Origin of the sequence: Moheibacter lacus (assembly GCF_014042165.1) — a bacterium.
Taxonomy (GTDB): domain Bacteria; phylum Bacteroidota; class Bacteroidia; order Flavobacteriales; family Weeksellaceae; genus Moheibacter; species Moheibacter lacus.
In genome coordinates, this window is sequence record NZ_JACDZE010000002.1 from 1 (window position 1) to 115,343 (window position 115,343).

The 115,343-nt window shown below is 35.8% G+C and carries 104 protein-coding genes, 3 tRNA genes and 2 pseudogenes; 40 read left to right on the forward strand and 69 right to left on the reverse strand.

What is annotated here, in order from left to right:
* Nucleotides 1-144: 144 nt before the first annotated feature.
* The 4 genes from HU137_RS08115 to lnu(I) form a co-directional block, all read right to left on the reverse strand.
* A complete protein-coding gene (locus HU137_RS08115) occupies nt 145-693 on the reverse strand; it encodes a hypothetical protein (protein WP_182043346.1) in 549 nt (182 codons plus the stop codon).
* Nucleotides 694-853: 160 nt separating this feature from the next.
* Nucleotides 854-1,279 carry a hypothetical protein gene (locus tag HU137_RS08120; protein WP_182043347.1) on the reverse strand — a complete coding sequence of 142 codons (426 nt, stop codon included), beginning with the start codon at nt 1,277-1,279 and terminating at the stop codon, nt 854-856.
* A 166-nt stretch (nt 1,280-1,445) separates the two neighbouring features.
* Nucleotides 1,446-1,919 carry a hypothetical protein gene (locus tag HU137_RS08125; protein ID WP_182043348.1) on the reverse strand — a complete coding sequence of 158 codons (474 nt, stop codon included), beginning with the start codon at nt 1,917-1,919 and terminating at the stop codon, nt 1,446-1,448.
* A gap of 173 nt (nt 1,920-2,092) precedes the next feature.
* Entirely contained in the window at nt 2,093-2,863 is a 771-nt protein-coding gene (gene lnu(I) / locus HU137_RS08130; protein WP_008992950.1) for a lincosamide nucleotidyltransferase Lnu(I), read from the reverse strand.
* A 484-nt stretch (nt 2,864-3,347) separates the two neighbouring features.
* Here lnu(I) and ere(D) point away from each other — a divergent pair, with 484 nt between their 5' ends.
* Nucleotides 3,348-4,574 (forward strand): EreD family erythromycin esterase, encoded by a 1,227-nt coding sequence (gene ere(D) / locus HU137_RS08135; protein WP_095073170.1) that lies wholly within the window; start codon nt 3,348-3,350, stop codon nt 4,572-4,574.
* Nucleotides 4,575-4,843: 269 nt separating this feature from the next.
* Here the strand turns inward: ere(D) and HU137_RS08140 are convergent, their stop codons facing one another.
* From HU137_RS08140 to HU137_RS08150, 3 genes are all read right to left on the reverse strand, one after another.
* Nucleotides 4,844-6,835 carry a T9SS type B sorting domain-containing protein gene (locus HU137_RS08140; protein ID WP_182043349.1) on the reverse strand — a complete coding sequence of 664 codons (1,992 nt, stop codon included), beginning with the start codon at nt 6,833-6,835 and terminating at the stop codon, nt 4,844-4,846.
* A 115-nt stretch (nt 6,836-6,950) separates the two neighbouring features.
* Nucleotides 6,951-8,231: a methionine adenosyltransferase gene (gene metK / locus HU137_RS08145; RefSeq protein WP_182043350.1), complete on the reverse strand. Its 1,281-nt coding sequence runs from the start codon at nt 8,229-8,231 to the stop codon at nt 6,951-6,953.
* Between the two features lie 147 nt (nt 8,232-8,378).
* The gene (locus tag HU137_RS08150) at nt 8,379-9,581 is read right to left on the reverse strand and encodes an aminotransferase class I/II-fold pyridoxal phosphate-dependent enzyme (RefSeq protein ID WP_182043351.1); all 1,203 of its coding nucleotides are present in this window, start codon (nt 9,579-9,581) and stop codon (nt 8,379-8,381) included.
* A gap of 152 nt (nt 9,582-9,733) precedes the next feature.
* Between HU137_RS08150 and HU137_RS08155 the strand changes: the two genes are divergently transcribed.
* A complete protein-coding gene (locus tag HU137_RS08155; RefSeq protein WP_182043352.1) occupies nt 9,734-10,192 on the forward strand; it encodes an Lrp/AsnC family transcriptional regulator in 459 nt (152 codons plus the stop codon).
* A gap of 54 nt (nt 10,193-10,246) precedes the next feature.
* Here the strand turns inward: HU137_RS08155 and HU137_RS08160 are convergent, their stop codons facing one another.
* The 6 genes from HU137_RS08160 to HU137_RS08185 form a co-directional block, all read right to left on the reverse strand.
* Nucleotides 10,247-11,734 (reverse strand): carboxypeptidase regulatory-like domain-containing protein, encoded by a 1,488-nt coding sequence (locus HU137_RS08160; protein WP_182043353.1) that lies wholly within the window; start codon nt 11,732-11,734, stop codon nt 10,247-10,249.
* A 75-nt stretch (nt 11,735-11,809) separates the two neighbouring features.
* On the reverse strand, nt 11,810-13,186 hold the full coding sequence (locus tag HU137_RS08165) for a CsgG/HfaB family protein (protein WP_182043354.1): 1,377 nt from the start codon (nt 13,184-13,186) through the stop codon (nt 11,810-11,812).
* Between the two features lie 10 nt (nt 13,187-13,196).
* A complete protein-coding gene (locus HU137_RS08170) occupies nt 13,197-13,607 on the reverse strand; it encodes a curli assembly protein CsgF (protein ID WP_182043355.1) in 411 nt (136 codons plus the stop codon).
* Between the two features lie 11 nt (nt 13,608-13,618).
* The gene (locus HU137_RS08175; protein ID WP_182043356.1) at nt 13,619-14,335 is read right to left on the reverse strand and encodes a CsgE family curli-type amyloid fiber assembly protein; all 717 of its coding nucleotides are present in this window, start codon (nt 14,333-14,335) and stop codon (nt 13,619-13,621) included.
* Complete coding sequence (locus tag HU137_RS08180; RefSeq protein ID WP_182043357.1) at nt 14,332-14,697, reverse strand: hypothetical protein; 366 nt, start codon at nt 14,695-14,697, stop codon at nt 14,332-14,334. Before HU137_RS08180 ends, HU137_RS08175 begins: the two co-directional genes overlap by 4 nt.
* A gap of 114 nt (nt 14,698-14,811) precedes the next feature.
* A complete protein-coding gene (locus HU137_RS08185; RefSeq protein WP_182043358.1) occupies nt 14,812-15,561 on the reverse strand; it encodes a hypothetical protein in 750 nt (249 codons plus the stop codon).
* Between the two features lie 287 nt (nt 15,562-15,848).
* Here HU137_RS08185 and HU137_RS08190 point away from each other — a divergent pair, with 287 nt between their 5' ends.
* Nucleotides 15,849-16,550 (forward strand): response regulator transcription factor, encoded by a 702-nt coding sequence (locus tag HU137_RS08190; RefSeq protein WP_182043359.1) that lies wholly within the window; start codon nt 15,849-15,851, stop codon nt 16,548-16,550.
* A gap of 183 nt (nt 16,551-16,733) precedes the next feature.
* Here HU137_RS08190 and HU137_RS08195 read toward each other — a convergent pair whose 3' ends face one another.
* From HU137_RS08195 to HU137_RS08225, 7 genes are all read right to left on the reverse strand, one after another.
* Nucleotides 16,734-17,264 carry a DNA-3-methyladenine glycosylase gene (locus HU137_RS08195; RefSeq protein ID WP_182043360.1) on the reverse strand — a complete coding sequence of 177 codons (531 nt, stop codon included), beginning with the start codon at nt 17,262-17,264 and terminating at the stop codon, nt 16,734-16,736.
* A gap of 86 nt (nt 17,265-17,350) precedes the next feature.
* Nucleotides 17,351-17,905, reverse strand: a complete 555-nt coding sequence (frr, locus tag HU137_RS08200; protein ID WP_182043361.1) for a ribosome recycling factor — start codon at nt 17,903-17,905, stop codon at nt 17,351-17,353.
* A gap of 53 nt (nt 17,906-17,958) precedes the next feature.
* Nucleotides 17,959-18,663, reverse strand: coding sequence for a UMP kinase (gene pyrH, locus HU137_RS08205; RefSeq protein WP_182043362.1), 705 nt, complete (start codon nt 18,661-18,663; stop codon nt 17,959-17,961).
* Between the two features lie 127 nt (nt 18,664-18,790).
* Nucleotides 18,791-20,035: a hypothetical protein gene (locus HU137_RS08210; protein WP_182043363.1), complete on the reverse strand. Its 1,245-nt coding sequence runs from the start codon at nt 20,033-20,035 to the stop codon at nt 18,791-18,793.
* 23 nt (nt 20,036-20,058) lie between these two features.
* Nucleotides 20,059-20,601: a hypothetical protein gene (locus HU137_RS08215; RefSeq protein ID WP_182043364.1), complete on the reverse strand. Its 543-nt coding sequence runs from the start codon at nt 20,599-20,601 to the stop codon at nt 20,059-20,061.
* Nucleotides 20,602-20,726: 125 nt separating this feature from the next.
* Nucleotides 20,727-24,665: a hybrid sensor histidine kinase/response regulator transcription factor gene (locus HU137_RS08220; RefSeq protein WP_182043365.1), complete on the reverse strand. Its 3,939-nt coding sequence runs from the start codon at nt 24,663-24,665 to the stop codon at nt 20,727-20,729.
* 48 nt (nt 24,666-24,713) lie between these two features.
* Nucleotides 24,714-25,757 (reverse strand): acyl-CoA reductase, encoded by a 1,044-nt coding sequence (locus HU137_RS08225; RefSeq protein WP_182043366.1) that lies wholly within the window; start codon nt 25,755-25,757, stop codon nt 24,714-24,716.
* A gap of 112 nt (nt 25,758-25,869) precedes the next feature.
* Between HU137_RS08225 and HU137_RS08230 the strand changes: the two genes are divergently transcribed.
* The 6 genes from HU137_RS08230 to HU137_RS08255 all read left to right on the forward strand — a co-directional run bounded on the left by HU137_RS08230 (nt 25,870) and on the right by HU137_RS08255 (nt 31,407).
* Complete coding sequence (locus HU137_RS08230) at nt 25,870-26,220, forward strand: 4Fe-4S dicluster domain-containing protein (protein ID WP_182043367.1); 351 nt, start codon at nt 25,870-25,872, stop codon at nt 26,218-26,220.
* Between the two features lie 57 nt (nt 26,221-26,277).
* Nucleotides 26,278-27,351 (forward strand): 3-phosphoserine/phosphohydroxythreonine transaminase, encoded by a 1,074-nt coding sequence (serC, locus tag HU137_RS08235; RefSeq protein ID WP_182043368.1) that lies wholly within the window; start codon nt 26,278-26,280, stop codon nt 27,349-27,351.
* 141 nt (nt 27,352-27,492) lie between these two features.
* The gene (locus HU137_RS08240; RefSeq protein ID WP_182043369.1) at nt 27,493-28,455 is read left to right on the forward strand and encodes a D-2-hydroxyacid dehydrogenase; all 963 of its coding nucleotides are present in this window, start codon (nt 27,493-27,495) and stop codon (nt 28,453-28,455) included.
* 18 nt (nt 28,456-28,473) lie between these two features.
* Complete coding sequence (locus tag HU137_RS08245; protein ID WP_182043370.1) at nt 28,474-29,718, forward strand: DUF1015 domain-containing protein; 1,245 nt, start codon at nt 28,474-28,476, stop codon at nt 29,716-29,718.
* On the forward strand, nt 29,715-30,371 hold the full coding sequence (locus tag HU137_RS08250; protein WP_182043371.1) for a YggS family pyridoxal phosphate-dependent enzyme: 657 nt from the start codon (nt 29,715-29,717) through the stop codon (nt 30,369-30,371). Before HU137_RS08245 ends, HU137_RS08250 begins: the two co-directional genes overlap by 4 nt.
* A 1-nt stretch (nt 30,372) precedes the next feature.
* The gene (locus tag HU137_RS08255; protein WP_182043372.1) at nt 30,373-31,407 is read left to right on the forward strand and encodes a threonine aldolase family protein; all 1,035 of its coding nucleotides are present in this window, start codon (nt 30,373-30,375) and stop codon (nt 31,405-31,407) included.
* A gap of 117 nt (nt 31,408-31,524) precedes the next feature.
* On the opposite strand, the gene HU137_RS08260 is transcribed toward HU137_RS08255, so the two are convergent.
* The 3 genes from HU137_RS08260 to dnaN all read right to left on the reverse strand — a co-directional run bounded on the left by HU137_RS08260 (nt 31,525) and on the right by dnaN (nt 35,610).
* A complete protein-coding gene (locus tag HU137_RS08260; RefSeq protein ID WP_182043373.1) occupies nt 31,525-31,947 on the reverse strand; it encodes an META domain-containing protein in 423 nt (140 codons plus the stop codon).
* 11 nt (nt 31,948-31,958) lie between these two features.
* Nucleotides 31,959-34,397, reverse strand: a complete 2,439-nt coding sequence (gene pheT, locus HU137_RS08265) for a phenylalanine--tRNA ligase subunit beta (protein ID WP_182043374.1) — start codon at nt 34,395-34,397, stop codon at nt 31,959-31,961.
* 94 nt (nt 34,398-34,491) lie between these two features.
* A complete protein-coding gene (gene dnaN, locus HU137_RS08270; protein ID WP_182043375.1) occupies nt 34,492-35,610 on the reverse strand; it encodes a DNA polymerase III subunit beta in 1,119 nt (372 codons plus the stop codon).
* Nucleotides 35,611-35,834: 224 nt separating this feature from the next.
* Here dnaN and HU137_RS08275 point away from each other — a divergent pair, with 224 nt between their 5' ends.
* On the forward strand, nt 35,835-36,344 hold the full coding sequence (locus tag HU137_RS08275) for an META domain-containing protein (RefSeq protein WP_182043376.1): 510 nt from the start codon (nt 35,835-35,837) through the stop codon (nt 36,342-36,344).
* A gap of 33 nt (nt 36,345-36,377) precedes the next feature.
* Here the strand turns inward: HU137_RS08275 and HU137_RS08280 are convergent, their stop codons facing one another.
* Nucleotides 36,378-37,739, reverse strand: a complete 1,362-nt coding sequence (locus tag HU137_RS08280; RefSeq protein WP_182043377.1) for a pyridoxal-phosphate dependent enzyme — start codon at nt 37,737-37,739, stop codon at nt 36,378-36,380.
* Between the two features lie 163 nt (nt 37,740-37,902).
* On the opposite strand from HU137_RS08280, the pseudogene HU137_RS08285 reads away from it, so the two are divergent.
* From HU137_RS08285 to HU137_RS08305, 5 genes and pseudogenes are all read left to right on the forward strand, one after another.
* Nucleotides 37,903-38,783 (forward strand): annotated as a pseudogene (locus tag HU137_RS08285) (IS982 family transposase).
* Nucleotides 38,784-38,966: 183 nt separating this feature from the next.
* Nucleotides 38,967-39,524, forward strand: a complete 558-nt coding sequence (locus HU137_RS08290; protein WP_076549609.1) for a hypothetical protein — start codon at nt 38,967-38,969, stop codon at nt 39,522-39,524.
* 17 nt (nt 39,525-39,541) lie between these two features.
* Nucleotides 39,542-40,900, forward strand: a complete 1,359-nt coding sequence (locus tag HU137_RS08295) for a Dyp-type peroxidase (RefSeq protein ID WP_182043378.1) — start codon at nt 39,542-39,544, stop codon at nt 40,898-40,900.
* 60 nt (nt 40,901-40,960) lie between these two features.
* On the forward strand, nt 40,961-42,094 hold the full coding sequence (locus HU137_RS08300) for a catalase family protein (RefSeq protein WP_182043379.1): 1,134 nt from the start codon (nt 40,961-40,963) through the stop codon (nt 42,092-42,094).
* Between the two features lie 91 nt (nt 42,095-42,185).
* Nucleotides 42,186-42,927, forward strand: a pseudogene (locus tag HU137_RS08305) (IS982 family transposase).
* A 313-nt stretch (nt 42,928-43,240) separates the two neighbouring features.
* Here HU137_RS08305 and lpdA read toward each other — a convergent pair.
* Complete coding sequence (lpdA, locus tag HU137_RS08310; RefSeq protein WP_182043380.1) at nt 43,241-44,632, reverse strand: dihydrolipoyl dehydrogenase; 1,392 nt, start codon at nt 44,630-44,632, stop codon at nt 43,241-43,243.
* 195 nt (nt 44,633-44,827) lie between these two features.
* Between lpdA and HU137_RS08315 the strand changes: the two genes are divergently transcribed.
* Nucleotides 44,828-45,157: a hypothetical protein gene (locus tag HU137_RS08315; RefSeq protein ID WP_182043381.1), complete on the forward strand. Its 330-nt coding sequence runs from the start codon at nt 44,828-44,830 to the stop codon at nt 45,155-45,157.
* Nucleotides 45,158-45,221: 64 nt separating this feature from the next.
* Here the strand turns inward: HU137_RS08315 and HU137_RS08320 are convergent, their stop codons facing one another.
* From HU137_RS08320 to HU137_RS08350, 7 genes are all read right to left on the reverse strand, one after another.
* Nucleotides 45,222-45,569, reverse strand: a complete 348-nt coding sequence (locus HU137_RS08320; RefSeq protein ID WP_182043382.1) for a hypothetical protein — start codon at nt 45,567-45,569, stop codon at nt 45,222-45,224.
* 69 nt (nt 45,570-45,638) lie between these two features.
* Nucleotides 45,639-46,022 (reverse strand): DUF3037 domain-containing protein, encoded by a 384-nt coding sequence (locus HU137_RS08325; protein WP_182043383.1) that lies wholly within the window; start codon nt 46,020-46,022, stop codon nt 45,639-45,641.
* Entirely contained in the window at nt 46,000-46,779 is a 780-nt protein-coding gene (locus tag HU137_RS08330; protein ID WP_182043384.1) for a HipA family kinase, read from the reverse strand. The genes HU137_RS08325 and HU137_RS08330 overlap by 23 nt, the downstream gene beginning before the upstream one ends.
* 37 nt (nt 46,780-46,816) lie before the next feature.
* A complete protein-coding gene (locus HU137_RS08335; protein ID WP_182043385.1) occupies nt 46,817-47,608 on the reverse strand; it encodes a hypothetical protein in 792 nt (263 codons plus the stop codon).
* Nucleotides 47,605-48,387 (reverse strand): hypothetical protein, encoded by a 783-nt coding sequence (locus HU137_RS08340; protein WP_182043386.1) that lies wholly within the window; start codon nt 48,385-48,387, stop codon nt 47,605-47,607. Before HU137_RS08340 ends, HU137_RS08335 begins: the two co-directional genes overlap by 4 nt.
* Before the next feature lie 52 nt (nt 48,388-48,439).
* On the reverse strand, nt 48,440-49,321 hold the full coding sequence (locus HU137_RS08345; RefSeq protein WP_182043387.1) for a glycosyltransferase family 2 protein: 882 nt from the start codon (nt 49,319-49,321) through the stop codon (nt 48,440-48,442).
* Nucleotides 49,305-49,823, reverse strand: coding sequence for a class I SAM-dependent methyltransferase (locus tag HU137_RS08350; protein WP_182043388.1), 519 nt, complete (start codon nt 49,821-49,823; stop codon nt 49,305-49,307). The genes HU137_RS08345 and HU137_RS08350 overlap by 17 nt, the downstream gene beginning before the upstream one ends.
* Before the next feature lie 50 nt (nt 49,824-49,873).
* On the opposite strand from HU137_RS08350, the gene HU137_RS08355 reads away from it, so the two are divergent.
* The 4 genes from HU137_RS08355 (at nt 49,874) to HU137_RS08370 (ending at nt 53,358) form a co-directional block, all read left to right on the forward strand.
* Nucleotides 49,874-50,533 carry a hypothetical protein gene (locus HU137_RS08355; RefSeq protein ID WP_182043389.1) on the forward strand — a complete coding sequence of 220 codons (660 nt, stop codon included), beginning with the start codon at nt 49,874-49,876 and terminating at the stop codon, nt 50,531-50,533.
* A complete protein-coding gene (locus HU137_RS08360; protein WP_182043390.1) occupies nt 50,530-50,937 on the forward strand; it encodes a hypothetical protein in 408 nt (135 codons plus the stop codon). Before HU137_RS08355 ends, HU137_RS08360 begins: the two co-directional genes overlap by 4 nt.
* Nucleotides 50,938-51,086: 149 nt before the next feature.
* Nucleotides 51,087-51,893, forward strand: coding sequence for an enoyl-ACP reductase FabI (locus HU137_RS08365; RefSeq protein WP_182043391.1), 807 nt, complete (start codon nt 51,087-51,089; stop codon nt 51,891-51,893).
* A 163-nt stretch (nt 51,894-52,056) separates the two neighbouring features.
* The gene (locus HU137_RS08370; RefSeq protein WP_394367605.1) at nt 52,057-53,358 is read left to right on the forward strand and encodes an acyl-CoA dehydrogenase family protein; all 1,302 of its coding nucleotides are present in this window, start codon (nt 52,057-52,059) and stop codon (nt 53,356-53,358) included.
* Between the two features lies 1 nt (nt 53,359).
* Here HU137_RS08370 and HU137_RS08375 read toward each other — a convergent pair whose 3' ends face one another.
* Nucleotides 53,360-53,698, reverse strand: coding sequence for a DUF6150 family protein (locus HU137_RS08375; RefSeq protein ID WP_182043393.1), 339 nt, complete (start codon nt 53,696-53,698; stop codon nt 53,360-53,362).
* A 96-nt stretch (nt 53,699-53,794) separates the two neighbouring features.
* On the opposite strand from HU137_RS08375, the gene HU137_RS08380 reads away from it, so the two are divergent.
* Nucleotides 53,795-54,121, forward strand: coding sequence for a YegP family protein (locus HU137_RS08380; protein WP_394367606.1), 327 nt, complete (start codon nt 53,795-53,797; stop codon nt 54,119-54,121).
* Nucleotides 54,122-54,170: 49 nt separating this feature from the next.
* Here HU137_RS08380 and HU137_RS08385 read toward each other — a convergent pair whose 3' ends face one another.
* Nucleotides 54,171-54,737, reverse strand: coding sequence for a DUF4256 domain-containing protein (locus tag HU137_RS08385; RefSeq protein ID WP_182043395.1), 567 nt, complete (start codon nt 54,735-54,737; stop codon nt 54,171-54,173).
* A gap of 227 nt (nt 54,738-54,964) precedes the next feature.
* On the opposite strand from HU137_RS08385, the gene HU137_RS08390 reads away from it, so the two are divergent.
* Nucleotides 54,965-55,222: a hypothetical protein gene (locus HU137_RS08390; RefSeq protein WP_182043396.1), complete on the forward strand. Its 258-nt coding sequence runs from the start codon at nt 54,965-54,967 to the stop codon at nt 55,220-55,222.
* A 101-nt stretch (nt 55,223-55,323) separates the two neighbouring features.
* On the opposite strand, the gene HU137_RS08395 is transcribed toward HU137_RS08390, so the two are convergent.
* A complete protein-coding gene (locus HU137_RS08395) occupies nt 55,324-61,452 on the reverse strand; it encodes an alpha-2-macroglobulin family protein (RefSeq protein ID WP_182043397.1) in 6,129 nt (2,042 codons plus the stop codon).
* A gap of 113 nt (nt 61,453-61,565) precedes the next feature.
* A complete protein-coding gene (hemW, locus tag HU137_RS08400; RefSeq protein WP_182043398.1) occupies nt 61,566-62,690 on the reverse strand; it encodes a radical SAM family heme chaperone HemW in 1,125 nt (374 codons plus the stop codon).
* Nucleotides 62,691-62,793: 103 nt separating this feature from the next.
* Here hemW and HU137_RS08405 point away from each other — a divergent pair, with 103 nt between their 5' ends.
* Nucleotides 62,794-64,953 (forward strand): S46 family peptidase, encoded by a 2,160-nt coding sequence (locus tag HU137_RS08405; protein WP_182043399.1) that lies wholly within the window; start codon nt 62,794-62,796, stop codon nt 64,951-64,953.
* A 48-nt stretch (nt 64,954-65,001) separates the two neighbouring features.
* Here the strand turns inward: HU137_RS08405 and HU137_RS08410 are convergent, their stop codons facing one another.
* The 7 genes from HU137_RS08410 to HU137_RS08440 form a co-directional block, all read right to left on the reverse strand.
* Nucleotides 65,002-65,667, reverse strand: coding sequence for a hypothetical protein (locus HU137_RS08410; RefSeq protein WP_182043400.1), 666 nt, complete (start codon nt 65,665-65,667; stop codon nt 65,002-65,004).
* A 58-nt stretch (nt 65,668-65,725) separates the two neighbouring features.
* Nucleotides 65,726-67,903 (reverse strand): M12 family metallo-peptidase, encoded by a 2,178-nt coding sequence (locus HU137_RS08415; RefSeq protein ID WP_182043401.1) that lies wholly within the window; start codon nt 67,901-67,903, stop codon nt 65,726-65,728.
* A gap of 89 nt (nt 67,904-67,992) precedes the next feature.
* Nucleotides 67,993-69,153 carry a 4-hydroxyphenylpyruvate dioxygenase gene (gene hppD / locus HU137_RS08420; protein ID WP_182043402.1) on the reverse strand — a complete coding sequence of 387 codons (1,161 nt, stop codon included), beginning with the start codon at nt 69,151-69,153 and terminating at the stop codon, nt 67,993-67,995.
* A 166-nt stretch (nt 69,154-69,319) separates the two neighbouring features.
* The gene (locus tag HU137_RS08425; protein WP_394367607.1) at nt 69,320-70,387 is read right to left on the reverse strand and encodes a glycosyltransferase; all 1,068 of its coding nucleotides are present in this window, start codon (nt 70,385-70,387) and stop codon (nt 69,320-69,322) included.
* Nucleotides 70,388-70,424: 37 nt separating this feature from the next.
* Nucleotides 70,425-71,384 (reverse strand): Fic family protein, encoded by a 960-nt coding sequence (locus tag HU137_RS08430; protein WP_182043403.1) that lies wholly within the window; start codon nt 71,382-71,384, stop codon nt 70,425-70,427.
* Between the two features lie 121 nt (nt 71,385-71,505).
* Nucleotides 71,506-73,254, reverse strand: a complete 1,749-nt coding sequence (gene aspS / locus HU137_RS08435; RefSeq protein WP_182043404.1) for an aspartate--tRNA ligase — start codon at nt 73,252-73,254, stop codon at nt 71,506-71,508.
* A gap of 55 nt (nt 73,255-73,309) precedes the next feature.
* Nucleotides 73,310-73,392, reverse strand: a tRNA-Leu gene (locus tag HU137_RS08440).
* A gap of 178 nt (nt 73,393-73,570) precedes the next feature.
* Here HU137_RS08440 and HU137_RS08445 point away from each other — a divergent pair.
* The 6 genes from HU137_RS08445 (at nt 73,571) to HU137_RS08470 (ending at nt 80,974) form a co-directional block, all read left to right on the forward strand.
* The gene (locus HU137_RS08445) at nt 73,571-75,409 is read left to right on the forward strand and encodes a sodium-dependent transporter (RefSeq protein WP_182043405.1); all 1,839 of its coding nucleotides are present in this window, start codon (nt 73,571-73,573) and stop codon (nt 75,407-75,409) included.
* A 5-nt stretch (nt 75,410-75,414) separates the two neighbouring features.
* Entirely contained in the window at nt 75,415-75,570 is a 156-nt protein-coding gene (locus HU137_RS08450) for a hypothetical protein (RefSeq protein WP_182043406.1), read from the forward strand.
* Between the two features lie 99 nt (nt 75,571-75,669).
* Complete coding sequence (locus HU137_RS08455) at nt 75,670-76,740, forward strand: DUF6263 family protein (RefSeq protein ID WP_182043407.1); 1,071 nt, start codon at nt 75,670-75,672, stop codon at nt 76,738-76,740.
* Nucleotides 76,741-76,742: 2 nt separating this feature from the next.
* Complete coding sequence (locus tag HU137_RS08460; RefSeq protein WP_182043408.1) at nt 76,743-76,973, forward strand: hypothetical protein; 231 nt, start codon at nt 76,743-76,745, stop codon at nt 76,971-76,973.
* The gene (locus tag HU137_RS08465) at nt 76,963-79,587 is read left to right on the forward strand and encodes a YfhO family protein (RefSeq protein ID WP_182043409.1); all 2,625 of its coding nucleotides are present in this window, start codon (nt 76,963-76,965) and stop codon (nt 79,585-79,587) included. Before HU137_RS08460 ends, HU137_RS08465 begins: the two co-directional genes overlap by 11 nt.
* Before the next feature lie 88 nt (nt 79,588-79,675).
* Complete coding sequence (locus HU137_RS08470) at nt 79,676-80,974, forward strand: glycosyltransferase family 4 protein (protein ID WP_182043410.1); 1,299 nt, start codon at nt 79,676-79,678, stop codon at nt 80,972-80,974.
* Between the two features lie 330 nt (nt 80,975-81,304).
* Here HU137_RS08470 and HU137_RS08475 read toward each other — a convergent pair whose 3' ends face one another.
* From HU137_RS08475 to HU137_RS08500, 6 genes are all read right to left on the reverse strand, one after another.
* Nucleotides 81,305-82,762, reverse strand: coding sequence for an aminoacyl-histidine dipeptidase (locus HU137_RS08475; RefSeq protein WP_182043411.1), 1,458 nt, complete (start codon nt 82,760-82,762; stop codon nt 81,305-81,307).
* Between the two features lie 460 nt (nt 82,763-83,222).
* Nucleotides 83,223-83,597: an RDD family protein gene (locus HU137_RS08480; protein WP_182043412.1), complete on the reverse strand. Its 375-nt coding sequence runs from the start codon at nt 83,595-83,597 to the stop codon at nt 83,223-83,225.
* Between the two features lie 50 nt (nt 83,598-83,647).
* Nucleotides 83,648-84,871 carry a 2-oxoglutarate dehydrogenase complex dihydrolipoyllysine-residue succinyltransferase gene (gene odhB / locus HU137_RS08485; protein WP_182043413.1) on the reverse strand — a complete coding sequence of 408 codons (1,224 nt, stop codon included), beginning with the start codon at nt 84,869-84,871 and terminating at the stop codon, nt 83,648-83,650.
* A 25-nt stretch (nt 84,872-84,896) separates the two neighbouring features.
* Complete coding sequence (locus tag HU137_RS08490; RefSeq protein ID WP_182043414.1) at nt 84,897-87,641, reverse strand: 2-oxoglutarate dehydrogenase E1 component; 2,745 nt, start codon at nt 87,639-87,641, stop codon at nt 84,897-84,899.
* Between the two features lie 588 nt (nt 87,642-88,229).
* Nucleotides 88,230-88,670, reverse strand: coding sequence for a universal stress protein (locus HU137_RS08495; RefSeq protein WP_182043415.1), 441 nt, complete (start codon nt 88,668-88,670; stop codon nt 88,230-88,232).
* A gap of 32 nt (nt 88,671-88,702) precedes the next feature.
* Nucleotides 88,703-89,311, reverse strand: a complete 609-nt coding sequence (locus HU137_RS08500; RefSeq protein ID WP_182043416.1) for a fumarylacetoacetate hydrolase family protein — start codon at nt 89,309-89,311, stop codon at nt 88,703-88,705.
* 206 nt (nt 89,312-89,517) lie between these two features.
* Between HU137_RS08500 and HU137_RS08505 the strand changes: the two genes are divergently transcribed.
* The 3 genes from HU137_RS08505 to HU137_RS08515 all read left to right on the forward strand — a co-directional run bounded on the left by HU137_RS08505 (nt 89,518) and on the right by HU137_RS08515 (nt 93,635).
* Nucleotides 89,518-91,002: an FMN-binding glutamate synthase family protein gene (locus HU137_RS08505; RefSeq protein ID WP_246361527.1), complete on the forward strand. Its 1,485-nt coding sequence runs from the start codon at nt 89,518-89,520 to the stop codon at nt 91,000-91,002.
* 5 nt (nt 91,003-91,007) lie between these two features.
* Nucleotides 91,008-92,327 (forward strand): NAD-dependent succinate-semialdehyde dehydrogenase, encoded by a 1,320-nt coding sequence (locus HU137_RS08510; RefSeq protein ID WP_182043418.1) that lies wholly within the window; start codon nt 91,008-91,010, stop codon nt 92,325-92,327.
* A 96-nt stretch (nt 92,328-92,423) separates the two neighbouring features.
* Entirely contained in the window at nt 92,424-93,635 is a 1,212-nt protein-coding gene (locus HU137_RS08515) for an NAD(P)/FAD-dependent oxidoreductase (protein ID WP_182043419.1), read from the forward strand.
* Here the strand turns inward: HU137_RS08515 and HU137_RS08520 are convergent.
* The 5 genes from HU137_RS08520 to HU137_RS08540 form a co-directional block, all read right to left on the reverse strand.
* On the reverse strand, nt 93,632-94,135 hold the full coding sequence (locus HU137_RS08520; protein ID WP_182043420.1) for a hypothetical protein: 504 nt from the start codon (nt 94,133-94,135) through the stop codon (nt 93,632-93,634). The genes HU137_RS08515 and HU137_RS08520 overlap by 4 nt on opposite strands.
* A 119-nt stretch (nt 94,136-94,254) precedes the next feature.
* Nucleotides 94,255-94,974, reverse strand: a complete 720-nt coding sequence (locus HU137_RS08525) for a head GIN domain-containing protein (protein WP_182043421.1) — start codon at nt 94,972-94,974, stop codon at nt 94,255-94,257.
* Nucleotides 94,975-94,993: 19 nt separating this feature from the next.
* Entirely contained in the window at nt 94,994-96,037 is a 1,044-nt protein-coding gene (locus HU137_RS08530) for a DUF4097 family beta strand repeat-containing protein (protein ID WP_182043422.1), read from the reverse strand.
* Entirely contained in the window at nt 96,021-96,578 is a 558-nt protein-coding gene (locus HU137_RS08535; protein ID WP_182043423.1) for a hypothetical protein, read from the reverse strand. The genes HU137_RS08530 and HU137_RS08535 overlap by 17 nt, the downstream gene beginning before the upstream one ends.
* Nucleotides 96,579-96,585: 7 nt before the next feature.
* Entirely contained in the window at nt 96,586-97,119 is a 534-nt protein-coding gene (locus HU137_RS08540; RefSeq protein ID WP_182043424.1) for an RNA polymerase sigma factor, read from the reverse strand.
* A gap of 113 nt (nt 97,120-97,232) precedes the next feature.
* On the opposite strand from HU137_RS08540, the gene HU137_RS08545 reads away from it, so the two are divergent.
* Entirely contained in the window at nt 97,233-97,592 is a 360-nt protein-coding gene (locus tag HU137_RS08545) for a hypothetical protein (protein ID WP_182043425.1), read from the forward strand.
* Between the two features lie 10 nt (nt 97,593-97,602).
* On the opposite strand, the gene HU137_RS08550 is transcribed toward HU137_RS08545, so the two are convergent.
* From HU137_RS08550 to HU137_RS08600, 11 genes are all read right to left on the reverse strand, one after another.
* Complete coding sequence (locus tag HU137_RS08550) at nt 97,603-98,082, reverse strand: hypothetical protein (protein ID WP_182043426.1); 480 nt, start codon at nt 98,080-98,082, stop codon at nt 97,603-97,605.
* A gap of 49 nt (nt 98,083-98,131) precedes the next feature.
* Complete coding sequence (locus HU137_RS08555) at nt 98,132-98,830, reverse strand: formyltransferase family protein (protein WP_182043427.1); 699 nt, start codon at nt 98,828-98,830, stop codon at nt 98,132-98,134.
* A complete protein-coding gene (locus HU137_RS08560) occupies nt 98,827-99,684 on the reverse strand; it encodes an ATPase (protein ID WP_182043428.1) in 858 nt (285 codons plus the stop codon). Before HU137_RS08560 ends, HU137_RS08555 begins: the two co-directional genes overlap by 4 nt.
* A 115-nt stretch (nt 99,685-99,799) precedes the next feature.
* On the reverse strand, nt 99,800-100,282 hold the full coding sequence (locus HU137_RS08565) for a DUF4625 domain-containing protein (RefSeq protein ID WP_182043429.1): 483 nt from the start codon (nt 100,280-100,282) through the stop codon (nt 99,800-99,802).
* Between the two features lie 69 nt (nt 100,283-100,351).
* Nucleotides 100,352-101,101, reverse strand: a complete 750-nt coding sequence (locus tag HU137_RS08570; protein ID WP_182043430.1) for a DUF4625 domain-containing protein — start codon at nt 101,099-101,101, stop codon at nt 100,352-100,354.
* Between the two features lie 38 nt (nt 101,102-101,139).
* On the reverse strand, nt 101,140-101,472 hold the full coding sequence (locus HU137_RS08575; RefSeq protein WP_182043431.1) for a hypothetical protein: 333 nt from the start codon (nt 101,470-101,472) through the stop codon (nt 101,140-101,142).
* Between the two features lie 3 nt (nt 101,473-101,475).
* Nucleotides 101,476-103,857 carry a TonB-dependent receptor gene (locus tag HU137_RS08580; protein ID WP_182043432.1) on the reverse strand — a complete coding sequence of 794 codons (2,382 nt, stop codon included), beginning with the start codon at nt 103,855-103,857 and terminating at the stop codon, nt 101,476-101,478.
* A 61-nt stretch (nt 103,858-103,918) separates the two neighbouring features.
* Nucleotides 103,919-104,263, reverse strand: a complete 345-nt coding sequence (locus tag HU137_RS08585) for a hypothetical protein (protein WP_182043433.1) — start codon at nt 104,261-104,263, stop codon at nt 103,919-103,921.
* A 23-nt stretch (nt 104,264-104,286) separates the two neighbouring features.
* Nucleotides 104,287-104,967, reverse strand: a complete 681-nt coding sequence (locus HU137_RS08590; RefSeq protein ID WP_182043434.1) for a hypothetical protein — start codon at nt 104,965-104,967, stop codon at nt 104,287-104,289.
* Nucleotides 104,964-105,464 carry an RNA polymerase sigma factor gene (locus tag HU137_RS08595; protein WP_394367604.1) on the reverse strand — a complete coding sequence of 167 codons (501 nt, stop codon included), beginning with the start codon at nt 105,462-105,464 and terminating at the stop codon, nt 104,964-104,966. Before HU137_RS08595 ends, HU137_RS08590 begins: the two co-directional genes overlap by 4 nt.
* A gap of 233 nt (nt 105,465-105,697) precedes the next feature.
* Complete coding sequence (locus HU137_RS08600; RefSeq protein ID WP_182043436.1) at nt 105,698-106,927, reverse strand: ABC transporter permease; 1,230 nt, start codon at nt 106,925-106,927, stop codon at nt 105,698-105,700.
* 20 nt (nt 106,928-106,947) lie between these two features.
* Here HU137_RS08600 and HU137_RS08605 point away from each other — a divergent pair, with 20 nt between their 5' ends.
* From HU137_RS08605 to HU137_RS08615, 3 genes are read left to right on the forward strand one after another with little or no spacing between them, the layout of a single operon-like run.
* Nucleotides 106,948-108,240 (forward strand): exo-beta-N-acetylmuramidase NamZ family protein, encoded by a 1,293-nt coding sequence (locus HU137_RS08605; protein WP_182043437.1) that lies wholly within the window; start codon nt 106,948-106,950, stop codon nt 108,238-108,240.
* A 45-nt stretch (nt 108,241-108,285) separates the two neighbouring features.
* Entirely contained in the window at nt 108,286-108,924 is a 639-nt protein-coding gene (locus HU137_RS08610) for an HAD family hydrolase (RefSeq protein ID WP_182043438.1), read from the forward strand.
* The gene (locus HU137_RS08615; protein ID WP_182043439.1) at nt 108,921-110,228 is read left to right on the forward strand and encodes a DUF2130 domain-containing protein; all 1,308 of its coding nucleotides are present in this window, start codon (nt 108,921-108,923) and stop codon (nt 110,226-110,228) included. The genes HU137_RS08610 and HU137_RS08615 overlap by 4 nt, the downstream gene beginning before the upstream one ends.
* Before the next feature lie 201 nt (nt 110,229-110,429).
* Here the strand turns inward: HU137_RS08615 and HU137_RS08620 are convergent, their stop codons facing one another.
* Both HU137_RS08620 and HU137_RS08625 read right to left on the reverse strand, forming a co-directional pair.
* On the reverse strand, nt 110,430-111,044 hold the full coding sequence (locus tag HU137_RS08620; protein ID WP_182043440.1) for a thiamine diphosphokinase: 615 nt from the start codon (nt 111,042-111,044) through the stop codon (nt 110,430-110,432).
* Nucleotides 111,037-111,603, reverse strand: coding sequence for a cob(I)yrinic acid a,c-diamide adenosyltransferase (locus tag HU137_RS08625; RefSeq protein WP_182043441.1), 567 nt, complete (start codon nt 111,601-111,603; stop codon nt 111,037-111,039). Before HU137_RS08625 ends, HU137_RS08620 begins: the two co-directional genes overlap by 8 nt.
* A gap of 273 nt (nt 111,604-111,876) precedes the next feature.
* On the opposite strand from HU137_RS08625, the gene HU137_RS08630 reads away from it, so the two are divergent.
* The 4 genes from HU137_RS08630 to HU137_RS08645 all read left to right on the forward strand — a co-directional run bounded on the left by HU137_RS08630 (nt 111,877) and on the right by HU137_RS08645 (nt 114,859).
* On the forward strand, nt 111,877-112,701 hold the full coding sequence (locus HU137_RS08630) for a MotA/TolQ/ExbB proton channel family protein (protein WP_182043442.1): 825 nt from the start codon (nt 111,877-111,879) through the stop codon (nt 112,699-112,701).
* Nucleotides 112,702-112,774: 73 nt separating this feature from the next.
* Nucleotides 112,775-113,374 carry an ExbD/TolR family protein gene (locus HU137_RS08635; protein WP_182043443.1) on the forward strand — a complete coding sequence of 200 codons (600 nt, stop codon included), beginning with the start codon at nt 112,775-112,777 and terminating at the stop codon, nt 113,372-113,374.
* 4 nt (nt 113,375-113,378) lie between these two features.
* Nucleotides 113,379-113,933, forward strand: a complete 555-nt coding sequence (locus HU137_RS08640) for an ExbD/TolR family protein (protein ID WP_182043444.1) — start codon at nt 113,379-113,381, stop codon at nt 113,931-113,933.
* Between the two features lie 11 nt (nt 113,934-113,944).
* Nucleotides 113,945-114,859 (forward strand): energy transducer TonB, encoded by a 915-nt coding sequence (locus HU137_RS08645; RefSeq protein ID WP_182043445.1) that lies wholly within the window; start codon nt 113,945-113,947, stop codon nt 114,857-114,859.
* A 114-nt stretch (nt 114,860-114,973) separates the two neighbouring features.
* On the opposite strand, the gene HU137_RS08650 is transcribed toward HU137_RS08645, so the two are convergent.
* Together HU137_RS08650 and HU137_RS08655 are read right to left on the reverse strand one after the other, a co-directional pair.
* Nucleotides 114,974-115,046, reverse strand: a tRNA-Lys gene (locus tag HU137_RS08650).
* 59 nt (nt 115,047-115,105) lie between these two features.
* Nucleotides 115,106-115,178, reverse strand: a tRNA-Lys gene (locus HU137_RS08655).
* Between the last annotated feature and the right edge of the window lie 165 nt (nt 115,179-115,343).

The window sequence follows — 115,343 nt, forward strand, 5'->3', positions numbered from 1 at the left end:
CTTGGATTTAAGATAGTCAAAAATGGAGGGAATTCTAAATCAATTTGAATTTTGCTGCGCTTAGAGCGCTTTAAAATCGGTCAGATTTTCTTGGTTTTTTGTGAATTTTATCAAAAAAATGGAGTTGTGCAACGGCTACCACTGTTATGTGCAGTTTTTTTGAATTCGGTATGTTTTTATTTCATATCCAGTATTACATATTAAATTTAGGTTTTCTTCATTTTCGTTTTTCATTTCCCATAATACCGAATTAAGATTTTTTTCAATTCTTTTCAATTCGTTTGTTTCAGCATTAAATAACACAAGATTAGTATTCGGTTTTTCAGTTGAATTCCATTGTTGAAGGAAAATTAGATTTTCAGTTTTATAAAACCAATCTCCAAAAATTTTATTATACAAATTCGGATTTTCGGGTTCAGATTTAAGTTCAAAATATGCAGGACCAAATCGAATTTCGTTAAGATATTTTTTGAATATTTTTACATTTTTATATTCGGCTAAAAGCGTCCATTTTTCCATTGTATTTTCAGTCATTTTTTCTTCGATTTCTTTTTTCTGAAATATCGAAATTATTCTCGCAAAAAGCATAACAATTAATCCGAAAATCAACAAAAAAGGATAACTAATTATGATTAAAATTTTGTAAAAAAAATTGTCAGATCTTTTGATATTTATTTTATCAATTAGTTCCATTTTCTATTTATTGATGGGAGTTTGGTAAAATTGCACATAACGTTTTCGGGCTTTGCGTTCGGGCGAGCTTTGGAGCACAAAGTTTCATTCTATTACTAAAGTTTATTAGAAGCACAAAGCTCCAAGTTTCCTCGTCAACCCTCCTGACGCAAAACCCGTGTTAGGCGGTCGTATTTATGTCAAAGTTTGCCCAAATAATTTTTCTGTCCAACATAGTAAAACGTAAAAAGTGGTCGTAGATTGAAGTCACATTGAAGTCAGGTTCCAACACCAACCACCAAGTCCGATTGTCCGCTTTTAAATTTACTGCTGTCAAGAAATACATTTTTTCTATTTCCTCTCTCGTTACCTCAAATTCAGTGTCTTTGTACTTTTTATACGCTAAGTCATAAAGGTCAGCAACAATAACTTCGTAATCAGCGGCAAATTTTTTGACCAATTCAATTTTTTCATTTAGGTCTTGGTCTATATTGTCAACAGAAATGCTAAGTTCGACTTTATTGTCGGGGCAAATATTATCCACAAGTCCAAACCACTCTTTGTCTCTCTTTTTATATTCAATATTTCCAAATGGTTCTATTGTCATTACAGTTGTCGTTTAATATGACGCCTAACGTGATTGGCTATGGTTTCGTTGCGTGAAAATCCGCAAGGATTTTCCGCCGTAAACCGAAGATAGCATATTTGCTTCTGACTTTCCGAAAGGAAAGTCAGAAGCAATGAACTATAGCCGTTGTTGTGCTTTCGTGCTTTTATTTTTTTGTCCGAATTCGATTGTCAAAATCCAAGAGCATAGAATTCAGTAAATCCAATTTAGGTTTTTCTAAAGTCGGTTGTTGGCATAAATTGTTCACAATATTCAATATATCTCTGTATTCATCTTCGGTTTTAATTTTTTCTAGTTTTATAATCCGTTCAATTCTTTTTTTAAGTTTTGAGTGAATGTCAATGTCATATCCAGTCCTGTTTTTAATGAATTTATTAAATTCAAAATCTTCATTTTCCACCATCATTTCAGTTAAGTCACGAAACCATTGTTTCAATCTGGTCAGCCGACCTTTTTCAAAATTCTCCTCAACAAGTGGTTTTAGGGATTTATAATGTTGGTCAGAATCGAAGTCCTCCGTTTTGATTTTTAGCATTGAGGACTCAATGTAATAGTCCAAAGTTGCTAAATTCAAAGTTCGATACTTTTCAAGTTCTTTCTGTTTTTCTTCTTTAGTCAACTTATTCAATTTTTACGTTTCTCAGCATGAAGCACAACGGTCAAGTATAAGCGTAGTGCGGGATTTCGGAGCAATTCACTGTCCGCCCACCACAAAGTTTCTTAGGAGCAAAAATGCTCAAATTTAGCAGTTCAGCCCGCATTACGCTTATACAATGTTGGCGGTAGTTTTTTTTATTCAATTCTCCTTAATACCCCCTTTAATTTTGCTTCAACTCCAAGATTATCAAAAAGTTTTTCAGTCAATGTTAATGTCTTCTTGAAAGCTGTTTTAATATCTGTCGGATCTAATTCTGATGTTGTCTCCTGAAATAACGAATACCAATCTGGGTCTATGTCTTTTTCCAAGCTTTTTGTTGGACTTTCCCAATGTTTGGTTTGGTATGTTTCAATTCTTATTAACCAAAGTAAATATTTTTGAACATTTGATAAGCTTTGGTAAGCGTGAGCAAATTCCTGTCGTTTAATTAAGTTGCTTGTTGTAAGTAAAACATTCAACAATGATTGGCTCAACCACAGGATATTTTCATTTGTTGTTCGATCAGGTACTTTAGTTTTTATTTCTTTGAGCGTGTTAGTCAATAAATCTTCTTTATCTACTAAAATCATCTTGTCAAAGTCGCTAAACTCTACCAAACCGTCCCACGATTTGATAACTTCCATTTGGTCGTTTGTCAAAAAATGAAACTCCCCCCTTATCATATTTTCAAAAATGGCAACTTCACTTCCATACTCGTTGGTAAAATATAATGCCAAAGGATGAATTTGGCTTACCCAATTTTCAGCGGAAAAATTTTCTTTATCCTTCAAGAAGATGTAGAATTCAATATCTGAATATTTGTCCCCTTCATTTTTGGTAAATGACCCGTACATAAATACGGCAGAAATATTTTTATCATTTTGAGCTATTGACTTTGTTTTGTCAATCATTTGTAACTGTGTCATTTTCTAATTTTTTAATATTAACAATCGCCCTTTCTACTTTGCGTATTAAAGGATATTTCAATTCTTATTCTATCTTACAGTTACTTATAGCTTCATCTTCTTGAATGTTTTTCGTTGTTAATTGTTTCTTCAAATTACCGCCAACGGGAAACGCATTGGCGAAGTGGCGGATAAATTGGACAAAAAGTTCAATTTAGCGAGAACGTAGCCGATGTGTTTCCACAGAGCTAACTTACAAATAAAAAGCGAATGTGGAACACATTCGGCGGAATAAAATGCAGAAACTTTCAATTTAGCACTTAACCTGCCATTTTGCCAATGCGATGTTATGTGAAGGAATTTTTAGTATCTTTGTATTCAAATAATTCACATTTTATGTATTTCAGCAAGCCTTGGTAATTAAAAATTAAAGTAAATTATTAAATCGTCTTTTTGAGACGGTTGCTATTTGGTACGTTAATTTTTAATTTAAAATAAGGTAATAATGAAAAATATAAAACCCTTAACTTTTCCGTTTAATTCGGAAAATAATACATCCATAAAACAAAGTCTTTTTCGATTTCGAGAATATTTTGATTCTTCTACAATTGTTGGTTTAGGCGAAAACTCACATTTCATAAAAGAGTTTTTTACATTCAGGCATCAAGTTATTGAGTTTTTAGTAACTGAATGTGATTTTGACACCTTGGCATTTGAGTTTGGTTTTTCTGAAGGATTAGAAGTTGATAAGTGGATAAAATCACAAATTCCATTCGACGATTTGGATAAGTTACTGTCACACTTTTATTATCCAAATGAGTTTAAAGATACTTTGCTATGGCTTCGTCGGTATAATCAAGACAATAATAATCAAATTACCTTTTTAGGTGTGGATATTCCTAAAAATGGAGGTTCTTATTTTCCAAACTTTCGTATTGTATCTGATTATTTGCAAAGACTTTCAATCGTTTCTTCTGATGTCTTACAGAAGATTTTAAATCTTGCTGAGAAATTTGATTTCTATTCGACTTCTCAGCTTGCGTTAAATTTATCGCTTTTTGATGAAGCTGAACATAATGAATTAAAAGCATTGCTATTAAAAGTTTACATTCGTTTGATTACTCTTCAACCAAAATTAGAAAGTTTAGAATTTCAATCGATAGTTCATCAAGTTAAAGGCTTGATCTATATGAATTATAATGCTGATGCTATGGAAAGTTTCATTACTGAAAGGGGAATTGAAGGAGATATGGGAGCAAAAGACCAGTATATGGCAGAAAGCATTGATTGGTTTTTGAAAAATTCACTTGGTAAAAAGATTATTTTGGTTGCCCACAATGCTCACATTCAAAAAACTCCGGTAGATTTTGATGGATTTATTAGTTGTTATCCAATGGGGCAAAGACTTTCGATGACTTTTGGAGAAAAATATAAAGCATTTGCAATAACTAATCTACGTGGAGAAACTGCGGCATTGTATCCTGATAATGATTATCAATTTGGCTTTAGGGTTGATAAATTTCCACTTGATTTTCCAGAGTCGGATTCTGTTGAATTTATTATGCAAGAATTTGGAGGAAAAGAATGCTGTTTACTAATGAACAGAAGTACGGAATTAAAAAATTGTAATAAGATTCGATTTGATTCGATGTGCCTAAAAACTGAAATAGAAGAAGCTTTTGACGGAATTTTTCTAATAGAAAAATCAACTGTTTCAGAAGTAGTGGATTGAGAATTTATAAATTTAATTTCGAAACGGCACTTTCTTTTTGGAGGTGCCGTTTTATTCTTTCACATAACACGTAAATATACGTAACTTTTATGAATTGGATGAATTGAAGTAAAATAAATTTCAAATGGCTGATTGATAATGATATATACGTTTATTTGAGTTAATCATTTTGTATATCTGATGGATTGAATTGTCATAGTTTTTGTATTTTTGATATACAAAATGATTAATAGTGAAAAGTCATGGATTTATCAAAATTTCAATTAAAATCAATTATTTTTGACCGTAATCGATCCTATTTGTTTTTTGGTTTCATCGAGTTTTAAAATGTACCAATAGGTTCCGGAAGGAACCGGATTTCCCAAGTATTTTCCATCCCAAACCATCCCATTTGCATCGGCTTTACGGATAGCAAATAATTTTCCGTATCGGTCAAAGATTTGGAATTCTGCATCAGGAAATTGTTCGATTCCTCTGATTTTCCAAACATCATTTTTACCATCGCCATTTGGTGAAATAAAATTGGGAATTAAAAAATAGGTGAAGGCATAAGGCTCACTGTAACATCCGACCCAATCACGTACATAAATTTCATAATCCTCAACCGGAATGTTGTGAAAAGTAGCAGAACTCTGCCAAAATACACCATCAAGCGAATATTCGTAATTCCCTGCTGGAGCAACCTGAACGGTAATGGAATTTCCATTGATTTGAACATTTGTTATTTCCGGTGCACCGCCCAAAACAGCTTCAAACGGAAGTTCATAGCTGCATCCGCTCACGTCTGAGACGATGACAGCGTAATTTCCAGGTTGGCTGACGGTGACTTCATTTGTGTCCAAATCTTGGTTCAGATCTTCTCCTTGAAGTCCAATCCATTCGTAAGTTTCAAAAGTGTCCGGAATGCTTAAAATAGTTGTCGTACCGAGACAAAAGGCAACCGAATCATCGTATTCAACTGAAAAATCTGGGACAATTAAATGAATCGGAACGGTTCCATAACAGTTTTCTGTTCCATTGTCCAATTTGGCATAAATGGTTTGGGAAGAAGGAATCGAGTAGGTGAGTGGCAATTGGTTGGATCCGGTTTCTAAATCTTCTAGATTTCGGAAAAAACTAAAGTCCAAATTGGTATCGGGATTGATTTCGGTTTGAAATTCTGCTAAATCAAAAATGGCATTTCCGGTTTGAAAATCGATACAAGCTTGTTTGGTCAATTCGATTCCTGTTGGAGCGGATTGAATACTGATTTCGATAGGAATGATGTAGGTTTTATTTTCGGTAGATTCATGGATACGGACATAGATCCAATCGGTCGGGAAATCGTCGCTGACAAAAGGATCGCTCACCGGAAATGTTCCGTTGAGCGCCTGAATTTCTTCTCTATGATAAGAGATTTCCAAATTTAAAGCTTCATGAGAACCTGCAGCGCCCCACCAATTAAAAGATGAATTATTTTGATTGGGTCTTTGTTTAATGATGTTGGTTTCCATGGTTTCCAAATCGATTTCGTAGAGATAATGAATTGTATTTCCATAAAGACGTCCATATTCAGCAGCCAATCCAAAAGTTCCGGTATCTATTTCTCCTAAATTTTCATGGCTAATGTATTGGTTATCAATGCCGAGTGTAACTTTGAATAAATAATCTTTTCCATCACTCATCACCCATGCAACGTACATAAAATCACCGATTTGAACGAAATCACCGGAAGGGTTTCCCTCTCCGAAATCATGCCAAATACTAAAATCATCATAGTTCCCAGGCGCCGCACGTCGAACCATTGATGACCAACCGCCCTCATATAAATAATCCAAATGGTCAAATGAAAGGGCAACGGAAGTTTGGCCTAAATCTCCTACAACTGTAAAATCACAATTTTGGGATTCGGTTCCAATTTTTTGAATTACACCTCCTGAACGGACGACAAATATTTCTTTTTGGCTATTGATGGCGATGTCAAAATATCCGCCAGGACCGGAAGTATCGCCACAAACGGTTTGGATTTGGGGATCTGGAGCATAAAGGTTTCGGATGCGGATGATGCCTTCTTGGGCTTGTGTGAGGTATATTTCAGGTGATTCGTTGAATTCATTTAAAAATTCCAAAGAAAAATTCTGCAATTCGCTGAAGGGAATGGTCACCATTTCATCGCCATCAGTATCGCAAACAGTATATGATTTTGGGTCGGTTATGGTGATTTGTCCCAATATTTCTGAAAGAAAAATCAGATTGAAGACAAAAATTAGAATTTTTTTCAAATGTAAAATTTTGGAGTACAAATTTCGGGATTTTTTAAAGAACTAAATATTAAAGAAATGTAAAAAGCCGATTGAATTATCAACCGGCTTTTGTATGAAGTTTTTAAATTTTGAATTATAAACCAAATTCTTTTTTAATTTGGTCTACTTTATCCAATTTTTCCCAAGTAAAAAACTCTAAATTATCAATGGTCTTTTCATTGTTTTTCCCTTTGTTAAATGTTTTGCTTCCAACAAACGGTTCACGTCCCATATGTCCATAAGAAGCGGTTTCTTGGTAAATAGGATTTCTCAATTTCAGACTTTGCTCGATTGCAAATGGTCTTAAATCAAATAGTTGGTTTACTTTTTCAGCGATTTCACCGTCGTTCAAATTTACTTTTGAAGTTCCATTTGTATTGATGTACAAACCACAAGGTTCTGCAACACCGATTGCATAAGAAACCTGAACCAAAACTTCATTTGCAACACCTGCTGCAACTAGATTTTTTGCAATGTGTCTGGTAGCATAGGCCGCACTTCTGTCTACTTTTGATGGGTCTTTACCGCTAAATGCTCCGCCTCCATGAGCGCCTTTTCCGCCATAAGTATCGACGATGATTTTTCTTCCGGTCAGTCCGGTATCACCGTGTGGTCCGCCGATGACAAATTTTCCGGTCGGATTGATATGGTATTTGATTTGGTCGTTGAACAATTGTTTGATTTCCGGTTTTTGTTTGGCGATAACGCGTGGAATCAAAACTTCGACGATATCTTTTCTGATTTTGGCCAACATGGCTTCGTCGCTTCCAAATTCATCATGTTGCGTCGAAACTACGATGGAATCGATTCTAACCGGTTTGTGATCGTCTGAATATTCGATGGTCACTTGGGATTTTGCATCTGGACGTAGGTATTTTACCGTATCATTTTCCCGTCTGATTTCGGCCAATTCTTTTAAAATCGTATGTGCCAAATCCAGTGCCAATGGCATATAATTTTCTGTTTCATTGGTCGCATAGCCAAACATCATTCCTTGATCTCCAGCACCTTGAGCATTGGCTCTTGCTTCGAAATCGGACTCGTCTTTGACACGATCAACACCTTGGTTGATGTCTGGTGATTGTTCATGAATGGCAGAAATAACACCACATGAATCTCCGTTGAACATATATTCTCCTTTGGTATAACCAATGTTGTTAATTACTTCTCTTGCAATGTGTTGAACGTCCAGGTAAACATCTGATTTTACTTCACCAGCCAATACGACTTGACCTGTTGTAACCAAAGTTTCGCATGCAACTTTTGATGAAGCATCATAAGCTAAAAAGTTATCAATCAATGCATCTGAAATTTGATCAGCAATTTTGTCAGGATGTCCTTCAGAAACGGATTCTGATGTAAATAAGTAAGGCATATAGTTTTGTTTTGCAGAGGAGAATTGAAAGACAGTACCTGTTTTAGCAATTTTTATTGAGGTTGCAATCAGTCAAATCTTTCCTCCTAATTTTAATCCTGCAAAATTAATGCGATTTTATAAATAGAAAAATGTTTCGAGTTTTAATTACAAAATATTTAACTCAATCATGCACTCTTTCATCTTCTGATAAGTTCTTTCTATGTCATTGTCCAATCCGATTGAAAAACGGATCAATCCGTCAGATAATCCCATTTCTTTTTGTTCTTCTACAGGAATTTCACTTGAAGTAGACGTTCCCGGTGCGCTAAATAATGTTTTATAAAAACCTAAACTGACTGCCAAATAGCCTAAATTTTTCATTTGCATCAGTTCCATTAACGCATTGGCTTTATCAAGCGAACCTACATCGATGGTCATCATTCCACCAAATCCATATTCTGCATTGTATAAATTTTTCATAGCCAAATGCCCTGAGTGGTTTTCTAGACCCGGATAAACAACTTTCAGCCCATCTTTCTGAAATGCTTGAGCGAGGTATTCTGCATTTTTGCTATGTTGTTTCATACGGATATGAAGTGTACGCAAGTTCTTTAAAATACTGGCCGAACGTAAACTGTCCATCGTTGGTCCCAAAAGCATACAAGCTCCGTTGTTGACATTTCGCAGATCATCTATAAATTCTTGTGTTCCACAAATCACACCGCCTACAGCATCACTGCTTCCGTTTATAAATTTGGTTAAACTATGAATGACAACATCTGCTCCTAAATCAATAGGAGAAACGATAAAAGGAGAAAAGGTATTGTCTACAACCAATTTAAGATTGTGTTTTTTCGAGAGTTTCGCTAGTTCTTGAATATCAGCTATTTCCAAAAGAGGGTTACTGATGGTTTCGCAATAAATCACTTTTGTATTTTCAGTAATGGAAGCTTCTACCTTATCAATTTTGGTAATGTCTACGAATTGAGTCTGAATGTTCAGTTTAGGAAGAAAATTTTTCATAAAGGCATAAGTACCACCATAAATGGTTCTGCTGGAAACGATTTCATCGCCTGATTGACAAAGTTGTAACAATACAGATGTGATGGCGCCCATTCCGGAAGCGGTGACATTGGCGGCTTCCGAATTTTCCATAGCAGCCAAAGCTTGTCCTAAATATAAATTGCTTGGTGTGGAATGTCTTGAATAAAGATAACAGCCTTCTGCATTTCCTTCAAAAGTATCGAACATGGTTTTTGCAGAGAGAAAGGTGTAAGTGGATGAATCTGAAATAGAAGGGTTAACGCCTCCGAATTCTCCAAAATATTGTAAATCTTGAATTTGATCTGCCGGTTTGTGTGTTTTCATATTTAATTTTTATTTTCCAAATTTGAAAAAATATAGTGAATTTGTCAATGAAAGATAAAATACTTAGAAAATTATTCTAATATTTATTATAAATTTTGAAATTTATTATATTTAGTTCCTTGAAATTTAATTGAAACAAAATTTTATTCATCATGAAATTGGACAAAATGGATTTTGCTATTCTCAACCAATTGCAAATCAATTCAAAATTCACAAACAAACAATTGTCCCTACAACTAAATCTTTCGGCGACAGCTGTTTTTGAAAGGGTTAAGAAACTGGAAAGAATGGGGGTAATCAAAGGTTATTCGGCGATTTTGGATAGAAAAATTTTGGGGATGGAATTGATGGTTTTTTCACATGTGAAATTGGAGAAGCATTCTCAACAAAATATATCTGAATTTGAAACCCAAATTAATTTTTTAAATGAAGTGCATGAATGTTACCATGTGAGTGGAGACTACGATTTTATTTTAAAAATGACTTTTAGAAATATGGATGATTACAGGGATTTTATCGTGAATAAATTGACCATCATTCCGGGAATAGGAAGCACTCACAGTATTTTTGTAATCAATGAGGTGAAAAATGAAATCGGATATAAATTATAAAAAAATGCACCCCAAATTTGGGATGCACTTTTATGGTAGGTTATTTAGGTTGTTTTATTCGTAGTCAATCATTTCTGCATTATGTAGCACTAATGTTCTGGTATATTCGCTACTATTTAAATCTATGGTATAAATGGATTTTACTGAAAAGAGATCATTTGGTGCATTGGTGAAAATAATTTCTGCGTCATTTGGTGAAAATTGGGGATCTACATCGATGGTTCCTAAAGGTTTTTCACTTAATGCTGAAATATCTGTCGAAGTTGCATCGCTGAAATTGTACATCATGATGCGGGTATCCAATTGGCGGTAGTCAGCATCTTGGTAACCTGAAACATCATGGGTATATAAAAGTCGATCTCCGGTGATGCTCCAATCCAGTCCTCCAACAGCACCTATATTTCCTTCAAAAATGGTCTGAATAAAATTTCCATTTCCATCCAAAATGATGATTTTGGCATCATAACCATTGATATTATTGGTGACGATGGCGATTCGACTTGAATCGTAATTCCAAGAGCATTTTGTAATGAATTGACCATCTGCAGTTTGGTAGATTTGGGTTTGTCCGGTTCCGTCGTAATTGATTCGATATAATTTGTCAAAACTTGGGAAAATAAACCTACTTCCGTTGGTGTTCCAATCAAAATCCATGACATCTGGTCGAAATCCATTTACCGGCGCTTGACTGATTTGATGCGGATTATCACCATTTAAATCGGCTGTGACGAGATGAGTTTGTCCGGCAATAGTTTGAAGGTATGCTACTTTTTGCGCAATATTGTTTTTATGCGGTCTCCAACTTGAATATTCAGAAGTGGTGATATAAATGGATTCTTCTAGGTTAGAGGACTTGATGATGAAATTTCCACTTTCTCTTTGGACGTAATGGTAACGATATTCCGGGTTTGCACGAACAGTGAATTGACTGGATTCGCTGAAAACCTCATCGTTGATGTCGTCTGAAACCACAACTTGCCAAGTATAAGTTGTCCCAAAATCTAAATTGTTTAATTGTAAGGTATCTACTTCAAGTTCAGGGTATTCTATTAGTTCGTTCGTCGTGTTGTTGGTAACCAAAACTCGATAAAGTAGCGTATCTTGGTCAGGATCAGAACTGCTCCATTTAAGTGTAACGTCATTTGCAACATTTGTAGCCAAATTTGCCGGTGAGAGGAGTTCCGGTGTAGTAGGAGGTTGGTTGAGCGTTTCATCTGTAATCATTTCAAAAACGATGGTGACTGTTTGGTCGATATCGGTAATACTTACGGCTTCTACTTCAGTTACATATCCATTTAATTCTGCTTTTACGGAATAGTCACCTAAGGGTATGCTTTCTAATATTTCAAAATTTCCTTCTTCATCTGAATAGACCGTAAGGGTAGAAGGGGTGGTGGTGATTTTTACGTTGGCAAGAGGTTCATTGGTTAGATCCAATCGGACAGATCCTTTAAGGGTTCCTTTTTCAGTTCCGTCGAGTAAATCTTCACTGCATCCAAACAGGAAAATTGTTAGTATAGAGATTATATATAGATTTTTCATCGGATTGATTTTTAAGTTAATAAATTAGAGTAGGATAGGAAAATTATAAAATTTGTCAGGTTAATTTTGATGATATTATTTATATCTATTACCAAAGTTAATTTGAACTCCAATTCCGACTTGTAGGAAATGGTCATCTCTTTTACCTGAAACTCGTTCGTCCCAGTCATCATCAAAGCCTATGTGGTAGGAGCCAAATCCTCTAACTCCAACAGTTGGAGAAATTAAATATTCTAAACCTCCACCAAATTGGGTTTTGAATTTACCCTTTCTATCTTCTCCTTTCGTATTATTGATGATCCCAAAACCGCCAAATAAATAGGGACTGAATTGACTATAAGGCATGGCTAAATATTCCAAATCCAAATCATAAGTACTGAAAGTTGATCTGAATATTTCCTTGGCTCCCATTTGTTGAAGCCCAAAGGAAAGGTTAGCATTAAAATAATCTGAAAAGATATATTTAAATGTTCCCTTTACGCCAGGTCGCATGGTTTGTGTTTTATAATCTCCTTTTAAAGTATTAAATGTAGAGGAAATCCCAAATGAAAATTGTGATCTTCTTTCTCTTTCCCAGACACCTTTCCCTACAACTCTTTTATTGCTCTCCTCAATTTCTTTTTGATAGGAGTATAATAATTCATTGGCGGCTTCAACTTCATCATCTTCCGTATCCCAAACTTTGTCTTTGATTCCTTCGAGAACCATAAGATAAACCGCTTTGTTAATTGCTTCTGTTACTGCGATTTGAACGGGTTCGTTATTGGTTACACCTACTTCAGCTTCCATCAATCTTTCAAAATCGATATAACGGAACATACTGGAGTTGATGGATTGGGAAAGAATTGTTTTGGAAGTATAAACTGTTTTCAGCACTTTTCCATTGCTGGTAGAGACCGCTCGTAGATAAACGGTAATTCTATCTTGTCTGTACTCTGTAGATCCTCCGATTCCGAAATATCTGGCTCCGGCTCCTCCCGTTAGAATATTGGTATCATAAGAAACAACACCGCCTTCCAATAAAATTCCGGCAAAAAGCAGCGGAGGAAGTTGACCGGAATTGGTGTTGCCATTTGAATATTCCTGCCGGGTTGTACGTATGATTTGACGTTCATTTAAGAGGTTTCCAATGTTTTCTCTTTCAATCGGCACGAACCATTTGCTGTCTTCGAGTGATTTGATTAGGATAGTGGTTAAGCCTTGCGGAATAGCGGTACTCCAATTAGCACCCATATCTGAGGCTTTGTACTGTCCGGTTTGATCCCGAAATTTATATACACCGACAACAACTTGTTCCTTTGGTTGGGGTAGTTTTTCAAAATCTTTTTGGGTTGGAGTGGACTCGCCTATAACGGATCTATCTTCAACTCCTCCAGGAGGAACCATCATGACACCACAACTATGAAATGCGATGAAAATGGCTAAATAAATGATGTAAATGGGGGTTTTCATGATATGTAAATTAAAGTATGATTTCTGTATATTCACCTGTTTGGCTGTCTATTATGGTTAAGATAGAACCGGTGCGGGTTTCATCTATAGTAATCACTAATCCACCGATTTCATAAGTTCCAGGTTCTGTTCCTATGCCTCCTTCACCGGTTCCATTTCCAAACATTCCTCTTGTAAGTTGATTGAGGATTTGTCTTTTGATAGAATCTTCAAAATTACTCAATGGACTATTATCTAGACCGGAGGACATGTCCTGATCGTCAAACGGATTTTGGGCATTGGCAGATGACAAAAGCCAAGAATAGTTTAAATAGCTTCCACCGAAATTTGGATTGACAGGTTCGTAGTTCAATTGTTGCCCGTAAAGTTGATTTCCAATGGAAAAAAGGGTAAATAATATGAGGAAAGATAGGGTTTTCATATTGTATGATTTTAGTAGATAAATTCCTTATTTATGTTTTCTTTTTCTTGTGCGTATTTTGCAAGATTTCGAAGGGAAATTTTTACTTGGTGCTGGCTATATTCTTCATTTGGATTGGTGAAAAATTCATGTATATTTTCTTGATCAGCTTTTACTTGAATGATGCTGGTTTGTCCTCTGTAAGGCATTTCAGAAATGGTTATGATGAAATTGTATTTTTTTGGATATTGATTGTAAACGGAAAAAAATTGGTCATAGAAATCTTTACCGACTTTAGTTTTTGATTCATCCACTACCAATCCTTCTAGCATAAGTGATGTTTCTTCAACCTTTGCATTGGATTTTGGATTTATTTCGATGGAGTCTTTGGCAATCAATTTATTTTTGTTTTCATCTCTTATATAAAGGATGGCTTTGATGTTTTGGCTTTCATCTTGATTCAATTGCGTAAAAGAGAGGTTTTTTATTTCACCTGGTTCTAAGGTAAATTTGCCGCTTTGTTTATTGATTGAAAGGTTGTTTTTATGATCAGTTTTTTTGACAAGAAGCAAATAATTGTATTCAAAAAATAAGGGACTTTTGTTTTGAACTGTTGGTTGTAGTGTTAGTGTATTTTCAGTTTCTTTTAATTCAATTTTCGCTTCAATTAATTTCTCTTCGATTTCCTGCGCGAATGATGTCAGCGGGAAAAAGAAGATAAGAATGAAAATATATACAAAAGGTTTCATGGGTAGTTTCTTATGATTACATTTCGGTTGTCTCCTTGGATGTTGATCGTTATGTCGTTCATAATTTGGTTGTTACCGTATATTTCTACGTAACTGTTTTGTCCTTCGACATTAACATTCAGGTCAGATGGTAAAATGGAGGTTTCATTGTAATAAAATTGTTGAAAATCTCCGGTTTGGGTGACTGAAATTTGTTTAGCGTTAACTACAGCCAGGTTTTGGTCGCCCATTTGTAGGATTTGGGTATCATAAATTCCACCTGTATTCATAGAAATATATTGAAGAAGTTCAGATTCTGAGGCAATTTGAGATTTTACAATAATTGCCAAAAATGTTCCTATGATAATTAGTATTGGTTTCATATCGAATTAATTAAAAAGGAACTGCCCTATAAATTTACCTCCCCCATTTTCGGTAAACTTTAGGACAGCCCTATAAATTAGATTGATATTCCTTGGGGGGAGAAGTAAGGAATATTAATTAGTCTGTGTAACAATCATTGAGTTGCTATTTCCAACTTGAACTCCTAAATGAGAATGGTCATCACCCAATTGTGTAATGTAAGAGTAGTTATCATCTCCAAACTGAACATCAACAGCTGTGTTTCCAGAGCCTACTTGCCATTGGTCGATATAGTTATCTTCACCAACTTGAAGAGCATAAGCATCATTACCAAATCCATCTTGGTACTGGATGATTAAGTTGTCTTCACCATATTGCTCAGCTGCAGCAGAGTTCAATACACCATATTGCTCTTGGTAAACTTCGTTAAAATCACCATCTTGCATAGAAGTCGCAGAATTGAACCATCCATCTTGATGTTGGCTGGTATAGTTTCCAACACCTACTTGATCTGTTTCAGCGTAGTTTCCAACACCGATTTGCATTTGTTCATTAACATTTGCAATACCTAATTGGTCAACATAAGCTACGTTTGCAACTCCAAGTTGAGTAGTAGAGTTTGAATTAAACCACCCTGTTTGGTTTACATAAGCTTCATTAAATGCACCAACACTTAATGTTTCATTGTCATTGGCCCATCCCATTTGAGTTGTTTCCGCATGATTGGAAAGTCCTACTTGGGTAATAGCATTGTCGTTGTCCAAACCTGCTTGATAAACAACAGCAGAATTGTCAACACCAAATTGAAGTGTAACATCGTTGTTACTTTGAGCGAAAGCTACAGTTCCTAGTGCTAAAGCTGCACTTAAAAATAAATTTTTCATGATATAAATAAATTTTAGTTAGTACCGCAAAGCTATACCCACCCACCCAAAATTATCTCATTGTTTTTCGTGGTTTTTATAAAATACTCATTTTCCGGTAGTGAAAATTTTCCCATAATTTAAAAAAAGGGATTTTTCCTGTTGCGGACTCATTTAATTATATTAAATTAGCAGGTGTATAAATAATAGACGTATAACTTTAACCCAATTATGATTGCGTATGATTAAATGATACTAAACTCCCCCCATCTCTCACACTAAAACTAAATTAACCTATGGAAAAATCTATGAATGTCTACCTGGCAATAGAAAATGCAATATTGCTAAAAGGATTTGAAGGATTGATTTTGGAACAATTTAATAACGCTCAAGTTAATGTTGTGTCCAATCCAAAAGAATTATTTGAAATCAATTTTAACAAAGATCCTGAAACCCAAAAAATCTTGATTTATGACGCTGCAATTGGTTTTGATCAACCCAATCTCTATTTGCATAATTTGATTCAAACCTATCCCAATTTACGAGCATTAGTTTTGACTTCAGAATGTAATGTAAAAAGGATGAAATTTTTATTGAATGCAGGAATATCGGGCGTTTTAAGTCCTGAAATTTCTTCTAAAGACTTTGTCGATATGCTTCATGATGTATGCAATGGGAAAATATGCTTATCACCCAAATACCAGAAACTGGTCATTAATCAATTTTGTAAAAAAGAAGAAAACCGAAATCCTATTGGATTGGAGATCAATGATGCCGATTCTTATTCAGAAAATGAATATGTTGACGAATTGTTTGGTTTAACCAAACGTGAAAAGGAAATTCTTTGTTTGGTCTGTAATGGAATGAATACAAAAGAAATCTCAGAAGAACTTTTCATCAGTTTACACACTGCGGAAACCCACAGAAGAAATTTGTTGAATAAACTTGACGTTAAAAATACAGCCCAAATGGTGAAAGTGGCTGTGGTCAGTAAATTGATCGCTATTTGATAATCAGAGCCTATAGCATGCTAATATTTGAAGTTTAAATAATATTAAATTGAAAATATAGTGTGCTATAGGTTATTTATTCAAAAAGAATTCCTCGACGCTCTGCGTCGGAGTTTCCACTGAAATAGTCATCCCTGAACTTGCTTCGGGATCTAAATAAAGAATTTCGTTTCAAGAAATTCTTTATTTTCCCTCAAAATCCTGTAGAACAAATCGCCAAGGTTTATTTTTCCAAAATTCACCGGCGTAATCAATGCCAATTCTCGGGGTTGTAATAACTTCTCCTTCAATTTCTGATGCTTCTAACCAAATTCTCTTTGAAGTCTCCAAATCTTCTCCATAAAAAGATTGATCCAATTGGAGTAATTTCCCAATTCTACCGGGACCAGAACAACCTTCAATTCCACGAATTAATACTGCTTGAGGTTCATCTTCTTTTCCGGTCACGAAATTCAACATCCAATACATCCCATAAATCAAATACACATAAACCAAACCTCCTTTTTCAAACATGATGGAAGTTCTTTTTGTCTTTCCCTTGCTTGCATGACAAGCCAAATCTTCCGGTCCGACGTAGGCTTCGGTTTCGGTGATTTTTGAACGAATGATTTCACCATTTTCAAACTGGCGAATCAAAGTTTTTCCAATAAGATTTTCAGCAATAAAAACCGCATCATTAGATTGGAAATAGGATTTTGGAATTCGTTCTTTCATTTTTAATTTGATTGATTTTATTCCCGAAGCCAACAAAAAACGCTATTCAAATTGAAAAGCGTTATATTTATCTTTAAATCAACAGACTAAACCGTCATGATTTCCTTTTCTTTTACTGCAAAAATCTCATCAGATTTTGTGACGAATTTATCGGTCAATCCTTGAATTCGATCTTCATATTGTTTTTTCAAATCTTCAGAAGCTTCTTCATTTTTCTTCACATCATTATTAGCATCTTTCCTTGCATTTCTGATGCTTACTTTTGCATTTTCTGCTTCGGATTTGGCAATTTTCGCCAATTCTTTACGTCGCTCTTCAGTAAGTGGTGGAATGCTGATGATGATCATGTCGCCGTTGTTTGATGGCGCAAATCCTAAATTGGAATTGATGATCGCTTTTTCTATTTCTTGAATTAGATTCTTTTCCCATGGCTGAATGGTCAAAGTTCTTGCATCTGGAGTACCGATGTTTGCAGCTTGGGAAATAGGAGTAGAAGACCCATAATAATCAAATCGAACAGTCGAAAGCATCGCCGGGCTGGCTTTTCCTGCACGCAATTTGGTTAACTCTTTTTCTAAATGATCCAAAGCCTTTTGCATTTGGTCTTTTGCTATGTCTACTATAAAATCTAATTCTTCCATTTTACTAATTTTACTAATTTGAATTTCGCAATGCGAATATATCAAATCAAATTTTAATTCACCAATGTTCCTACACTTTCACCCTTAAGCAATTTTTGTAAATTGCCTTTCGAATTCATATCAAACACGATAATCGGTAAATTATTTTCCTGACTTAGTGTAAATGCGGTCATATCCATAACATTTAATCCTTTTTGATAGACTTCATCAAAAGTCAAGGTTTCGAATTTTGTTGCTGTTGGATCTTTTTCTGGGTCTGCTGTATAAATTCCGTCTACTCTTGTTCCTTTTAGGATGACATCTGCATCGATTTCGATGGCACGTAAAGTTGCAGCGGTATCAGTAGTGAAATAAGGATTTCCGGTTCCGGCACCAAAAATCACAACTCTTCCTTTTTCTAAATGTCGTGTCGCCCTACGTTTGATAAAAGGTTCTGCGATTTGCTCCATTCTAATTGCGGTTTGTAAACGCGTATAAACACCGGCTTCTTCAAGTGCAGATTGTAATGCCATCGAGTTGATGACCGTTGCAAGCATTCCCATATAGTCACCTTGAACTCTGTCCATTCCATTGGCTGCACCGGCGACTCCTCGGAAAATATTTCCTCCTCCAATCACGATGGCCACTTCCACACCCATTTCGACTGCAGACTTGATTTCTCCAGCATATTCGTTTAATCTATCAGGGTCGATTCCGTATTGACGATTTCCCATCAGTGCTTCACCGCTTAACTTTAGAAGGATTCTTTTGTATTTCATCAGAAATGGATTTTTGGATTTTGTGTTACAAATATAAATGTATTCAAATGAAAATAAGGCAAGGAATTTATATAAAAAAAGCAGGCTCATAGAGAGCCTGCTTTTAAAGTTAAGAGAATAAGGGAATTTATTGAACGGTTGTTACTTTAAATTTATAAGGTGTAGTCCATACATCAGGCATGGTTTCTTCTGCGTTATAATCTATTTGTCGGTTACCGGTTTTGGTTCCATCAAAACGAATGTAATAAATGCCGGGATCGAGTGTGCTATTTGTGACTTTATAATACAATGTACCAGCTGTATGATTGGTTGAATTTCCAAAAATATCGGTTGTTGTAGTCGTTAGTTCTGAATGGTCTTCTCTGAAAATTCTCATGCGCATAAATTCGTCCGAAGGACATTGTTGAACCTCAACTTTTATTTTAGCCGGTTCATTAATTCTAACTTTGTACCAATCAAAAGAAGTTTCAGAAGATCCCATGACTTTATAACCGGCATTGGCAAATGCTTCCAATGTCTCATTTTTGGGGATAAACTTTGCTTGTTCAAAGGTGTCATTAAGTTCAAAGCAATCCATAAGCCCAACATATTCCCAATTGATTGTATAGGTTTCAGGGAAATTCCCACCGTTTATGAAAGGATTAACCGTTACGTCATAGCTTACACCGGGATGTGCCAAAAAAGCAACTTTCCTCGTCTGTGGTGTACTGGACCCGCCAGCAGAGCCATTGATAATAGGGTAAGGTGCTCCCGGAATTTTAATGTCAATCCAAGGAACAGATTCTTCGGCAGTTAAAGTTACAATATAATATCCACCGGCTGGATCGCTTACCGCCGGAAGTAATCCGGGGTATTCATCAAATTCATTGGCTTCAGACCAGTTATTGGTTAAGTCACCTGAAAATGCACCCGCATCATAAGGCGAACAGTCATTTACTTCCGGATCAGGTTCTGTGTAAGTTCTTACCCATTTCTGTTCGCTGCCTGGAGCTACAATTCCTACATAAATGCGTAGCGTGTCATCTTGTCCCAATTGCATAATGGCATCATAATAAAGACCGTCAGAACCGAGTTCTAGGTGTTCGTATTCATTTTCTGCAGTAGCTTCTATGTCTTTCCATTTGATGCTGTTCAGTGGGTAATTTGAATTTAAAGACTCGGTTATTTTTCCTTGGTTATTGGTGACGTTTATCTTCATACCGTTGTTATTGGGGTTGTTACCGCCGACCCGGAACCAATTGCCTTGTATGGCATCTAAGTTATATTGAGGATCTGGTTGATCTCCTCCACCTGTGTCGTCATCGCTATTTGTACATCCGATTATGGCGATTGACAGAATGAATAAATACAAAAATTTTGTGATTGTTTTCATGATTTTAGTTTTAATTGATGTTATTAAGTTCGTTGATAGTTTATGTTTAATTCTCCCGAAATGGGGAAATTTTCTTTTTCGGTTATTCCACTTCCTAGTCCATCAAAGATTATTTTGAGTTCGTTTTCACTAAATTTTTCAATTTTGATGATTCCATTTCGGAAAATGATGCGTTTGTTCATTTTTTTGACATTTCTTTCTTCATTGAAAAAATTTAGGTCAATGATGACTTTCTCTACATTGTCTTCCGGTATTTTAAACTCTTTGGGAAGTTTTTCCGCAAAATCAGTTTGATAAAAGTTCAGATTTAGCGTTACAGGGTTATTTTCTTCTCTTACCAAGAATTTGATCGGTAATTCCTCAAATGAAACATTTATAGGGAGAATGTTTTGCTTTTCAATGGTAAATACTTTTCCTTCCATTTTGATTTTCATGGCTACATCGCTAGTAGTTGCGATCATCGTGTCGTTTAAAGAGAGAGGAGACCCGGTTATTTTGATGGAATTTTCTGTGCAAGAAATCAAAATGAGAAGAAAAAATACATATAATAAGTAGTTAGATTTCATAGTCCATTTGTTTAATTGTAAAAGTATAAATGAACTGAAATTCAGGCTACTACAAATGTTTTTTTTGCTATAACAAATGTTTTTCATCTTTTTTACTAAATGAAAATCAAATTAATTATAGAAAATTAATAGTTTCTATTTTCTTGGAATTCCAATGGAGTACATTGAAATTTTTCTTTGAAACATTTAGAAAAGTAAGAAGGCGAATTGAACCCAACTAAATAAGCAATCTCTGAAATATTTGCGTCCGATTTTAACAATTCTTTTGCCATTTTCAATCTTTGTGTTCGGATGAATTCGGTAGTGGAGACACCCAATATGGAATTAAGCTTTTTATGCAGTTGGGATCTGCTCATCCCCATGAGTTGAGCAAATGCTTCACCGGTTAAATTTGAATCCGTAATATTTTCATTTACTACTTTTTCCAATCTTTCCAAAAAAGCTTGTTCAGTTGAAGTTACATAGAGTTCAGGAGATAAATGTAAAGTACTTGAATATAATTTTTTTAATCGGTCCCTCGTTTGCAGTGCGTTTTCCATTTTTAAGACAAGGATCTCGCTATTAAACGGTTTTGTGACATAGTCATCCGCACCGGAACGAAGTCCCAGGATTTCATTTTTATCTCCAGATTTTGCTGTGAGAACTATGATAGGAATATGACTGGTTAGTACATTTGATTTGAGCTCATTGCATAACTCTATTCCAGTTTTTTCCGGCATCATGATATCGCTGATGATCAAATCCGGAAGTATGCTATAAGCCGTCCGGATACCTATATTTCCATTTTCAGCTTCTGTAACATCAAATTGAGCTTTGATTATATTTTTGATGTAAAGACGCATGTCCGGATCATCCTCAACGACCAAAACTTTAGGCAAATCACTCGTATTTGTCTGACTTTTTTCGATTGAATTTGCATTTTTTGGTGGTAAAGTGTTTTGCAGTTGATATTCGGTTTTTTTCAATATGATTTCTTCTTCTTGAAAAGATTTAGGAGCAATAGGCATTTTCAATGTGAAACAAATTTCATCAGACTTTAGAAGTTTTGCATCAATAGAACCCTGTGCCAGTGTGACCAATTCTTTCACTATAGAAAGTCCTATGCCCACACCATCAGTTTTGTTTGATTTTCCTAAATAATATCGGTCAAATATTTGATCCAATTCATTTTCAGATAGATTATTACCACTATTGCTTATGTTGAATAAAAAATTGTCCTTTTGTTCAATAGCCGTAAGTGAAATGTATCCATTTTCAGGTGTGTATTTTACAGCATTGCCAAGTAAATTTGTCAATATTTTTTCACAAATTTCCTGATCAAACCAAACATTTTCTAGCCCTCTTATTTCATGGATGAAATTTATATTTTTCTCTTTTGCTGTAAACATGAAATTGGCGATGATTTGTTGCAAAAGTGCATTTAAATTGCCTTTTGAAATTTTCAACTTTAATTGTCCGGTATCCAATTTTGCCATTTCCAATTGTTGGTTTATCAAATGCAAAAGACGTTTTGCGTTTCGTTTGATAAGGTTCAGTTCGAGTGTATCATCTTCAGAATTATCTGTTCTTTTTAATTGGTTTTCAACAGGGCCGGAAATCAAGGTGAGCGGTGTTCGGAATTCGTGTGAAATATTATTAAATAAATTGGTTTTCAGTTTGTTGAGGTTTTCTAGTCTTTCAGTTTCTTCGTGCTCTATTTCCAGTTGCATTTGCAGTTTCCACCTCCATTTGAAATAACGGTAAACGAAATAACCCATCAAAACCAAAATGAGAAAATATAAGATAAAAGCCAAGTTGGTAGAATACCAAGGTTTGAGGATTTCAAATTGCAACATAGCAGGGATTTCTCCCCAAAGACCATCATAATTACTGGAAACTACTTTAAACGTATAAACACCTGGTGGAAGGTTGGTGTAATGTGCGGTATTTATGTTATTTGCTTCAGACCAATTTTCATCATAGTTTTCTAATTTGTATTTGTATAAATTTCTTTCGGGTAAAGTAAATTGAAGGCTGGAAAAAGTAAAATCTACTGTATTGTCTTTGAAATTATATTGCTGATTTCCAAGTAGAGATTGAGGTTGGTTAACGATTTTAAATTGAGAAATGATGGTTTTGGGTTTAATGGGGTTAAAGGAAAGTTCATCCGGTTTAAACCAGTTTAAACCTTTAATTCCTCCGAAAAATAAAATTCCGTTTTCCGCTGCATGAAATGCCCCGGTGTTAAATTCAAGTGACTGCAAGCCTCCATCGTCTGTGAAATTAGTAAACTCCTCATTATCAATGTTGAATTTACTTATACCTCGATTGGAACTCAACCATAAATTGCCCAAACCGTCTGGAAGTATTCCATATACAACATGGTTTGGCAAACCCTCTTTAGTCGAATACTTTTTAGTCTTTTTAACATCTAAATCATATTTTACCAAACCGTTACCGTTGGTTCCAACCCATAAAATATTTCTTTCTTTTTGATAATAGAGCGACTTTATTTTTTTCGTAAGAAACGGGACGTTTTCTATTTTTTTTGATTTCTTTTCAAATCGGTACAATCCATTTTTATCCGTTGCTAACCACAATTCGTCTGTCTTTCCTTCTATGATATGCCGTATATTCAAAACAGGCAAACCTTTACTATCATTTGGGTATTTTTCCAATTCACCCACTTCCGGATCAAACAAAACCAAACCTTTATACCGAGTACCCAACCAAACTTTTTCAGAACTATCTTTAAAAATTGTCCATATACTTTCAACATTTAGTCTAGGAGTAGAATTTGAGTCATAGTTTTTAAAATTGCCGTTTTTAAAAATGGAAAGACCTTTGTCTTGTGTACCTAACCAGAGTGCATTTTTATTCCATAAAAGACTGATGATCCGGTTGGACGAAATCGTAGCGTTTTCAGTAGTATAAGTTTTATAAGTATCTGTTTTTAAGTTTAATTCAGTCAAACCTTTTCCGGATGTACCCACCCAAATGTTGCCATTGTTATCAGTAGTTATAGAGCGTATCACATCCAAATTTACTTTATCCGATACTTGTTCATTTGTCAGTTTTTGAAATTTGAAAAAATAATCGTCATAATAATTCACACCACCGCCATCTGTGCCAATCCATATAGTACCTGTATTGTCCTCAAAAATACATAGTAAATCATTGTAACTTATTGAATTTGGGTTACTTCTATTAAATAAGAAATGTCGGATAGATTGGTTTTTAAAGTCAAGCAAATACAAACCATTTCCGTAGGTTGCGATCCACAATCTGTTATTTTTGTCATAATGAATGTCCTCTATGTTTAAATCGTCCGGTAATTTTTCTTTTCCTAAATTTTTGAAATTCAACCATTCATTTATTTTGAAATCGAAATAATAAAGTCCACCACCAAAAGTACCGGCAAAGAGTTTACTTTCATCTGCAGATTTTGTCAAACAGCTGAATGGATGAACAGAACTGGATTTTTGAAACTGGTATTTGTGGGCTTGGATTTCTAAAATACCTTTTGAAGTTGCAGCCAGTAATTTTTTTTCAAATTCTAAAAAATCATAGACTGAATTGTATCGCCAGTCTTTCTCTTTGAGAATTTGAATGGTGTCATTTTCATTTATTTTATAAATACCACTTTCGTGAGTCCCTATAAATAAGTTATTTGATTTGTTTTTATGAATTGAACTCACCTTTGAGAAATAATCGCTTTTTACAAATCTTTTGAGTTTTGTATCAAATTTTTTTAAAATCCCAGAAAGCGTGATGATCCAAATATCTCCTTTTAAATCGATGTAAATTTTACCCAATCGACTGTAATCAGCACGAGTAATATCCTCAAATTGTTCTTGAAAATAAATATAACTTCTACCATCAAATCGATTGAGTCCATCCTGCGTTGCAAACCATAGAAGTCCGGTTTGATCTTGCGCTATACTGATGACACTGTTTTGCGAAAGCCCATTTTCAACGGTTAAATTTCGAAATAAAATTTGCTTTTCTACTTGCGAAAACAAGAAGGAAGTACTTAAAAATGATAGTATGAGTAGAATTTTTTTAAACAATATGCTTTTCTTCAAATGTAAGAAATTGAAGAAAAATTAAAAAGAAATATCGAGATTCAATCCCTATATATTTCCCAAAAACTCCATCGTATCCACACCATCAGCATAATCAGTCAGCGAGGGCTTTTGCGTTTGACCAAATGGAATTTCAAATCCATTTCCGACTACGCATTGAATTTTTTCTTGATGTGATTCTAATTCTTTTTTGACTTCGTCCAAATTTTGATAATACTCAAAATGAACCACACCTATGGGACTATGCAATTCTTTTGATGCTTTCAACATCAGAAAATTATTGTCCAAAAACGCTTGTTGTTCCATCAAATAAATCGCACGGTTGTAATCGTAATTATTGGCATACTTCGTGTGATTAATGATCGGATTCCAATCATAAAACGCTTCAAAAATCAAATCGGTATTGTATCCTTCAGGCAGATACAATTTGGTCACATTTCGACAACCTAAACCAAAATACCGGAAAATATCTTCGCCTAATTTTTTCAATTCTTCTTCAGATTCATTTCCGTTTAAAACCGCAACCGAAGTTCGGTTTTTACGGATGATATGGGGAATTTCTTTGAAATAATATTCGAAATAACGCGCTGTGTTATTGCTTCCGGTGGCAATTACCGCATCTACTTTTCCCAATCGTTCAACTTTTTGAATCGAATCGTTCAAATCATCATCAAATTCTTTTAAATAATTCAATACGAATTCCATCAAAACTTGGTCTTTTGAAGAAGTTTTTACCATCGCATGATTTCCGGAAAACAAAACCGTAACCAAATCATGAAATCCGACCAGCGGGATATTTCCCGCCATCACGATGCCTATGTTTTTTGGATTTTCAGTGTATGGATAAGATTTCAACCATTTCTCTAAATTTTCAATTGTCAGGATTTTGCCCCATTGCGCCAGACAGAATTTCAAATTCTCTTGGGTAAACCATGGATTTTGAAGTTCAGCCAGTTTTAATTTAGCTAAAAAATCTTCTTTGAAATATTTGTATTTGGCTAAATTATTTTTGTTATCTAATTCATTTTCAGTTATAAATTTAAAAAACTGACCTAAATCATAAATGGCGGAAATACGAGTGGAAATAGACATAAAATCTGAAAAAAATTGGTACTTTTGCGGTGCAAATCTAAGGAATTAGATTTTAGTATGAATGGGTTTAAATTCTTTAAAAGATTTGCATTAAAATTCAAAATATAAAAAAATGGCAATCATAATCACTGATGAATGTATCAATTGCGGAGCGTGTGAACCTGAATGCCCAAACAACGCAATTTATGAAGCTGCAGTTGACTGGCGATATGCAGATGGAACTGAACTTCATGGAGATATCGTCAATATAGATGGAGCGTCTTTTAACGCAGATGAGGCACAAGAGCCTATAAGCGACGAAGTTTATTACATCGTTCCCGATAAATGTACAGAATGCAAAGGTTTTCATGAAGAACCACAATGTGCGGCGGTTTGTCCGGTGGACTGTTGTGTCCCGGATGATGATCATGTAGAATCTGAAGAAAGATTATTAAGCAAAAAGGCATTTATGCACAAGGAGTAATCTTAAAATTATCTATATCAATTATTAACATCAAACTTTAATACAAAATAAATCAACATGAAAATCCACAATTTCAGCGCAGGACCTTGTATACTTCCACAAGAAGTTTTTGATAAAATGGCAGAAGCCGTATTGAATTTTAACAATTCCGGTTCGTCTATCATGGAAATTTCTCATAGACGTGCAGATGCACAAGAAGTCATCGATAATGCGATTCAACTCGTAAAAGATTTGATGAATGTTCCAGACACGCATGAAGTGATTTTTACCCAAGGTGGAGCTTCGCTTCAATTTGTGATGGTACCATTTAATTTGATGAAATTAAACGGAGGAAAAGCGGCTTATACCGAAACGGGAGCTTGGGCGAAAAACGCCATCAAAGAAGCAAAAAGAATGGGCGAGGTCAATGTTTTGGCTTCTTCTGCCGATAAAAATTTCAATTATATCCCAAAAGGATTTTCTATACCTTCTGATGTGGATTATTTCCATTGTACTTCCAACAACACGATTTTTGGAACACAGATGAAATCCTTTCCAAATAGTCCTGTTCCGTTAGTTTGTGATATGTCTTCAGACATCATGAGCAAACCGGTAGATGTTTCAAAATTTGATGTGATTTATGCCGGCGCCCAGAAAAACATGGGACCAGCAGGAAGTGTGGTAACCATCGTGAAAAAAGATATTTTGGGTAAAACGGGACGTGATATTCCTAATTATTTAAATTATGAAACCCATATCGCAAAAGGAAGTGCGTTTAACACTTGGCCGGTTCTAGCCGTTTATGGTGTGATGTTGAATTTACAATGGTTGAAAAATTTAGGTGGTGTTCCTGAAATTGCAAAAAGAAATGTTGCAAAAGCGGAATTGATGTACGGTGAAATTGACCGAAATGGAATGTTTACCGGAACTGCTGAAAAAGAAGACCGCTCTGAAATGAATGCAACTTTTGTGTTGAAAGATGAAAGTCTGAAAGCTGAATTTGATAAAATGTGGAAAGAAGCCGGAATCTCCAGTTTGAACGGACACCGTGATGTAGGCGGATACAGAGCAAGTATGTACAATGCTTTACCGATCGAGAGCGTTCAAGTTTTAGTGGATATAATGAAGGAATTCGAAACGAAATTTGGGTAAATTAGAATTGAGACATTAGACACAAGACATTAGAATAATAAAGTTTAAGAAATATCAATACGTTAATAATTTTAAAATAAATAGATTTAAGGCAAAATCTAATGTCTAAAATCTAATATCAAAAAATCTATAAAAACAAAAATGAAAGTATTAGCAAACGACGGAATTTCACTAGCCGGAAAAATATTATTGGAAAAAGAAGGTTTTGAAGTCTTGACGACTTTCGTCGCACAAGATCAATTGGCCGATTTCATCAACAACAACCAAATCGAAGTATTATTGGTTCGAAGTGCAACCAAAGTTCGCGAGGATTTGATCGATGCAACGAATTTGAAAATCATCGGTCGAGGTGGAGTCGGAATGGACAACATCGACGTGGAATACGCAAAATCAAAAGGAATTTTGGTGATCAATACGCCGGCAGCTTCCTCAGCTTCTGTTGCGGAAATGGTGATGGCGCACGTTTATGCATTGTACAGAAATCTTCACGGTTCCAACCGTATGATGCCTTTGGAAGGCGAAACTAAATTCAAAGAATTGAAAAAAGCCTATGGTAAAGCCTTCGAATTGAGAGGTAAAACATTGGGAATCATTGGATTTGGAAGAATTGGTCGCGAAGTTGCTAAAAATGCAATCGGTGCCGGAATGAAAGTCATTGCGTATGATCATACGTACACAGAAGCGGAAGTTCCGGTTGAATTTTTTGACGGTCAATGTGTGATGTTTCATTTTGATATTCAGTCATTTGAAGAAGTAATTGCCCAGTCTGACATCATCACTTTGCATGTTCCTGCACAAGAAAGCTATGTGATCAGCACAGCTGAAATTGAAAAAATGAAAGACGGCGCGATGATTATCAATACGGCGAGAGGTGGAGTAGTGGACGAAGAAGCCTTAATTGAAGCTTTGGATTCCGGAAAATTGTCAGGTGCCGGATTGGATGTTTTTGAAGATGAGCCAAAACCAAGCGTTCGTTTGTTGATGAATGAAAAACTCTCGCTTTCACCACATTTGGCAGGAAGTACAGAAGAAGCACAGGAGCGGATCGGAATCGAGTTGGCAGAGCAAATTGCGACGTTTTACAAAGGAGAAAAAGTACTTTAATTTTTGTAAATTTGTGCCATGCCGCAATTCAAACCCTTTAAAGGAATACGGCCCGTAAAAGAAATTGCGGGCTTTTTTTCAACCAAATCAGTAGATAATTATTCGGAAGAAGAATTAGTACAGGAAGTAACCCAAAATCTTGACTCGTTTTTACATATCATCAAGCCCACTTGGGAAGAATCTTCATTGGAAACAGATGAAAAACATAAAAAGGTTAGTCATAATCTTCAAGAATTTTTAAAAACTTCCAAATCAGATTTAGATAAACCATCATTTTATATCTACCAACTCACCAAACCCAGTAAGGAACAGGTTAGAGGAATCGTCGGTCTGGTTCATATGAAAGATTATGAAGCAGGAAAAATCAAAAAACACGAAGAAACCCTTACCAAACGAGTGAATTTATTTGCCAATTATTTGTCCAACATACATTTTCATGCAGAGCCGGTATTGTTGACCTATCCGCATAACCAGCGCATCGATTTGCTCATGGATGTCGAAATGAAACGACTTCCCGTCGCTGCTTTTAAAGACAAACAGGAAAACCAACACCAACTTTGGCAAGTAGAAAACAGATTGAATTTACAACAAATTAAAGATTCTATCGAGAAATATGAAACCCTTTACATCGCAGATGGACACCATCGCATGGAAAGTTCATTGGTCTATTCCCAAAAAATGATGGAGGAAATCAAAGGTGCAACTGACTCCGATCACTACAATTATACTATGGCAATGTTGGTTTCGGATAAAGAGTTGATAATCAGGGATTACAATCGGTTATTGAAAGATTTAAATGAACATGATTCTACAGAATTTTTAAATAAATTATCAGAGAAATTTGATATCGCAGAGCGCGGAGAAAATCCATTTTTTCCATCTAAAAAACACAATTTAGGATTGTATCTCGATGGGAAATTTTACAGTTTGTTTGTGAAAAAAGAGAATTTAACGGTTCAAGGGCTTTCAGAATTGGATACCTATTTATTTGAAGAATTGGTCTTAAAACCAATTTTGAATATTCAAGACTCTCGTGTAGATGACCGAATTGATTTTATCCGTGGAACAGGAGATTTGAATGGAATTAAAAATATAAAAGCGAAAGTAGATGCCGGTAAATTCCGCGCCGGATTTTTCTTCTATCCTGTGGCATCGCATGATTTGGAAAAAATCGCCGATTTGGGATTGAAAATGCCACCCAAAAGTACCTATATCGAGCCCAAACCACTCAGCGGATTAACCATTTTTCAATTAAAAGAATGAATCATTTAGTCGAAAATTTAAAACAAATTCAAAACGAAATTCCGAAGGAAACCATTCTCGTAGCCGTTTCCAAAACCAAACCCGTAGAAGAAATTCAAATTCTTTTTGATGCAGGCCAATTGGATTTTGGTGAAAATAAAGTGCAGGAATTAGTCGAAAAACAACCTGTTTTATCCAAAGAAATTCGTTGGCATTTGATCGGTCATTTGCAAAAAAACAAAGTGAAATACATTGCGCCATTCGTGCATTTGATTCACAGCGTGGACAGCGAAGATTTGTTAAAAGAAATCAACAAACAAGCCTTGAAGCAAGAGCGAATTATCCTTTGTTTATTGCAAATTAAAATTGCGGATGAAGATTCAAAATTCGGAATGGAGCAGGAGGAAGCGCAACGAATTTTAGCGACTTATGAAACGAATTTTCCATTTGTGAAAATCGTCGGACTCATGGGAATGGCAACGTTTACGGAAGATGAAAACCAAATCCGAAACGAATTCCGAAGATTAAAAATATTCTACGAAAAATTAAAAACCACGCACGGATTTACCACTTTGTCAATGGGAATGAGTGATGATTATAAAATCGCGCTGGAAGAAGGAAGCAATATGGTGCGTGTCGGAAGTAAGATTTTTGGAGCTAGAAACTACAATTAAAATGAACTTTTCATTCAAAAACGATTATGCAGAAGGTTGTCATCCGAACATCCTCAAAGCTTTGGTTCAATTCAATTTTGATCAGCAAAATGGGTATGGTTTGGACGAATATTCTCAATTGGCAGAACAAATCATCCAAGAAAAAATCAAAAGTGAAACTTCAAAAGTTCATTTTGTTGCGGGTGGAACCCAAGCCAATTTAATCGTGATTTCGGCTTTTTTACGACCGCATGAAAGTGTGGTTTCCGCAAGTACCGGTCATATTTTTACCAACGAAGCCGGAGCAATCGAAGCAACCGGACATAAAGTTCATTCGGTAGAAAAAGCCGATGGAAAGCTAAATCCGGAAGACATTCAGTCCATTTTAGATGGACATCAAAACATTCCACATCAGTTAAAACCAAAATTGGTTTACATTTCCAATTCGACAGAAATCGGAACGATTTATACCCAACAAGAATTAGAAGATTTATCAAAATTCTGTAAAGAAAATGAATTGTATTTGTTCATGGATGGTGCGAGGTTACCACAGGCTTTGATGGCATTTGGGAACGATTTGAATTTGGAAGAAATCGCAAAATTGACCGATGCTTTTTATTTAGGCGGAACCAAAAACGGTGCGCTTCTGGGCGAAGCAATTGTGATTAACAATCAGAGTCTACAACCCGAATTTGGTTTTCATATTAAACAAAAAGGAGCGATGCTCGCCAAAGGAAGATTGCTTGGTATACAGTTTTTGGAATTGATGAGAGGCGATTTGTATTTACAATTGGCGGCTTATGCCAACGCCAAGGCGATGTTGCTCAAATCTGCATTTACGGAAATCGGATGCGAATTTCTAACCGATACGTTTACCAATCAGATTTTCCCGATTGTTTCAATCGAACAAGCTGAAAATTTAGCGGAGCATTTTGATTTTTACCAATGGAAAAAATTGGAAAATGATAAAGTGGCGATTCGCATCATTACTTCTTGGGCGACCAATGAAGAGGCGGTTGAACAGTTCGCAACGAAAATCAGAGCATTAAAGTCCTAAATTACTTCAGTTTGATTTAAATATAAAACTTAACAAATTGATTTATAGGAAAATATGGATTTGAATTAATTCACTTCAACCTTAAATCTTAATGTTATTAGATCAAATTAAGGTTGATTATTTCTTCTTAAATCGTAACAAAACAATTTTATCGTGAAATAATTTAAGTTCATTTCCGGAAACTTCGTAGGTATTGACCTGCGTCAACAAATCCAAAAATGCTTTTTCACCATCCATTTCCGGACAAGCCATCATCGTAGAACCCGGATTGGCAAATTTCATGCTTTCCGGTAATAGCGTAACAGCTGAAAAATAGCGGTTGCAACCCGCAAATCCGACCGCTTGTAAACCATTGTCATTGATAAAATTCATGGAAACTTCTTGGTCGTTGTAACTGACTACCGTTCCGTTCTCGTCTTGTAACAACCAAGTGCTGGATTCAATCAAGGCTTTTACTTTTCCGAAATCTGCAACTGGAGAAGTTTTGCAAGAGCTTAAAAACAAAGAAGTTATGACCAAAAAAAAGATTGTTTTTTTCATGATTTTCAATTTTAATTTCTCAATTCAGCATTGAAATTGGTTTGAAAGTTACGAATTAATTCATTCATTGTTTTTTCTATTTCGGCATCACCGAGGGTTTTTTCTTCATCCTGCAAAATGAAACTCAATGCATAGGATTTTTTTCCTTCCGGTAATTTATCGCCTTCATAAACATCAAACAACTGAACCGATTTCATCAATTCCAATTTCAAATTTTGAGCCGAAGTAAACAATTCGCTATAAGAAATCCCTTTATCGATCAATAAAGCTAAATCACGCTTCACAGCAGGGAATTTCGGGATGTCTTTAAATTTCAATTGGAATTCTCCAACCAGTTCAAGTATCAAATCCCAGTTGAATTCTGCGTAAAAAATTTCTTGACCAACATCCATTTTCTTTAAAATTCCTTTGGAACAAATACCTAAAACACCCAATTCCTTTCCATCTACTTGAAGTGAAATCGCTTCAGCATAATTGGAATTTGTATAAGGAATTTCTTTGATTTCAGTGATTCCTAAACGCGTCAAAACTTCTGTGACAACTCCTTTTAAGGTAAAAAAGTTGGATTTTACCGTTGGATTTGCCCAATTTTCAGCTGATTTATTTCCTGATAATAAAATCGCTAACTGGTAATTTTCCTGATATCCACTATCAGTTTTATTGTAAATCTTTCCAAATTCAAAAAACTTAAGATCTGAATTTTTTCGATTGATGTTATACGCCGTATTTTCCAATAATCCCGGTAACATCGATTGGCGCATGACCGACAAATCTGAACTCAAAGGATTTAAAAGTTTCACTCCGGTAGATTCATCTAGTCCAAATATTTCTTGGTATTGAGCTTTTACAACCGAATTGTTCATCGCTTCATGAAACCCAAGAGAAATCAAAGTTTGCGCCGCTACATTTTCAACTCTCTGCGCATTTTTCTCCAGATTTTTTACCGGAGTAAAAGCAATTTTTTCCGGTGTTTTGATTTTGTTGTATCCGTAAATCCTTAAAATTTCTTCGATCACATCTACTTCACGTTGGACGTCAGCACGATAAGGTGGAATAGACAATTCAAGGGTCTCGTTGGATTCTGAAATTACCTGAATATCAAGCGATTCCAGTATTCCTTTGACTTGTTCTCTGTGTAATCTTTCACCCAGCAATTGATCCAATTTATGGTAACGCAAAACGGTTTTGAAATTTTCAATCGGAGTAGGATAATGGTCAAAAATCTCTCCAACGACTTTTGCATCGGCCAATTCGACCAATAAAACAACGGCTTTTTTCAAAGCTTGAATTGTCATATTGGGATCAACTCCTCTTTCAAATCGGAAAGAAGAATCGGTATTCAATCCATGTGATTTCGAAGTTTTTCTAACTGTAATCGGATCAAAATAAGCACTTTCCAAAAAGATTTTATTTGTGGATTCGGTTACGCCGGAATCAATTCCGCCATAAACACCTGCGATGCACATTCCTTGTTTATCATCACAGATCATCAATTCTGATCCGTTTAATTCTCGTTCAACACCTTCCAAAGTTTTGAATTTACTTCCTCTTTCTAGCGTTTGAACGATGATTTTATTACCTGAAATTTTATCGGCATCAAAAGCATGCAAAGGTTGACCCAAATCATGCAAAATATAATTGGTGATATCGACAACGTTGTTGATGGGGTTCAAGCCAATGGTTTTCAACCGATCTTGCAACCAATTTGGAGATGGTTTTATGGTCAAATTTTCCAAATAGATTCCGGCATATCTTGGTACCAACTCCGGATTTTTGATTTCGATTTGGATTGGGTTTTTTCCTTCTGTTTTGATTTGGTCAAATTCTTCATTCGAATTTAAAGCAATCAATTCTGATTTGAGTTTCAAAACATTTAGCGCAGCATTTAAATCACGTGCTACTCCGAAATGGCTCATGGCATCAGTTCGGTTGGGCGTTAATCCGATTTCGATTAATGTATCGGTACTGGGTTTTTTTATAATTTCTGAAATTGGTGTTCCAACTTTATGAGAAGGTTCTAGAACCCAGATTCCATCATGGTTTTCACTTACTCCCAACTCAGCTTCGGAACAAATCATTCCAAATGAAGCAACATTTCTCAGTTTGGCTTCTTTGATGGTAAAGGATTTTCCGTCTGGTGATGTCAAAACTGTTCCCACAGTCGCAACCGGAACTTTTTGTTCTTCGGCAATATTGGGCGCTCCACAAACGATTTGTAGTGTTTCTGTTGTCCCGACATCTACTGTTGCTATTTGGAGTTTGTCAGCATTGGGGTGTTTTTCAAGCGTCATTACTTTTCCGACGACTACACCTTCTAAACTTTGGTTTTGGGTCCCTGTTTTTTCAATAGATTCAACTTCCAAACCGGTATTGGTAAGGATTTCACCTATTTTTTGGACTTCCAAATCCGTTTTGATATAAGTAGAAAGCCAATTGTATGATATTTTCATTTCTTTGTGTGATTAGTGAATAGTGATTGGTGAATAGTGATTGATTCCAATTAATAGGATCCTAATTTCTATTTACGAATCACTAATTACTGAATTAAGCATTTAACATGACCGGCATCACGAGCATCAAAATTTCTTCTCCTTCTTCCAATCCATCTACGGGTTTGATGATTCCGGCACGGCTTGGTTCGGACATTTCGAGGGTGATATCGTCTGATTGTAAATTGTTCAATACCTCGATTAAAAATTTAGAATTGAAACCGATTTGCATATCGGAACCATTATAATCACATGGTAGTCTTTCTTCTGCTTTGCTTGCAAAATCAACATCTTCTGCGTGAATGATTAAGGAACTTCCTGATAATTTTAAACGAACTTGATTGGTAGTTTTATTGGAAAACAAAGCAACTCGTTTCAAGGAAGTCAAGAAAAGATTTCGGTTGATGGTCAAAACATTTGGATTTTCTTTTGGAATTACCGCATCATAATTTGGGTATTTTCCATCAATTAAACGACAAATCAAAACGATGTTTTGAAAAGAAAATCGAGTGTTGGTTTGGTTATATTCGACTTTAACATCCTCATTACTACCAGACAAAATGTTTTTCAATAGTGTCAATGGTTTTTTCGGCATGATGTATTCGGTAGCTTCTGCCGAAGGCAAATCTTTTCTTGTATATTTCACCAAACGATGCGCATCTGTCGCTACAAATTTAAAATTGTCTTTTCCTGCCTGGAAGAAAACCCCGGTCATCACGGGACGAAGTTCATCATTTCCGGTTGCAAAAAGCGTTTTGGAAATCGCTTCTGAAAGGATTCCGGCTTGCAAAGTTGAAACTGCGGCTTCCTGAACTTCAGGTGCTTGCGGATATTCATCTGCAGCTTCCAAAGCGATTTGGTAATTACCTTGTTCTGAGACGATTTCCATCAGATTATCTTCTTTTTGAATAAAAGTCAAAGGCTGGTCTGGGAAAGTTTTCAAGGTATCCAAAAGAATTCTGGAAGGAACAGCGATTTTTGCATTATCAGCTGACTCAACTTCAACTATTGTTGAAATCGTGGTTTCCAAATCGGAACCGGTGATTTTTAATTGATTTCCATCCAATTCAAATAAAAAATTATCTAAAATCGGCAAAGTATTATTGGAATTGATAACGCCACTGATTAAGTTGACATTTTTAAGCAAACTGCTACTGGATACGATGAATTTCATCTGTTTATTTTTTATTTGGTTTTTAATTCTCAGATGGAATGTCCCAATTCATTTTAGTCAATATTACAACTATCAGCTAATGGACATTTCATAGATTTTTGAATTTCTAAATTCTGACTGACAAAAATAATTCTTTTGATGTGAAATGAAAGGATTCGGCCGAAAATATATTAACAAATTCATCTATTTTCGATATTTTTGAGAAGTTTTTTGATTTTTACATCATGAATGTTCGTTTTATTTTTTCCTTTATTTTTTTGACCATTTTATTTTCATGTCAATCCCAAATCAAAATCGCTGAAAACCAATCTGAAAAAGCCGTGACCGAAACTCCCGATTCATCCAATTCATCTTTTGTTCAACCAAAAGATCCGCTTTTGGGAAAATGGCAATTGGAATATCTAAATCCGGCAACGGGGAAGGACATCAAACATTATAAAATCCAAAAACCCTATTTGAATTTTGTGGACCACAACAAAGTTGCCGGAAATAATGGTTGTAACAATATTTCTGGCGGATACGAAGCGGACCAACAGAAAATAGTTTTCCATACCGAGAAATTCGGTTCAACGCGCATGTTTTGTCAAGGTGTAGATGAAAAAGTTTATTTAAATGCTTTGGCTTCCATTACCAAATACTCCGTTATCGAAGACGGAATGAAACTCGTACTTTCCGCCAACGATGAAATCGTTTTGGTTTTTAACAAAGTGTTTGAAAACCAAAATACCCGATAAAAGAAAACCCTGATCAAATCAGGGCTTTTCGTTTTAGTGTATCGCTTTGATGATATCGTGTTTGGTGATGATTTGATGGTTTCCATTTTCCAATTCCACCAAAACCGCCGAATTTTCTTTGTTGATTAACTTCGAAATTTCTTCGATTTTTGTTTCCGATTTTACAATAGGGAATGGTTTTCCCATCACTGATTTTACTGATTTATTCGCCAAATCTTTGTCTTCAAAAAACAATTTGAACAAATTGGATTCGTCAAGAGATCCTACAAAACCATCTATATCAACAACCGGAATTTGGGAAATTTCAAATTTTTTCATTCGCTCGATCGCATGCGAAACCAATTCTTCCGTTTTTACGGTTACCAATGGTTGATGCACATGATCTTTGATCAAATCGGTAGCTTTTTTGATTTCTTCTTCCAGAAAACCGCGCTCTTTCATCCAATCGTCATTGAACATTTTTCCGACATAGCGGCTTCCATGATCGTGAAAAAGTACAACCACCACATCATCTGGCTTGAATTCGTCTTTCAATTGCAAAACACCTTTGATGGCTGATCCTGCAGAATTTCCTACAAAAATTCCTTCTTCTTTTGCAATTTTTCGGGTGTAAACCGCCGCATCTTTATCGGTCACTTTTGTAAACCCGTCGATCAAAGAGAAGTCCACATTTTTTGGTAAAATATCTTCGCCGATTCCTTCCGTGATGTAGGGATAGATTTCGTTTTCGTCAAAAATTCCGGTTTCATGGTATTTTTTAAATACGGAACCGTAGGTATCCACTCCCCAAATTTTAATATTCGGATTTTTTTCTTTCAAATATTTCCCAACGCCGGAAATCGTGCCACCGGTTCCAACGCCCACTACAAAATGCGTGATTTTTCCATCGGTTTGTTCCCAAATTTCGGGTCCGGTTTGTTCATAATGCGCAATGGAATTGGAAGGATTATCGTATTGGTTGACATACCAGGAATTCGGAGTTTCTTCTGCCAAACGTTTGGAAACTGAATAATAAGAACGTGGATCTTCGGGTTCAACGTCCGTCGGACAAACCACCACTTTTGCTCCAACTGCGCGCAAAATATCCATTTTTTCTTTGGATTGTTTGTCGGAAATTACACAAATCAGTTTGTATCCTTTGATAATCGCACCCAAAGCCAAACCCATTCCGGTATTTCCGGAAGTTCCTTCGATAATGGTTCCGCCGGGTTTGAGTCGTCCGTCGGCTTCTGCATCCTCGATCATTTTCACCGCCATTCGGTCTTTCACGGAATTTCCGGGATTAAAGGTCTCGACTTTTGCGAGAACCAAAGCCGGAATTTCTTTTGTGATTTGGTTGATTTTTACCAATGGCGTGTTACCGATGGTTTCAAGTATGTTGTTGCAATAGTTCATCTTTCTGTTTATTGGATTGCAAATTTAGGGAATATTTAGTTTTGGTAAATGGTAAATGGTATTTGGTAGAAATTATAAAGTATTAACCCGTAGTGCATTATAAAAAAGGTTACTCATAATACGAAAATTTCGTATATTGTATTGACTACCAATCTAATACATTATGAATAACCTAGATGCAATTTACGATTTTATTTTAAAGGAATTAAGAAAATTAACCATCAAAGAAAATTTTTATTTCAAACCAATTAAACCAAAATTATCTGATTTAGAACTCATTGAAATAAATATTTCTGCAGAATATTATCGATAGATTCAGAATATCAGTTGTTTAGATACCTCTCTAATTCAAAACTAAAGGGAATGATTGAGAGAAGTGTGTTTAATCGCAGAAAAAGAAAGCTTTTCTTACACTTGGAAAATATTAGAAAACTTATGGTTGCTAAATTTAATGAGATGGAAACCACTTTTATTGTAGATTCGATGCCTTTAGAAATCTGCAAAAACGCAAGAGCGAACCGCTCTAAAATTTGTAAGGAAAATGAATTTTCGTTTCCCAGCAAAGGTTATTGCGCTTCTCAATCGAGTTATTATTATGGTTACAAATTACATGCAGTTTGTTCTGTTTCCGGAGTTTTCCAAAGTTTTGATATTTCTACAGCAAGCATTCATGATATTCATTTTTTGCAAGATATCAAGCATCAAATGAACAATTGTACGTTGATTGGAGACAGGGGTTATTTATCCACCCAAGTGCAAACAGATTTGTTCAATTATGCGAATATAAAACTGGATACACCCATGAGAAACAACCAAAAAAATTATCAAAAACAAAAATATATTTTCAGAAAATCCAGAAAAAGAATTGAGACTTTATTCTCTCAACTTTGCGACCAATTTAAAATCAGAAACAATTACGCAAAATCTTTTAACGGTTTTAAAACAAGGGTATTGAGCAAAATAACAGCATTAATTTTCATTCAGTTTGTAAATGTTTTTGTTTTCAATAGAAAAATGAATAGACTTAAAATTGAATTAATTTAATAATGCACTACGAGTATATTTAATATAAAAATAGGACCAACTAAGAACTGAGCAATGTTAATTTAATTGAATTTTTTATTTCTATTCAATGAATAGTTTTAATAAATAATTTTAATTAAAAAATTAAATGATGGTTTAGTTTTTGATTTTAGGTAAATAATTATTAAAATAAATCTTTTTGTTATGAGTTTCATCGACAATGTAAAATTAACAGCAGAGCTTATTAAAGCAAATTTTTCAGAAGGTATTGATGATGGATATGATCATTCCACAACTTCTGCAGGTAGAAAAGGATTACGATCAGGTCGGGTTTCTGAACTGACTGCAATGGCAGATTTGAAGCCCGGCGGCGCTGATAATCTCCGAAAAATTATGGAGATTGCAAATGGTAATTTGAAAGGTGCTACAAAAGTTGGAACCTTACACGATTTACGAATTGTTCTTTTTGATAATGATACTAAGATTTTGTTCTGTACAGCTTATGATGGGGATTGGGATGCTTATATCGATGATTTTGCAACCAAAATTCCCCAATTGATGGATATTATTTTTGGAAATGTGGAAGGTTGGCCTGGAATTAAAGATCCAACAGTTAAAGATTTTATTCTTAGCAAACAGATTACTGCGACAGGTTGGTATGTGGGAGTACCACATCTTACTGTAAACGACATTAGACGTAACGATAAGATTATTACTGGCTTAAATAAAGCCATTGACGATTCTAATAAAATTGAAAAATAATTTTTAATAAATAAATTATGGCATTTGATTTTATAAAAAGAATTTTCAATTTGGACAAAGTTAATATAGAGTTGAAGGAAATTCAATCTTTAATTTTGAGAAGTAGGCCAATTCCTTATTTTGGAACAGTAGCATTATTAGAAATCAAGGATAAAGAAAGTGCGAAGAAGATGTTGAAAGATTTGATTCCATTAATTGATTCTGCAGAGGAATGGAACAAAAACGAAGGAGCATCTGTATTCCTAACTTTTACCTATAAAGGTTTAGAAAAAATTGGTGTACCAAAAGAAAGTTTAGATTCTTTTCCGGAATCTTTTAAAGAAGGAATGGCTAAAAGATCGTCTTATCTTTATGATATTGGCGTAAATGATCCCAAAAATTGGCAGAAAGAATTTAAAAATCCTAACATTCATATTGCTTCTGCAGTGATCTCCAATAATGAAGCCGATTGGAAAAGCAAATTGGAAGAATTTCGTACTAAAATTTCGGAAAACAATGGAGTTGAAGTTTTGGTGAGTGAAGATTTTGGTGCTACAGAAGAGGTGAAAAATGTTTTCGGTTTTCGCGATGGAATCAGTAATCCCGAAGTTGAAGGTAGTGGGATTGATGTACCTCAAGGTTTTGACCGCCCGATTGCAGCTGGCGAATTTATATTAGGTTATCCAGGAGAAGGTGATATTACAAAACCTTTTCCTCAGCCGGACATTTTAGGGAAGAATGGGTCTTTTATGATTTTTAGAAAATATCAAAGCCAGGTTGCAGAGTTTAACCAGTTCATTAAGGAAAATAGTTCTTCTCCAGAAGAAGGCGAACTTTTGGCTGCGAAAATGGTAGGCAGATGGAGAAGCGGAGCTCCACTAGTTTTATCGCCAGAAAAAGATGATAAAGTGCTTGGAGAAAATCCTGAAAAAAATAATAATTTTTCATTTAAGAACGATGAGTTTGGAAAAAAATGTCCTTTCAGTTCTCACATCCGCAGGATGAATCCGCGAGATTCCAAAACTTTTGTCTTGGAAGATGAAAGGCTTCACCGCATTATACGTCGCAGCGTAACTTTTGGGGATATTGTTCCGCCGGAAGTGACAAAAAATGACGGTAAAGAACGCGGTCAATATTTTATGGGAATTAGCGCGAATGCAATGGGGACTTTGGAATTTTTGCAAAAACAATGGATTAATGATGGCAATTCACAAAATCTGGGTAGTGAAAAAGATCCTATGGTTGGTTTGCAAGATCAAAATAGTTTGTTCAGTATGCCTGCAGACCCGCTAATAAAAAGATACCGAGGTTTACAAACTTATAATATCGTGAAAGGTGGTGAATATTGCTTTATCCCAAGTCTTTCAGCTCTCAAATGGATCAGTGAATTAAATTAATACTTATAAAAATTTAACTATTTTTTTTTTTTAAAATCACTAACAAAAAAATCTAATTGCATGGAATACGTTAAATATGATTATAAATTGGAAGAAATTCCTGAAAATTTCGAAGAGTATATCAATAAAATTAATAAGGATATTGTAGATTATATTCGAAACACGCCGCAACTAAGCCGCGCTCATAATTATACAAGAGATGCGCACGCCAATGGCTATGCAGCATTAAAGGCAGAGGTGGAAATTCTGCCTAATTTGCCTGAAGAATTGGCTCAAGGTATTTATAAAAATGCAGGAAAACACGAAGCGGTGGTTCGTTTTTCAAACGGATCCTCTCGTGTGTTGCCTGATAAACTAAGTGGAAATGCGCAAGGTTTTGCACTTAAAATTTTTGGAATTGAAGGCAAAAAAGTTGCTCCTGGTGAAGAGTCATCACCAAATGTGGATTTCAACCTAATCAATAATCCGGTATTTTTTTGCAATACTGCGGAACATTATGTTTTCATCTCCAAACTGTTTCTTAAAATCACCGATTTTTTTGAAAAAGGTGCATTAGGAAAATTGGAATTTGCTTCAATCTGGGTTACAGAAAATAAAAAAGCTTTCCCAAATTTCGAAGCATTAAAAGAATTAGCCGCACTAAAAACTTTTGAAAAAATCCCATCAATTAACAGTTTTTTATACAAGTATTACAGTATGGGCGCAGTTCGTCACGGAGATTATATGGCAAAAGTAAGAATTGAACCTACTGACGAAACGAAAAACTTAATTATTGATAAGGATATTGATATTGACAGCGAAGATTGGCCTTACAGAAAAGCTATTATTAAAGAGATCGCAAAAAACGATCTTACATTCAATCTACAAATTCAATTATGTAACGATTTGAAAAAAATGCCAATTAATGATCTTACAGAAGAATGGTCTCAAGAACTATCGCCATTTCGCACGGTAGCTAAAATCAAAATATTTAAACAAGAAGTTCCTGAAGATGGTAATTTTAATGTGATGGACAATCTTTCGTTTACGCCGTTTAGAACTCTAGAAGAAAATCGTCCCATAGGTAATTTGCAAAGTACGAGAAAATCGGCCTATGTAACCTCTTCAACGACCCGTCACGAATTAAATAACAAAAAAAGAAAAGAGCCAAACAATTTGCAGGAGGCATTTGATGAGAAATTTTATCAGAAATAGTTTTTATATTTACACCCGTAGTGCATTATAAAAAAGGTTACTCATAATACGAAAATTCCGTATATTGTATTGACTACCAATCTAATACATTATGAATAACCTAGATGCAATTTACGATTTTATTTTAAAGGAATTAAGAAAATTAACCATCAAAGAAAATTTTTATTTCAAACCAATTAAACCAAAATTATCTGATTTAGAACTCATTTCAATAAATATTTCTGCAGAATATTTATCGATAGATTCAGAATATCAGTTGTTTAGATACCTCTCTAATTCAAAACTAAAGGGAATGATTGAGAGAAGTGTGTTTAATCGCAGAAAAAGAAAGCTTTTCTTACACTTGGAAAATATTAGAAAACTTATGGTTGCTAAATTTAATGAGATGGAAACCACTTTTATTGTAGATTCGATGCCTTTAGAAATCTGCAAAAACGCAAGAGCGAACCGCTCTAAAATTTGTAAGGAAAATGAATTTTCGTTTCCCAGCAAAGGTTATTGCGCTTCTCAATCGAGATATTATTATGGTTACAAATTACATGCAGTTTGTTCTGTTTCCGGAGTTTTCCAAAGTTTTGATATTTCTACAGCAAGCATTCAAGATATTCATTTTTTGCAGGATATTAAGCATCAAATGAACAATGGTATATTAATCGGAGACAGAGGTTATTTATCCACCCAGGTGCAAACAGATTTCTTCAAATTATGCAAAATCCTTTAATGGTTTTAAAACAAGGATATTGAGTAAAATAACAACTCTAACTTTTATCCAATTTGTCAATATTTTTCTTTTTAACAGGAAAATGAACAATATAAAAATTACATTGGTTTAACAATGCACTACGAGTAAGTATTAAATATTTTGTATTTGATTTTAAGTTCTTCAAACATTGAACTTTAAATTTTAAACCTTGAATCAAAAATAGCCCGGATGGAAGTGGATATCCTTTTTCCGGAGGCGAGAATTTTTGTGCAGAAAAAAGAGTGGAAATCTATTGAACTCCTTTTATCTGCTGACAAAAAACGAGAAATTGGAAAAAGATAGAAACGAACAGCCGGAATTGCTACAAAAAAAAAACGGCGAGAATTTCTCCCACCGTTTTATTTTTATGGCTAATTACCAATTACTTTTTACTAATTACTAATTTAGATATGAATCGAATGTCCGTAAGCATCTTCCACTGCTTCCATAATGGCTTCTGACATCGTCGGATGCGGATGAATGGATTTCATCAATTCGTGTGCAGTCGTTTCCAATTTACGTGCAACAACCGCTTCTGCAATCATTTCCGTTACACCATCTCCAACCATATGACAACCTAGAAATTCACCATATTTCGCATCGAAAATCACTTTTACAAATCCGTCTTTTGAACCATTTGCAACCGCTTTTCCGTTGGCAGAAAATGGGAATTTTCCGACTTTTATTTCGTATCCGGCTTCTTTTGCTTTGGCTTCTGTATATCCGACAGACGCAATTTCCGGCGAACAATACGTACATCCCGGAACGTTATTGAAATCAATCGGTTCCACATGTTCGCCTGCAATTTTCTCTACACATAAAATCGCCTGTGCAGATGCCAAATGCGCCAAATCCTGACCATGAACCACATCGCCGATCGCATAATATCCGGCAACGTTGGTTTGGCAATAATCGTTGATTTTGATTTTTCCTCTTTCGGTTTGGATACCAACGTCTTCCAGACCTATATTTTCAATGTTTGCTACTACACCAACTGCTGAAAGTACGATATCAGCTTCCAAAGTTTCTTCGCCTTTTGCAGTTTTAATTGTTGCTTTCACGCCGTTTCCTGAAGTGTCAACAGCCGTAACTTCTGAACTGGTCATGATTTTGATTCCGGCTTTTTTGAAAGATTTTTCCAATTGTTTGGAAACATCTTCGTCTTCTACTGGAACGATTCTCGGTAGGAATTCGACAATGGTTACATCGACTCCAAGCGTATGGTAAAAATGTGCAAATTCAACGCCGATCGCACCGCTTCCTACGACGATCATCGATTTGGGTTGTTCCGGCAAAACCAAAGCTTCGCGGTATCCGATTACTTTTTTTCCATCTTGTGGCAAAGCCGGTAATTCACGGGAACGACCACCGGTTGCGATGATGATATGATCTGCAGAAATTTCGTTGGAAACACCATCATCACCTTTTACCATTACTTTTTTTCCGGGACGAACTTTTGCTTCACCTTTGATGACTTCGATTTTATTTTTCTTCATCAAGAATTGAACACCTTTACTCATCGTGTCGGCAACGCCTCGGCTGCGCTGAACGATGTTTCCAAATTCGTAAGTCAAATCGCTTGGTTTGTTGAAACCAAATTCCTCGGCGTGGTTAAAATATTTGAAAACCTGCGCACTTTTTAAAAGCGCCTTGGTCGGGATACAACCCCAATTCAGACAGATTCCGCCTAATTCGGCTTTCTCTACGATGGCTACTTTTTTTCCCAACTGTGCTGCTCGGATGGCTGCTACATATCCGCCGGGACCACTTCCTATGACTACGATATCAAATTTCATCTGTTATTTATTTATTCTAATTTGAGCGCTAAATTAAGAATTATCGTAGGAATTATCTCCATGTTGTGGAATTTTATAAATTTGGATGGAAGATGGAAGATGGATGATGGAAGATGGATGATGGAGGTTTGATGTAGGATAATATTTATATTTTGCTAATCACTATTCACCAATTACTAGTTACTAGAAAGATACATGAAATTATTTTTTGAAAATATATCTGACGAACTAAAAGTGCCGATGGATTTTCCGTTGGAAGCGGTTCTCGAACAAGCTTTGGAGATTTTTGAACAATTACCGGAAGACGATGGAAGCAGTTTCGGAATTGTGAATGATCAAAACATCGTCGTTCAATTCTCCAAATACAATAAATTTCTTTGGCTCGTCGAAATTCCAGATGTTCCCAAAAATGGTATCCATCAATGTACTTGCAACCGAAATCAATGCATCCGATTGATTCAAGAACTTTTTTCAGGCGCTGATCCTTTTTCGGTTTGTGCGTTTACGTTTGAGAGTTATCTTTGACTTAGAAAATAGACGATAGAAAACAGATTAAAGATATTTACGAGCCGTAATTTGTGAGGGGATTTTAATCAATATACCATCCAATTACACCATTGAAGAATTGAAAAATTACCATCAAATGCCCAAAGCCGCTAAATATTATAGGTTTCCAATTAAATTTTTTTCTCTGTAAAATGGAATAAATGATTAATAATATAATCCATAGTAAAAATGAATATCCCCATAAGTCTGATGTAGGATCAATGATTTTTCTATAAGACTCATAAAAATCAAGATCTTTAGGATCGGGATAATTATATGATGGTAATCTTCTTAAAATTATTGCTGCGTGAAAATAAAAGGTTAATAATGGAATGAGAGCTACCCAAGGTAATATACCTAATCCATAAAATATTCTGTTCCAATTTTTCATTTATTGAAAACGAATATTCTACAAAAATATTTCAACCAACTTCTTACTTCGAACGTCGTAAATCATACCTCAAACCACCAACTCCTCAAACAATCTCTCCAATGTTTTCTCTAAATCCTCTGTAAATCCGGGATGCGGTCGAGAAGTTTGGACACAAGAACTTCTGACAGCGGTCATCCAGCGGAAGCGGGAAGGAGCATCCATTTTGGAAATCGGTCCTCCATTTGAGTCAGCGTTTGCGATGGATTCAAAGGATTTTAAATTCAACTGAACTTGTTCGGGATCCAATTCCGTTTCAAAAGCAGCAAACTTTTTTGCGTTGAAATAGGTTTTGACCAATAGTTTTTTGGCTTGTTTCGAATAGATGAGAATTCCGGCGTTGATGAATTCTTCCCGTTCTACTTTTGGGAAAATCCGGATGACGGCATATTCATATAAGATTTTGTCTTGCATTTTGGGCTTCTTTTATAAATATTTCCGTGTTTTCCAATCGCAATTTCATAAAGTCAAAATAGACTTTTCGAATCGTTTCCGGTGTCAAATCCGGATCGAAATTCAACCATTCGTCCGGCAATTCATTCACCAAATCCATTAAAAATGAATCGGTTATTAACTGTTTGAATGTTTCATCTGCTTTTTCCAATTCGCTTGCTTCTTTCAAAAGAACATGGTCTTTGATAAAGGCAAACGGACTTTTTGCGTGTTTCTCCCAATTCTCCCAACTATGGTGAAAAAAGAAAGCAGAACCATGGTCGATGAGCCAAAGTTCTTTGTGCCACATCAGCATATTGGTGTTTCTGAAAGTCCGATCGACATTGGTAATGAACGCATCCATCCAAACGATTTTGGAAGCCAAATCGGGATCGACTTTCATTACATTTGGGTCATAATTGATCGCGCCGGAAAGAAAATGCAAACCGAGATTCAAACCTTGGCTGGCTTGTAATAAATCTTGAATTTCTTCATCGCCTTCCGTTCTACCAAAGGCTTCGTCGAGATGGAGTAAAACCAATTCAGGAATTTTAAAACCTAATTTTCTAGCGATTTCGCCTCCGAGGAATTCGGCTATCAAAGCTTTTTCTCGATGGCCGGAGCCTTTGAATTTGACGACGTATTTAAAGTCATCATCAGCTTCGGCTAAAGCAGGTAGGGAACCTCCTTCGCGAAGTGGCAAAATATAGCGCGTCAGATGAGCGGAACGTAATTTCATATAGGATTAAATCGAGTTTAATATTACGATAAATTTATTAATTATTGTGTTGCCAAGCGTTCAGTCGTGAGAGATAAACCGGCGCCATATTGGACAATTCTTTCATGATATTCAAAAAATTTCCGTTTGCATAAAAAGTCGGAATTTTTGTGGTTTCGTAGGAGAAATAGACAAATTCTCTGATTTTCTCTTGCGGAATTTGGAGTTCATTCATGAAATATTCGTCACCGAAATATTCACGAATGTGTAGAATTTTGGTTTCCCGACCTTCAAAAGCGTATAAATTCTGTCTTCGGCGCAAATCTCCAGAAAAAACTTCGTAAAGTTTATCCACGTTCAAATGAAATGGAGAAACGTCTTTCCACATGGTAAAGTCAGATGAATCGCGGAGTTTAGAGGCATCGGGATTTACGCCGAGTTCTTTGTACAAATCGGCAATAGGATCTTTTCCGGGTTTGTAATTTGCGGCATCGATGTCGAGAAATCCGGTGAGTTTGGGCATGATGACGGCTTCGTCGAGCGCAATGGGTTGGATGTTCAGATGGATATTCAGAAAATCTTTTTTCATCAAATTTTCTGTAAGATAGAACCGACGAGACTCGTAAAAAGTAGATTGTATGAGCAAACTATCTCCAGCTTCAGCTCTGAGTGAAAAACTCCCTGTCAAATCGGTAATCGTTGTGAATTTCGTACGGGAATTGGTGATGTAAATTCCTTCCGGAGAAGCATCATTTAGGTCGATGATGATGACACCATGAACGATTTTTTCTTGGGCTTGAATTTGAGAAAAAATTAGAATAGCAAATAAGAAAAATACGGGTAATCTCATTCAGTCAGCAATTTTGAATTCAATCGATTTAAATAAATGATGCTGTATTTGGTCAATAAATTTTCTGCTTCCACGTATTGATTTTTCTTGATTTTATCGTAAATATCGGAGGATTCATACACAAAGTAAATGAATTCTTGAATTTTATGTTGAGGGATTTTTAAAGAATCGGTAAAATAATTTTCTTTCCAATTGGATTGAACCCAGTTCATTTCATTTTGTTTGCGTTCAAATAGTTTGTTGGCTTTTTGCTTTTTGTTATAACCATTGATCGCGCCGATTACTTTATCAACTGAAATTCCTTTCCGTACAGATCTACCAAATGGACTGGGTTTGGGAACTTCTTTTTCTTGAATACCTAAATTATTATAAACGATGGTGGCTTTGTCCACATATTTGGCATTTTTGGCATCTTTTGCTAAATCGCCGGTCAATTTAAAATCGGAAATTTCCGCTAGTTCTAGAACGATGATTTTCGGGTTGAGATGAATGGTAACCTGACCATTTTGAAAAATAGTAGGAGAGATGGTGAAATTACGGTTTTCATAAAATTCGGAATGAAATTCCAATACGTCACCTTCCGAAATCAGCATTTCAGCGATTCCTTCTGTATTGGAGAATTTTGTTTGTTGGGTGCGTGAGTTAGTAATGTAGACGCTTCCCGGGTGTTCTTCTTGCCCATCATCTATAATGACTTGAACTTTGATGTTTTTTTCCTGAGCGAGAGCAACACCCAAAAAGCTAAAAAAAACTACTAATATGAGATTGTTTCTCTGCATACTTAACGACAAAGTAATGGAATTAGTATTTGCGAATTTTTCCTTTAACAAATTATTGGCTACGATTTGTCAAAGCATTAAGAATTCCATTCCAACGTTGCTTGCGGATGAATCTCCCTTCTTCTTTTGTAACTATTTTATTATCAGAGCTTAAAAGATGATTTGTGTAGCTTTTTAAAATAGAAAAAAGGTTCAAAGGCTGTTTCGATTTCCAACTCGATTTGGCTGCTGCGATGAAAGAAATGATGAATCCATAATCCATTTTATAAAAACTTTCTCCCATTTTTTGAAGATGAATTTTTTGATAATTCAGGCCGGTAGGTTTTTGCAATTTCACTTCCAATTCAGGTAAAACTTTCACCTCAAATCCATGGTATTTTGCCAATAGTTCGTCGACAGTGTCCCAACCGATGGATTTTTTCAATCCGCCAATTTTTTCAAAACAATCTTTTGAATAAGATTTAAAAGGTCCTCGTACCTGTTTTTTGTTACCAATTTTTTCGTACACCCATTTTCGGTTTTGCTCTACAAAAGCCAATCCTCCTGCAATTCCGATTTTGGGATCTGATTCAAATGCTGCCAAGATTTCTTCAAAATAGTTGGAAGGCAAAATCACATCGGCATCCAATTTTACGATGACATCCCATTCATTTTTAAGATGTTCAAATCCTTTATAAAAAGCATTGACGATTTTACTTCCGGGAAGATGATCGGTGGAATGATTTTCAGAATTGATCGATTTTATGAAAGAATAATTTTGAGCGAATTCTTGGATGATTTTTTCTGAATCATCGGTCGAATTATCATTGACCACGATGACTTCTTGAGGTAAATGGGTTTGGTTCACGATAGAATTCAAACAATTAGAAATGTATTTTTCTTCATTGTGAACAGGAATGATGATGTTGTATTTGAACTTATTTTCGTTCGGCATAAACAGCATAATAGCGTGGTGTAATTTTTCTAAGCAAAGGTCGGACTCCGATTTTACCGGCAGGGTTTGTCCATTTTTTACGGAATTTGATTTCCCATCCGGTTTTTTCCAAAAGCCTATCCAATTGCCAATCGGTAAATTCATGGTAATGCCAGTCTCTGATGTCGTTCATATTTCGATAAGGCGCTGCAAACCAAAGCTGTAATGGAACGGTAATCAATAATTTTTTCCCAGGCAGATTTTTTAAAACCGAATATGGATTTAGCAAATGTTCCAAAATCTCAAAAGCCGTCACAACATCAGCATCGATTTCTTTTAATTGTAGAAATTCATCATCTAAATCTTCACCGTCTGTATTTTGAACTTGATAGCCTTTTTCTCTGATCAAATTGGACAAAGGATTTTCTACACCCAAATCCAAAATCTTTTCGTCTTTAGAAATAAATTTCTCTACCAAACCCAGCGTGATAGCGTATCTTTTTTTTGGAACTTTTTTGTACATCGAGCCAAAATTAGCGTATTTGGTTATATTTACATACAAACATTTTAGAAATGAAAAAATTGAAATGGATTTTCTTGTTAATTCCTATCATAAGTTTAAATGCCCAATCAAATTTAGATGAGGAAGAAATAATAATCCAGAATATGTGTGATTATTTAAATAAGAACAAATTACAAAATGATTCCATAAGAGTAGAAAATGCAAATGTCAATTATTTGTATCCCTACCTTGAAAAGCAAAATGAATCAGATATTAATGGAATTATTGATCGTATTTACTATAGATATCAAAAACAATGTCCTGAATTTATGGCCATTCTTGATAAAGTAGATCCTTTAGATACTAATGAAGCTACATATTTAAACCAACCTGAAAAGTCAGTTATTTCTTCTAAAGGATTACGAGAATTTATAAATCATGAAAATTATTATTACCTTTTTAATAAGGAAATCACAAATGTTGAAATTTCAAATGGAGAATGGGTTGAAAGTTTTGAAGATGGCACATTTTCAAAAACCAAATTAGAATGGTTAAATGAGCATTCCTTTAAACTAATCTTTATTGAAAGTAATAATATCATGAAAAACGCTTACAGTAGAGTTGGAGAAGAATATTATTATGAAATCATCAAAAAAGAAGAAAATTATTTCATCCTTCAAACACCAAACAATCAAAATAAGTATTTACAATTCAAATTGTATATTAAATGATTACTGAAAATAAATACCGTCTCCGCTTAAATGCCCGAATCATCGGTTATGCCGAAGAAACGCAAGACGGACTTTTGTTCAAAGGACGTGAGCCGCTTTGGTGGATGCGTGGAAAACCCAATTATAATCAGATCGATAAATTTGTCGGAATTCAGGATAAGTTTCATCGGGATATTTACGAAAAAGATTTGGTGAATTACAGGATCAATGCGCAGGATCAAATGCGCAAAGGTGTAATTCTAACCAACGAAGCAACCGACCAATTTGGTATATTGGATCTAGAGTCCCAACATTTCACCGATTTATTTGTCAGTGGAATTTGCTTGTTCCAATCTGAAAAAATGGAGATTTATTCGCATCTGTTTAACCATCCAGAATTGGAAGCACTTTTGGATATTGATTAAGTTATAGAGTGGGAGTGTTTTGATTTATTGAGTGGGAAAGTTGTTGAGTAATTAATTTACAGTCCATCTACCATCCACCATCATCCATCATTTTTCCCCAACATCCAACAAAATTATTTACTTTTGGTTCAGAATTAAAAATTAAGAATATGTCACACGGATTACTCAAAGGAAAGAAAGGAATTATTTTCGGTGCGCTAGACGCCAATTCAATTGCCTGGAAAGCAGCAGAAAAATGCCACGAAGAAGGAGCGGAATTTATTTTAACAAACGCACCTGTTGCACTTAGAATGGGCGAATTGAACGGTTTGGCCGAAAAAACAGGTTCTGAAGTTGTCGGAGCAGATGCCACTTCTATGGAAGACCTTTCCAATTTGTTTGACAGAGCGATCGAGAAATTCGGAAAAATTGACTTCATTTTGCATTCTATCGGGATGAGTGTGAATGTGAGAAAAGGAAAACATTATACCGATTTGGATTATAATTTTTTGACCAAAGGTTGGGACATTTCGGCGGTTTCTTTCCACAAAGTGATGAAAACAGCTTGGGACAAAGACGCGGTGAACGAATGGGGAAGCATCTTGGCTTTGACCTATATCGCAGCGCAACGTACTTTTCCGGACTATAGCGATATGGCGGATAACAAAGCTTATTTGGAGTCGATTACCAGAAGTTTTGGTTACTATTGGGGAACGGAAAGAAATGTACGTGTCAACACGATTTCTCAGTCTCCAACCGCAACTACAGCCGGTCAAGGCGTGAAAGGATTTGGTGGATTTATGAAATTTGCTGACGAAATTTCTCCGCTTGGAAATGCCACTGCGGAAGATTGTGCTAACTATATAGTGGCCATGTTCTCTGATCTGACCAAACGTGTGACGATGCAAAATCTTTACAACGATGGCGGATACAACAACACCGGAATTTCGCAGAAAGTTGCAGATCGTTTTCAGTAAAAAATTGAAATCATTATATTTTGAAAGTCGGTTTTATGCCGACTTTTTTATTTTCTAAAAGTTTTTGGCGAATTAATTGTACATTCAACATTCATTAAAATGCGTCATCATGGGATTCTTTCAAAACATCAAACAAGGTTATCGACTTTTCCAAAAAATCGATATGAATCAATTGGCCAAACTAAACGAAAAAGTAAATCTGGCAGAAGCCATGGAAAAATTTGCGCAACTGGATGACAACCAATTGAATAGTTTGATGAAAATGTTGAATTCGACTAAAAAGAAAAAAGAACTGCCCGAAATCAATCCCGATTTTTATGAATTGAGCGATAAACTCACACCTGATCAGCGCGCCTTACAATTGAAAGTTCGGAATTTTATGGAAACGGAAGTTGCGCCTATTGTGAACGAATATTGGTTAAAAGATGAATTTCCACATGAACTCATCCCAAAATTTGGTGCACTCGGACTTGCTGGTGTGACCTATGAAGGATATGGATGTCCCAATTTACCATTTTTGATGGAAGGTGTACTGGCAAATGAAATGGCGAGAGTGGATGCTTCGATCGCTACCTTTTTTGGGGTGCAAAGCGGATTGACGATGGGATCCATTTATCTCTGTGGATCTGAGGAACAAAAACAAGAATGGCTTCCGGCGATGAATAAATTTGAGAAAATCGGTGCTTTTGGCTTGACGGAACCGGAAGTAGGATCGGGCGCAGCAGGCGGATTGACGACGACTTGTCAAAAAACGACGGATGGTTGGGTGCTAAATGGTCAGAAAAAATGGATAGGTAATGCGACTTTTGCGGATGTAGTGGTGATTTGGGCGAGAGATTTGGAGGATGGAGAAGTCAAAGGATTTTTGGTCAGAAAAGAAAATCCTGGTTTTTCAGTTGAGAAAATTAAAGGAAAAATGGCGCTTCGAATTGTCCAAAATGGATTGATTACTTTAAAAGATTGTGTAGTAGAGGAGAAGGACCGACTTGCGCATGCCAATTCGTTTAAAGATACCGCAAACGTTTTGCGCATGACTAGAGCCGGTGTGGCTTGGATGGCAGTAGGCTGTGCGAGAGGCGCTTATGAAAATGCTTTGGATTATACACGGAAACGAAAACAATTTGGGAAACCGATTGCTTCATTTCAATTGATTCAAAATCATTTGGTGGAAATGTTATCCAATTTGACCGCGATGCAAACTTTGGTTTTCCGTTTGTCGGAATTGCAGGATGAAGATAGATTGTTGGACGAGCACGCTTCTTTGGCGAAAGTATTTTGTACGTTGAGAACGCGCGATATCGTGCGAGGAGCAAGAGAAGTGATGGGCGGAAACGGAATTTTATTGGAACATAACGTGGCAAGATTTGTGGCGGACGCCGAAGCGATTTATTCGTATGAGGGAACCAAAGAAATTAATACTTTGATCGTCGGACGTTCCATCACCGGATTTAGTGCTTTTGTTTAAATCAATAAAAATAATGTTGTTTGGATTTGTTTTGCCAGCCGGCGTCCGACTTCCATTCGGAGAAATAAATGATAACATCGGCATCGCTTTTCCAATCCGTAAAATAAATTTTCTTTTTGGCGTCCGATTTCCATTCGGTAAAAAACCAAATTCCATTGTTTTGTCCCGAAGCATCGCTTTTCCAATCGGTTTTAAAAACGATTAAATCAGCGTCCGATTTCCATTCGGTTACATAGACAATTACATCGGCATCCGATTTCCATTCGCTACTGAAAATAACTTGGCTGAATAAAGTTTGGAACCCAATAAAAAACACAAAAAACAAAAAGAATAATTTCATCTCAATTACATTCCATCATTTAAAATTAAGAATTTCGCAATGAATATTTTTTATTATTTTTTGTAAATTGGCAATTCAACCAAAAAAATGAAAAAAATGTTTGAAATGTATCAAGACAAAGCCGGAGAATTTCGGTTCAGATTAAAAGCCAATAACGGACAAAATATTTTGGCTAGTCAGGGTTATTCGCAAAAAGCCAATTGTCAAAACGGGATTGAATCTGTGAAAAAGAATTCGCAAGATCCTTCCATGTTTGAGTTGAAACAATCCGATTCCGGAAAATGGATGTTTAATTTGAAAGCCTCCAACGGTCAAGTAGTCGGTACGAGCCAAATGTATGAAAATGAGTCAGGTGCAAAAAATGGAATTCAGTCGGTGGCCAATCATGCTCCAAATGCCACTGTGAAAGAAGTTGAAAATTAATTGTAACATAATAAAATAGATTCTCTGATTATTTCGATCAGAGAATTTTTTATACTCGTAATTTTCCCCGAAAACCACGCGCTGCATAATAAGAATCGGCTCCGTTGTGGTACATAAAAACGGTCCCGTAGCGGCGGTCACAGAAAATGGCGCCTCCTTTTTTTCGGATTTCGTCAGGAGTCAAAACCCAACTGGAAGTTTTTAAATCAAATTCTCCCAATTCCTGTAACTTTCTATAATCGGACTCTGTCAGCATTTCGATGCCTATTTCCTTTGCCACATCCATTGCAGAATTTTTGGGTTTATGTTCTTTTCTCGCATCCAATGCAGCACGGTCATAACAAATACTACGTCTTCCTTTTGGGCTTTCTGCGGAGCAATCTGCGAAAATAAATTCGCCAGAATTTTTATCAAAATCCACTACATCGGGCTCTCCTTCTGTTTTTTCCATTTCGGTTAAAGTCCAAATTTTTTCAGGCCGGGATTCCAATTTTTCTTTGACTTTATTCCAATCTAAACCTTTGTGTCGCTTTTCATTTTTTTCAAATCTGGTTTGCAAAATTTGAAGTATTTCTGTTTTTTCTTTTTCGGACAATTGTTTTTTTGAAGATGCCATGCCATTGGGATTTTGAATTAATTCGAATAAATATAAAGATTTGGTTAAAGATAATTCTCATAGGTGAAAATTTTAACATTTAACGCTATTCCGCTGATAATAAGTTATAGAAAGAAATTCATATATAAAATTTTAAGAGGAAAATTAGAAAATTTTAATAAATATTTAAGATTTAATAAAAAATGGTATTTTTGGCGCTTCTTAAAAACTATTAAATTTAATTAACTATGAAAAAATTGACTTTTATTTTATTGACAGTCGCTTCTTCTTTGGCTTTTATCAATTGTTCAAGTGATGATGATAACGGAAGTGAAGATTGTTTTGATTGTAACATGATCATCACTGCTAAGTATTGTTACACAGATGGTGATGATTTTTACCGTGTAACAGTTGCAGGACAAACTGAAAATGTTCCATTGAATGGAGCGAGCTGGTCTGAGGTTAAATCTGGTTTGGAACAAGCTTGTGATTTAAGCGGATTATAAAATCAATTCAAAATCATAAAAAGCCGTCTCGGTTAGACCGAGACGGCTTTTTTATTTTAAAATTGATAAGAACTCACCAATTCAACCACTCAACAATTTTCCTACTTAATCTCCACCCGTATTCCCTCGCTGTGCGAACTCAATTCCGGCGCATACATATTTTGGAGCGAAGTAATTCCATTGGAGAAATTCCCGGCGTTGTTCGCACGTACATCGTATTCAAACACATAGGTTCCTTTTGGCATACGGTCTATGAAAAAGCTTGTTGCTGCATCACGTGTGCTTTCATAATAGCCCATGCCTTGTTGCCATTTGTAGGAAGATAAAACGTTTACCGGTTCAAATCCGCTCGCACGCATATCTTTGATATGGACGAATTCCATCTCTCTGTCGGTTTGAATTTCCAATCTTACGGTAATTAAATCACCAATCTGAATAGGAGTGGAGCTCGAAATTTTTGTCAAAACCGGACCTTTGTCCGAATTCTTTTTCAGGAACAATTCTTTTCTGAATTTCACTCCGGTTTCGGCAACGGTAATTTTATCCAAATCTTCAAAATATTGCCAATACATTGCTCCCCAAGCCACGCCCGGCGAAGTTTTCTGAACATCAATTGTTGCCATTTCAGGTTTGATTTCAGCTTTGTTCCAACTTGTTTTCACATAACCACTTCCGCTTTGCGGTGCTTTTTCTAGTTTCTTCAAATCTAAATTTTCTCCACCGATTTTCACCGAAATTCCTTCTTCTGCATTTGTCCAATCTTTTCCGGTACTCATTAAGGCAAAAACCGCTTCGGTTGTCGCTTTGGTCGATTCCCATTGATTAGTTTGACGGTTTTTTAAGAGCCATACTTTCATACTTTCTACCGATTCTATATCGTTCATCACTTCATCAAAAGCTTCGATTAAAATCGCTTGGGTTTCAATCGGTGCTTGGTACCAATACCATCCGGCTACGTTCGATTTCCAATACATTCCCATTTCGTCGCTTTCCGTCGAATTATCTTTAATTGATCTCAATAATTTTTCGGCTTTGTCCTTCTGTCCATATCGGTTGTAAATCAACGCCAACATCGCTTGGGTTTGTAAATTCTGACTTAAATCTTCTTTTTCAAATTCCTTCAAAAAGTAATTTTTCAGTTGGGTTCCTTTGTCGTCGAGCGGATATTTCTCCAAGAAATAACTTCGCGCATAGAGATATTGAATCCCGTTATAAATGGAAGGAGTCAACTTTTTATTGGCCAAATATTTATCGTATTCTTTCGCCATTTCCTCATCGATGAAATCAATTGCATTTTCGATGATTTCGTTTACATCCACGTTCAAATTTTCATTCAAATCAATTCCCATTTTCTCCAAATGCCCAAATCCCGAAACGATATGTGTGGTGATGTATCGGCTTTCATCGCCACCGTTGAACCAAGGAAATCCACCGGAATCATATTGTTTTCCTTTCAATTTTTGGAAGGCCGATTGGAGTTCGTTTCGCATTTTATTGAGGTCAAATAAAACGGCAATGCGTTTCATTTGTTCTTCTTCATTTTCCGCTTGTCGTACCCAAGGAGTTTCTTCCAATAACAAAGATTTCAATTCCTCATTTTGTTCCAATTTGGATTTCAATTCGCCTTTTTTATTCCAATCGTCAAAAACCGTTTTGATTTTCGGATTGGAATTGATGATATGCTGCGAAATCAAATTTCCGTATAAACGACTGAAAACCTGCTCCGAACATTCGTATGGATATTCGCGCAGATAAGGAAGTGAGAAAATCGCGTACCAAATCGGATTGGTCGTCATTTCAAATGTCAATTTGAAATTGTCCAATGAATTCGATGCATTGTTTTTCAATTTATCCAACCTAAACGTCTTCGTTTGGTTTTCCCGGATGTAAATCGGTAAAGTTTCCGTTACCATCATTCGGTTGGACAAAATAGGCAAAGCCGATTCTTCACCATCCGAGAAATCGCCTGCCGAAGCGACGATCCGATACACAATCGCCTGATGCGTTTTCGGAATGCTCAGATTCCAAACAACATTTTGAGAATTACCTTGTGAAACACTGATGTTTTGCGTAGCATTGGTGTTCCCAAATTCGGCATCAATCGGCTGCATCGTAAACGCATCAAACAGCATCAATTTGGCTTGACCATTCAGGGCTTTTTCAGAAAGATTGGTGACTTTGGAGGAAAAGGTAATCTGATCGCCTTCCCGTAAAAATCGCGGTGGATTGGGCACCACCATCAAATCTTTTTGTGTTCTGACCATCGCTTCATAATAACCCGTATTCAACTCCGGCGTATGAGCAGTTGCCATAAATTTCCATTGGGTCAAACTTTCCGGAACAGTAAATTGAATTTTGATATTTCCTTTTTCGTCCGTTTTTAATTGTGGGTAGAAAAATGCGGTTTCTTGTAAATTCTTTCTGGCTTGAACTTGGTTTAAATCTTCTTGTCCTTTATTGGTCGTGATGATTATAACTCCATTTGCGCCGCGAGCGCCATAAACCGCAAGTTGGTCAGCATCTTTTAAAACATTAATGGCCAAAAATGAATCCGGATTCAATAGATTCACTTCTTCTTCTGTAATAATTTCACCATCCACAACATACAATGGACTTTTTAAACCACCATTTAATCCGAGAGCACCTCGAATGACTACATTTGAAGAAGATCCAACTTCATATGGAACGCGAGAAACTGTCGCTGCTTCTAATTCCACTTGACCATCAGACGATTCTTCCGCCGCGAGTCCGGCAACTTGACCTTGTAACATATCTGCAACCGTTGGTTCTGAAGCATTTACAGATTTGCGTTTGGACATATACTGTCTTAGCCGATAAACATTCCAACCAAATCCAAACCAGTTGAATTCGTCAAAGGCAAGGTAGTTATTGGATTGATAATATCGATATGGATTTTCAATGATTGGGCTTAAACCAATGTTCATAAAACTTTGATAGGTTTCCCAACCTCTGAATTGAGGTTGATTGGTTCCAATTTTCATCGGGAAATCAATCGAATTGGTTCTGAATTGATCGAGTGAAGCATCGTACATCGTAGCGACCATTTCCGCTAAAACTTTGTCTTTATCGGCTCCGCTAACGGTCAATTCCCAAGTTTCTTCCTGTCCCGGTGTCAATTTATCGCGCAGACTAGAAGTGGTGATTTTCAACGAAGTATCTTTTTGCGGAACTTGGATCGAAAGCGTTCCGGACGCTGCCGTATTGAATTTCCCAAAATAATAATGAACAAACACATTTCCTCGATAGGATTCTTCAATCGGGAAACTGAAGTTTTTGACTTCGTTGTTCAATTGGATTTTTTCTTTTTTGATGATTTTTCCATCATGCTCCAATTCCACCAAAGCTGTTGAATTTTCTGCTGCCGAAGCGAATTGGATTTCGGCTTTGTCGCCCGGTTGAAAGGTTGTTTTGTTTTGATTTACTGTAAATATTTCATTTTCAATCGGTTTTTCTTTTTTGGTTCGAAACAACTGCACCATACGTTCGTTTGGAATCGTGTCTTTATCGTCGATGATGAATCCTTTCAAAATATAAGTACCTTCTTTCCATTTTTTCGGATTGATTTTGAGGGATTTAGAAGAATTCGTATCAAAACTTTCATTTAAAATCGGTGTTTCTTTTTCCCAATTCTCCGGATTCATTTCATCGCCGTAAGGTTCGTGCGGAAAATAATTGACGAATTCTGCTTTTGAATACACTTCATAATTGGTTTGCTGAAAAGGCGTTTTCCGTAATACGCGATCCGGCGGATTGATTTTGGTCAAGGTAATTTTTCCTTTTGCAGGAACGAATTCTCCGCTTAAATTTTGCGTATTGAAAGGAATGGAATCCCATTCATCCAAATTGATTTTTTCTGCAACCGGAATTTCCAATTTGTAACGCAAATCCCCAACGGTAATCGATTGTTCCGAAGTTCGGGTTTCGCCATTGATATCCGTTACTTCAGCGGTTACACGATAAGTATAGGTTCTTGGGCTTCGAGTTTCCTCAGCCCCCAAAACAGCGGGTTTTGCGGTAAATTCCACTTCAAATTTCCCATCGGAATCAGTTGTCGTTTCTCCAAAAGCAATTTCTTCTGCCGGTTCATTTTGCGGATAAGTTCCTCGTTTCCACCAAGGCCAATAGGGATAAATCGCTTGTCTGTAAACCCGGTAAACAACTTTTGCATTGTCCACATTTGCACCGGAAAATGACATCGCTTTTCCTTTTGCGATGACTTTTTGTTCCAACTTAAAGGTTTCTTTGATGGTATCAAATTCGACTTCAAATTTCGGGCGTTTGTATTCTTCCACACTGAAATAATAAGTATCGCCATAATCATCTTCCAGATAATATTCGCCCGTCAAACCACCGTTTGGCAATACAAATTCTCCCGCTATAGATCCAAATTCATTGGTTTTCAATTCCAATGTTGCAATTTCTTCGCCATTTGGATCGTATAAAATGATTTCATTTTCTTCATTTTTTACAGCAGCTCTTTTTCCATCTTGATTTTCCTCGTATACAATCGCTTTGAAATAAACGGTTTGTCCGGGCCGATAAATCGCACGGTCGGTGAAAAATTTGGTAGAAGTATGGGTGGAATTGTCTTTATTTTGGTTGTAATTGTAAAAGTAATGGTTGTATTCAACATTTTCACCTTTGATTTTTAAAGTGTAATTGTTGTAATTAATTTTGGAAGGATTCACATCAGCTTTCCCAAATTCATCTGTCGTAATTGTTTTTGATAAAACCCTTTTTCCTTTTTCCAAGGAATAAATCTCAATTTGTTGATTAACCGCAGGCGTTCCGGTTTTCCGATTGGCAACCAAAATTTCCTGGTTTCGAAATACGATGGAATAATCGGAAACATTTAACATTTGGGATTTTAATACGAAATCTTTTTTATCAAGCTGAAAATCAGATTGATTATAAGCCAATAGGATATAATTCCCCGATGGCAAAGCCTCCATTTTTCCTGTGGTCCTGTGGAATTGGTAATCATCAAAAGAATTTAAGTTGATTGAAAATTCTTTTTCAAGTTTTAAAGAATGGAAAATCGTATCGAGTTTGGTCAAACGATTGTGGTAAGAATTGTTTAGGAAATGTTGAACTTCTTCCATTTGATCTGCTTCTATCCTATAAATTTTAAAAAACAATTGGTTTAAATTTTTATGGGTAACAGAAATTGGATTGACTTGATTTGGAGAAACATAAAACTCTATTTGAATGTCAAAATCAGGTGATTCAATTTTTCCGATGATAGATTTCGCATCTGAACTCAACAAAGATTTAGGGAATTTTTCTGTGATTTCTTTGGCAAATCTTAAAGCATTTTCAGTCAATTCTTTTCGTTTTTCAAAATCATTTTCATCCGAATTATTGACTTGATTTTTATAAAAATTAGCCAATTCCAAAAGCAAATACGCTGTGTAATTTGTTGAAGGAAATTCGGATTTTAATTCCAATAATTTTTGTTCGAATTCCGCATCAGACAAATCCTTTTTGTTGAATTTCAAAAGCTCCAATTTGTTGTACAACAAAGCATCTGCATTGTTTTTTTGTTGGTGAAATGCGATCAAATCCGCATAAATCGCTTTGATTTTTTCTTCTTTGAATTTTTCATCTTCCGCATTGAAATTGGATCGATAATAATAATTTCTTTGCGTTTGGAAGAATTGAATTGCGCGGTGCGCCAAAAGATCATACAAAGTCGGACGGAGATTTCGGGTTTCGGTGGATTTGTTCAACAAATAGTCCCAATTTTCAATCGGTTCATTTTGCAATTCTTTTTGATTTTCAATGGATTTCAAATAGAATTCCGCTGATTTTTTCCGGAAAACAGATTCGGTCCAAAACCGGAAATCCTTTCCGGTGCTTTCTAGAGTTTCGGTTCTTTCGTTGATTTCCCATTGGTTTTCCCGGTAATAGGTTTTGTACAACTCAGCGAGGATGGAATTCAAAATAGCACGATCAATGCTATTGGCCGTTGCTAATTCATTTTCAAAATCCTCAACGATGTCCAGTTCAACATTTTCATCGTCAGAAGTTGCGATGGCAATTTTGGATTTGTACAACAAAGAACGAATAATTTGCTGCGAATTTTCATCCTTTTTGGCTTGCGTATAAATCTCGTTTACAGTAGATAACGTGCTTTTTAACAAACCATTGTCTTCTTGGGTTTCAATTTGTTTCCATCGGGTTTCGTAATCAAATTTTTTCTGTGCCATAGAAAATGAGAAGGTTATTGCCAAAATGAGAAAAATGAACTTTTTCATGAATAAACTGTTTTGTTTAATAGATGCAAAATACGATAAAATGGTTGGGAAAGGAAGATGGAATGTTAAATTCTAAACAAATTGGAAGCGATTCCGTCTGCCAGAAATTTTCCTTTTTCGGTCAAATAATAGATTCCATTTTCAAGTTTCACGGTTCCATTTTCCAAATGAAGTTGGATTTCCAATAGAAATTCGGAAGCAAATTCTTCCGGGAAATTGGTTTTTATTTCTTCGAAATCAAGTCCATAAATGGTGCGCAAACGGATCATGACCAATTCGTTAAATCGATCATTTTCACTTAAAACTTCAATTTCATTAACCAATTTATTTTCAGCTAAATTTTTTAGATAAACCGAATTATTGGCGATGTTCCAACTTCTGTTTTTCCCGTCATAGGAATGCGCCGACGGCCCAATTCCCAGGTAAGGTTTTCCTTTCCAATAGTTGGAATTGTGTTGCGATAAAAAACCGTCTTTTCCGAAATTGGAGATTTCGTAGTGGATGAAATCGTTTTCAGTTAAGGTTTTGACCAAAATTTGGAATTGGTGTTCTTGTTTTTCATCGTCCACATCTTTCAAAATGTTTTTGTCAATTTGATGGGCGAGAACCGTTTTGGGTTCAACGGTCAGCGCATAGGAAGAAATATGTGGAACTTCCAAATCCAGGGCGATTTTCAGGTTTTTCTGCCAATTTTCATCTGAAGTCGTTTGGGCACCATAAATGAGGTCGATGGTAATGTTTTCAAAACCGGCATTTTGAACAGATTTTATAGAATGAAAAGCTTCATTTGCATCATGTGCACGGTTCATGAGTTTTAAATCTTCTTTGAAAAAAGATTGAATTCCGATGCTGAAACGGTTAATGGGAGTCGATTTAATTTCTTTAATTTTAAGAATAGTTAAATCATCGGGATTCGCTTCCAAAGTGATTTCAGGACGAGAAATCACGGAGAAATTAGCATAAATAATTTCCAATATTTGGTTTAACTCATTTAAATCGAGTAGAGAAGGAGTTCCACCACCGAAATAGATGGTTTCAACCGGTTCTGAAATTTCATTTTTCCGCAATTCCAATTCTTTGGTAATCATTTGAACCATCTGATTTTTAGAATTGAGATGGGTAGAAAAGTGAAAATTGCAATAGCTGCATTTCTGTTTACAGAATGGAATGTGGATATATATTCCTGCCATTTGGCAAATGTAGGTACAATCTGTTTTAGGCAATGGAAAATTCGTAGTATGTTTGTAACATTTCAATGAAAAATTGAACCAATTACACGTAAAATTTATAAAAATGAAGAAATTAATTGTACTATTTTCAACAATTGCGTTTCTCGTTGCGCCGTTACAAAAAGCAAAGGCAGACGAAGGAATGTGGTTTTTGATGTTCATCGGGAAGAAAATCGATGATATGCAAAAGATGGGCTTAAAGCTTACTGCAGAAGAGATTTACAGTATCAACAACAGTAGTTTGAAGGATGCTATCGTTCAATTTGGAGGTGGCTGTACCGCAGAGATCATTTCCTCTACCGGTTTGGTGTTGACCAATCACCATTGTGGTTACGGAGCGATCGCTGAATTGTCGACGCCTGAAAATGATCATTTGACCAATGGTTTCTGGGCGAAAAGTCATGCTGAGGAATTAAAACCCAAAAGTTTAAAAGTTCGCTTTTTTGTCCGAATGGATGATGTTTCGAAAAGAATTTTAGGTAAAGTAAATGCTGGAATGACGGAAGATGAGCGCATGGCTGCCATCAATCAGGAAATCGCTAAAATCGAACAAGAAAACAACGAAGGTGGAAAATACACGGTTTCAGTTCGTTCATTTTTTGAAGGAAACGAATACTATTATTTCGTTTACCAAGATTTTCAAGATGTAAGATTGGTAGGAACACCGCCGGATATGATCGGGCGATTTGGAGGAGATACAGACAACTGGGAATGGCCTCGTCATACAGGAGACTTCTCTATGTTCCGTGTTTATACGGACAAGAACGGTAATCCTGCAGATTATTCGAAAGATAATGTTCCAATGAAGCCTAAGCATTATTTGCCGGTAAGTTTGGCAGGATATGAGGAAGGAGATTTCTCGATGATTTTGGGATATCCGGGAAGAACCAATCGCTGGATGCCGGCAGGAGGAGTGGAACAAAATATCAATTATGCTTATCCGGCATGGGTGGAAGGATCCAAACTGGGAATGGATGTATTGAAAAAATACATGGATAAAGATCAAAAAGTACGATTGGATTATGCTTCTAAATATGCAGGATTGGCCAATTATTGGAAAAACCGTGCAGGAATGATTGAAGCTTTGAAACAACATAAAACAGTTGATTCAAAAAGAAAAACCGAGTCAGATTTCACCAAATGGGCTCAGAAATCAAACCGTAAAGCAAAATATGGAGATGTAGTAGAAATCATCGATAATTATTATAGTAAAACCAATGAACAGGCAAGACATAATAATTATTTAATGACGATTTTGCGATCCAGTACTTTTGCTGCTTTACCAGCGAATTTGGGTAGAGCTTTAGAGCAATATGCAAATGAAAATGAAGCCAAAAGAGCTGAAATGCGTCCGGGAATCGAAGAAATGATCAATGGAGTTTTTGAAGGAGCGTATATGCCGTTGGAAGAAGATGTTTTGGCTTCCCAATTGGAATTGTATTATGCAAAAGGAGCAAAAGGCGGTTTGGCTCCGTATGTGAAAGAAATTGGAGATAAATCAAACGGTAAATTTAAGGATTATGTAAACAAAGTTTTTGGAACGAGTATTTTCACCAAGAAAGAAGAATTGTTGAAATATTTGGATAATCCTGTAGCTGCGCAAATTTCAGGTGATGAATTGTATAAATTGTCTACGGATCTAATGACCAGATACCGTGCAGAAACACCGGAGCAAAAAGCTCAAAAAGACAGCTTCAACAAATCTTTCCGTTTGTTGGTAGAAGGATTGAAAGAGTCTGGTTTGAGTCCGATCGAATATCCGGATGCCAACAGTACACTACGTTTGACTTATGGAAAAGTGATCGATCTACCACTTGGAAAAGGAAAAGTAAACGATGCCAAAGACAATTTTTATACGACTTTAAAAGGGACCATCGCCAAACATAAAGAAGGTGATGATGAATTTGATGCTCCGGATCGTTTAATTGATTTGTACAATAAAAAAGACTATGGTCAATATGCTGATAAATCAGGGGAATTGCGTGTGAACTTTTTGACAGATCACGATATCACGGGAGGAAATTCAGGTTCGCCGGTATTGAATGGAAAAGGAGAGTTAATCGGATTGGCATTTGATGGAAACATCGAAGCGATGGCAGGAGACGTTATTTTTGATCCGAAATTACAACGTACGATTTCTGTTGACATTCGCTATGTTTTGTTTGTAGTTGATAAATTTGCGGGAGCAAAAAATATCATCGATGAACTGACCATCGTGAAATAAACTCACAAAACACAAACTATAAATCTCGCTCAAAAGGCGGGATTTTTTTTATTTATCAAATATTTTACTCACCGATGTAAACAAATGAAATTGCTTATCGGTAAAATCATATTTAGGCTCAATTTCTTTTATTATCTCTAAATTAAAATCCATAATTATTCTTAAGGTATCAAATTCCTCAGGTAGCCATAACGCGTGTTTTTTATGTGTCAATTTTTCTAAAATTGGAAATGAAATGGAATCATATTCACCTTTTTTTAATTCTATTTTACCGGTTGAATTAATTGTCGTAGTTTTTTTTCCAATTAGTTTGGACGCAATTGTTTTTATAGGTTTGTTCGTTTTATCAAGTAGGATAATGATTTGATAATCAGAATTTTTTCTTCCTGTCAATTTATAATCCAAAAAGAAATTAAAATGCTGAATGTCAATTGCAATAAATATGGTCGTGTCATTTTTCTCTTTCCAATTACCCAATTGAATTTTAGGATTTAAACTATCGCAATCATTTCGAAAACTGAAAGTGTTATCTTGATTGATAAAATATAGAGAACAATTGATTTCTTCTTCTAACATTATTTTATCGACAAACTTATGGTTTACATCCTTGAAGTTTTTTTGAAAATCCAGTTCATTAAAATGAGAGGTACAATTCAAAAGGAGAATTGGAATAATTAGAAGAAAGAATCTCATGATTTTATTTGAATTAGTCAATATTAAGGATAAAAAAATCCCGCCTTTTTCAGCGGGATTTATGTTCAGATTCAATTTTTTATTTTTTCACAATCTTAAACTGAACCGGTTTTTCTTTGAATTTCAATTCGATGATATAAGTTCCTGTCGGATAAGATGATAAATCGAGTTGGGTACTTAAGTCTTTGATGTCTTGATTGGACAACTTTCTCCCTTCCATATTGAAAATACTGGCTTCTAAAATTTCGTTTTTAGAAACGATGTTCAATAGGTTTGTGACCGGATTTGGATAATAACTAAAATCCAAATACGCATCTAAATCATCTACGCCTAACGTCAAACATTCAACTTCTGCTTCCCATCCAGATCTTATAAAAGTATTATTTGAAACGAAATGAAGTGTGATAGCACCAGCTGCATTTGTAGCCTCAAAAGGACCTTCAGAAATACCTAATGTTCCTGTAAGTCCGCCTTCGTAAAGCTCAGGAGCATCAGTGTCGACACCATCATGGATGTACAAGAAATCGTTGTTGTTTTCTACATTAAATGAAGTAAAGGTAATTTTCACATTTTCTCCAGCGTTGGTTGGGACAATTGTACGAACATAATCTTCGTTGTTTGAATATCCGCCGGTTGTTCCTCCTGAGTCTGTTAAAATATCACCGTTACAGAAATCACCGTCTGTTACAAACAATTCTAAAAATTCAACTGTAACCATGTCGCCACAAATTTTACGGATGTAAGCATTGTAAAAAGTGTTGGGTTCTAAATTTTCTAGATTCACTAAATTAGTTGAAGTCTCCGTCCAAACCAATTCATCATTATTGCCTACCGGTCTAACTGCATATTCCCAAGTATCTGCATCTTCGTCTGCATCTACCCATGAAAGAACTGCTTCTGTCATCGTGATATTGGTAATGTTGATGTCTTCCACAGTGTTAAAGCAAACGCTCACACAATCAGTACTTAAACATTCTTGACTGTTAATGTTGTTGATGAGTACTGTTTTTGGTTGGTCACCAAAACCTAGATTAAAATTGATACCAACACTTTGTAAGTGGCAATAACTCATCAAAGTACCTCCTCCAGCCGGACTTCCCGGAAGTGGACAACTACCTTCTACAAATCCTGCACAGCCATCAATTGCCGTATTGTTCCCATTCCAAACACAAGCATGTGTGTGTCGAGAACCCAAAACATGACCATTTTCATGGGTCATTACCATGATCGTCCATGAATAAGTTGGAACATCGCTATACGTAACATTTACACCGGCATAGCTATAATTGTAATCATTACATAAACCATCAATAGTAGCAGCAACACCACCACCTGAATTGTCAAAAGCACCAATTAATTGGCCTACGTCTCCTGCAAAATTAGGTCTAACTTCATTGAACTTATCCAAATATCCACTGGAACCTCCAGATCCTTGATATGGATCTTGGGTTTCCCATATAAAAACATGATTCAATGCAATGGTAATGTCGTCATTGTTGTACAAAGTCATCATGTTATTGAAAGTAGAAGACAACCAATCCATGGTTTCATCTATGCTGGAATCATTGAAGAAATACAAATGATAATCCAATTCATAATACATCGTCACACATTTCTCCGTCATGGAAGATTTTTCAAAATGCATGGACTCTGGTTGGTCGATCGCCGGATCTTTTGCAAAATCATCGGTTTCACAATGCCAGTTTGGTGTTTCAGTCAAATTCATATCAGAATAAACGATATAATCTGATTTGTTATTTTCAGAAGTCAGTTTTCCGACATTTAAATTCCCGAAATCATCTGCAGAAATAATTCCATTAAATTTGTCTTCAAAGAAATTAAAGGAAGCCACAGAATTTGTGTTTCCCTTTACAATTCCTTGATAGTGAATACCAGGTGTATACTGAACATTTTTCTGTAAATTAGTTTCTACATACAATCCTTCTGAAAAAGGATTTACTTTATACAAAACTACATCTACAACGCTCCCATTATAAGGAATGGAAATTTCTATCGTTTCTAATTTTTGTTGATAAATGGACTGAATAGAATTTTGATCAATCGTTGCTAAGGTTGCGTTTTTAACCGCTTTTTCAATTTTTGAATTCTTTTTAGTTGTAATGTTTAAAACATTAAACTTTTGAAAATTAACTTTTTGTGTTTCTAAATGTGTAATTTTCTGAGCAATTGTCTTGGGAGTTTGCGCAAAGATTCCGATGCTCATCAGAATAAAGCAAACCATTAAAGATTTTTTCATGTATTAATTTTGTCGCCTAAATTAGAAAAAAAATAAAAAAATGCCCAATTTCTCAGGCATTTTTATTTGTAAATTATTGTATTTCAAACTTATAAAGTTCCTCGCTTTTCTTGTTCTCTTTCGATGGATTCAAACAAAGCTTTGAAATTTCCGGCTCCAAATCCGCGAGCTCCCATTCGCTGAATTACTTCGTAAAAAAGAGTAGGGCGGTCCTCAACCGGTTTGGTAAAGATTTGCAATAAATAACCTTCTTCGTCCGCATCGATCATGATTCCCAATTTTTGCAATTCATTGATATCTTCTTTGAATTTGTCCATATGATCTTTCAATCGATCTGGGATGGCATCATAATAAGCTTGCGGCGGAACGGATAAAAATTCCACTCCACGCGATTTCATGTCGGCAACTGTTTTGATGATATCGTCTGTTGCCAATGCCAAATGCTGAACACCTGGACTTTCATAAAAATCCAAATATTCTTCGATTTGTGAACGCTTCATTCCTTCAGCCGGTTCGTTGATTGGGAATTTGATTCTTCCGTTTCCGTTGGCCATTACTTTGGACATCAACGCCGAATATTCAGTCGTAATTTGTTTATCGTCAAATGAAAGAAAATTCACAAATCCCATGATGTCTTCAAACCATTTTACCCAAACATCCATCTGGTTCCAACCTACATTTCCTACCATGTGATCAATGAATTTCAAACCTACTGGTTCCGGTTTGTAGTCAGATTCCCATTTTACATATCCTGGCATGAAAATCCCGTTGTAATTTTTACGCTCTGTAAACATAAAAACGGTTTCTCCGTATCCGAAAATTCCTGCTTGTACGATTTCTCCATTTTCATCAGAAGTGACTTTTGGTTCCATGAAAGAGTTTGCACCGCGTTTGGTGGTTTCTTCGTAGGATTTTCTGGCGTCATCTACCCAAAGTGCGATAATTTTCACACCGTCTCCGTGTTTTTTGACATGCTCTCCAATTGGAGAATCTGAATTCAAAGCCGTGGTCAAAACCAATCGGATTTTGTCCTGTTTCAAAACATAAGATGCTCTGTCCTTTAATCCGGTTTCTAGTCCAGCATAGGCTTCTGATTGAAACCCAAATGCAGTTTTATAATAATGCGCCGATTGTTTGGCATTTCCAACATAAAATTCTACATAATCCGTTCCCAAAAGAGGCAAAAAGTCCTGCGCTCCTTCAAATATTTTTTCTAAACCGTACTCTACGCTTTTTAATTCTTGTGACATGATTTAATTTTTTGATTTACTAATTCTTTTAACTAGGCTATTAATTGATTTTGATAAGGATTCAAAGCCAATTGGACCACATCGCCCGTTGCAAAACAGATAAGTATTTTCTTGTATTCATTTGCCCAAATATACAAAATCAATTGGTAAACAAAAGGCTGATGAATCAGTAAAAATGGCTTGGGAAAAGTTTTTTGGGAGGAATACCTATCAGTCCCACAAATAACCATGATTTTAAAAAACCATAACCATAGCTAATGTGTTGGATGATAGTAGTTAGCATAGATAGAAATCCGATCTTTACACTTTTATTCTCGATTCCTGAAAAGATGAAAATCATGAAGAAATAAATTTGTAAAGGAGAAATTAAAATCATCATGACTTCATAACTGGACAAAGTCAAATTGATTTTCTCAAAATTAAAATAACCGACCCGAAAGAAAGAGAATAAAAACCCAAATAGGCAAAAACTGAAATAAATTAAAAATAGCGTTGGAAACCAGAAAGTTAACTTTTTGTATTTCGGATGGCGCTGATTCAAAATCGGTCTTGCAGCACCAAACTGATAAACCTGTTTGGCAAATTTTTTCAAAGAAGTTCGTCGTTTATGGTAAACTTTGGCTTCCTGAATCAATTGGGTTTCAAATCCATTTTCCCAGAGCGTCATGCTCAAATCCGGATCCTCACCGATTCTTAATTCTCCAAATCCGCCGGTTTTTTCATAAGCATTTTTAGAAATTCCCATATTGAAACTTCTTGGTTGAAATTTTCCGATTTGTCGTTTTCCTCCTCTGATTCCTCCAGTGGTCAGAAACGAAGTCATGGAAAAAGAAATTGCTTTTTGTAAATCGTTAAAATCATCTGCCGCAGCATCAGGTCCGCCATAAGCATCTGTGTAATTTTTCTCTAAATTTTCACGAACAATTGAAATATAATCATTCGGAACAATCGTATCGGAATCTAGAAAAATAAAATAATTTCCGCTGGCTTTTTCCATTCCGAAATTTCTAGATTTTCCCGGTCCGGAATTCGATTTGTAAAAATATTTGAGGTTTAATTTCAATTTGAATTCCTCTGCCACGCTTTGAAGTTTTTCGGGAGAACCATCGTCCACAACGATGACTTCGAAATCCTTATCTGTTTGTATCGTCAAACTTTCCAACAATTCCGATAATTCATTTTCCCGTTGAAAAACTGCAATAATGATGGAGAAATTCAAATTCAATTCAGAAATTTTCTTCAAAATAAACTTAAATTTTGATCAAAAACAATTAATCCAATTTTCTTTTACGATCCCGTTTTTCAATGTAATCCCAAACCGCTTCTTTTGTGGTTAACCAATTTCGCCCTTCTTTAAACGCATCTATTTTTCCTTGACGCGCCAGCAAACTCAAATATTCTTGACCATAAGGAATTTTTTCCTCTTCCACAATATTTGAAATAGGCTTGTAGTCATCGTAAGTATTATTTAAAGAACTCAAATAAATGTCTACACTTCGTTCTAAAGCTTGAATCACCAACAAAACCAATTTCGAATAATCGCCGTTGTTGGCTTGGTTAAGGGCTTCATAATATTTTTTACGATCATTTTTCAAAATAATTGCCGGTGGAAAACCGGCTTGCATCAAAAGTAAATTAAAAACCAAACGGACCGTTCTTCCATTCCCATCAAAAAAAGGATGAATCCACACAAATCGATGATGAAAAATAGCTGATTTGATGATCAAATCCAATTCAGAATCATTTACCCAATCTATCAACTCAGTTATGTACTCATCAACTTTTAAAGCATTTGGCGGGACGAAATTTGCCCCGGAAATCCTAACACCGGAAGTTCTAAATCTCCCCGCAAACTCTTTCTCGATTTTATGCAAAACCAATTCATGTACTTTTAAAATGTCTTTTTCCGTTAAAACATAATTTTCCGTAATCAAACTTTCTACATATAGTATTGCATCTTGGTGATTTACAGCTTCAAAATGTTCCCGAAGCGATTTCCCTTTGATGGTAAATCCTTCTTCTATGACCATTTTGGTTTCTTGAAGTGTGAGTGTATTTCCCTCTATGCTGTTGGAATTATAAGTCCATTCCAGCGTCATACTTTCTTTTATGCTCTGTAAAGCATAGGAGGGAATAGGGCGTAGTTTATCCAGTTCAGTTTTTTTTTTCTGAATCCGTTCTAAAGTTTTATCTAAACCTTCATATTGATATGGATATTCCAACCATTTCATCCCACAAATTTAATCATTTTTTATTTAATATCGGATAGTATTAAAAATAAATTCATCCGATATTAATAAAATATTCAAAATAAAAGCGGAAGTAATTCCGCTTTATTTGTTTATTTTGAATTTATTTCTTCAATCCAATTTCTAGTTCATCTAACTGAGCTTGATCAATTGCAGATGGCGCATCAATCATCACATCCCGACCAGAATTGTTTTTCGGGAAAGCGATATAATCCCGGATCGTTTCGCTTCCATCCAAAACCGAAACCAAACGGTCAAATCCAAATGCAATTCCACCGTGTGGTGGTGCTCCATATTCAAAAGCATTCATTAAAAATCCAAATTGGGCTTGAGCTTGTTCAGGAGTAAAACCTAATAATTCAAACATTTGGGATTGAAGTTCCTTGTTATAAATCCGGATAGAACCACCCCCGATTTCATTTCCGTTCAACACCAAATCATAAGCATTCGCCCGTATTTCACCCGGATTCGACTTTAATTTGGAAATATCTTCGGGTTTTGGTGACGTAAACGGATGGTGCATCGCGTGCCAACGGTTGGTTTCTTCATCAAATTCCAACAATGGAAAATCCACTACCCAAAGCGGTGCAAATTCTTTTGGATTTCTTAATTCCAATCGTTCTGCCAATTCCATTCGAAGTGCACTTAATTGTTTTCTAGTATCGCTGGCTTTTCCGGCCATCAAAATCATCAAATCTCCTTTTTGTGCATTCATTCGTTCTGCAAAAGCGGCTAAATTTTCTTGCGAATAAAATTTATCGGCAGAAGATTTAAACGTTCCGTCTTCGTTCACACGCACCCAAACAAAACCTCTCGCGCCGATTTGTGGTCGTTGCATCCATTCTAACAATCGGTCGATGTCTTTTCTAGTATACGAATTCAAAGTAGGAGCGGAGATACCGACCACCAATTCTTCTTTGTCAAAAATATCAAAACCTTTTCCTTTTGCTAAATCATCCAATTCATGAAACTCCATCCCGAAACGGATATCAGGTTTGTCGTTTCCATATTTCCGCATCGCTTCATCGTAGGTCATTCGAGGGAATTTCCCGATTTCAATTCCGTGTGTGGTTTTCAATAAATGTTGGGTCAAACCTTCAAAGATGTTTAAAATATCTTCTTGCTCGACAAACGCCATTTCGCAGTCGATTTGGGTGAATTCCGGTTGACGGTCTGCACGCAAATCCTCATCACGGAAACATTTTACGATTTGAAAATATTTGTCCAAACCACCGACCATCATCAATTGTTTGAAAGTTTGGGGTGATTGGGGTAAAGCATAAAATTGTCCAGGGTTCATTCTAGAAGGAACGACAAAATCACGTGCTCCCTCAGGAGTTGATTTGATTAAAACAGGCGTTTCTACTTCGATGAATTCTTTTTCCGATAAATATTTTCGAACTTCTTGTGCTACTTGATGACGGAAAATCAATTTATTTTTCACCGGATTCCTCCTTAAATCCAAATATCGGTATTGCATGCGCAATTCTTCACCACCATCGGTTTTATCTTCAATGGTAAAGGGAGGCAATTTGGATTCGTTTAGGATTTCTAATTTTTCAACCAGAATTTCAATTCCTCCTGTGGGGATATTTGGGTTTTTGGAACTTCTTTCTATTACAGTTCCGGTGGCTTGAATGACAAATTCGCGCCCCAACTTTTTAGCAGTTTCAAATAAAGATTGCTCAGAACGCTCTTCATCGATGATCAATTGTGTAATGCCGTATCGATCTCTTAAATCAATCCAAACCATGAATCCCTTGTCACGGATGACGGAAACCCAGCCACTTAAGGTTACTTTTTCATTTAAGTTTTTTAGGGATAATTCTCCACAAGTATGCGTTCTAAACATCTTCAATCTTTTTATTTATTATCAAAAAAGCTGTCTCAATTGAAACAGCTTTTAGTGCTCACGACTGGATTCGAACCAGCACGAGCGTAGCTCACCACCCCCTCAAGATGGCGTGTCTACCAATTTCACCACGTGAGCTTAATTCAGGGCTACAAAAGTATTATTAAAAATTAAGATGACAAAGACTTGAAATTTTAATTTCATAGTTTGCATAGGGTAAAACATCATTATTTCATTAAAATTACTCGATAATTCATCATTATTTTTTTAGTGAGTTTGTTAAAAAATTACTAACATTGTTTTCAAATTAACACAAATGAGTAATAATACAGCTTCCTGGGGTTCGAGAGTCGGACTGATTCTCGCCATGGCAGGAAATGCAGTAGGATTAGGGAATTTCCTTCGTTTTCCCGTTCAAGCTGTAGAAAACGGAGGAGGAGCCTTCATCATTCCCTATTTGATTTGTTTTTTGGTAATGGGAATTCCATTATTGTTTATCGAGTGGAGCATCGGACGATATGGAGGGAAATTTGGTAATCATAGTACACCCTATATTTTAGATACGATGGCCAAAGGTCGAGTATGGAAATACATAGGAGTTTTTGGGATTTTTACCAACGTAGCGGTGATTTGCTACTATGTTTATATCGAATCATGGACCATGTCCTATGTTTTGCATTCTGTGATAGGAACGTTTACCGGAATGAGTCAAGCAGAGACTGCTGAATTTTTTAATTCCTATGTTAGTTTAACTGAAAGTACTTTAGGGATTCCTTTTGAGGCAGTTGTATTTTATATCATTTGTTTAATTCTAAACACGTATATTCTTTCAAGTGGTTTAAAAGGAATTGAAAAAGTAGCCAAAATAGGGATGCCTATGTTGATCATTTTTGGTGCTATTCTGGCTGTCAAAGCATTTACGCTTGGTGATGCCAATGCCTCGCCTGAATTCCCCAATGCAAATGCTTGGGATGGTTTGAATTTTCTTTGGACGCCTCAATATGAATCTTTACTCGACTCAAAAGTATGGTTGGCCGCCGCCGGTCAAGTATTTTTCACCTTGTCAGTAGGAATGGGAACCATACATTGTTATGCTGCCTATGTACGTTCAAAAGATGACATTGCACTCAATTCTGTTTCTGCCGGATTTATGAATGAATTTGTGGAAGTAGTGTTAGGAGGTGCGATTGTAATCCCAATTGCTGCCGGATATTTAGGATTGGATTGGGTGATCAATAACGCCGGATTTGGGATGGCATTTCAAACCATGCCTTATTTGTTCCAGCAATGGGGGCAAGTGCTCGGTGCTGTAGGAGGAGTGCTCTGGTTTGGTTTGCTATTTTTTGCCGGAATTACTTCGTCACTAGCGATGGGAACACCATGGGTAGGTTTTATGAAAGACGAATTCAATTGGTCACAAAAAAAATCGGCCATTTCTTTTGGAGTTTTAGTGGCTATTTTTGGGTTGCCAACCGTTTTCTTTTTTACACAAGGTGTTTTTGACGAATACGATTATTGGGCAGGAACGATCAGTTTGGTGATTTTTGCACTTTTGGAAACCATCGTTTTTGCATGGATTTTCGGGATCAATAAAGGTTGGAATGAATTGATGGAAGGAGCGGATATTAAAATTACGCCGATTTATAAATACATCATTTTAATCGTAACACCCTTGCTTTTGATTTGGGTTTTTGCATCCAATATCCCCGATATCTATGATAAAATCACCCACAAAAACATCGCAAATAAAGCTTATTTCAGCAATGAATTTTATGCAGAAGCTTTTCCTAATGACAATAGTGAAAATCCCGTCGTCGCAGTTGTGGATTCGGTTTCGACTGACAAAAAATACTTGAGTCTAACTTTCACCAACATTAAAAAAAGATTTGATAAAACCACAGAAACGGTCGTGGAAGAAACTTATCAAGATACCAAAGTTTACCAATTCAAAGGAAATCAAGAAGCTACGGTAAAAGTTGGTGATCAAATTTCCTTTGGGACGCCTATTGCCAAAGGAGATTTTATCAACACGGTTCTATATCTGGACATAGGTCGTGGACTTTTACTCACTTTGTTTGTATTTTTAATGATTTTGGTCTATGTCGCTTATAGAAAAAGAAGGAGAGAAGGCCGAATTTTTAACCATTATTCTTAATCGATATGAATACATCAGCACTCATAACCATGCTTTCCGCACAAATCATCGTCATTTCCATAACGGCATATTTTTTCATACGCGTGCTTAAAACTCCGCCCAAACAGGAACCAGACTCGTATGAAGACAATGATGATGAGTTTGTACGTCAGCCGGAATAATCTTAATTATTCCTAAAGATTTCTAAAAAATAAACCGAATTCTCATTGAATTTAGGCAGAAAATGAATTTATATCTATCTTGCCGAAAATTTTATTTAAATGAGAAAATCGCTGATTATCCTGATGACTTTTGGATTCATTATAGCATGTAAAAAAGAAGATCAAAAAGTCGTTGGGACAAATGAAAATGGTGAAAAATTAGTCGTAAACGAAACAGGTGATACAATTGCTTTAATAGAGAATGATTCTTTACAAACAAGTGAAAATACTTCGAATGAATCCAATTCGGCTTTGATAAAAAATGAAGACGAATCCTATACTTTTAGATACAATTTGAAGAAAGGTGAGACTTATCCTTTCCTCCTAAAAACCAAACAAACGCAATCGATGAAATCCGGTGATCAATCGCTGAATTTGACTTCAGAAAGAACGGTTGAATTTGATTATTTCGTGGAGGATGTTGTAAAAAATGTATTCAAATTAAAAGCAACTTTTAAAGGATTTAGTGAGAATTTTAAAGCTCCAACAGGTCAATCGATGTCCTATAACACAAGCGCTGCAAAACCTACCGATAAAGATGTTGCACAAAGTTGGACGATTTATAAATCAATCATCGGACAAAGCTTTCAAATGGAAGTAGACGATAAAGGAAAAGTAGTTTCTGTAAATGGCTTAAATACAGTTATTTCAAATGCTTTATCTAAACTTAAATCTGAATTCAACACCGAAGAACAAAACATGATCAAAGAACTCTTAAATGCTTCTTTGAACAATGATGCCATCAAGTCACAATTTGAAGAAACTTTGAATATTTTCCCTGAGAAAAACATGAAAATAGGGGAGCAATGGTCTGACTCTCAAAATATAAGTGAAGGACCTGTAAAAGGTACCAATAAAGTAACACGCACCTTTAAATCTTTAAACGATGGTAAAGCAAAAATCACCGTAGATGGAACTCAAAATGTAAGTGGATCTGAAACCCAACAAGGCGTGACCATGAACATGAATTCGAAATCGAGCATCAGCGGATTTGTAGATTTGGATATGGAAACCGGATGGATCCAAAAAGTGAACATTACCAAAAAGGAAACGATGAACACGACTTATCAAAAAGGTGACCAAAAAGAAACCGAATCCGGAATATCTACAACTGTTACAACTGTAAATTAATCATGAACTTACTTAAATTCATACTGTATTCACTGATTGCATTTTTTGTGATTCGATTTGTCATGCGTTTGTTATATCCGCCACGAAACGATCGTTCTCAAAACTCTAAAAATCATCGAAATACACAATCTCATAAAGGATCTGAAAGTTTAGAAAAACCCAAATTCACCATCGAAGCAGAAGCGGTGGATTATGAAATAATTGAAGAACCGAATCGGAAAAATGAAAAATAAAAACCTGATTTTCAGCGCGTTCGCCATCGTTGTATTTGCAATTTTGGCGATGGTTTATAGTTCGCCGGTATTGTCTGACAATTCCATCATTCAGCCGGATATCGTCAACTACAAAGGTAGTGCGCAAGAAATGCAAAATTTCAAAGACCAAACCGGCGAAAACACCTATTGGTCCAACGCCATGTTTGGCGGGATGCCTACCTATCAAACCGGGGCGCAATATGATTTCGATCTCATTAAAGCTATCGACCACTTTATACGGTTTTTACCACGTCCTGCAGATTATATTTTTCTATTGTTTGCCGGATTTTTCATCCTTGGAATGGTTTTATTTAAAAATTGGAAATATGCATTCGCCGGATCTGTTTTCTTTGCCGTAGGTGCTTATTTTTTCATCATCATCGGTGCCGGACATAACGCAAAAGTCCATGCCATCGCTTATTTTGCGCCTTTGGTTGCCGGAATTATTTTGTTGTACCAACGGAAATTTATTCTCGGATTTTTATTGACCGCGCTTTTTATGGGATTGGAACTGTCCGCTAACCATCCCCAAATGACCTATTATTTGTTTTTGGTGATGTTGGTTTATTTTATATTCGAACTCATTCAAGCATTTAAAACCAAAGAAATTAAATCATTTGCTATTTCTACTGGATTGTTAATTGGAGCATGTATGATCGGTGTAGGACTGAATTCGACTCGTTTATTAACTACTTACGAGTATAGTCAAGAAACCATCAGAGGAAAGTCTGAAATGACTTTATTGAACGATAAAAACGATGGTTTGGATCATGGTTATATCACTAATTGGAGTTATGGAAAGTTAGAAACTTTTAATCTTTTCATTCCCAATTTCATGGGCGGTGGAAGCCAACCCAAAGAAGAAAATCTAAAAAATTATGTAGCCGAAATCCAAAAACAACAATATGTTGTCGATTTGAACGATGAATTTAACAGTCAAATGTTTCAATACATCGCGACCAGTCCGGTATCTACGTATTGGGGCGACCAGCCGGGAACTTCCGGGCCGGCTTATCAAGGTGCTGTTGTCGTTTTTCTTTTCCTTCTCGGATTATTTTTAGTTCGAAACAATTGGAGCCGATATAAATGGTGGTTGTTTGCTGCTACAGTTTTAAGTATCATCCTGGCTTGGGGAAAGAATTTTGAAGGTTTGACCAACTTCATGATCGATTATTTCCCGATGTACGACAAATTCCGAGCAGTTTCTTCCATGCTCGTGATGGCAGAATTTACCATGCCTTTATTGGCTGCTTTGACACTATATGTTTTCTTTAAAGATGAAAATTTAACGGACGAATACAAAAAGAAAATCCTGATTTACGCTGGAGGTGGAACTGTTGCCGTTTTGGTTTTGTTTTATGTAGCGGGAGGAAGTTTATTTGATTTTTCAAATGAATATGACCTCATGAGCAAACAACAATATCTGGAAGTTGTGAAACAATACAACCAACAAGCATACGGCACTTGGGATACGGTTTTGAATAATTTGGAAAAAGCGCTCAAACAAGACCGAATCGATCTATTCAAAGCAGACACTTTACGAACTTTATTATTTGTGATATTGACTTTAGCTTTATTGTTTTTGTACCAATTGAAAAAAATCAAACAGCCTATCGTTGTCGTTTTAGGAATAGCCGGATTGGCTTTGATAGACGGATGGCAAATCGATAAAAGGTATTTGAACGATGAGAATTTTGTAGACAAAATGTTTGTGGAAAGTCCATTTCCAACTCAAATTTCTACCAAATTAATGGAAGGTGCAAGTAAAAATTATCATTTGGCCGGAATAGCCCAAAAAGTAGCTTTCAACAAATCTTTGGATAGTTTGAAACAAGCCGATCAATCTCAATTTCGGGTTTTTGATAATGTGAACAGTACGTTTAACGATGCCACGACTTCCTATTTTGTGAATTCGATTGGTGGTTATCACGGAGCGAAATTGCATAATTATCAGGATGTGATCGATATGTATTTTTCCGGTTCAGAAAAAACAAAACAATTGGGAATTTCTACAGTGCATATTCAAAAGATTTTGAATTTGTTGAATACCAAATACATCGTACATGGGAATTTACAAAGTCCGATGGTTCAGCAGAATAACGAAGCATTTGGAAATGCATGGCTGGTATCCAACGTAAAATGGGTACAAAACGCCAACGATGAAATTCTCGCATTAAAAGATGAAAATCTGAGAAGTACGGTGATTTTGCAAAGCAATTTACAATCCAAAATCGGGAAAGGTTTTCTGCCGGATACCAATTCTACTATTCAATTAAAATCCTATCAACCCAATAAGTTAGTCTATTCAACGAACATCAATTCTCCAAAGATTGCAGTATTTTCAGAGATTTATTATCCGCATGGTTGGACGATTAAGGTCGATGGAAAAGAACGGGAAATCCTGAAAGCCAATTATTTTTTACGAGCGGTTCAATTGGAACCGGGCGACAAAGAAATCGTCATGGAATTTCAACCGAATTCGGTGAAAATCGGGAATTATGCAACGCTGTCGTTTAACATCGCGTTTTTGTTGTTTGTGGTTACTGGTGGATTTTTTTGGTGGAAGCAGAGAAAAGAAAGTTCGTCATTGTAACCTTAGAGGTATTTCTTAGTGATCCTTGTGGTTTCATTCCACCACAATGTGCACGAAGCTTTTCACTAAGAACACAAAATCTATATCGATGAGTTTGAAAAGAGTATTAATCATCACGTATTATTGGCCACCGGCAGGTGGACCCGGCGTACAGCGTTGGTTAAAATTCGCAAAATATCTTCCTGAATTCGGCATCGAACCGATTATTTATACACCGGAAAATCCATCCTATCCAATTATTGATGAATCTCTATTAAAAGAATTTTCTCCCGATTTAAAAGTGGTAAAAACCAAAATTTGGGAGCCTTATCAAATCGCTGAAAAACTCAATCCGAAATCGAAAGACTACAAAGCCGGACATTTTGAAAAGCCAAAAAATCAATCTTTTCTGACCAAACTTTCCGTTTTCATACGCGGTAATTTTTTCATTCCGGATGCGCGCCAATATTGGGTAAAACCGTCCGTTCGGTTTTTACGTAAATATCTGAAAGAAAATGAAATCGACACAGTTGTAACGACTGGTCCGCCGCATAGTTTGCATTTGATTGGTTTGAAGTTGAAACAATTTGATTCTAACCTAAAATGGTTGGCGGATTTCCGTGATCCTTGGACGCAAATCAGTTATCATTCGGAATTAAAATTGACAAGATTCGCACAAAAATCGCATGAAATCATGGAACTGAAAGTGTTGCAAAATGCAGATGCGGTGATTGCAACTAGTTTTACCGATGGAGAAAATTACCAGAAGTTAGGAGCCAAAAGGGTAGAAGTGATCACAAATGGTTTTGAGGAATCCGATTTTAGAAGTACGATTTACGAAGTACGAAGTACGAAGTTTAAAATCACATACAGCGGTGGTCTCGAAATTGCCCGAAATCCGGATAATCTTTGGAAGGTTTTGGGTGAATTGAAATCTGAAAATTCGGAATTTGCTGAGGATTTAGAATTAGAATTCGTGGGAAATTTAAGTCAGGAAGTGGAGAATTCGATTCAAAAATATAATTTAATTAATAATTTAATTAAAGTAGGGTATGTATCTCATAAAGAATCAATTATTAAAATTAAAAACACAGATTTATTACTATTGACCAATTTCCCGGATGAAAAATCAAAAGGGATCATTCCCGGGAAATTATTTGAATACATGGCGACTGGAAATCCTATTTTGGCGATTGGCCCAGAGCAAGGAGATGTTCAGAGAATTATAGAAGAAACCCAATCTGGAAAGTATTTTCTTCATTCAGATTATTTAGAACTTAAAGATTTCATTCAAGAAATATTTGAAAAGAAAAAAACTGGAAATTACAATTATTCCGTTCAAAATGTAGAGAACTTCAGTCGAGAGAGATTAACACTTAAATTATCAAAGTTGATTAAAAACCTATGATAAGTCAATGAATTAGAATTTCGGAGTTAAAATTATATGCGATGGATTCGAAGTTAATTGTAATTGGATGAATATTTAAAAGCCAAAATTAAAATAGGCTCTAAGAGACATAACAGGAATTTTCGGGTCAGAGAATAAGGGTTTTTCCTTATAATTATTTGGAAGTGGAGTGATAATTTTGCTTCATCAACCTAAGGAGACGCTCTAGAATTATAACCTACCTAACCAATTTTAATTCTCATACCTCATATTTTTCTTTACTACAACAGAAACCTAAACGCTGTGAAAACAAGCCCCGAAACTTTCTCTAAGTTCCGGGGCTTCTTATTTTTATTTATTTGGAATGCGTTTTAATACTTCCAAAAAGTATTTCCAGAATTTTTGAACTGATTTAATTTCAACTCGTTCAGTAGGCGAGTGCGCTCCAAAAATATTAGGTCCAAATGAAATCATGTCCATTTCTGGATAATGGCCTCCGATGATTCCACATTCCAATCCTCCATGGGTCGCGATAATTTTAGGTTCAGAACCAAAAATCTCTTTGTACAAAGGTTTCATCAAATCGAGGATTTCCGAATTCACGTTCGGTCTCCAACCCGGATATCCACCGGAAAATTCGACTTTAAAACCTGCCATTTCAAAAGTTGATTTCAAGGTTTCGATCATCGCTTTTTTTCCTGATTCGATGGCAGATCTTGAAAGACAAAGAATTTTCATTTCGCCATCTCCAACTACGACATTGGCAACATTGTTTGAAGTTTCAGTAACCCCTTCCATTTCAGGACTCATTCTGTAAACACCATTAAAAGCTGCCATCAGAGCTTGAGCTAATTTTTTTGATACTTCAAAAGAAGCCGCTTCATTTTGTAATTCAACTGATGCTATTTCGATTTCAATGCCGGGTTCTATCGGTTTGAATTCATTTAAAATATCATTTTTCAATAATTCAACTGCGTCAGTTAAATTGGATTTTTCTGTTTTTGGAAAAGAAATGACTGCATATCCTTCTCTTGGTATTGCATTTCGAAGACCGCCACTTTCCATTTTGGAGATTTGGGCTTTAAAATTCAAAGATTCATTTAGAAACCTAGCCAAAAGTTTATTGGCATTTCCTAAACCTAATTGAATATCACCACCTGAATGCCCACCTTTCAAACCTTTGACGGTCAATTTTATAGATTCGAAATCAGCATTTAAATTTTCAATATTATAGGATTTTGTAGCTGTAACATCCATGCCTCCGGCGCAACTGATGGTCAACTCGTCATCTTCTTCAGTATCTAAATTCAATAAAATTTCACCTGATAAAACACTTTCATCCAGACCAATTGCACCAGTCATGCCGGTTTCTTCATCGATGGTGAACAAAGCTTCGATAGGCGGATGCTCAATTTCATTGGATTCCAAAACAGCCATGATCGTTGCCACGCCGATTCCATTATCTGCGCCCAAAGTCGTTCCTTTTGCTTTAACAAATCCATCAGTATCGATGAACATTTGGATGCCTTGGGTATCGAAATCAAAATCTATATCGTTATTTTTCTGACAAACCATATCGAGGTGAGATTGAAGGACAACGGTCTTCCGATTTTCCATTCCGGATGAAGCCGGTTTTTTGATGATCACATTTCCTACCTGATCTTTTATCGTTTCTAAGCCTAAATTTTTACCGAAATCCATCATAAATTGAATGACTCTTTCTTCTTTTTTTGAAGGACGCGGCACTTCATTTAAGGCTGAAAAGTTTTTCCAAATCGATTTGGGTTCTAAATTTAAAATATCGTTCATGATTGTATTTGTTTATTGAGGATGCAAGGTAAAAACAAAATTGGCTCTTCGGCTTTATTTTTTAATTAAATTAGAATTTCACCTGAGTTTATTTTTTACAGGAATTTTCCCATAGGAATTTGGGGTTATTTCCTTGAGATCTTATTTAGGATAGCTGCTATATTTGTATCAAACAAAAGCCTAAAACCTAAACTACTAACCAACTTAAATTTTTTTCAACCCCTCTCATTAAAAACTAAGTACAGTGAAAAGTCTCATGATTCCTACCTTGAATTGTGGGATTTTTTTATGGAAGAAACTTGACAAATAGGAATAATCCTAATGTAGTTTGGGGAGAATTCCTTAAAGTTTTTAATAAAAATAATGGAAATTTGTTCTAATAAATAAAAAGAAATTTTCTCTCTCTATACTTTTTCATAACTATGAATCCCTGCAATGCTCCCCCGGTTTGTGGGGATTTTTATTTGACCTCAATTACTTTTGTGTGAGCTTTTAAGTCATGCGTAAATTCTCCATTTGCATTTAATAAAAAAGAAATAAAGTTTAAAGGAGAAAATTTGTAAATGTTTCGTGTTAAATAATTAGCATTTTTCAATTCAATTATTTTTAGACCCATGATTTTTTTTCCTGGAGTAGTTTTAAGATTTTTTTCAAAAAAGTAAAAATATCCCATCAAGATTATCAGCACAAGTATTGTCATCAAAAACATAAACAGGACAGGGTTCGATTTTGTAAAATATGAAATTATCATGAAAAATGGAATAATCAATATTAGCAGTACCATACTATCGATCATGTATGCAATACTTCTTTTTATGAGGAGATGAGTTTCCATTTAAAAAAATGGATGCCTTTCGACATCCATTTGTATATATTAATTGATAATTATAATTCCAATGCTTTTTTCGGATTTCCGTCCATCAAAAGGTTGATAGGGTCTTCCAATCCTTCTTTTACTGCCACTAAAAATCCAACTGATTCACGACCGTCGATGATTCTATGGTCATAAGAAAGTGCGATGTACATCATCGGATGGATTTCTACTTTTCCATCTACGGCAATTGGGCGTTCGATGATGTTGTGCATACCGAGAATTCCGGATTGTGGTGGATTGATAATCGGCGTACTTAACATCGATCCAAAAACACCTCCGTTTGAAATCGTGAAAGTTCCTCCTGTCATTTCGTCTACGGTAATTTGACCATCACGTGCGCGTAAAGCCAAGCGTTTGATTTCGTTTTCAATTCCTCTAAATGTGAGGGTTTCAGCATTTCTCATCACCGGAACCATCAATCCTTTTGGACCGGAAACGGCAACTGAAATATCACAGAAATCATACGAAATTTTATAATCTCCATCGATCATTGAATTTACATCGGGATACAATTGCAATGCTCTCACTACTGCTTTTGTAAAGAAAGACATGAATCCTAAACTCACGCCATGTTTGGCTTTGAATTCTTCTTTATATTGACTTCTCAATTCATTGATCGGTTTCATGGTCGCTTCGTTGAATGTGGTCAACATCGCAGTTTCGTTTTTGGCTGCAACCAATCTTTCCGCAACTTTTCTACGCAACATGGAAAGTTTGGTTCTTTCAGAACTTCTGTTTCCTCCGGTTGGCGTTCCCATAGAGGCTACAGATGCTTGGTTTGCATCATCTTTGGTGATGCGACCATCTTTTCCACTTCCTTGAACAGATGCGGGATCTACACCTTTTTCTTCCAATATTTTTTTGGCTGCCGGAGAAGGAGTTCCTGAAGCATAAGTTTTGGGTTGTTCCGCTGGTTTTGCTTCTTCTTTTTTAGGTTCTTCCTTGGCTTCTTCGGCTTTTGGTTCTGCTTTATCAGCAGCAGCACCTTCTGGTTTTTCAGCAGCAGTATCGATCAAACAAACGACTTGTCCTACGGCAACAACGTCGCCTTCTTCCGCTTTTAGAGTGATAATTCCGCTTTCTTCAGCAGGCAATTCAAGCGTAGCTTTGTCGGAATCAACTTCAGCAATTGCTTGGTCTTTTTCCACATAATCTCCGTCTTGAACAAGCCAAGATGCGATTTCAACTTCTGTGATGGATTCTCCCGGAGAAGGGACTTTCATTTCTAATACCATATCTGTTCAGTATTTTATTGCTAATTTATTCAAAAACTTTATTAATTGTGTTATTGTGTCGGACATCAAATGTATGATGTGAACCTGGTGCAGGAGATGCGCTTTCTCTTGGTGAAATTAATTCAAACGGAATTTCCCTTAATTTTCTTAAAATATAGGTCCATGCGCCCATGTTTTCCGGTTCTTCTTGCGCCCAGATGATTTGTTTTTTGTTGGCATATTTATCCAAAACAGCATGGATCATTTCTTTGTCCAACGGATACAATTGTTCCAAACGAATGAGTGCTACATTTTCAGCGTTCAATTCTTCTTTCTTCTTTAACAAATCATAGTAGAATTTCCCTTGACAGAAAACGACTTTTTCTACTTTAGCAGCAACGGCTGTTGCATCGTCTATTAAAGGTTGGAATTCTCCATTGGCCAATTCATCCATCGTTGAAGTAACGAGTGGGTGTCTCAACAAACTTTTCGGTGTAAAGACCACCAAAGGTTTTCTGTAATTGGCTTGGGTTTGTCTTCTCAACAAATGGAAGAAGTTAGCCGGCGTTGTACAATTGGCTATAAACATATTGCCTTGCGCAGAAAGTTGCAAGAATCTTTCCATACGTGCTGAAGAGTGTTCTGCACCTTGTCCTTCATATCCGTGCGGCAATAAAAGCACCAATCCATTCTGGATTTTCCATTTGTCTTCCGCTGCCGATAAATATTGGTCGATGACAATTTGGGCACCATTGGCAAAATCACCAAATTGTGCTTCCCAAAGGGTTAATGTTCCGGGAGCTGCCATGGCATAACCATAATCGAAACCAAGTACGGCATATTCTGATAAAAGTGAATTATAAGCTGTAAACTTCCCTTGGTTTTCGCTCAAATGGTTCAAAAGAATTACTTCTTTTTCTGCATCTTCCGTTTTCAGAACGGCATGTCTGTGAGAAAAAGTTCCTCTTTCGACGTCTTCACCGGAAAGTCTTACATCATTATTTTCATTTAGAATTGATCCATAGGCCAATAATTCACCCATTGCCCAATCTAGTTTATTGTCTTCAACCATTTGTTTGCGTTGCGCCAATAAACGTTGAATTTTTTTGATGAATTTATTTCCTTCCGGAATGGTTGTAATGGTTTCAGCGATTTGATACAATTTATCCAATGGATATTTGGTATCCACTTTTTTGAGCATTTCAGATTCAGAAGCTATTTCATAACCTTCCCATTCGTCCGGCATAAAGGGATCCAGTCTGTTTTTCTGAATTTCTTTGGCTGCATCAAAGTTTTCATCCAATAATTGTTTGAATTCTTTTTCTTTTTCAGCTAGAATATCATTGCCAATTACACCTTCTTTGATCAAATGTTGTTTGTAAATCTCTCTAGGATTGGGGTGTTTGGAAATGAGACTGTACAATTGAGGTTGGGTGAAACGAGGTTCATCTCCTTCATTGTGTCCATACTTTCTATAACCCAACAAATCGATAAAAACATCTTCTCCAAATCTCATTCTATAATCTGCAGCAAAATGCAAAGCATGAACGACTGCTTCTGCGTCATCTGCATTGACATGCATAACCGGTGATAAAGTCACTTTTGCAATATCAGTACAATAAATAGAAGATCTTGCGTCAAGATAATTGGTCGTAAACCCAACTTGGTTATTGACCACGATATGGATCGTTCCTCCGGTTTTATATCCGTCCAAAGTCATCATTTGAACAACTTCATAAACGATTCCCTGACCAGCAATTGCAGCGTCACCATGGATCAAAATCGGTAATATTTTATTGTAATCTCCGGCATAATCATGATCCACCTTAGCTCGAGCAATTCCCTCAACTACCGCATCTACGGTTTCGAGATGGGAAGGGTTAGGAGCGAGGTTCATTTTTAATTTTTTACCGGAATGACAATTGACTTCTGTCGTAGAGCCCAAATGGTATTTTACATCACCGGAAAATAAATCTTCTACGAATTCTTTTCCTTCAAATTCACTAAATATCTGCGAATAAGATTTGTTAAAAATATTGGCCAATACATTTAGTCGACCTCTATGGGCCATTCCCAGTACAACTTCTTCTACACCAGCTTCTGCAGCACGATTGATCACTGCATCTAGTGCCGGAATCAAAGTTTCATTTCCTTCTAAAGAAAATCTTTTTTGTCCTACAAATTTGGTATGTAAAAAGTTTTCAAAAGCAACGGCTTCATTTAACTTTAAAAGTATTCTTTCTTTTTCCTCAACTTTTAATTGAGGATGGTTTAAATTATCATTTAACCAATTCTGGATCCATTTGTTTTTTTCAGGATCGCGTATGTACATGTATTCGACACCGATTGAGTCGCAATACATATTTTTTAAATGTTCGATGATTTTGCGAAGCGTTATGGCTCCTCCGATTCCAAGAATATTTCCGGCATCAAAAGTTTCATCTAAATCTTTTTCTGTCAATCCGAAATTTTCCAAATCCAGTGTTGGCGCATATTGTCTTCTTTCGCGGACAGGATTGGTTTTGGTAAACAAATGTCCTCTGGTTCTATAGCCATCAATAAGGTTGATGACTTTAAATTCTTTTTGAACTTTTTCCGGAATTTCTGTGACAACTTGTGGATTGGACCCTTCTGTAATAGCATGACCGTTATAAGATTTACTTCCAAAGTCAAATCCTTGGAAAAAGGCTCTCCAACTGGGTTCTACGCTGTCCGGAAATTTTTGGTATTGATCATACAATTCGCTGATGTATTCAGAATGTATGGCATTTAAAAATGAAAATTGTTCCATTATGATGTGGTCTCTTATGAGAATTAGCCTACAAATTTAGCACATTTCAAACGTTTAAAAAATTTTGAATGGGATGATTTTATTTAGTTTTTGAGAATTTATGTGATTTTGAAGGCAAAAGCTTTGATTTCTTAGGATTTTTTTAAAATTTGATCGATATTTTTATCGAAATTTCTTTGGAATTGACTAAATATTTTAGGAATCATTCTATTCTTTCAAATTCTAAAATATGTTCAATTTTTTCGTTTGAAATCCGCACCGTATAACCATTCTCAGAAGTTGATAAAATTTCACTTCGATAATTTTTCAATAGTTCATAGTCAACGCCAGCTGGTGCGTTTTTTACAGATACAATTGTTGCAATGTATTCAAAATCTGAAATCCATTTTATTTCTGAACAAATTTCTTCTTGAGTAAGAGTATTAATTTGAATTTCAGCAATTTCTGTGCGTATAAAGATGGATGTGTTTTCTGTTTGAGTTAATTAAAATTTTCCAGTTTTATAAAATTTACAGTCAATTTTTTCTGAAGAATTACAATTAATAAATAAACATCCCGATAAAATTAAAAAACCTTTGAAATTAATCATCAATTCACTTTAGGAATCACCAAAAGCGGAATGCTGGAATGTTTGATCACATCACTCGCCACGCTACCTATAAACATATTGTATAGAGAGTTATGGCCCAACGAACCGATCACAATCAAATCTACTGCCAAATCTTTAGCTTCCTGAACGATGATGTCGGCTGGAATTCCTTGTTTCACAATGGTTTCGCATTTGATTCCTTTTGCTTCGATCTCCGTTTTCAACTTGCCCATTTGTTCTGCTTCTTCATTTAAGGCAGTTTGTTCCAATTCCGGCAAATAAGTAAAACCGGTTTCGCTCACGATTACGCCGATATCTAAAGTTGCAACATGAATCAAATAAATTTCTCCGTTGATTAATTTGGCATGATCGATGGCTTTGGTGATGACCATTTGGTTAAAGTCAGAAAAGTCAATGGGAACTAAGATTTTTTGGGACATGATCGATGATTTAAATTTCCTCTAAAGTTACATTATTTCACCCGAACTTCAAAAACTTTTCGGTCGTCAAGGTATCCTTCCAAATAATCATTTTCTAAGACTTGTCCTACGCCGGCAGGTGTTCCGGTAAAAATCAAATCGCCTGTTTTTAAGGTGAAATATTGTGAAGCAGTCGAAATAATCTTAGCGAAATCATGGATCATTTGATTGGTATTTCCTTTTTGAACAATGTCTTGGTTTTTGGTCATGTGAAAATTTAGGTTTTCCAAATCAAAATCATTTTTAGGATAAAATTCTCCAACTACAGCAGCGTTATCAAAGGCTTTGGCTATTTCCCAGGGATGTCCTTTTTCTTTTAATTGAGTTTGAAGGTCTCTTGCTGTAAAATCAATTCCCAAGCTAATTTGCTCGAAATATTTAGAAGCAAATTCGGGTTGGATGTATTTTCCTGCTTTGGAGATTTTCAATATGATTTCAGCTTCGTAATGAAGGTTCTCGGTAAATTCGGGAATGTAAAAATCTCGGTCTTTTTGAAGAACTGAAGTGTCAGGTTTTAAAAAAAACACAGGATTTTCAGGTATTTCATTTTTTAATTCTTTAGCGTGTTCAGCGTAGTTTCTTGCAATACAGATAATTTTCATGATGGTTTTTCGTGTTTAATGCAAAAAAAGCAATTGATAATGATTTTTTTCGCAATTCTATTGATTTTTTGATAGGTGTTTATAATTGGGAATTTTATAGTTAATGTTTAATTTTGTGGGCAAATTTAACCAAAATAGTAATGAATGTCAGACCCTTATTTATTGCATTATCAGTTAGTATTTCACTAATTCTGATCATAATTTCCATGTTTTGGACACCTATTCTTTGGCTCTTTTTGATAGTTGCTCCATTGATATTCATGGGATTAGTGGATTTGACACAGCGGAAACATGCAATTCGAAGAAATTTTCCGGTCATCGGTAGATTGCGTTATTTTTTAGAGAGCATTCGTCCTGAAATCATGCAGTATTTTGTGGAAAACGATCGAGATGGACGTCCATTGGACAGAGTGATGCGAAGCATGGTTTACCAAAGAGCAAAAAATGTAACGGATACCGTTCCTTTTGGTACCCAAATGGACATTTATGAACCGGGTTATGAATGGATGAACCATTCGATGTATGCCGGAAAAGTAAAGGTAGATGAAGATCCAAGGATAATGATCGGGGGCGAGCATTGTACCCAACCTTATTCAGCGAGTTTATTGAATATTTCTGCGATGAGTTTTGGTTCTTTGAGTAAAAATGCTGTGATGGCGTTAAACAAAGGAGCGAAAATGGGCCGATTTGCACATAATACAGGTGAAGGAGGTGTTAGTCCTTATCATTTGCAGTATGAAGGAGATTTGATATGGCAAGTTGGGACTGGATATTTTGGTTGTCGGGCAGATGACGGGAAGTTTTCACCTGAAAAATTCGAAGTAACATCTAAACACCCAAGCATTAAATTGATTGAATTAAAGATTTCTCAAGGAGCCAAACCAGGACATGGAGGAATTTTACCGGCCAGTAAAAATACGCCTGAAATTGCAGCAATCCGAGGAGTGAAGCCACAAACAGAAGTAGATTCGCCACCTTCACATTCGGCATTTAATAATGCAGTTGGATTGATGAAATTGATTCAGCAAATGCGGGAATTATCTGGTGGGAAACCTATTGGGTTCAAATTATGTATTGGTCGTAAAGAAGAATTCATCGAAATATGTGAAGCGATGATTGAAACCGGTTTGAAGCCGGATTTCATCACCATCGATGGAGGAGAGGGTGGAACCGGAGCTGCACCTGTTGAATTTTCCAATTCCCTTGGTATGCCTATGTTAGATGGATTGGCTTTTGCAGTTGATACATTGAGAGGTTATGATTTGAAAGAAGATATAAAAGTAATTGCTTCAGGGAAAATTATCAGTAGTTTTCATATAGCCAGAGCATTGGCAATCGGAGCGGATTTGTGTAGCAGCGCGCGTGCCATGATGCTTGCAGTAGGTTGTATCCAAGCTTTACAATGTAATAAAAACACATGCCCTGCGGGTGTAGCAACTCAGAATCCTGAACTTATGAAAGGTTTGGACGTTGAAGACAAAGCCAATAGAACCTATAATTTTCATAAAAATACGATGAAGAGTTTTGGGGAATTGATTTCAGCAGCCGGTTTGGTTCACCATAGTGAAATCGATCGAACTTATATCAATTTAAGGGTAGAAATAAACCGTGTGATGAGATACGATGAACTATATCCGGAAGTTCCAATTGGTTCTTATTTGAAGAATTTGAAAAGCCAACCTGTCCAATAATAATCATGTCAGCAACTTATATAAATTTAGATCAAGCCTTAGAGAAAGTAGAAATCGCCCATGAATTGTTTTTAAAAAACAAAGGGGATTTTCAGAATCGACCAATCGATAAAATCAAAAAAGTCGGCGAAATTCTTTTGGCAAGAAAAAAAGAATTTGCACACGTCATTTCATTAGAAATGGGAAAACCTGTGTTTGAATCCATTGCTGAAATCGAAAAATCAGCATTGAATTGTGATTTTTACACAGAGCATGTTGAAGAATTTTTAAAAGACAGGACTTATTCGACGGATCGCTATAACGCAATCGTTCGTTATGAACCTATGGGAGTGATTCTCGGCGTGATGCCTTGGAATTTTCCTTTTTGGCAAGCATTTCGATTTGCAATTCCCACGATTTTAGCCGGAAATACAATTGTTTTAAAACATGCGAGTAATGTCCCGAAATCGGCCCAATTGATTGAAGATATTTTCACCGAAGCCGGGTTTGAAAAAGGCACTTATTTAAATTTGCATTTGGAAAGTAAAAATATCCAAAAAATTATTGAACATCCTGCTATAAAAGCAGTTTCGCTTACAGGAAGTGAAAAAGCCGGAGCTTCTGTTGCTTCTGTCGCCGGAAAAGAAATCAAAAAATCGGTTTTGGAATTGGGTGGAAGCAATGCTTTTATCGTGATGGACGATGCTGATTTGGATCTGATCATCGACAAAGCCATCAATGCACGTTACCGAAATGCAGGTCAAAGCTGTATCGCTGCCAAACGTTTTTTGGTTCAGGAAGGAATCTATGACGAATTTCTTAAAAAATTTACCGAAAAAGTGAAAGCGCTAAAAATGGGCGATCCTTTTGATGAAACTACGGAAATAGGGCCGATGGCACGAGTCGATTTGGCGGAAGAATTGGAAAAACAAGTCAATGATTCAGTAAAAATGGGCGCCAAAATCATAACCGGTGGTAATCGTAATGAAGCCTATTATGACCCGACTGTTTTGACCGATATTTCAATCGAAATGCCTGTATTTAAAGAAGAAACCTTTGGTCCGGTTGCTGTGGTGAAGAAAATCAAATCATTTGAAGAAGCAGTTGAATTAAGTAATCTATCTACCTTTGGGTTAGGTGTTTCCATATGTACAGAAAGCGTTGAAAAATACTCCGATAAAATTCATCTGTTTGAAGAAGGAGCTGTGTTTTTTAATGAATTGGTTCGTTCCGATCCGAAACTTCCATTTGGGGGTGTAAAGAAATCGGGATTTGGAAGAGAGCTTTCAGAAGAGGGAATTCGGGAATTTGTCAATATAAAAACGATTGTTATTTCGAAGAAATAATTGGGTTTTAAAATACTTTACAAAACCTCAAAGTTTCAATTCTTTGAGGTTTTTTTGTTTTATAAAATTGATTAGATTTAGTTTAAAATTAACTCTATGGATTTGCATTCGGGATTACCGTACTGGATTGTGAAAAATCAACTATTTAATTATTATCATCCACTGAATGAAAATTTTAAAACAGAAGTCGCAGTGATCGGTTCGGGTATCACGGGATCATTGGTTGCGCACGAATTATGCGAAGCCGGGATTCAGTGTGCTGTTTTGGATAAAAGGACGATTTCAACCGGAAGTACGGCGGCCAGTACAGCACAACTCCAATATGAAATCGATGTTCCGCTTTGTGAAATGAAAGAAATAGTAGGAGAAGAAATTGCGGCAAAAGCATATCAGGCCAGTTTGCTTTCGATTAAAGATTTGGAAAAGGTATTAAAAAAGACAAAAGTTGATGCCGATTTTAAAAAGGTTTCGAGCATTTGGCTTGCGTCCTATAAAAAGGATTTGAAATTGTTGGAATCCGAATTTGAAATTAGAAAAAAACATGGATTACAAGTTGATTTCTTATCGGAATCCCAATTGGAAGCAAAACATGCCATACTTGGGTGGGGCGCTTTAAAAAACACGCAAGCGGCGCAAATGGATGCATATACAGCAGCTACCGGATTGTTGAAGCATCATTTGGACAAAAAGGAGTTAAAATTGTTTACCCATACCGAAATAATAAATTGGAAAGAAATCAGAAATGGCTATGAACTTTTAACTGAATCAGGAAAAAAAATACGATGTAAATATGTGGTCGTTGCGGCGGGATTTGAGGCTGGACCTTTTTTGCCTAAAAAGGTAATGAAGCTGCAAAGTACGTATGCATTGGTTTCCAATCCTGTATCTGAAAAGGAATTATGGCCGGAACGCAGTTTGATTTGGGAAACAAAAGATCCCTATTTTTATATGCGGACGACGTCTGATAACCGGATGATGATAGGGGGAGAGGATGAAGATTTTCAAAATCCAGTGAAACGGGATGATTTGCTACGGGAGAAGGTAAAAAAGCTGGAAAAACAATTCAAAAAGATATATCCTGAGATTCCCTTTGAAGTCGATATGGCCTGGTGCGGAACATTTAGTTCAACCAAAGACGGTTTACCTTATATAGGCACTTGGCCAGGAAAAGAACGTATGTTTTTTGCTTTGGGTTATGGTGGAAATGGAATCACTTTTAGTATGATTGCCGCACAGGTTATTGCCAACCAACTTAGCGGTAAAAAGGATGAAAGACAGAAAATATTTGGGTTTAAGCGAAATACTTAAAGCTTCAGCATATCCGCTTTTTTCCGTACGCGTTCGATGTCGGTTTTGAGTTGTTCCAATTTTTCCAAATTGTTTTGCATGGGAATAATTTCCTTGTATTTTTCAATTGATTCTTCAAATCTTCCGGTGTATTCCAGCATATAAGCCCATTCTGTCCACAACGAAATCTTATTGATTCCCACCACATTTTTGGCTTTTTGGATATGTGCTTCTGCTTCTTCACCGCGTAATTCTGTGTTTAATAAATACAGATAATTGATATAAGGAGCCGGATAATCCGGTGTGAATTCCATCGCTTGTTTGTATAATTCTTCCGCTTCGCGGTACCGTTTTTCTTTGGTTTCGTAAATCCATCCAATATGATTATATGCTTTTCCAAATCGGGGTTCTTCTTCAATCAGACTAAACAAAAGCGCTTTGGCTTCTTCCAATTCGTTGTCGGCAATCAACTGGTCTGCATAGCGGAATTTCCCTTCCAATTCTTCAATTTTTTCGTTCATTTGGTTTTATTTTGAGGTAAAAATAAGAATATTTCGATTCCAAAAAATGGAAATAAATAAAATCCCTGTCAAATTAGAAACAGGGATTTCAGAGTACAAATTATTTGAGTTAAGAAATTTTAATTGGCATCGATGATGTCGCCTGAACCACCGGAAGTGACGTTTACCTTGGACGGATTTCCTTTGTAATAAATATCACCAGAACCGCCTATGGCACCCGTTAAATCACCATTGGCGGTAATTTTCACATTTCCGGAACCTGAAATACCGATATCGGCATTTTTGGTTTTTAAATCATAGCCACCGATGTCCCCTGAACCTGAAATTCCGGCTTTAAAAGTGGTTGAATTTCCTTCTAAATTTATATTTCCAGATCCGGACAATGCAGAGGTTATGTTTCTAGCCGATACTTTTGCATCGATATCTCCGGAACCGCTTAAGGCTACCGTAAAATCCTCTACGGTTTGGGTTCCGTGTGCTATAATCGTCCCGGAACCGGAAAGCCCGATGGATCTCAGATTTTTGGCTTGAAATGTTATAGTCACTTTCCCTGGATTTGTAAAGAAATTATATCCTTGTTTTTGCCGTAAAACCAAGGTGTTTCCTTCCAATTCAATTTCGATTTTATCCAACACATTGGAATCTCCCTCCAATTTTATTTTTCCGTTTTGAGGTCCTTCATTGATAATTACATCAAAAGCTCCGGCAGATTCTACTTCATTAAAATTGGAATTGATAGTCCGATTTTCCGTGATACGATTTCCGTTTCCTCTCACAGTTTCCTGCGCACAGGAAAAAAGAGATAAACTAAAAATTGTGATGATACAGAATGTTTTCATAGTATTAAATTTTTTATTGTTATCTGATTTTTGCGCTGCCATAATTCATGTTGATGAGAACTTCTGCAGCTCCATTTCCGGCTTTTCCTTCGTAAGATTTCACAACCGATTTTTCGATTTGTTTGCTCATGTTCACATGAGAAGGAAAATCAAGGCCTCCGTATTTGAAATTACCGGTAATTGTATAACCTGCTCCGGAATCAATTCCGATAGAAACATCGGAATAATCTGCCCCAATGGATATTTTATTAAATCCCTTTTTTACCTGATTGATCGCAATAGAACCATAGCTTCCGGAATACACAAAACTTTTGTGTATCGTGCCTATTTTTACATTGGAATAATCGGTGACACTTGAAACCGAACCCCCATTTTCTATAAAAAGATTCCCATAGTCCATATTGGCTACCAAATCACTGATTTCGCTTATGTTTACGTCGCTGTAATCTGCATTGAGATTGATGACTTCCGACTTCCCTAAATTGATTTTGCTATAATCCATGGTTACATTGGCCGATTTTACGAAATCGATCTGAGCTGATGTAACATAATCCAAATCCAAGGTATTCAACGGATTTTCCAATTTCCCAAAATTCATGTTTCCATAACTCAAATTGATAGCGGAACTTCCTTTTAATGCGTCTAATGAGATATTCCCGTATTTATTGGTAATATCGATCGAATTGGATTTGGGTAGTTTCACGAAATAGTGAATGGTGATATTTGTATTGTTTGAATTCTTTATGCTTTTTATGATTGTTTCTGCAGACACCAAATTAGAATTGGCATTAAATTCTACGGTGATTCCGTTGATTCGTTCTCGGACTTTTTCGGCATTTTTACCGTCTACTTTGATTTCGATATGGAATTCAATTTGGTTTTTATCCCAAGTGGTCAGGTTGACATTTCCATATTTATTGTTGATGCGTAACTCAGCGTTAGAGTTGACAGAAAAAGTCTTGTCGATCACTTTTGATTCGAGAACCATAGGGTTTTCTGAAGCCGACGCAAAAAAAGGGTTGAAGAAAATCCCTAACAGGAGTAGATTAAAATAAGGTTTCATTGCTGTTCTTTTTAAATTCTTGTAAACTATTCATTTGAGTTAAAACTTGTTCTAGAACTTCCACCTGCAGTTGTAAATTCATCAGAACAGATTTCATCACTTGCGGATTCCCACCGCTTTCTTTTAAATCGATCAATAATCGGTTGTAGTCTTTTTGAAGCAGATCCAATTTGGACAAAGAAGTGTTAACTAATTCTTGATTTTCAGTCGTTTGCATGGATTTGATTTGTTTGACGTTCATTTCTACCAAATAGCTCAATTGGTTTTCGGCTTCGCCTAATTCGGGCGAATAAGAAGCGAGTGTGGTCGTGTTGTCTGTCAAAGGTTCTGTTCTAAATTCTGTCCAGAAATAAACCGATAACATCATCAAAGGAATCATCACCGCTGCAACTTTCCAATAGTTGAAATTTCGCTTTTCCACCTTAGGTGTTTGTTGGTTTAATTTAGCCAAAAATCTTTTTTCATGACCGGAAGGAAGACTGAATTCTTCTATGATTTGGTCTTTGTTTTCTTCAAATATTTTTTTCCATTTATCTTCCATCATTACTTTAATTTAATAGCGTAATTAATTTATTTTTAGCTCTATTCAGTAAAACTCTTGAATTATCATAACTCACATCCAGTATCTCCGAAATCTCTTCATAATCGTATCCTTCGAGATAATAAAGTGAAAGGATGATCCTATAATTTTCCGGTAAATCGTTCATGGCTTTTTTCACCGTTTCTATTTTTTCAAACAAATCGATTTCTTCCAATTCCTCTAAAATTGACAAATTTTCCGTGTTTTCTGTTTTTTGGTACATTTTGTCTTTTTTCAGATAATCAAGTGATTTGTTGATCACGATTTTCTTTAGCCAAGCACCAAAACTTACTTCTGCTTTAAATTCATCCAATTTTTCAAAAGCTGCCAGAAATGCATCTTGCATGGCTTCCTCAGCTCGCATCTCGTCTTTGATGATGTTTCGACTCACCTGATACATCGCCTGCGCATATTTTTTGTACAATGTCATTTGGGCATTTTGATCGCCTTTTTGACATAGTTTGAGCAATTGATTTTCAGTATGGAGTTGAAAGAGTTTCAATTTGTTTTAAACGTTTTCTGTACTAAAGACGAAAGGTATTTCATTCTTGTTACAGTTTTGGAGAAATTTTTGAATAAAAAAGTTTAAATTCGTTAATCATAAAATTTGTTAATATGAAATTTTCTATTACCACAACGCTTTTCACGGTTATGCTGATTTTTATATTTTCATGCGAAGCCAATAAAAACAATTCGGAAACGACACAAACTACAACTGAAAATTCAGAGGTTTGGACAGAAGGAATAACGACCATTACGGGAACAATTTCAAAAGTTACGCAAGAAAAAGATGGACAAACAATTCTGTTATCTAACAATAAAGGAATCGAATATACCGCCGTGATCAGCATCCCAAATTTGGGAGAAAATGCCAATCAATACCGAAAATTTGAGGTAGGTGAGACCGTTGGGTTCAAAGGAAATCTAATTGAAAACCAACGAATGGTAGTACGTGAAGTGTTGGAAATGAAATAAATCCATTTTTTCATCTAATGATTAACCAACCATGGCTTCCTGCAACTGCTCCAAATACCGTGATCAAACTTATATTTAACAATACCCAATGAGCTCTATGGATGAATTTGAAAGTTTTTTCAGGATTTTCTGCCGCGTATTTTTTAAAGAGTCTGTGTAAAATGAACGGTTCTAGGATGAATAGTATGATGCTGAAAATAAACCAAACCAATGTCATGGCATGCACCCACCAATATCGATAATCGAGGTATCTTTCCCAGGCATTTAATTCATGAAGCATATAAAATCCGGTAATACCGGTCAATAGAGTTGCCAATTTAGCTTGAAAAGAAAATCGACCTTCTATTTGTTCGAATGTTTTGATTTGTTCCTCTTTTGATTTTAATCTTTTGACCGATGGAATGATAACCGTCGTAACCATGGAAACACCGCCAATCCAAACGATAACGCCGATGACATGCAAAACACGAGCTAATGTTGTAGTATCCATGTTTGAATATTAAAGTTCGACTTCAATTTCTTCCAAATGGAATTGAAGTTTAAATCGAAAATTTCTTTTTATATCTTTCAAATCCCTCCATCAAATTCTCTTCGATTGATTTCGGCATTCTTCGTGTAGCTTCAAATTCTGAAGTGCTCAAAGAAGGGAAATCGGTACGTGAAGGAATGATTTCAATCGAATTCACCAACATATCGATTTCGATTTCATATTGGCGATAAGCAACCGAATGAAAGGTATCATTGTTATAAACCGGAACTTCGCGCTGTTCTATCAGAAATCCGGCATCTGCTTCCGAATCTACAAAATGACAAGTAACGCCCAATGGTTGTTGGTTATGAATCGCCCATTTGAGCGAATCCAAACCGCGAACTTTTGGCAACCATCCGGGATGAGAATTGATGAGTTTATGGTTTTCAACCAATTCGTCGGGCAATAATCCTGCTCCTGCAATCAACACAAAGTCCGATTGATTTTGATTCAAATAAGCATGGATTTCATCTGCTTTTATTTCCTTAAATCGAAAGTGTAGACGTTCACATAAAATTTCCGGCATGATATCAATCGCCTTTGATGGACGATGCGCAAAAATCGGTTTAAACGGATTTTCGCGATGAACAAACGGCAAAGCCAAAACACTGACATTTCGATAGCCTTTTGCTTTTAATTGAAAAAGTACATCTTGGGTTTTACGATGTGGTGTATTGTATGAAATCACCACGATTTCGGGTTGGTTCATCCGTGTAAAATATATTTTTTATGATAATCCACTAAATTATCGATAGGTTTTCTGACGATGTGTCCAACTTCCAAATGATAGTTAGCCGCAACCGCACGGATGATGTCTTCATAATAATGGGCAACTGAGCCGATGAAATTGATTTCAGAAAATCTAGCTTCTCGGTTAGGTAGAACCTGATTTTCAAAGAAATCGGCCATGGAAGTATAAATCAGGTTTTGAATAAAAGGTTCGTCTTTGTTCTCGTGAACGAACTTACTAAACGAAGCCAAATAAGCATTGGCCAATGGTTTTTGGTACACATTGATATTCAAAACACTGATGGTCAAATGATAGGTTTCATGGAATTTTTTTGCCAAATGTTTGGGCATTTTTTTGGAGAAATAAGCGTGTAACAGCTTTTTCCCCATGTGGTTTCCACTGCCTTCATCTCCGAGGATGTAGGCGAGAGAAGGCGTTGCTTCTTTGACTTCTTTTCCGTCAAAATAACAAGCATTGGAACCGGTTCCCAAAATACAAACAATCGCCGGAGTTCCTCTATAAACGGCATAACAAGCAGCCAATAGATCATGATCCACCTTTAATTCCGCATGTTTGAAATAATTCCGAAATCCATTTTTTACGGTTTCTTTTAAAAAATCAGCAGAACATCCTGCTCCATAAAAATAAACTTGGGTGATTTTATCAGAAATGACTTTTAATTCTTCATTTTTCATCATTTCAGCTTCAATCGCCGGAGCATCTATGTGATATGGATTGAATCCGATAGTGTTGGTGCGGAAATCTTCAGTCAAATCATTATTTAAAATTACCCAATCCGTTTTGGTAGAGCCACTATCTGCTATTGCTATCATTCAAATCCTTTTTAATTATTTATAACTTTTTTGTTTTACTTCGATGCAAGTTTATGAAAAAAAGTTTCAATATAAAATTCAAACAATCAAATTAAAGATATTTTTCATCAAGAAATTATTCTTCGATTTTGATGCTAATTCCTCTTAATGTAGACCAACCTTGCGCATCTGTCAACTGAATCATAAAATGATAATCTCCAGTTTCTATATCGCTGGGAATTTGAATTGGCATCGTCGCTACATAATCAGATTTATTAACGGGAATTTCTCCTTGGATGATTTCCGTCCATGGATGGGTAGGCGTTTTGATTGGGTCCATTTCACAATCTCCCGTTTCCGTGTCATGTGAATGTTGGTCAAAATTATTGTGAATGTTAATGCTATAAGCTCCAAGCGCTACATTGTCTGTAAATCGAGCTTTAAATTGGATGATATCTCCACGTTGGTATGTAGAACAACTTAAGGGAGCAGCATCACTCATGTTCATCTCGATAATAGGCTTTTGGGTGTCATTTGAAGCAGTATCATCATCTCCGCTACAGGAAAATAAGAAGAATCCAAAGCTTGCTAAAATTGTAATTGTATTTAAAATTTTCATTTTTATTTAATTTAATAGTTGAAACAAAGATAGGAAAGGCCGCACATACAGATGTGCGGCCTGTATCATTTAATTGGTAATGATCAATTCAGATTCTGAAGTAAACGAATTTCCTTCATCATCTGTAATGGTCAAATGTAAATGGTATTCGCCAGCTGGCTGATCTGCCGGGATGTCCACATGCTCATGAAAGTCTGCGTTTGTTTGGCCGTTGTAATTGGAAAAAGAATGAACGATTTCCGCTACGTTTGGGTCAGCTTCATTATGAATTTCTAATTCGATTCCGGCAATTGCATGAACAGAAGTAATCCCTGCATCAAGATGCAGATCAGATCCTGCAGCAACCTGACCGCTATTTCCCTCACCAACTTCGTGGAAAACAACTTGAATGTTATCCGTAGCAGCCAAAATGATCAAATCAGCCTCAGCTGTTTCGCTGTTTCCGTTTGCATCAATTACTGTCAGATGCAAATGGTATCCGCCAGCCGGATAATCCGCAGGAATTTCAATGTGTTGATGAAAATTTGCATTGATTTGACCATTGTAATCGCTAAATTCTTGCGTGATTTCCGGAATACTTGCATCCGTTTCATTGTGAATTTCCACGATCACATTGGCGATTCTTGCAGAAGCCATAATTTCCGCATCCAAATGCACATCAGATCCTGCAACTGCTTCACCTGAATTGGCAGTGCCAACTTCTGTCAATTGGATTTGAATGGTGTCATTTGGCGCATCATCATCATTGTTACAAGAAGTTGTGAAAATTAATGCACCCAAAGTTACCGCAAAAGCGGATTTAAAAAATATATTTTTCATTTTAAAAATTTAAGTTTAATTATTTGATTTAAAATTAGTTAAGTAATTTTATTTAAATCAAATATTGGAGGCGCTCTTCCTTGAAAATGCGTTATGAATTTATGGAGAACTATTGCTTTTCGCTCGGCTAATTTTTGATTGTTAAACCATTCTGATTTCCCTAAATCCAATAGAAAAATGATGTCATCTGTAGTAGGGAAAAAGTGAAAATTGCAAATCTGACAATCAGATTTTACTATTTCTGTTGAATTTGAATTGGTGTCAAATTGGCTATGATGAAAGTGTCCGATTTCAACCAAATGAGGGGCTGAAATCAACACAAGGAAAAGTAAAACACCGAATTTTTGTAATATGTTTTGCTTCTTCTTCATTTCCTATTTGATTTCAAACGGAATTTTTAACGACAAAACAAAGTTCCTTCCCGGTTCCGGCACACCGATTAATCGGTAAAAGTTCGTATGGTTATAGTTTTCCGAATCCAATAAATTCTGGATTTGAAAATTGAGTTGTAATAACGTTTTTCCCCAATTCAATTCTGTTCCAAATGATAAATTTATGAGTTGATAGCCGGAAGTTTTTACTTCCGGAGGGACGATTTCATTTTGATCGGCAACTATTTTATAGTCAATCATCGCAAAAGATTTCTTGAAAAAATCATTGAAATCCTTTTCATATTTCAAACTAAATAAAACCGAGGCAGGAGGGGAGAAAGGAAGTGTGAAACCCTTTTTTGCGCTGGATTGCTGTTCAGAATACACATATTCGCCTAGAATTTCACCGTTTAGGTTTTTAAAAATTTGATAATTGATGTTGATTTCGCCGCCATATCGCAATACTTCAGCTTCAGCATATTCATAAATCTGGTTACCTGCGCCGTAGTCATAATCATAGTTAGGTGTTGGATTAAGATAGATATAATTGGTGAAATAATTAAAAAAAGGATTAATGTCAACCGAAATTTTAGGACGAGAAAAAGTTAGTCCTAAATCCAATTGGTAAGCCTGTTCAGGCGATAAATCAGGATTTCCCAATTCATAACTGAAATAATGGTAATTTACGCCATTTGATGCCAATTCTTTTGCAAGCGGCATCCTGAAACTTTTACCGGCATTTAACCTGAAATTCCAGTTTTTTAAGTTGTAATTTGCACCAATCGCCCATGTAAGATTTTCAAAAGAACGATCTAAATCTGTTGATCTTTGCAAATATTCTGGATTTCCATTGACCGGTGTCGTAAACCAGTCAAAATATTCTTCCGTTTTAATTTTCCCATAATCATACCTAAGACCGAGATGAACCAAAAATTTCTTCCCAAATTTGATTTGATCAAAAGCAAACAAACCGAGGTTATATTGTTCAAAATCAGGAATTAAAAATCCCCAACCGCCGATTTGATTCTGTTGAAATTCCGAATTTATTCCGATGGTCAATTCGTGATTTGAAAATTTCAATTCGTCTTTGACATTAAAGGAATAGGTGCTTTTATTGAATTGTCTTTCAAGGTTTTGATCGATATTTAGATCTGATGGATAAACCGATGGCATATAGCCGTGGCTGATGTAAAATCCGTATTCGTTTCTGTAATTATTTTGAAATCCGATGTTCAATTCCAATTGATTGGAGGAATTTATTTTCCATTTGGTCTGGTTGATGAGTTTAAAATGATTGACGTTTTGGTATGGAAAATCGATGTCCCGATCAGATTCATCGTATAAATCAGAATTTACATTTCTAGGCTCCAAACCATGTGCATTGGCAAATAATCCGTTTTTTGAATAGAGATTGCTGAAATGAAAAATAGAAATAAAATCCTTGGACAAATATCCGGTGGAAAGATGAAAATTCAATTCCCTACCGGCGGTATTTCTGAGTTTATTCTCGTGTAATTCAGCATTGTACGAATAAATTTGAATTTGATCCACCGGAACTTTATAATCTGCATAATCCAAATAAGTGGTTCTGAAATCATAGAAAAAATGATCAATTCGGTTGTAGAATTGAGCTGAAGTTCCCAGTAAATTATTGTTGGATTTTGCGATGAGATTGATTTCTCCTCCGCTTGAATATTTCTCAGGAGGATGGTTTCTTTCGATCTGAATGATCCCGCCGATGGCGTCTGATCCATACAGCAAAGAAGCCGGACCTTTTAAAACTTTGACTTTTCCGATTGAAAATTGATCAATTTCCAGCCCATGGTCCGCTCCCCATTGTTGACCTTCGTGTTTTACGCCTTCTTCCGTAACGATGACGCGGTTAAATCCTAAACCGCGGATTTGTGGTTTGGACTGTCCTGAACCGATGGACATGGCGTTTACACCGGAAATTTTTTCTAAAGACTGCATCAAACTTCCGGAGAGATTCCTTTGGATAAATTCCTGATTGACGATTTCTAGGCTTTGGGAAGTTGATTTTTTTTCTAAATCATCCAAATTTCCAACCACCACCGATTCTTCCAACAACATGAACTTTTGTGTCAAAATGATGGTTTTTTGAAAGGAACCATTGACGATCGAAATATTTTCCGAATAATCCTCAAATTCGTCGTGGGAAACAAGAATTCTGAATTGTCCATTTTTTAGAGATGGAATGATAAACGCTCCATTTTCATCAGAGAAACTGGTTTGATTTCCGACTGTGACTTTGGCTTCTGAAACCGCTTCTCCAAATTCATCAATGATTTTACCTGAAATTGAATTTTGCGAATAGCCAATTGATAAATTAAATAAAATTAACGTTAGTAGGATCGACCCGCGCATATTAATAAATTGAATATTAGTAATTTAGGAATGAATGATTCCTGGTGAATTTTTCAAATTATCATGCGATAGGTGGTCCTCTTAGTGAATTGTTTAGGATTAATTCTTCTGTGAAAAATGTTTTGAATTCATCGTTTTTTGACAACGAATTCGTCTTGAAAACAACCGGAATTTCTAATTCTTCACCTTGGTATTCCAAAGTTGGCGCTAGCATGAAATCACATAACTCACAGTGGTTTTCCGTTGAGATATGTGCAAAATGTTCACAGTGGAAATCATGTTGGAATTTTTGTTGAAATTCAAGATGATGTGCGAAATGTTCAAGTTGGTGAATCGGTTGAAATAACAAGACATACAAAAATAAATTTGCAATTAAAAATCCAAATATTGGTTTTGTCTTGTTCATATCAGGAATGTGCAAAGGTAGGTTTAATCTTCGATATTTTTTAAATCTTTCAGATTTTTACCCAATCTCCTAAGGAAAATCCCATAAATGAGTCCATAATAAAGAGCGAAAAACAAAATGATCAAAACAGCGTTGATCAAAGCCATGATATATCCCACTTGATTGGCATTTTGATTCAATTGTTCTAAAGTTTGATCAGAATGATCTGAGGCGTTAATATAGGAGTTATAGCCCATTTCAATTAGGATTGGAGTAAAAATAACCACCGTAAAAAGCACCCAAATGATGATAAACCAAGTAACGGTTTTTCGGAATTTTAAAATAGTGGACATTAAACTTTGAACGGAAAGGGAAGAGGAAATGATTCGATAAAAATAAAACATTATGCCCATCAACATAATCGACCCCAAAAGACCTAAATGCGATAGATTTTCCATCCTTTTAAATACACCTTCACCCACCATTTTGATGGTATCATCCGAATAAAAATGCTGTCCTGAAAATATAGTCCAAAGTGAAATTCCCAAACCAAGAATTAACTCGATGATGGTGATGATGAATAACCATTGAACAGAATTGATAGATTTTCGGTGGATCATTTTGAAAATTTCATCCTTTCCATAACTTTTTTCTACAGGCTGATCTTTCCAAAGCGACTTCAGATCATCCAATTCATCATTTTTATGTGGATCTATTTCATTCATGCTGTAGCGGTCATCATTTCTTTTAATTTATCTTTAGCTCGGTTCATTTTCACTCGGGCATTTACCTCCGAAATCCCCAGAGTTTGGGCGATTTCTTTATAAGGTAAGTCTTCTAAATAAAGTAAAACCAAAGCTCTTTCTACGTCATTTAATTTTTTAATGGCTTTGTAGAGCAATTTCAATCTTTCTTCCTTTTCTTCATCGAACTCATGTGCTCTAACATCAAAAAAAGGTTGGCTATCGATAGAAGTCGTCGGAATATTTTTTTTCTTTTTTCGAATTAAGGTTATGGCCGTATTCAACCCAACCCGGTACATCCAAGTACTAAATTTTGCATCACCTTTAAAAGAATCAAATGATTTCCAAAGTTGAAGCACGATTTCTTGAAACAAATCTTCATGCGCCTCAGGACTATCGCAATATATACGACAGACTTTATGCACAATCCCCTGATTGTTTTCAATTAATTGAGTGAATTCAATTTCTTTGGATTTCAAATTTCTTGATTTATAAGTATGCAAAAATAACATAGATGTTACAATTGAGAAAAAAATAAAAAAAAGAAATTGAATAAAACGAAGAAACCCTCGCTCATAAAAGAACGAGGGTATTCCCCCTAACCAACTTAAACCTAATGAAAATAGTATTTCTATCTATTTTCAGGTGCAAAAATAATAAATTGAGAAGAATTGTCCTAATTTTTCACCCAATTATTGGTAGATAAAAACGATCAATTGATTTTCATCGCTTGATTGGGAGTGATTTTTGAGATCAAATAGGAGGGAGCCAATAAAACAATTGAAGAAATTAAAATAGCCGATAAATTTAAAATCAGGATTTGGGTGGGATCCAAATAAACCGGAGCTACAGATAAATAATAATTTTCAGCCGGTAATTTGACGATTTTATAATATTTCTGAATCAATAACAAACCAAGTCCCAAAATATTTCCGACCAAAAGTCCCGGAATCATGATAAACACAGCATAATAAATAAAAATCGTCCGGATTCGCCAGTTGGTTGCACCCAATGTTTTAAGAAGTCCTATGGAATGCGTTCGTTCTAAAATTAAAATCAATAAAACCATGATCATATTGATAACCACCACCACCATCATGATAAATAAAACCACAAAAATATTGGTATCAAAAATCGCAATCCAATCATTGATTTGACTAAAGGAACTCGTGGCTGATTGTGCATACAATTGAAAATCGATTTGGTCATTTACTTTGGCTGCAATTTCATCCAATTTTTCGATGTCATTGGTAAACAATTCAAATCCGCCCACCACATTTTCATCCCATTTATTGAGCCGTTGCACCTGTTTGATGTCCCCAATCACATATATATCATCAAAATCCTTGATATCTGTACTGAAAATTCCGGTGATATGAAATCTTCTGTAAATCGGTTTTCCAGTTTCTTGAATAAAATAAGTAACAAATGAACTGTCCACATCGAGATGCAATTCGTTGGCAATTTTTTGCGAAATCACCACATCATTGGATATTTTTTGTTGCTCTATTTTTGGAAATTTCCCTTTAACCAAATAAGAATCAAATCTTTTTACATCATAATCTTCTCCAACTCCTTTTAAAAATATGCCGCTAAAATTATCCGCAGTCCTGATGATTCCACCTTTTACCGCAATGGGTTGGACATGTGTGACTTCTGGAACGGCATCAAATTTGGGGTAAAAACTTTGATGAATCAAAATCGAATCCGAATTAAAAGACTGGTTGCTGTTATAGGGTTTCACAGTGATATGACCGTTAAAATCAGCCAATTTCTGCTTGATTCCTTTGCGTGCTCCAATTCCGGTAGAAAGCGTCACCAAAGCAACCAAAATACCAATGGCCACAGCGATTTGACCGATTCGGATAATCGTGGTAGAAAGGTTATTTTTATTACTTTTACCGAACGCAATTTTTTTAGCAAACCACCAAGTGAAATTCAAATTATTCTAAATTTTAAGCTATGATTCAAAAACTTTTCAAATATACACTAATTGCTATATTTTTTGCCAATGCTTCTTTTGGACAAATCAATATCAATGAAGAAAAAATCGAAAAGAAACACGATGCTTCCCTCATCATCAAAACTGAAATCATCACCGGCGCAGAACAATTTGAAATCTATTTCCCTAAAATTCAAGGGAAAAGAGTAGGAGTGGTAACCAATCAAACCGGAATTACAAACGGAACCAAAATCATTGGAAAAAAATCTTGCAATGAAAAAACAGGAATGGGTACATGTGCCATTTTTGAACAAATCAGTATTGTGGATTTTCTCATTGAAAACGGAATTAATGTAAAAAAAATATTCTCTCCTGAACATGGATTCCGTGGAGACGCAGATGCTGGAGAAACCGTAAAATCCGGAAAAGATATAAAAACCGGACTGCCAATTGTTTCGCTTTATGGGAAAAACAAAAAACCAACCCAAGCGCAATTTGCAGATTTGGATGTGATTCTATTTGATATTCAAGATGTTGGCGCTAGATTTTACACCTACATTTCTACACTGCATTATGTAATGGAAACGGCTGCCGAAACCGGAAAAAAAGTAATTGTGCTGGATCGCCCCAACCCCAACGGACATTATGTTGACGGTCCGGTTTTGAAAAATGGCTATGAGTCTTTTGTAGGAATGCATCCCGTTCCGGTAGTTTATGGAATGACGATAGGCGAATATGCACTGATGATCAATGGAGAAGGATGGTTGGCGAACAAAGTGAAATCTGATTTAGAAGTCATTCCTTTGAAACATTATACACGTGAATCAACTTATTCGCTTCCGGTAAAACCTTCACCCAATCTTCCAAATGATTTATCGATCAATTTATATCCGTCGACTTGTTTTTTTGAAGCCATCAATGGGAGTGAAGGGCGTGGAACCGATAAGCCTTTTCAAGTCTATGGTTCTCCTTATATCAAAAATATGTCTTACAAATTTACACCAAAACCCAACTCTGGAGCCAAAAACCCAAGGTTCAATGGAGAGATTTGTTATGGAGAGGATTTGAGTGAATCGCCTTATTTAGCTGAAATTAATTTGAGTTGGTTGATCAAAGCGCATCAAAATTATGAAGGAAAAGAACCGTTCTGGATCAAACAATCAGGGAAATATTGGATCGATGTTTTGGCAGGAACAGATCAACTCAGAAAACAAATTGACCAAGGGGTTTCAGCAGAAGAAATCAAAGCCAGTTGGCAAGAAGATTTGAAAGAATTTAAAAAAGTAAGAGCGAAGTATTTGCTTTACAATTAAGTTCAATTAAAATAATTTAACTAATTAATTATAAGATAATAAAAATTGAAATATAAAAATATAATTTTTGATTTAGACGGAACGCTTTGGGATTCCAGATCAACGTTGATTGATTCTTGGAATTCGATTTTAAAAAAGCATAATTTATTGGAGAAACCTTTAAAAGAAAAGGATTTAAATCCATTTATGGGATTGCTTTTACCGGAAATATTGCCAACGATTTTCCCAAAAATAGATCCTAAAATATTAGATAAAATTCTTCAAGAAATCATGGATCATGAAGCCGATAATCTCAGGTTAAAAGGTGGAATTCTTTACGATAGAGTAGAAGATATTTTAAAAGAATTAAACGAAAATCATGACCTTTTTATCGTGAGCAATTGTCAGGACGGCTACATCGAAGCATTTTTGGATTATTTCAAATTTCATGATTTATTTCGAGATTTTGAATCTTTTGGTAGAACCGGAAAACCAAAAATTGACAATATAAAATCGGTTTTGGTAAGAAATGGATTAAAGAAATATGAAACGGTTTATGTAGGAGATACGCAGACAGATTATACTTCGGCTACAGGAAATCAATTGGATTTTATCTTTTGTGAATATGGTTTTGGCGAATTAAATCCAAATCTAATTGTTTCAAAAATCAATAGTTTTCAAGAAATAATAAACCTTACGAAATGAATACTCAAACCCAAATAAAATGTCCGAATTGTGGAAATTCAGTAGATGTTCAGGACATTTTGGCGCATCAATTGGAAGAAGAAATTCGTCAAAAATACCAAGCGGAATCGGCTGAAGAAAAACAAAAATTACAAAAGAAACTTGATGAATTCAATCAAGACAAAGAGCAATTCGAATTAAAGAAAAAACAAGAAAATGAATTGTTTAAAGAGCGTTTGGAGAAACAATTGAACGAGGAAAAACAACTTCTGGAAAGGCAATCAAAAGAAAAACTTGCCAAATTTGAAGAACAATTAAAATTTAAATTATCAGAAGAGCAGGCGGAGCAATTTGGGGCGCTTCAAAAAGAATTGAACGAAAAATCGGAACAAATCAAAGAATTGAACCGAACTAAAGCAGAAATAGAGAAGCTGAAACGGGAAAAATCAGAATTAAAAGAAGCTATAGAAGCTGAATCGCAACGTAAACTCAACGAAGTTCTTCAGCAAGAAAAAGACAAAATCCGCAAAGCAGAAGAAGATCGCAATGAGTTAAAATTCAAGGAATTACACAAGCAACTTGAAGATCAAAAAAAGTTAACCGAAGAAATGAAACGCAAACAGGAACAGGGTTCCATGCAGTTGCAGGGTGAGGTTCAAGAGTTGGCGATCGAGGAGTGGTTGATGGCGCAATTTCCTCTGGACGTAATCGAGGAAGTAAAAAAAGGAGCGCGTGGTGGTGATTGTGTGCAAGTGGTCAATACCCGAAGTCGTCAAAATTTAGGGAAGATTTACTACGAAAGTAAGCGTACGAAAGACTTTCAGCCGAGTTGGATCGAGAAATTCAAAGCCGATATGCGGGAAAAAGGTGCTGATTTGGGGGTTTTGGTGACAGAAGCGATGCCTTCCGGACAGGAGCGTTTAGCAAATTTGAATGGCGTTTGGGTTTGTTCCTATGAAGAATTCAAAGGGCTTTGTGTGGTTTTACGAGAATCTGTGATCCAAGTGAGTTTGGCTTTAGCATCTCAGGAAAACAAAGGCGATAAAATGGACATGCTATATGACTATTTGACTAGCAATAATTTCCGAATGCAAATTGAAGCGATAGTTGAAGGATTTTCATCTATGAAAAATGCATTGGACTCAGAAAAGCGAGCGATGCAAAGAATCTGGAAAGAACGCGAAAAACAAATCGAAAAAGTGATTTCAAATACCATCGACATGTACGGATCCATCAAAGGAATCGCCGGAAATGCGGTTCAATCTGTAAAAGCTTTGGAATTGGACAGTGATTTGGATGTCAATGAATTGGATTTTGAGGATTGATTTTCCCTGTTATTGAAAAATAGTTTTTTTTTACGTTATTTATTTTCGAGATTCTTGTAATCTCTTAATTTTTCTTGAAAGAAATCGATTTCATTTTGACTACAATCATATTTGACCATTTTTTTGTACTAACTTTTATTTTGCCTATAATTTATATTATGTTAAATAGAATGTTTGAAATTGAATTTAAATATTTAATTATCAAGGTGTTTCTAATTTTATAAACAACAGCAATTCTCCTTCTTTGTATCGGATTTCCACTTTGTCTTCAACAGCTTGATTTCTGATTCCTATTCTTTTGGTCATATCCAAATCCTCAGACTCTAAAGGATACTTTAAACCTTTGGTCTTTATTCCTTTGGTAACTGGAAATGGATACAAAGATATGGTCCTTCCTTTGTATCCGTCCAAAACGATGGATTTGTCTGTAAAGAAATAATAACTAAAATCATCAAAAAAAACGATGGTCAATCTTTCTTTGAATTTAAGTCCGGAAGATAAATTCCCTAAAAAATGATCGTGCTCCATTCCGCTGCTTCCATATACATAAACTTCATTAAAATTTCGGTTTTCAATGAGGATCAGAGCTTTTTCAAAATCCGTATAATTTTGATCAGGTGTATAAACCACTTCAATTTCTTTTGGGATTTCATTACTTGAGATCGAATCAAAATCTCCACTAACTACATCAGGAGTGATATTTAGTGCTTTGAGGTATAAAAATGCACCATCTGTGCAGAATATTTGTTCAAACTGCTCTAAATCAGGGATTAAACTCGGTGTTTGACCATTTAAAAAAAGTGCAACTCTACTCATTTGGAAGCCATTTGATTTCTTCATGTCCTGCATCATGCGCTATTTTTCTTGCTAGAACAAATAAATAATCGGACAATCGGTTTAAATATTTCAGGATTTCTTCCCTAGCCTGCTCTACTTCATTTAAAGAAACCGTAATACGCTCAGCTCTTCTGCATATACATCGGCAAAGATGGGCATGTGAGGATGCCATATTTCCACCGGGGAGAATGAAGTGCATCAAAGCCGGTAGCTCCTCCTCCATTTGGTCTATCCAAATTTCTAATTCTTCTATATCTTGATCTTGAATCATTTTTGGCAGACGAGATTTTCCATTGGCCAAATATAATTTTTCGTTGGGCGTTGCCAATTCAGCTCCTACATGAAAGAGATTTTTTTGAATTGAAATGAGTTGTTGGTCATAAATAGATTCGATATTGGAACTTCTAATTAATCCAATTGCAGAATTTAACTCATCTACTGTCCCGTAGGAATCTATGCGGATATGGTCTTTTGATACTTTTGTTCCTCCAAAAAGGGAGGTTTTCCCTTTATCTCCTGTCTTGGTGTATACTTTCATTATTAGAATTCAGATGGGTAAAGATATTTAAAAATTATCATAAATTTAATTTTGTAAATAAAGCTCTATCTATTTAACTAAAAGTGGTTTAATTTTTGATTGAATTGAAAAATGCAAGTCTATACATGCCGAATTTACCCGATTTTTAGATTTTGTTCTGTGTTAAATTAAAATTAAAATAAAAAAAAAAAATCTAAAAAATCGGATTATTTAAGATAATATTATAGATTCGCATTCTTGTAAATAAAAAATTAGTGATAATTAAAATTAAAAATGGAAATGGAAACAAATGAAACTTTTCAACCTAGAAGAGCAACAAAAAGAGGAGGTTTAAATGCGCCAATTACAATCATCATCTTAATAGGTATAGCTATGGCTGTATTTTACGGATTATTTGGTTCATCTGCAAACTTTGAAGGAGGTGATTCTTATGCTGGGCATCCAAAAAACTTTATGGGAATTATTTATAAGGGAGGTGTCATCATTCCATTCCTTATGTCTTTCTTTTTGATGGTAATCGTATTTGGGATCGACCGTTATTTTGCCCTTCAAAAAGCCAATGGTAAAGGAAACATCACAAAATTCGTTGACAACATCAGAGATTTGGTAGGTAGAAATCAAATTAATGATGCATTAGAATTATGTGATCAACAAAAAGGTTCTGTTGGGAACGTAGTTCGTGAAGGTTTGACAACTTACAAAGCTTTGGCAAATGACAACTCGATGAACAAAGAACAGAAATTGATCGAATTGAACAAAACTTTGGAAGAGGCGACCACTTTGGAAATGCCTGCTTTGGAGAAAAACACTTCTATTATTTCAACGATTGCATCAGTTGGTACATTGATCGCATTGATGGGTACGGTAATCGGGATGATCAAAGCATTCTTTGCTTTGGGTGAAGGTGGTGGAACGCCAGATGCTGCAAAATTATCAGTAGGTATTGCAGAGGCATTGATCAACACCGGTACAGGAATTGGAGCATCAGCTATCGCGATCATCGTTTACAACATGATTACAAGTAAAATTGATGACTTGACTTTCAAAATCGATGAAGTAGGAATGAGCATTCAGCAATCATTTGCTGCACACCATTAATTCGTTTTTTTAATTCAAGTAACGGTGCATACCGTTTAGTTAAGTAATTGATTGATAAATAAAAAAATGAATAATGGCAAGAGTTAAACCAAAAAGACAAGGTATCCACATGGATATGACGGCTATGAGTGATATGGCTTGGTTGTTGCTTACATTCTTCATCCTAACCACACAGTTTAAAAAGCCGGACATCGTTCCAATTAAGACACCGAGTTCTGTTGCTGAAACAAAAATCCAGGATGGTGATTTGATCAGAATTACCATTAACAATGAAGGGAAATATTATTTCAGCATCATTGATGATAAAAACAAACTTCCGATTTTGGAAAAAATGGGACAGAAATATGGAATTACTTTTACTGACGCAGAAAAAAGCAGTTTCATGAAATTGTCTGAAATTCCCGTTCCGGTAAGAAGTTTGAAACAATATTTGAACCTAAATGATGGTCAGAAACAAGCTACTATCCCGGGAATCCCTATGGACAGTACAGACCTTCAGTTAATTGATTGGGTAGATTTCAGTTTTGAACATGATCCGGAATTGAAATTGGCAATTAAAGGAGATGTAAATACGCAGTATCCTGAGTTCCGCGACTTGATCAAACAATTGGTAGAAAGAGACTTTAACCGGTTTCAGTTAGTAACAAGTTCAGAATCAAAACCTAAAGATTAATGCAATGGCAGATATAGACGTAAAATCGCATGATGATAGTGGCAAGGTACGCTCGAAGAAGCAGTCCACGAAAGTAGATATGACTCCGTTGGCAGATTTAGGTTTCCTGTTGATTACATTTTTCATGTTTACCACGACCTTTAGTAAACCCAATGTAATGGGACTGAATATGCCTCCGAAAGATCCAAACAAAGAACAACAAACCGAAACACCAGAAATCGATTTATCCAATTCGATTTCAATTATCGTCGGTGGAGAAGGAAAATTGTACTGGCATCAAAAAGACAAAACCAAATTGGTTGCACAGGATTTGCATGAGACTTCTTATACCAAAGAAGGAATACGCAATGACATCCTCGCAGCTAGACAAAGAGCGAAAGTACCGGATAACTTTACCGTGATCATCAAACCGACAGATGATTCGACTTATGAGAATCTGGTCAACGTATTGGACGAAATGGAAATCACCGAATCCTCGCGATACGGTATCGTGGACATCGCGCCAAACGAAGTTGCAGTGTATGAAGAAAAAAGTGGAACAAGTAGTAGTAACAATTAAATCTAAACGTCATGTCACAAGAAAATTACAAATCACTCGACGACATCGTATTTGAGAAGCGATTCAAAGACTACGGTGCTTATGACCTGCGGATGGGCGAACGTTCCAATCTAATGAAAGCCTTATTAATCGGTATTGCCATCATCGGACTTGCAACTGCAGGTATCGTTTTTTACAATGTCGTGTTAAAAAAGGAAGACAAAGTGGAAACCGTTGTCGATATCAATTTGATTGATGTAGAACAACCGGAAGAAATCATTGAAGACAAACCTGAAGAGCCGGAACCGGAACCAGAACCGGAGCCGGAACCAGAAGTTGCACAAGTACGTGTGGTGATTCCTGAGCCAAAAGAAAATGTGGTGAAAGAAGAACCTATCGTTAAAGTGGAAGAAATGGAAAACAAACTCATCGGTTTGAAAAATGTTGAAGGAGAAGAAACCACTTCTTCAAAAGGTAAATCGGAGCCTGAAAAACCAAAAGGAACCGGAGGTGAAGGTAAAAAACCTGCACCAGTTGGGAACTTTACAGCACGTCAAGTATCTGAAATGGCTATTTTCCCTGGTTGTGAAAAATACAAAGGAAATAAAAACGAATTGCAAAAATGTTTGGCAAAAGAGTTGAGCTCTGAGTTGACAGATCAGTTAAATGATTTCTCTGAAACGATGGCAGATCGTGGTGAATCATTGGCTGTATCGAAACTTCAATTCGTAATCGACAAATCAGGAAAAATTATCCAAGTTCAAGCCCTCCAAGCCGGAGGTGGCGGAATCAATGTAGAATTGGGTAAAGAGTCTGAAAAGGCGCTTCAACGTATCGCTACTCGTTTGGCAAGCCGTGGTAAAAACATCCAACCTGCAAAATTGGAAGATGGTTCATCTGTAAATCTAGTATTTCAGTTACCTGTAAGATTCCAAATTCAGAATTAATACGGAATACCCTAAAATAGAAAGAGAGCTTCACGGCTCTCTTTTTTTTGCATTTTGTTTTCCTAATTGACATAAAAAAAAGCGAAAACATCTTAAAGACAATTTCGCTTTTTGTGACCCGGCTGGGGCTCGAACCCAGGACCCCAACATTAAAAGTGTTGTGCTCTACCAACTGAGCTACCGAGTCCTATCCATTTTAAATCGATATAACTCAAAAAAAAAGCGAAACATTTATTTCGCTATAAGTGACCCGGCTGGGGCTCGAACCCAGGACCCCAACATTAAAAGTGTTGTGCTCTACCAACTGAGCTACCGAGTCATTTGTTACCGCATTGTTCTAACGGTAACGGGGTGCAAATATAGAAATAAGAATTAAATTCCAAAACCCTTTTCAAACTTTTTTTAAGAATATTTCTCAGTACATTTTTAACGATTTGATTCTAAGTTTTTTCGGACATTTGTACGAATTAAGTATTTATGAAAT

What these genes read in the sequence shown, in the direction of transcription:
- HU137_RS08115 (WP_182043346.1), bottom strand. Translation starts at nt 693, where the DNA reads ATGGAACTAATTGATAAAATAAATATCAAAAGATCTGACAATTTTTTT.
- HU137_RS08120 (WP_182043347.1), bottom strand. Translation starts at nt 1,279, where the DNA reads ATGACAATAGAACCATTTGGAAATATTGAATATAAAAAGAGAGACAAA.
- metK (WP_182043350.1), bottom strand. Translation starts at nt 8,231, where the DNA reads ATGCCTTACTTATTTACATCAGAATCCGTTTCTGAAGGACATCCTGAC.
- HU137_RS08150 (WP_182043351.1), bottom strand. Translation starts at nt 9,581, where the DNA reads ATGAAAACACACAAACCGGCAGATCAAATTCAAGATTTACAATATTTT.
- HU137_RS08155 (WP_182043352.1), top strand. Translation starts at nt 9,734, where the DNA reads ATGAAATTGGACAAAATGGATTTTGCTATTCTCAACCAATTGCAAATC.
- HU137_RS08160 (WP_182043353.1), bottom strand. Translation starts at nt 11,734, where the DNA reads ATGAAAAATCTATATATAATCTCTATACTAACAATTTTCCTGTTTGGA.
- HU137_RS08165 (WP_182043354.1), bottom strand. Translation starts at nt 13,186, where the DNA reads ATGAAAACCCCCATTTACATCATTTATTTAGCCATTTTCATCGCATTT.
- HU137_RS08170 (WP_182043355.1), bottom strand. Translation starts at nt 13,607, where the DNA reads ATGAAAACCCTATCTTTCCTCATATTATTTACCCTTTTTTCCATTGGA.
- HU137_RS08175 (WP_182043356.1), bottom strand. Translation starts at nt 14,335, where the DNA reads ATGAAACCTTTTGTATATATTTTCATTCTTATCTTCTTTTTCCCGCTG.
- HU137_RS08180 (WP_182043357.1), bottom strand. Translation starts at nt 14,697, where the DNA reads ATGAAACCAATACTAATTATCATAGGAACATTTTTGGCAATTATTGTA.
- HU137_RS08185 (WP_182043358.1), bottom strand. Translation starts at nt 15,561, where the DNA reads ATGAAAAATTTATTTTTAAGTGCAGCTTTAGCACTAGGAACTGTAGCT.
- HU137_RS08190 (WP_182043359.1), top strand. Translation starts at nt 15,849, where the DNA reads ATGAATGTCTACCTGGCAATAGAAAATGCAATATTGCTAAAAGGATTT.
- HU137_RS08195 (WP_182043360.1), bottom strand. Translation starts at nt 17,264, where the DNA reads ATGAAAGAACGAATTCCAAAATCCTATTTCCAATCTAATGATGCGGTT.
- frr (WP_182043361.1), bottom strand. Translation starts at nt 17,905, where the DNA reads ATGGAAGAATTAGATTTTATAGTAGACATAGCAAAAGACCAAATGCAA.
- pyrH (WP_182043362.1), bottom strand. Translation starts at nt 18,663, where the DNA reads ATGAAATACAAAAGAATCCTTCTAAAGTTAAGCGGTGAAGCACTGATG.
- HU137_RS08210 (WP_182043363.1), bottom strand. Translation starts at nt 20,035, where the DNA reads ATGAAAACAATCACAAAATTTTTGTATTTATTCATTCTGTCAATCGCC.
- HU137_RS08215 (WP_182043364.1), bottom strand. Translation starts at nt 20,601, where the DNA reads ATGAAATCTAACTACTTATTATATGTATTTTTTCTTCTCATTTTGATT.
- HU137_RS08225 (WP_182043366.1), bottom strand. Translation starts at nt 25,757, where the DNA reads ATGTCTATTTCCACTCGTATTTCCGCCATTTATGATTTAGGTCAGTTT.
- HU137_RS08230 (WP_182043367.1), top strand. Translation starts at nt 25,870, where the DNA reads ATGGCAATCATAATCACTGATGAATGTATCAATTGCGGAGCGTGTGAA.
- serC (WP_182043368.1), top strand. Translation starts at nt 26,278, where the DNA reads ATGAAAATCCACAATTTCAGCGCAGGACCTTGTATACTTCCACAAGAA.
- HU137_RS08240 (WP_182043369.1), top strand. Translation starts at nt 27,493, where the DNA reads ATGAAAGTATTAGCAAACGACGGAATTTCACTAGCCGGAAAAATATTA.
- HU137_RS08245 (WP_182043370.1), top strand. Translation starts at nt 28,474, where the DNA reads ATGCCGCAATTCAAACCCTTTAAAGGAATACGGCCCGTAAAAGAAATT.
- HU137_RS08250 (WP_182043371.1), top strand. Translation starts at nt 29,715, where the DNA reads ATGAATCATTTAGTCGAAAATTTAAAACAAATTCAAAACGAAATTCCG.
- HU137_RS08255 (WP_182043372.1), top strand. Translation starts at nt 30,373, where the DNA reads ATGAACTTTTCATTCAAAAACGATTATGCAGAAGGTTGTCATCCGAAC.
- HU137_RS08260 (WP_182043373.1), bottom strand. Translation starts at nt 31,947, where the DNA reads ATGAAAAAAACAATCTTTTTTTTGGTCATAACTTCTTTGTTTTTAAGC.
- pheT (WP_182043374.1), bottom strand. Translation starts at nt 34,397, where the DNA reads ATGAAAATATCATACAATTGGCTTTCTACTTATATCAAAACGGATTTG.
- dnaN (WP_182043375.1), bottom strand. Translation starts at nt 35,610, where the DNA reads ATGAAATTCATCGTATCCAGTAGCAGTTTGCTTAAAAATGTCAACTTA.
- HU137_RS08275 (WP_182043376.1), top strand. Translation starts at nt 35,835, where the DNA reads ATGAATGTTCGTTTTATTTTTTCCTTTATTTTTTTGACCATTTTATTT.
- HU137_RS08280 (WP_182043377.1), bottom strand. Translation starts at nt 37,739, where the DNA reads ATGAACTATTGCAACAACATACTTGAAACCATCGGTAACACGCCATTG.
- HU137_RS08290 (WP_076549609.1), top strand. Translation starts at nt 38,967, where the DNA reads ATGAGTTTCATCGACAATGTAAAATTAACAGCAGAGCTTATTAAAGCA.
- HU137_RS08295 (WP_182043378.1), top strand. Translation starts at nt 39,542, where the DNA reads ATGGCATTTGATTTTATAAAAAGAATTTTCAATTTGGACAAAGTTAAT.
- HU137_RS08300 (WP_182043379.1), top strand. Translation starts at nt 40,961, where the DNA reads ATGGAATACGTTAAATATGATTATAAATTGGAAGAAATTCCTGAAAAT.
- lpdA (WP_182043380.1), bottom strand. Translation starts at nt 44,632, where the DNA reads ATGAAATTTGATATCGTAGTCATAGGAAGTGGTCCCGGCGGATATGTA.
- HU137_RS08315 (WP_182043381.1), top strand. Translation starts at nt 44,828, where the DNA reads ATGAAATTATTTTTTGAAAATATATCTGACGAACTAAAAGTGCCGATG.
- HU137_RS08320 (WP_182043382.1), bottom strand. Translation starts at nt 45,569, where the DNA reads ATGAAAAATTGGAACAGAATATTTTATGGATTAGGTATATTACCTTGG.
- HU137_RS08325 (WP_182043383.1), bottom strand. Translation starts at nt 46,022, where the DNA reads ATGCAAGACAAAATCTTATATGAATATGCCGTCATCCGGATTTTCCCA.
- HU137_RS08330 (WP_182043384.1), bottom strand. Translation starts at nt 46,779, where the DNA reads ATGAAATTACGTTCCGCTCATCTGACGCGCTATATTTTGCCACTTCGC.
- HU137_RS08335 (WP_182043385.1), bottom strand. Translation starts at nt 47,608, where the DNA reads ATGAGATTACCCGTATTTTTCTTATTTGCTATTCTAATTTTTTCTCAA.
- HU137_RS08340 (WP_182043386.1), bottom strand. Translation starts at nt 48,387, where the DNA reads ATGCAGAGAAACAATCTCATATTAGTAGTTTTTTTTAGCTTTTTGGGT.
- HU137_RS08345 (WP_182043387.1), bottom strand. Translation starts at nt 49,321, where the DNA reads ATGCCGAACGAAAATAAGTTCAAATACAACATCATCATTCCTGTTCAC.
- HU137_RS08350 (WP_182043388.1), bottom strand. Translation starts at nt 49,823, where the DNA reads ATGTACAAAAAAGTTCCAAAAAAAAGATACGCTATCACGCTGGGTTTG.
- HU137_RS08355 (WP_182043389.1), top strand. Translation starts at nt 49,874, where the DNA reads ATGAAAAAATTGAAATGGATTTTCTTGTTAATTCCTATCATAAGTTTA.
- HU137_RS08360 (WP_182043390.1), top strand. Translation starts at nt 50,530, where the DNA reads ATGATTACTGAAAATAAATACCGTCTCCGCTTAAATGCCCGAATCATC.
- HU137_RS08365 (WP_182043391.1), top strand. Translation starts at nt 51,087, where the DNA reads ATGTCACACGGATTACTCAAAGGAAAGAAAGGAATTATTTTCGGTGCG.
- HU137_RS08370 (WP_394367605.1), top strand. Translation starts at nt 52,057, where the DNA reads ATGAATCAATTGGCCAAACTAAACGAAAAAGTAAATCTGGCAGAAGCC.
- HU137_RS08375 (WP_182043393.1), bottom strand. Translation starts at nt 53,698, where the DNA reads ATGAAATTATTCTTTTTGTTTTTTGTGTTTTTTATTGGGTTCCAAACT.
- HU137_RS08380 (WP_394367606.1), top strand. Translation starts at nt 53,795, where the DNA reads ATGTTTGAAATGTATCAAGACAAAGCCGGAGAATTTCGGTTCAGATTA.
- HU137_RS08385 (WP_182043395.1), bottom strand. Translation starts at nt 54,737, where the DNA reads ATGGCATCTTCAAAAAAACAATTGTCCGAAAAAGAAAAAACAGAAATA.
- HU137_RS08390 (WP_182043396.1), top strand. Translation starts at nt 54,965, where the DNA reads ATGAAAAAATTGACTTTTATTTTATTGACAGTCGCTTCTTCTTTGGCT.
- HU137_RS08395 (WP_182043397.1), bottom strand. Translation starts at nt 61,452, where the DNA reads ATGGCACAGAAAAAATTTGATTACGAAACCCGATGGAAACAAATTGAA.
- hemW (WP_182043398.1), bottom strand. Translation starts at nt 62,690, where the DNA reads ATGGCAGGAATATATATCCACATTCCATTCTGTAAACAGAAATGCAGC.
- HU137_RS08405 (WP_182043399.1), top strand. Translation starts at nt 62,794, where the DNA reads ATGAAGAAATTAATTGTACTATTTTCAACAATTGCGTTTCTCGTTGCG.
- HU137_RS08415 (WP_182043401.1), bottom strand. Translation starts at nt 67,903, where the DNA reads ATGAAAAAATCTTTAATGGTTTGCTTTATTCTGATGAGCATCGGAATC.
- hppD (WP_182043402.1), bottom strand. Translation starts at nt 69,153, where the DNA reads ATGTCACAAGAATTAAAAAGCGTAGAGTACGGTTTAGAAAAAATATTT.
- HU137_RS08430 (WP_182043403.1), bottom strand. Translation starts at nt 71,384, where the DNA reads ATGAAATGGTTGGAATATCCATATCAATATGAAGGTTTAGATAAAACT.
- aspS (WP_182043404.1), bottom strand. Translation starts at nt 73,254, where the DNA reads ATGTTTAGAACGCATACTTGTGGAGAATTATCCCTAAAAAACTTAAAT.
- HU137_RS08445 (WP_182043405.1), top strand. Translation starts at nt 73,571, where the DNA reads ATGAGTAATAATACAGCTTCCTGGGGTTCGAGAGTCGGACTGATTCTC.
- HU137_RS08450 (WP_182043406.1), top strand. Translation starts at nt 75,415, where the DNA reads ATGAATACATCAGCACTCATAACCATGCTTTCCGCACAAATCATCGTC.
- HU137_RS08455 (WP_182043407.1), top strand. Translation starts at nt 75,670, where the DNA reads ATGAGAAAATCGCTGATTATCCTGATGACTTTTGGATTCATTATAGCA.
- HU137_RS08460 (WP_182043408.1), top strand. Translation starts at nt 76,743, where the DNA reads ATGAACTTACTTAAATTCATACTGTATTCACTGATTGCATTTTTTGTG.
- HU137_RS08465 (WP_182043409.1), top strand. Translation starts at nt 76,963, where the DNA reads ATGAAAAATAAAAACCTGATTTTCAGCGCGTTCGCCATCGTTGTATTT.
- HU137_RS08470 (WP_182043410.1), top strand. Translation starts at nt 79,676, where the DNA reads ATGAGTTTGAAAAGAGTATTAATCATCACGTATTATTGGCCACCGGCA.
- HU137_RS08475 (WP_182043411.1), bottom strand. Translation starts at nt 82,762, where the DNA reads ATGAACGATATTTTAAATTTAGAACCCAAATCGATTTGGAAAAACTTT.
- HU137_RS08480 (WP_182043412.1), bottom strand. Translation starts at nt 83,597, where the DNA reads ATGGAAACTCATCTCCTCATAAAAAGAAGTATTGCATACATGATCGAT.
- odhB (WP_182043413.1), bottom strand. Translation starts at nt 84,871, where the DNA reads ATGGTATTAGAAATGAAAGTCCCTTCTCCGGGAGAATCCATCACAGAA.
- HU137_RS08490 (WP_182043414.1), bottom strand. Translation starts at nt 87,641, where the DNA reads ATGGAACAATTTTCATTTTTAAATGCCATACATTCTGAATACATCAGC.
- HU137_RS08495 (WP_182043415.1), bottom strand. Translation starts at nt 88,670, where the DNA reads ATGTCCCAAAAAATCTTAGTTCCCATTGACTTTTCTGACTTTAACCAA.
- HU137_RS08500 (WP_182043416.1), bottom strand. Translation starts at nt 89,311, where the DNA reads ATGAAAATTATCTGTATTGCAAGAAACTACGCTGAACACGCTAAAGAA.
- HU137_RS08505 (WP_246361527.1), top strand. Translation starts at nt 89,518, where the DNA reads ATGTTTTGGACACCTATTCTTTGGCTCTTTTTGATAGTTGCTCCATTG.
- HU137_RS08510 (WP_182043418.1), top strand. Translation starts at nt 91,008, where the DNA reads ATGTCAGCAACTTATATAAATTTAGATCAAGCCTTAGAGAAAGTAGAA.
- HU137_RS08515 (WP_182043419.1), top strand. Translation starts at nt 92,424, where the DNA reads ATGGATTTGCATTCGGGATTACCGTACTGGATTGTGAAAAATCAACTA.
- HU137_RS08520 (WP_182043420.1), bottom strand. Translation starts at nt 94,135, where the DNA reads ATGAACGAAAAAATTGAAGAATTGGAAGGGAAATTCCGCTATGCAGAC.
- HU137_RS08525 (WP_182043421.1), bottom strand. Translation starts at nt 94,974, where the DNA reads ATGAAAACATTCTGTATCATCACAATTTTTAGTTTATCTCTTTTTTCC.
- HU137_RS08530 (WP_182043422.1), bottom strand. Translation starts at nt 96,037, where the DNA reads ATGAAACCTTATTTTAATCTACTCCTGTTAGGGATTTTCTTCAACCCT.
- HU137_RS08535 (WP_182043423.1), bottom strand. Translation starts at nt 96,578, where the DNA reads ATGGAAGATAAATGGAAAAAAATATTTGAAGAAAACAAAGACCAAATC.
- HU137_RS08545 (WP_182043425.1), top strand. Translation starts at nt 97,233, where the DNA reads ATGAAATTTTCTATTACCACAACGCTTTTCACGGTTATGCTGATTTTT.
- HU137_RS08550 (WP_182043426.1), bottom strand. Translation starts at nt 98,082, where the DNA reads ATGGATACTACAACATTAGCTCGTGTTTTGCATGTCATCGGCGTTATC.
- HU137_RS08555 (WP_182043427.1), bottom strand. Translation starts at nt 98,830, where the DNA reads ATGAACCAACCCGAAATCGTGGTGATTTCATACAATACACCACATCGT.
- HU137_RS08560 (WP_182043428.1), bottom strand. Translation starts at nt 99,684, where the DNA reads ATGATAGCAATAGCAGATAGTGGCTCTACCAAAACGGATTGGGTAATT.
- HU137_RS08565 (WP_182043429.1), bottom strand. Translation starts at nt 100,282, where the DNA reads ATGAAAATTTTAAATACAATTACAATTTTAGCAAGCTTTGGATTCTTC.
- HU137_RS08570 (WP_182043430.1), bottom strand. Translation starts at nt 101,101, where the DNA reads ATGAAAAATATATTTTTTAAATCCGCTTTTGCGGTAACTTTGGGTGCA.
- HU137_RS08575 (WP_182043431.1), bottom strand. Translation starts at nt 101,472, where the DNA reads ATGAAGAAGAAGCAAAACATATTACAAAAATTCGGTGTTTTACTTTTC.
- HU137_RS08580 (WP_182043432.1), bottom strand. Translation starts at nt 103,857, where the DNA reads ATGCGCGGGTCGATCCTACTAACGTTAATTTTATTTAATTTATCAATT.
- HU137_RS08585 (WP_182043433.1), bottom strand. Translation starts at nt 104,263, where the DNA reads ATGAACAAGACAAAACCAATATTTGGATTTTTAATTGCAAATTTATTT.
- HU137_RS08590 (WP_182043434.1), bottom strand. Translation starts at nt 104,967, where the DNA reads ATGAATGAAATAGATCCACATAAAAATGATGAATTGGATGATCTGAAG.
- HU137_RS08605 (WP_182043437.1), top strand. Translation starts at nt 106,948, where the DNA reads ATGATTCAAAAACTTTTCAAATATACACTAATTGCTATATTTTTTGCC.
- HU137_RS08615 (WP_182043439.1), top strand. Translation starts at nt 108,921, where the DNA reads ATGAATACTCAAACCCAAATAAAATGTCCGAATTGTGGAAATTCAGTA.
- HU137_RS08620 (WP_182043440.1), bottom strand. Translation starts at nt 111,044, where the DNA reads ATGAGTAGAGTTGCACTTTTTTTAAATGGTCAAACACCGAGTTTAATC.
- HU137_RS08625 (WP_182043441.1), bottom strand. Translation starts at nt 111,603, where the DNA reads ATGAAAGTATACACCAAGACAGGAGATAAAGGGAAAACCTCCCTTTTT.
- HU137_RS08630 (WP_182043442.1), top strand. Translation starts at nt 111,877, where the DNA reads ATGGAAATGGAAACAAATGAAACTTTTCAACCTAGAAGAGCAACAAAA.
- HU137_RS08635 (WP_182043443.1), top strand. Translation starts at nt 112,775, where the DNA reads ATGGCAAGAGTTAAACCAAAAAGACAAGGTATCCACATGGATATGACG.
- HU137_RS08640 (WP_182043444.1), top strand. Translation starts at nt 113,379, where the DNA reads ATGGCAGATATAGACGTAAAATCGCATGATGATAGTGGCAAGGTACGC.
- HU137_RS08645 (WP_182043445.1), top strand. Translation starts at nt 113,945, where the DNA reads ATGTCACAAGAAAATTACAAATCACTCGACGACATCGTATTTGAGAAG.